The organism is Microbulbifer sp. ALW1 (assembly GCF_009903625.1).
Lineage (GTDB): Bacteria > Pseudomonadota > Gammaproteobacteria > Pseudomonadales > Cellvibrionaceae > Microbulbifer.
The window spans coordinates 1,769,409-1,884,751 of record NZ_CP047569.1 but is presented as its reverse complement, the minus strand read 5'-3'; the positions used below and the strand labels follow the sequence as shown (position 1 = coordinate 1,884,751).

Annotated in this window: 98 protein-coding genes and 2 tRNA genes (1 of these 100 only partly in view); 40 read left to right on the top strand and 60 right to left on the bottom strand. The window is 57.8% G+C overall.

The annotated features are described in order from the left end of the window. Both GRX76_RS07655 and GRX76_RS07650 read left to right on the top strand, forming a co-directional pair. Positions 1-1,238 carry the 3' portion of a TonB-dependent receptor gene (locus GRX76_RS07655; RefSeq protein ID WP_160152764.1) on the top strand. The gene continues 1,015 nt to the left of window position 1, outside the view, so 1,238 of the gene's 2,253 nt are visible here — the last part of the coding sequence; the start codon falls outside the window, past its left edge; its stop codon occupies positions 1,236-1,238. Positions 1,239-1,445: 207 nt separating this feature from the next. Beyond that, the gene (locus tag GRX76_RS07650; protein WP_160152763.1) at positions 1,446-2,942 is read left to right on the top strand and encodes a M20 family peptidase; all 1,497 of its coding nucleotides are present in this window, start codon (positions 1,446-1,448) and stop codon (positions 2,940-2,942) included. 50 nt (positions 2,943-2,992) lie between these two features. Here the strand turns inward: GRX76_RS07650 and GRX76_RS07645 are convergent, their stop codons facing one another. The 3 genes from GRX76_RS07645 to GRX76_RS07635 all read right to left on the bottom strand — a co-directional run bounded on the left by GRX76_RS07645 (position 2,993) and on the right by GRX76_RS07635 (position 6,956). Then, entirely contained in the window at positions 2,993-4,162 is a 1,170-nt protein-coding gene (locus GRX76_RS07645; RefSeq protein ID WP_160152762.1) for an iron-containing alcohol dehydrogenase, read from the bottom strand. Between the two features lie 8 nt (positions 4,163-4,170). Continuing rightward, positions 4,171-5,568, bottom strand: coding sequence for an aldehyde dehydrogenase family protein (locus GRX76_RS07640; protein WP_160152761.1), 1,398 nt, complete (start codon positions 5,566-5,568; stop codon positions 4,171-4,173). A 62-nt stretch (positions 5,569-5,630) separates the two neighbouring features. Continuing rightward, positions 5,631-6,956: a glutamine synthetase gene (locus GRX76_RS07635; protein ID WP_160154875.1), complete on the bottom strand. Its 1,326-nt coding sequence runs from the start codon at positions 6,954-6,956 to the stop codon at positions 5,631-5,633. Positions 6,957-7,318: 362 nt separating this feature from the next. On the opposite strand from GRX76_RS07635, the gene ppa reads away from it, so the two are divergent. The 5 genes from ppa (at position 7,319) to GRX76_RS07610 (ending at position 12,619) form a co-directional block, all read left to right on the top strand. Continuing rightward, entirely contained in the window at positions 7,319-7,855 is a 537-nt protein-coding gene (gene ppa / locus GRX76_RS07630) for an inorganic diphosphatase (RefSeq protein WP_160152760.1), read from the top strand. Between the two features lie 210 nt (positions 7,856-8,065). Further along, entirely contained in the window at positions 8,066-10,663 is a 2,598-nt protein-coding gene (locus GRX76_RS07625; protein ID WP_160152759.1) for a TonB-dependent receptor, read from the top strand. Between the two features lie 212 nt (positions 10,664-10,875). Continuing rightward, on the top strand, positions 10,876-11,421 hold the full coding sequence (locus GRX76_RS07620; RefSeq protein ID WP_160152758.1) for a hypothetical protein: 546 nt from the start codon (positions 10,876-10,878) through the stop codon (positions 11,419-11,421). Positions 11,422-11,533: 112 nt separating this feature from the next. Further along, the gene (locus tag GRX76_RS07615; protein WP_160152757.1) at positions 11,534-12,166 is read left to right on the top strand and encodes a DNA-3-methyladenine glycosylase I; all 633 of its coding nucleotides are present in this window, start codon (positions 11,534-11,536) and stop codon (positions 12,164-12,166) included. 30 nt (positions 12,167-12,196) lie between these two features. Continuing rightward, positions 12,197-12,619 carry a GNAT family N-acetyltransferase gene (locus GRX76_RS07610; protein ID WP_160152756.1) on the top strand — a complete coding sequence of 141 codons (423 nt, stop codon included), beginning with the start codon at positions 12,197-12,199 and terminating at the stop codon, positions 12,617-12,619. Between the two features lie 18 nt (positions 12,620-12,637). Here the strand turns inward: GRX76_RS07610 and GRX76_RS07605 are convergent, their stop codons facing one another. Both GRX76_RS07605 and GRX76_RS07600 read right to left on the bottom strand, forming a co-directional pair. Next, the gene (locus GRX76_RS07605; RefSeq protein ID WP_160152755.1) at positions 12,638-13,642 is read right to left on the bottom strand and encodes a FecR domain-containing protein; all 1,005 of its coding nucleotides are present in this window, start codon (positions 13,640-13,642) and stop codon (positions 12,638-12,640) included. After that, positions 13,639-14,217: an RNA polymerase sigma factor gene (locus GRX76_RS07600; protein WP_160152754.1), complete on the bottom strand. Its 579-nt coding sequence runs from the start codon at positions 14,215-14,217 to the stop codon at positions 13,639-13,641. The genes GRX76_RS07605 and GRX76_RS07600 overlap by 4 nt, the downstream gene beginning before the upstream one ends. Positions 14,218-14,485: 268 nt before the next feature. On the opposite strand from GRX76_RS07600, the gene GRX76_RS07595 reads away from it, so the two are divergent. Beyond that, entirely contained in the window at positions 14,486-17,506 is a 3,021-nt protein-coding gene (locus GRX76_RS07595) for a TonB-dependent receptor (RefSeq protein ID WP_160152753.1), read from the top strand. A gap of 61 nt (positions 17,507-17,567) precedes the next feature. On the opposite strand, the gene GRX76_RS07590 is transcribed toward GRX76_RS07595, so the two are convergent. The 3 genes from GRX76_RS07590 to GRX76_RS07580 form a co-directional block, all read right to left on the bottom strand. Next, positions 17,568-18,143 carry a hypothetical protein gene (locus tag GRX76_RS07590; RefSeq protein WP_160152752.1) on the bottom strand — a complete coding sequence of 192 codons (576 nt, stop codon included), beginning with the start codon at positions 18,141-18,143 and terminating at the stop codon, positions 17,568-17,570. A 74-nt stretch (positions 18,144-18,217) separates the two neighbouring features. Further along, positions 18,218-19,048 (bottom strand): serine O-acetyltransferase, encoded by an 831-nt coding sequence (gene cysE / locus GRX76_RS07585; RefSeq protein WP_160154874.1) that lies wholly within the window; start codon positions 19,046-19,048, stop codon positions 18,218-18,220. Positions 19,049-19,143: 95 nt separating this feature from the next. Then, the gene (locus GRX76_RS07580) at positions 19,144-19,872 is read right to left on the bottom strand and encodes a M15 family metallopeptidase (protein ID WP_160152751.1); all 729 of its coding nucleotides are present in this window, start codon (positions 19,870-19,872) and stop codon (positions 19,144-19,146) included. Positions 19,873-20,282: 410 nt separating this feature from the next. Here GRX76_RS07580 and GRX76_RS07575 point away from each other — a divergent pair, with 410 nt between their 5' ends. The 4 genes from GRX76_RS07575 to GRX76_RS07560 all read left to right on the top strand — a co-directional run bounded on the left by GRX76_RS07575 (position 20,283) and on the right by GRX76_RS07560 (position 23,396). Continuing rightward, positions 20,283-20,567 carry a TfoX/Sxy family protein gene (locus GRX76_RS07575; protein ID WP_160152750.1) on the top strand — a complete coding sequence of 95 codons (285 nt, stop codon included), beginning with the start codon at positions 20,283-20,285 and terminating at the stop codon, positions 20,565-20,567. A 346-nt stretch (positions 20,568-20,913) separates the two neighbouring features. Next, entirely contained in the window at positions 20,914-21,801 is an 888-nt protein-coding gene (htpX, locus tag GRX76_RS07570) for a protease HtpX (protein WP_160152749.1), read from the top strand. Between the two features lie 80 nt (positions 21,802-21,881). Next, positions 21,882-22,982, top strand: coding sequence for a S1C family serine protease (locus tag GRX76_RS07565; RefSeq protein WP_160152748.1), 1,101 nt, complete (start codon positions 21,882-21,884; stop codon positions 22,980-22,982). Between the two features lie 69 nt (positions 22,983-23,051). Beyond that, the gene (locus GRX76_RS07560) at positions 23,052-23,396 is read left to right on the top strand and encodes a Rieske (2Fe-2S) protein (protein ID WP_160152747.1); all 345 of its coding nucleotides are present in this window, start codon (positions 23,052-23,054) and stop codon (positions 23,394-23,396) included. Here the strand turns inward: GRX76_RS07560 and sfsA are convergent, their stop codons facing one another. Then, on the bottom strand, positions 23,397-24,119 hold the full coding sequence (sfsA, locus tag GRX76_RS07555) for a DNA/RNA nuclease SfsA (RefSeq protein ID WP_160152746.1): 723 nt from the start codon (positions 24,117-24,119) through the stop codon (positions 23,397-23,399). Between the two features lie 291 nt (positions 24,120-24,410). On the opposite strand from sfsA, the gene dksA reads away from it, so the two are divergent. The 10 genes from dksA (at position 24,411) to GRX76_RS07510 (ending at position 36,390) form a co-directional block, all read left to right on the top strand. Then, positions 24,411-24,848: an RNA polymerase-binding protein DksA gene (gene dksA / locus GRX76_RS07550; protein WP_160154873.1), complete on the top strand. Its 438-nt coding sequence runs from the start codon at positions 24,411-24,413 to the stop codon at positions 24,846-24,848. 87 nt (positions 24,849-24,935) lie between these two features. Beyond that, positions 24,936-25,850 carry a tRNA glutamyl-Q(34) synthetase GluQRS gene (gene gluQRS / locus GRX76_RS07545; RefSeq protein WP_160152745.1) on the top strand — a complete coding sequence of 305 codons (915 nt, stop codon included), beginning with the start codon at positions 24,936-24,938 and terminating at the stop codon, positions 25,848-25,850. A gap of 168 nt (positions 25,851-26,018) precedes the next feature. Further along, entirely contained in the window at positions 26,019-26,195 is a 177-nt protein-coding gene (locus GRX76_RS19170; protein ID WP_197023780.1) for a hypothetical protein, read from the top strand. Beyond that, positions 26,185-29,187, top strand: coding sequence for an ATP-binding protein (locus GRX76_RS07540; protein ID WP_160152744.1), 3,003 nt, complete (start codon positions 26,185-26,187; stop codon positions 29,185-29,187). Before GRX76_RS19170 ends, GRX76_RS07540 begins: the two co-directional genes overlap by 11 nt. 143 nt (positions 29,188-29,330) lie before the next feature. Next, positions 29,331-30,725, top strand: coding sequence for a sigma-54 dependent transcriptional regulator (locus tag GRX76_RS07535; RefSeq protein ID WP_160152743.1), 1,395 nt, complete (start codon positions 29,331-29,333; stop codon positions 30,723-30,725). A gap of 1,075 nt (positions 30,726-31,800) precedes the next feature. After that, complete coding sequence (gene pcnB / locus GRX76_RS07530; protein ID WP_160152742.1) at positions 31,801-33,276, top strand: polynucleotide adenylyltransferase PcnB; 1,476 nt, start codon at positions 31,801-31,803, stop codon at positions 33,274-33,276. 13 nt (positions 33,277-33,289) lie between these two features. Beyond that, positions 33,290-33,766, top strand: a complete 477-nt coding sequence (gene folK / locus GRX76_RS07525; RefSeq protein ID WP_160152741.1) for a 2-amino-4-hydroxy-6-hydroxymethyldihydropteridine diphosphokinase — start codon at positions 33,290-33,292, stop codon at positions 33,764-33,766. Positions 33,767-33,893: 127 nt separating this feature from the next. After that, positions 33,894-34,556: a deoxynucleoside kinase gene (locus tag GRX76_RS07520; RefSeq protein WP_160154872.1), complete on the top strand. Its 663-nt coding sequence runs from the start codon at positions 33,894-33,896 to the stop codon at positions 34,554-34,556. A 153-nt stretch (positions 34,557-34,709) separates the two neighbouring features. Beyond that, positions 34,710-35,525, top strand: coding sequence for a 3-methyl-2-oxobutanoate hydroxymethyltransferase (gene panB / locus GRX76_RS07515; RefSeq protein WP_160152740.1), 816 nt, complete (start codon positions 34,710-34,712; stop codon positions 35,523-35,525). Positions 35,526-35,553: 28 nt separating this feature from the next. After that, positions 35,554-36,390 carry a thioesterase family protein gene (locus tag GRX76_RS07510; protein WP_160152739.1) on the top strand — a complete coding sequence of 279 codons (837 nt, stop codon included), beginning with the start codon at positions 35,554-35,556 and terminating at the stop codon, positions 36,388-36,390. 49 nt (positions 36,391-36,439) lie between these two features. Here the strand turns inward: GRX76_RS07510 and zntB are convergent, their stop codons facing one another. The 10 genes from zntB to fabV all read right to left on the bottom strand — a co-directional run bounded on the left by zntB (position 36,440) and on the right by fabV (position 46,245). Further along, a complete protein-coding gene (gene zntB / locus GRX76_RS07505; protein ID WP_160152738.1) occupies positions 36,440-37,408 on the bottom strand; it encodes a zinc transporter ZntB in 969 nt (322 codons plus the stop codon). An 18-nt stretch (positions 37,409-37,426) separates the two neighbouring features. Then, a complete protein-coding gene (locus tag GRX76_RS07500; protein ID WP_160152737.1) occupies positions 37,427-38,290 on the bottom strand; it encodes a D-hexose-6-phosphate mutarotase in 864 nt (287 codons plus the stop codon). A gap of 76 nt (positions 38,291-38,366) precedes the next feature. Then, complete coding sequence (locus GRX76_RS07495) at positions 38,367-39,140, bottom strand: MBL fold metallo-hydrolase (RefSeq protein WP_160152736.1); 774 nt, start codon at positions 39,138-39,140, stop codon at positions 38,367-38,369. 24 nt (positions 39,141-39,164) lie between these two features. Continuing rightward, positions 39,165-40,343, bottom strand: coding sequence for an outer membrane protein assembly factor BamC (bamC, locus tag GRX76_RS07490; RefSeq protein ID WP_160152735.1), 1,179 nt, complete (start codon positions 40,341-40,343; stop codon positions 39,165-39,167). A gap of 109 nt (positions 40,344-40,452) precedes the next feature. Then, positions 40,453-41,328 (bottom strand): 4-hydroxy-tetrahydrodipicolinate synthase, encoded by an 876-nt coding sequence (dapA, locus tag GRX76_RS07485; protein WP_160152734.1) that lies wholly within the window; start codon positions 41,326-41,328, stop codon positions 40,453-40,455. Between the two features lie 137 nt (positions 41,329-41,465). Further along, positions 41,466-42,422 (bottom strand): LpxL/LpxP family Kdo(2)-lipid IV(A) lauroyl/palmitoleoyl acyltransferase, encoded by a 957-nt coding sequence (gene lpxL, locus GRX76_RS07480; RefSeq protein ID WP_160152733.1) that lies wholly within the window; start codon positions 42,420-42,422, stop codon positions 41,466-41,468. A gap of 262 nt (positions 42,423-42,684) precedes the next feature. Continuing rightward, complete coding sequence (locus GRX76_RS07475; RefSeq protein WP_236250594.1) at positions 42,685-42,933, bottom strand: DUF2789 domain-containing protein; 249 nt, start codon at positions 42,931-42,933, stop codon at positions 42,685-42,687. A gap of 172 nt (positions 42,934-43,105) precedes the next feature. Next, on the bottom strand, positions 43,106-44,149 hold the full coding sequence (locus GRX76_RS07470) for an NADP(H)-dependent aldo-keto reductase (protein WP_160152732.1): 1,044 nt from the start codon (positions 44,147-44,149) through the stop codon (positions 43,106-43,108). A gap of 142 nt (positions 44,150-44,291) precedes the next feature. Then, positions 44,292-44,897, bottom strand: coding sequence for a hypothetical protein (locus GRX76_RS07465; RefSeq protein WP_160152731.1), 606 nt, complete (start codon positions 44,895-44,897; stop codon positions 44,292-44,294). Between the two features lie 169 nt (positions 44,898-45,066). Beyond that, entirely contained in the window at positions 45,067-46,245 is a 1,179-nt protein-coding gene (gene fabV / locus GRX76_RS07460; RefSeq protein WP_160152730.1) for an enoyl-ACP reductase FabV, read from the bottom strand. Between the two features lie 505 nt (positions 46,246-46,750). Here fabV and GRX76_RS07455 point away from each other — a divergent pair. After that, positions 46,751-47,164, top strand: a complete 414-nt coding sequence (locus GRX76_RS07455; RefSeq protein ID WP_160152729.1) for an acyl-CoA thioesterase — start codon at positions 46,751-46,753, stop codon at positions 47,162-47,164. Between the two features lie 82 nt (positions 47,165-47,246). Here the strand turns inward: GRX76_RS07455 and GRX76_RS07450 are convergent, their stop codons facing one another. Together GRX76_RS07450 and GRX76_RS07445 are read right to left on the bottom strand one after the other, a co-directional pair. Next, a complete protein-coding gene (locus tag GRX76_RS07450; RefSeq protein WP_160152728.1) occupies positions 47,247-48,104 on the bottom strand; it encodes a universal stress protein in 858 nt (285 codons plus the stop codon). Positions 48,105-48,304: 200 nt separating this feature from the next. Then, positions 48,305-49,813: a SulP family inorganic anion transporter gene (locus tag GRX76_RS07445; RefSeq protein WP_160152727.1), complete on the bottom strand. Its 1,509-nt coding sequence runs from the start codon at positions 49,811-49,813 to the stop codon at positions 48,305-48,307. A 544-nt stretch (positions 49,814-50,357) separates the two neighbouring features. Here GRX76_RS07445 and GRX76_RS07440 point away from each other — a divergent pair. The 6 genes from GRX76_RS07440 (at position 50,358) to GRX76_RS07415 (ending at position 57,775) form a co-directional block, all read left to right on the top strand. Next, positions 50,358-51,638 (top strand): efflux RND transporter periplasmic adaptor subunit, encoded by a 1,281-nt coding sequence (locus GRX76_RS07440; RefSeq protein WP_160152726.1) that lies wholly within the window; start codon positions 50,358-50,360, stop codon positions 51,636-51,638. A gap of 120 nt (positions 51,639-51,758) precedes the next feature. Further along, positions 51,759-52,460, top strand: coding sequence for an ABC transporter ATP-binding protein (locus tag GRX76_RS07435; RefSeq protein WP_160152725.1), 702 nt, complete (start codon positions 51,759-51,761; stop codon positions 52,458-52,460). Between the two features lie 11 nt (positions 52,461-52,471). Next, positions 52,472-53,785 carry an ABC transporter permease gene (locus GRX76_RS07430; protein WP_160152724.1) on the top strand — a complete coding sequence of 438 codons (1,314 nt, stop codon included), beginning with the start codon at positions 52,472-52,474 and terminating at the stop codon, positions 53,783-53,785. A gap of 27 nt (positions 53,786-53,812) precedes the next feature. After that, entirely contained in the window at positions 53,813-55,024 is a 1,212-nt protein-coding gene (locus GRX76_RS07425) for an ABC transporter permease (protein ID WP_160152723.1), read from the top strand. A gap of 73 nt (positions 55,025-55,097) precedes the next feature. Further along, on the top strand, positions 55,098-56,444 hold the full coding sequence (locus tag GRX76_RS07420; RefSeq protein ID WP_160152722.1) for a sigma-54 dependent transcriptional regulator: 1,347 nt from the start codon (positions 55,098-55,100) through the stop codon (positions 56,442-56,444). Then, positions 56,444-57,775, top strand: a complete 1,332-nt coding sequence (locus GRX76_RS07415; RefSeq protein WP_160152721.1) for a PAS domain-containing sensor histidine kinase — start codon at positions 56,444-56,446, stop codon at positions 57,773-57,775. The genes GRX76_RS07420 and GRX76_RS07415 overlap by 1 nt, the downstream gene beginning before the upstream one ends. Positions 57,776-57,795: 20 nt before the next feature. Here the strand turns inward: GRX76_RS07415 and GRX76_RS07410 are convergent, their stop codons facing one another. From GRX76_RS07410 to GRX76_RS07360, 11 genes are all read right to left on the bottom strand, one after another. Next, positions 57,796-58,140: a hypothetical protein gene (locus GRX76_RS07410; RefSeq protein WP_160152720.1), complete on the bottom strand. Its 345-nt coding sequence runs from the start codon at positions 58,138-58,140 to the stop codon at positions 57,796-57,798. Between the two features lie 36 nt (positions 58,141-58,176). Then, positions 58,177-58,563, bottom strand: a complete 387-nt coding sequence (locus tag GRX76_RS07405) for a hypothetical protein (RefSeq protein ID WP_160152719.1) — start codon at positions 58,561-58,563, stop codon at positions 58,177-58,179. 111 nt (positions 58,564-58,674) lie between these two features. Continuing rightward, complete coding sequence (locus GRX76_RS07400; RefSeq protein ID WP_160152718.1) at positions 58,675-58,932, bottom strand: hypothetical protein; 258 nt, start codon at positions 58,930-58,932, stop codon at positions 58,675-58,677. A 47-nt stretch (positions 58,933-58,979) separates the two neighbouring features. Then, positions 58,980-59,249, bottom strand: a complete 270-nt coding sequence (locus GRX76_RS07395) for a hypothetical protein (RefSeq protein WP_160152717.1) — start codon at positions 59,247-59,249, stop codon at positions 58,980-58,982. A gap of 278 nt (positions 59,250-59,527) precedes the next feature. Continuing rightward, entirely contained in the window at positions 59,528-61,162 is a 1,635-nt protein-coding gene (gene aceF, locus GRX76_RS07390) for a dihydrolipoyllysine-residue acetyltransferase (protein WP_160152716.1), read from the bottom strand. Positions 61,163-61,186: 24 nt separating this feature from the next. Continuing rightward, positions 61,187-63,856 (bottom strand): pyruvate dehydrogenase (acetyl-transferring), homodimeric type, encoded by a 2,670-nt coding sequence (gene aceE, locus GRX76_RS07385; protein WP_160152715.1) that lies wholly within the window; start codon positions 63,854-63,856, stop codon positions 61,187-61,189. Positions 63,857-64,500: 644 nt separating this feature from the next. Then, the gene (locus GRX76_RS07380) at positions 64,501-65,178 is read right to left on the bottom strand and encodes a class GN sortase (RefSeq protein ID WP_160152714.1); all 678 of its coding nucleotides are present in this window, start codon (positions 65,176-65,178) and stop codon (positions 64,501-64,503) included. Next, positions 65,175-67,577 (bottom strand): marine proteobacterial sortase target protein, encoded by a 2,403-nt coding sequence (locus GRX76_RS07375; RefSeq protein ID WP_160152713.1) that lies wholly within the window; start codon positions 67,575-67,577, stop codon positions 65,175-65,177. The genes GRX76_RS07380 and GRX76_RS07375 overlap by 4 nt, the downstream gene beginning before the upstream one ends. A gap of 228 nt (positions 67,578-67,805) precedes the next feature. After that, entirely contained in the window at positions 67,806-68,909 is a 1,104-nt protein-coding gene (locus tag GRX76_RS07370) for a phosphoribosylaminoimidazolesuccinocarboxamide synthase (RefSeq protein ID WP_160152712.1), read from the bottom strand. Positions 68,910-69,039: 130 nt separating this feature from the next. After that, entirely contained in the window at positions 69,040-70,152 is a 1,113-nt protein-coding gene (locus GRX76_RS07365; protein WP_160152711.1) for an AI-2E family transporter, read from the bottom strand. A 73-nt stretch (positions 70,153-70,225) separates the two neighbouring features. Continuing rightward, the gene (locus GRX76_RS07360; protein ID WP_160152710.1) at positions 70,226-70,507 is read right to left on the bottom strand and encodes a sulfurtransferase TusA family protein; all 282 of its coding nucleotides are present in this window, start codon (positions 70,505-70,507) and stop codon (positions 70,226-70,228) included. Positions 70,508-70,674: 167 nt separating this feature from the next. On the opposite strand from GRX76_RS07360, the gene GRX76_RS07355 reads away from it, so the two are divergent. Further along, positions 70,675-72,201 carry a M48 family metalloprotease gene (locus tag GRX76_RS07355; RefSeq protein ID WP_236250593.1) on the top strand — a complete coding sequence of 509 codons (1,527 nt, stop codon included), beginning with the start codon at positions 70,675-70,677 and terminating at the stop codon, positions 72,199-72,201. A 218-nt stretch (positions 72,202-72,419) separates the two neighbouring features. On the opposite strand, the gene nadA is transcribed toward GRX76_RS07355, so the two are convergent. The 18 genes from nadA to GRX76_RS07265 all read right to left on the bottom strand — a co-directional run bounded on the left by nadA (position 72,420) and on the right by GRX76_RS07265 (position 86,362). Further along, the gene (nadA, locus tag GRX76_RS07350) at positions 72,420-73,508 is read right to left on the bottom strand and encodes a quinolinate synthase NadA (RefSeq protein WP_160152709.1); all 1,089 of its coding nucleotides are present in this window, start codon (positions 73,506-73,508) and stop codon (positions 72,420-72,422) included. Between the two features lie 212 nt (positions 73,509-73,720). Beyond that, positions 73,721-73,796, bottom strand: a tRNA-Lys gene (locus GRX76_RS07345). A gap of 127 nt (positions 73,797-73,923) precedes the next feature. Further along, positions 73,924-73,999: transfer RNA gene (locus GRX76_RS07340), tRNA-Lys, on the bottom strand. 143 nt (positions 74,000-74,142) lie between these two features. Further along, the gene (gene queC / locus GRX76_RS07335; RefSeq protein WP_160152708.1) at positions 74,143-74,817 is read right to left on the bottom strand and encodes a 7-cyano-7-deazaguanine synthase QueC; all 675 of its coding nucleotides are present in this window, start codon (positions 74,815-74,817) and stop codon (positions 74,143-74,145) included. Between the two features lie 36 nt (positions 74,818-74,853). Beyond that, entirely contained in the window at positions 74,854-75,555 is a 702-nt protein-coding gene (gene queE / locus GRX76_RS07330) for a 7-carboxy-7-deazaguanine synthase QueE (protein ID WP_160152707.1), read from the bottom strand. Positions 75,556-75,716: 161 nt separating this feature from the next. Next, positions 75,717-76,562 (bottom strand): YbgF trimerization domain-containing protein, encoded by an 846-nt coding sequence (locus GRX76_RS07325; RefSeq protein WP_236250592.1) that lies wholly within the window; start codon positions 76,560-76,562, stop codon positions 75,717-75,719. 9 nt (positions 76,563-76,571) lie between these two features. Beyond that, a complete protein-coding gene (locus tag GRX76_RS07320) occupies positions 76,572-77,051 on the bottom strand; it encodes an OmpA family protein (protein WP_160152706.1) in 480 nt (159 codons plus the stop codon). Between the two features lie 138 nt (positions 77,052-77,189). Then, positions 77,190-78,488: a Tol-Pal system beta propeller repeat protein TolB gene (tolB, locus tag GRX76_RS07315; RefSeq protein ID WP_160152705.1), complete on the bottom strand. Its 1,299-nt coding sequence runs from the start codon at positions 78,486-78,488 to the stop codon at positions 77,190-77,192. Continuing rightward, entirely contained in the window at positions 78,485-79,261 is a 777-nt protein-coding gene (tolA, locus tag GRX76_RS07310; RefSeq protein ID WP_160152704.1) for a cell envelope integrity protein TolA, read from the bottom strand. Before tolA ends, tolB begins: the two co-directional genes overlap by 4 nt. A 19-nt stretch (positions 79,262-79,280) precedes the next feature. Beyond that, positions 79,281-79,712, bottom strand: coding sequence for a protein TolR (tolR, locus tag GRX76_RS07305; protein ID WP_160152703.1), 432 nt, complete (start codon positions 79,710-79,712; stop codon positions 79,281-79,283). Between the two features lie 35 nt (positions 79,713-79,747). Then, positions 79,748-80,437 (bottom strand): protein TolQ, encoded by a 690-nt coding sequence (gene tolQ / locus GRX76_RS07300; RefSeq protein WP_160152702.1) that lies wholly within the window; start codon positions 80,435-80,437, stop codon positions 79,748-79,750. A 1-nt stretch (position 80,438) separates the two neighbouring features. Beyond that, positions 80,439-80,846 carry a tol-pal system-associated acyl-CoA thioesterase gene (ybgC, locus tag GRX76_RS07295; protein ID WP_160152701.1) on the bottom strand — a complete coding sequence of 136 codons (408 nt, stop codon included), beginning with the start codon at positions 80,844-80,846 and terminating at the stop codon, positions 80,439-80,441. A 207-nt stretch (positions 80,847-81,053) separates the two neighbouring features. Continuing rightward, complete coding sequence (ruvB, locus tag GRX76_RS07290; RefSeq protein ID WP_160152700.1) at positions 81,054-82,073, bottom strand: Holliday junction branch migration DNA helicase RuvB; 1,020 nt, start codon at positions 82,071-82,073, stop codon at positions 81,054-81,056. Positions 82,074-82,091: 18 nt separating this feature from the next. Then, positions 82,092-82,703: a Holliday junction branch migration protein RuvA gene (ruvA, locus tag GRX76_RS07285; RefSeq protein WP_160152699.1), complete on the bottom strand. Its 612-nt coding sequence runs from the start codon at positions 82,701-82,703 to the stop codon at positions 82,092-82,094. 53 nt (positions 82,704-82,756) lie between these two features. Continuing rightward, positions 82,757-83,287, bottom strand: a complete 531-nt coding sequence (gene ruvC / locus GRX76_RS07280; protein WP_160152698.1) for a crossover junction endodeoxyribonuclease RuvC — start codon at positions 83,285-83,287, stop codon at positions 82,757-82,759. A 169-nt stretch (positions 83,288-83,456) separates the two neighbouring features. Beyond that, positions 83,457-84,200 carry a YebC/PmpR family DNA-binding transcriptional regulator gene (locus tag GRX76_RS07275; RefSeq protein WP_160152697.1) on the bottom strand — a complete coding sequence of 248 codons (744 nt, stop codon included), beginning with the start codon at positions 84,198-84,200 and terminating at the stop codon, positions 83,457-83,459. A gap of 76 nt (positions 84,201-84,276) precedes the next feature. Next, complete coding sequence (aspS, locus tag GRX76_RS07270; RefSeq protein ID WP_160152696.1) at positions 84,277-86,055, bottom strand: aspartate--tRNA ligase; 1,779 nt, start codon at positions 86,053-86,055, stop codon at positions 84,277-84,279. A 49-nt stretch (positions 86,056-86,104) separates the two neighbouring features. Further along, positions 86,105-86,362, bottom strand: a complete 258-nt coding sequence (locus GRX76_RS07265; protein WP_160152695.1) for an FmdB family zinc ribbon protein — start codon at positions 86,360-86,362, stop codon at positions 86,105-86,107. A 274-nt stretch (positions 86,363-86,636) separates the two neighbouring features. Between GRX76_RS07265 and GRX76_RS07260 the strand changes: the two genes are divergently transcribed. Both GRX76_RS07260 and GRX76_RS07255 read left to right on the top strand, forming a co-directional pair. Continuing rightward, positions 86,637-87,062 carry an HU family DNA-binding protein gene (locus GRX76_RS07260; RefSeq protein WP_160152694.1) on the top strand — a complete coding sequence of 142 codons (426 nt, stop codon included), beginning with the start codon at positions 86,637-86,639 and terminating at the stop codon, positions 87,060-87,062. Between the two features lie 122 nt (positions 87,063-87,184). Beyond that, positions 87,185-88,915 carry a proline--tRNA ligase gene (locus GRX76_RS07255; RefSeq protein WP_160152693.1) on the top strand — a complete coding sequence of 577 codons (1,731 nt, stop codon included), beginning with the start codon at positions 87,185-87,187 and terminating at the stop codon, positions 88,913-88,915. A gap of 132 nt (positions 88,916-89,047) precedes the next feature. Here GRX76_RS07255 and GRX76_RS07250 read toward each other — a convergent pair whose 3' ends face one another. The 10 genes from GRX76_RS07250 to dnaX form a co-directional block, all read right to left on the bottom strand. Then, a complete protein-coding gene (locus tag GRX76_RS07250) occupies positions 89,048-90,229 on the bottom strand; it encodes a VWA domain-containing protein (protein ID WP_160152692.1) in 1,182 nt (393 codons plus the stop codon). A gap of 173 nt (positions 90,230-90,402) precedes the next feature. After that, positions 90,403-91,248 (bottom strand): MoxR family ATPase, encoded by an 846-nt coding sequence (locus GRX76_RS07245; protein WP_160152691.1) that lies wholly within the window; start codon positions 91,246-91,248, stop codon positions 90,403-90,405. A gap of 195 nt (positions 91,249-91,443) precedes the next feature. Further along, on the bottom strand, positions 91,444-92,124 hold the full coding sequence (locus tag GRX76_RS07240) for a YEATS-associated helix-containing protein (protein WP_160152690.1): 681 nt from the start codon (positions 92,122-92,124) through the stop codon (positions 91,444-91,446). A gap of 317 nt (positions 92,125-92,441) precedes the next feature. Continuing rightward, positions 92,442-92,807, bottom strand: a complete 366-nt coding sequence (locus GRX76_RS07235; protein WP_160152689.1) for a hypothetical protein — start codon at positions 92,805-92,807, stop codon at positions 92,442-92,444. A 114-nt stretch (positions 92,808-92,921) separates the two neighbouring features. Continuing rightward, entirely contained in the window at positions 92,922-93,374 is a 453-nt protein-coding gene (locus GRX76_RS07230; RefSeq protein ID WP_160152688.1) for a YcgN family cysteine cluster protein, read from the bottom strand. Between the two features lie 45 nt (positions 93,375-93,419). Next, positions 93,420-93,734, bottom strand: a complete 315-nt coding sequence (locus tag GRX76_RS07225) for a YcgL domain-containing protein (protein ID WP_236250591.1) — start codon at positions 93,732-93,734, stop codon at positions 93,420-93,422. Next, on the bottom strand, positions 93,734-94,885 hold the full coding sequence (rnd, locus tag GRX76_RS07220; RefSeq protein ID WP_160152687.1) for a ribonuclease D: 1,152 nt from the start codon (positions 94,883-94,885) through the stop codon (positions 93,734-93,736). The genes GRX76_RS07225 and rnd overlap by 1 nt, the downstream gene beginning before the upstream one ends. 44 nt (positions 94,886-94,929) lie before the next feature. Then, the gene (recR, locus tag GRX76_RS07215; RefSeq protein ID WP_160152686.1) at positions 94,930-95,532 is read right to left on the bottom strand and encodes a recombination mediator RecR; all 603 of its coding nucleotides are present in this window, start codon (positions 95,530-95,532) and stop codon (positions 94,930-94,932) included. A gap of 107 nt (positions 95,533-95,639) precedes the next feature. After that, positions 95,640-95,987 carry a YbaB/EbfC family nucleoid-associated protein gene (locus GRX76_RS07210; protein ID WP_160154867.1) on the bottom strand — a complete coding sequence of 116 codons (348 nt, stop codon included), beginning with the start codon at positions 95,985-95,987 and terminating at the stop codon, positions 95,640-95,642. Positions 95,988-96,067: 80 nt separating this feature from the next. After that, the gene (dnaX, locus tag GRX76_RS07205; RefSeq protein ID WP_160152685.1) at positions 96,068-98,365 is read right to left on the bottom strand and encodes a DNA polymerase III subunit gamma/tau; all 2,298 of its coding nucleotides are present in this window, start codon (positions 98,363-98,365) and stop codon (positions 96,068-96,070) included. Between the two features lie 394 nt (positions 98,366-98,759). On the opposite strand from dnaX, the gene GRX76_RS07200 reads away from it, so the two are divergent. From GRX76_RS07200 to GRX76_RS07165, 8 genes are all read left to right on the top strand, one after another. Further along, a complete protein-coding gene (locus tag GRX76_RS07200; protein WP_160152684.1) occupies positions 98,760-99,290 on the top strand; it encodes an RNA polymerase sigma factor in 531 nt (176 codons plus the stop codon). Between the two features lie 421 nt (positions 99,291-99,711). Next, a complete protein-coding gene (locus GRX76_RS07195) occupies positions 99,712-100,794 on the top strand; it encodes a FecR family protein (RefSeq protein WP_160152683.1) in 1,083 nt (360 codons plus the stop codon). Positions 100,795-101,011: 217 nt separating this feature from the next. Then, entirely contained in the window at positions 101,012-103,819 is a 2,808-nt protein-coding gene (locus GRX76_RS07190) for a TonB-dependent receptor (protein WP_236250590.1), read from the top strand. Positions 103,820-104,148: 329 nt separating this feature from the next. Then, a complete protein-coding gene (locus GRX76_RS07185) occupies positions 104,149-106,926 on the top strand; it encodes a TonB-dependent siderophore receptor (RefSeq protein ID WP_160152682.1) in 2,778 nt (925 codons plus the stop codon). A gap of 304 nt (positions 106,927-107,230) precedes the next feature. Then, the gene (locus tag GRX76_RS07180; RefSeq protein WP_160152681.1) at positions 107,231-110,041 is read left to right on the top strand and encodes a TonB-dependent siderophore receptor; all 2,811 of its coding nucleotides are present in this window, start codon (positions 107,231-107,233) and stop codon (positions 110,039-110,041) included. 204 nt (positions 110,042-110,245) lie between these two features. After that, positions 110,246-110,830 carry a MarC family protein gene (locus tag GRX76_RS07175; protein WP_160152680.1) on the top strand — a complete coding sequence of 195 codons (585 nt, stop codon included), beginning with the start codon at positions 110,246-110,248 and terminating at the stop codon, positions 110,828-110,830. A 437-nt stretch (positions 110,831-111,267) separates the two neighbouring features. Beyond that, a complete protein-coding gene (locus tag GRX76_RS07170; RefSeq protein ID WP_160152679.1) occupies positions 111,268-113,928 on the top strand; it encodes a TonB-dependent siderophore receptor in 2,661 nt (886 codons plus the stop codon). 578 nt (positions 113,929-114,506) lie between these two features. Further along, on the top strand, positions 114,507-115,220 hold the full coding sequence (locus GRX76_RS07165) for a hypothetical protein (RefSeq protein WP_160152678.1): 714 nt from the start codon (positions 114,507-114,509) through the stop codon (positions 115,218-115,220). The last annotated feature ends 123 nt before the right edge of the window (positions 115,221-115,343 follow it).

Below are 115,343 nucleotides of genomic sequence, written 5' to 3'. Positions count from 1 at the left end.
AAATCGAATACATGGACAGCTACGAACAGCTGACCCAGGAATTCCAACTGGTATCGCCCGGCGCGGACGATTTCAACTATGTGGCCGGCCTCTACTTCTACCAACAGGAAGGCAACAGCTTCCGTGAGGTAACGACTTCGGAACTGTTCGAAAATCTACTGGAGCAGCAATATGGGGTTCCCGGCCTGGTAAATCCGGACAGCTCCGTGTACACGGCAGGTACCGTGGATACCAGCAGCATCGCAGCCTACGTGAATGGTTCCTACCAGCTGAGTGACAGCTGGAAGCTGGGTTTCGGCCTGCGCTATTCCGAAGAGCAGAAGGAAGTGGACTGGGCTATCGACGGCAGCAGCGCACCGCTGTTCCGCATCGCCACCGGCGAGGTGCTAGACGATCGCACCGACTCCCACCTGTCGCCGACGCTCAGTATCAACTATGCGCTGGCTGAGGATATGAACACCTACGCGAAATACAGCGGCGGCTTCAAAAGCGGTGGCTACAACCTCGATTTTGTTGCCTCAGGTGACCTGGCTGCGGGCACCGACTTCGACAAGGAAACCGTGGATGCGTTTGAAGTGGGCCTGAAGGGCACCGCTCTGGCCCGTCAGTTCAGTTACAACCTGGCCCTGTTCCGCGCGATCTACCAGGACTACCAGGTAAACCAGTTTGTGGATCTGGGCGATGGCGCCACCTCGATTTCCATTCGCAACGCGGCGGAAGTGGAAACCACCGGCCTCGAGGCGGAGCTTACCTGGCTCGCCAGCGACAACCTCACCATCAACACGTCGCTGGGCCTGCTAAACGCGGAATTCACAAGCTATCCGAACGCGGACGCCAACGGCAGCGACCTTTCCGGCAACAAGCTGCCCAGCGCGCCAGAGACTTCGTTCAATCTGGGCGGCCAGTATTATTTGCCGATCAATAGCATCGGTGCCGACCTGCTGCTGCGCCTGGATTACATCTACCGCGACAGCTTCTACAACACCGCGGAAAATGAAAGCGAGCGCACTCTGGCGAGCGGTGACACGGTTCACTTTGGTGAAGTGGAGGACTATCAACTGGTCAATGCGCGCATCGGTCTGCAAAGCCAGGCGGACACCTGGAACGCGGCTCTGTTCGTGCAAAATCTGACGGATGAGGAATATATGGTGGAAACCCGCCGCGACTTCCTCGGCACCCTGCGCCATTTTTATGGGCTGGAGCGCACTGCGGGTATTGAGGTGGAATACCGGTTCTGATTCCCCCTTATTGAGAACTTGTGTAGGCTTTTCAAAGCCCCTTGTACCGCGCTCCGAATAAATCCCGAGGCGGTACCGCTACCGGGTATAGCTTTGCGAGACCCGGCAGCGGCACCTTCACAGAAAGTTCTGATAAATTTACTGAATCACTATTGAACTCATACGGCCTTAGCAACGCCGGCTTTTCACTGAAGTATGAAATTGACTATGCAAAATAAATTAATCAACCGATGCCTGATTGGTATTGGCATGGCGGTGTTACTGTTAGTAGTGGTACTCGTTATCCGCACGCTCAGTTTTACCGCCCCTCCCCTGGCAAATATTACCCCGGAGCCATTGGACCTCGATGGCCGCGCCATTGCCGGGCGCCTGTCGCAGGCCATCCAGTTTCGCACCGTCTCGGTTCAATTGAACCAGCGTGAAACCCAGCAGCAATATAGAGACTTTGTCGACTGGCTGGCAGCCACTTATCCGGAAGTACATGCGGCCATGCCTCCGAAAAAACTGGGTAAAAAAGAGGGGCAGGAATTTTCGCTGCTGTATACCTGGCCGGGTAAAAATTCGGAGCTGCCTCCAATTTTGATGTCCGCGCACTACGACGTGGTGCCAGTCATTCCCGGTACAGAATACGATTGGCAACACCCCCCCTACGCCGGTGTGGTGGACGATACCCACATCTGGGGCCGCGGCACGCTCGATGACAAAGGTGCGGCCATTGCCCTCATGGAGGCGGCCACCAGTCTGTTAAAACAAGGCTACCAACCGGAAAGGACCGTATATATCAGCCTTACCAGCGACGAGGAAACCGGGGGGAATGGCGGTACTGCGGCGATTGTGGAAACGCTGAAAAACAATGGAACACAGTTGGACTGGAGCCTGGACGAAGGTTCATTCCTGCTGCACGGGTTTATTCCCGGCGTAGAACCCCCAATCGCCAGTATCAATGTGGCAGAAAAAGGTTATCTCACCGTCAAACTCGTCGCACCAGGCAAGGGCGGACACTCGTCCATGCCTCCGGCAGAAACCGCGGTGGATATACTCGCAGGCGCTTTAGTGCGATTGAACCAGAACCCGTTGCCCGGCGGACTAGAGGGGCTCAGCAAAAAGCTGTTCGAGGCCGCCGCCCGCCATATGTCGTTTGAAAAACGCCTGATGTTCGCCAACCAGTGGCTATTCGCACCGGTCATTGAGTCCGCACTGGAACAACAGGCCTCAACCGCTGCCATGCTGCGCACTACCACTGCCGCCACCATGCTCTCGGCGAGCGTAAAGGAAAATGTTTTACCGATCGAGGCCACCGCTACCGTAAACTTCCGCCTGCACCCGCGGGACAGCGTTGACGATGTGCTTGCGCATATCGAATCTGTTATCGACGATGAACGTATTAAGGTTGTGGTACGCCGCGGTGATTCCGCGTCCAAAGTATCCAGCGATGAGGCACAAGGATTTCGCCTGGTGGCCGATACCACACAAGAAGTGTTCGGCTCGGTAATCACGGCACCAGGATTGACCATTGCCGGCACTGACAGCCATCGCTATCAGGAAATTGCCGACAATAACTATCGTTTTAACCCCATGCTGGTGAGCCGCGAGGATGTGCACGGATTCCACGGCACCAATGAGCGCATCAGTATCGACAATATGGTGAAGGCAACGGGTTTTTATCAGGCCCTGATTCGCAACGCGAATTTACACCCGCAATAACGCAGTATCGCGAAAAACGATGCGCGTTGCTGCCGGCAACGCGCTTCACCTCACAGGTCCCCACGACAAGCGTTCAAAAAGATTCCGCGGTAATCATCGACGTCAAATGCCAACGGATTACTTGGTGCAGATGGATCTACCGAGGCCATCTGTGCGACCTGGTCCGCGTCCTCCTCGCCAATGCCGATTTCTGCCAGGGTATGCGGAATGCCGAAGTCCCGCCGCAGGAATAGTACCCAGTCCAGCACGCCGGCAAATCCTGCCGTTGGCAGAGCGAGATAGCGCGACAGCCGGCTCATGGGCTCTTCAATCGCCGAGCGGTTGGTACTCAGCACGTAGGGCATCAATATCGCGTTCAGCAGTCCGTGGTGTTTGTCATAGAGGGCACCGAGTGGATGCGCCAGCGCGTGCATGGCACCGAGTCCGCGCTGAAATGCCGTGGCGCCCATGCTGGAGGCCACCAGCATCTGCATGCGCGCGTCGAGATCATTGCCGTCGGCTACCGCGCGCGGCAGGTAAATATTAATCAGGCGCATGGCCTCCAGCGCAATGCCTTCCGCCATGGGGTGAAAGTTAGTCGCACAAAAGGCCTCCAGGTTGTGCGACAGCGCATCCATACCCGTCGCCGCGGTAATTGGCGCAGGCAGCCCTATGGTCAACTCCGGATCCAGCAGCACGATTTCCGGCAGCATACGCGGATGAAAAATGATTTTTTTCAGCTTGGCATTTTCGTCGGTAATGACAGACGAACGCCCCACTTCCGAGCCGGTGCCGGCAGTGGTGGGGACGGCAATCACCGGCATCATGCCGTGGGTGTTTACCTTCAGATAATTGTCTCCCACATCCTCAAACTCCCAGATGGGATGCGTCTGCCCCACCATCAGTGCGATGGCTTTACCCGCGTCCAGAGCCGAGCCACCGCCCAGGGCAATGACCCCGTCACAGCCATGCGCCTTGAACACCGCAACACCGTCACTCACATTGTTGCCGGTGGGGTTGCCTTTAATTTCACTGAACACCGCGAGCGGCACGCCGGCCACCAGACAGTTTTCCACCACCGCCTGTACCATCGGCAGCGCCACCAGTCCCGGGTCGGTGACCAGCATGGGGGTTGCCATACCCATTTCCCGGCACAGTTGCGGCAGTTCGCGCACTCGGCCAGGGCCCACACGCATGGCCGTGGGATAATTCCAGTTGGTGAAATACGGACTTTTCGACATGGTGGCTATCAGGGTTTGAGTTTGAAGTGAAAGGATTTCGGGCGGGTCAGATGTTCGAATCCAATGCCTGACAGGGTACAACCGCGACCGGAATTTTTGACACCGGTCCACGCCAGCGCGGGGTCCAGGTAATCACAGCGATTCAAGAACACAGTGCCGGTACGCAACTGCTCTCCCAGTGCCAGCGCGGTCTCCACATCCGCCGAGTAGATGGCCGCAGTGAGGCCGTATTCGCTGTCATTCATGAGTGCCAGTGCTTCGGCATCGTCTGCCACCGGCATCACCCCCAGCACCGGACCGAAGGATTCCTCGTTCATGACCCGCATGGTGTGATCGACGCCGGTGAGCAGCTGTGGCGCCAGATAAGCGCTGCCGCGCTGATCCAGTTCGAAATCGCCGCCGTCGATATGCGCCTGTGCTCCCTGCGCAACCGCCTCGTCGATCTGGTCCCGTACAAAGTCCGCGGCACTGGCACGCACCAAGGGGCCGAGAGTAGTGCTTTCATCGTCCGGGCGACCAAGACGGTATTTACGGATCAGCGCCGCCGCCCGCTGAACAAATTCAGCAAACAAAGTCTGGTGCACATACAAGCGTTCGATTCCGCAGCAGGACTGGCCGGAATTGAAGAAGGCCCCGTCGACCACCGAGGCCACCGCATATTCCAGGTCGGTGTCGGCGCGCACATACGCCGGGTCTTTGCCACCCAGTTCAAGTCCGACTGAAAGAAAGCGCCCCGCCGCCGCCGTTTCCACGGCGGCCCCGCCGCCCACGGAGCCGGTAAAGGCCACATGTTGCACACCGCCGTTGATAATCACCTGTTCCGCATCGCGGTGATCCAGGTGCAGGTACTGGAAAATCCCCGGGGGTAATCCCACTTCCGTAAACGCCTCCACCAAGCGCTCGGCACAAAGTGGCGTCTGTGCCGAGTGTTTCAGGATTACGCTGTTTCCCGCCAACAGTGATGGCACCACCGCATTGATGGCGGTGAGATAGGGGTAGTTCCAGGGTGCGATGACAAAACTGGTACCCAGCGGCTCACGGCGGATAAAGCGCTTGAAGCCCGGCTTTTCCGGCAATGGAATGTCGCGCAGCGGGCCGCCGATGGCCTCGGCCAGATCCGCCATGGTCAGTGCGCGCTCGGCAAGGCCGTCGATTTCACCTCCGGCGAATTGAATGGGGCGGCCCATCTGCCAGCAGATTTCCTCCGCCAGCTGTGCTCTTCTTTGTTGCAGGTGTTTAACCGCCGCACGTACCAGCGTCGCGCGCTCGGCAACGGGCACCTGTTTCCAGCCAGGCTGGGCGCCCTCGGCACGACTCAGCGCATTCTGGATTTCATATTCCGTGGCCAGCGGGCGCTCGACGTAAACACTATTGTCGATCGGGGAAATGCACTGGAGTTTTTGCATAAACGTTTTGGCTTCAGAGAATGTCGCAGTCGCTATTCAGGTTCGGTAATCAACCATCGTCATCAGATAATTTCAAAGTAGCGCTGTAGCTCCCAGTCACCGATGTGTTTGCGGTACTCCCGCTCTTCCCACTCGCGACTCGCGGCAAAATGATCCACAAAAGCATCGCCAAACAGGTCCCGCGCGGCCTCAGATTGTTTGAGTCTTTGCGCGGCATCCCACAGCGTCCTCGGCAGGGCCAGTTCTTCAGGGTGCTGATCTTCGTAGGCATTACCTTCCACCGCTTTACCCGGCGCCCACCCCTGTTCCACCCCATAAAGACCAGAGCCAAGCGCCACTGCCAGCGCCAGGTAGGGATTGGCATCCGCCGCACCCAGGCGGTATTCCTGACGCTGGGATTTGTCGCCACCGGGAATCACCCGCAATGCGGCGGTGCGGTTCTCCACGCCCCAGGTGGCATCGGTGGGCGCCCAGAAGCCGGGGATCATGCGCCGGTAGCTGTTGATGGTGGGCGCAACCATGCACAGCAGTTCCGGCATCAGCCGCTGCTGCCCGGCAAGAAAATGCCGCTGGGTTGCGCTCATGGAATGGGGCTCACCCTCGGCATAAAACGCCGAGGTATTGTCTTTCCGGTTGCGCAGGGAAAGATGGATATGCCCGCTCTGCCCGGGATAATCGTTGGACCACTTAGCCATAAACGTGGCCATCAGCCCACGGCGCTCCGCCAACACCTTGATAAAGGTTTTGAACAGTGCGGCCTTGTCAGCCGCAGCTTCTGCGTTGTCGACGGTGATCGCCGCCTCCAGTACCCCGGGGCCCGTCTCCGTATGCAAACCCTCGATGGGGAAATCCATCCGTTCCGCCAGTGCGAGAATCTCGTGGTAGAGGTCCGCGTGTACCGAGTTGCGGATCATGGAGTAACCGAACCAGCCGGGGGTAAACGGCTTGAGATTCCGGTAACCCTTGGCGCGGGCGGTATCGGGAGTCTCGTCGAACACAAAGAACTCGTATTCCAGCGCCGCATAGGGTGCAAAGCCCGCCTGCTCACAGCGCTGAATCACCCTGCGCAACAGCGCCCGCGGGCACACCGCTTCGGCCGCGCCTTCGAATTCCGCAAGAAACAGCAGCATGCCGTCCTCAAACGGCACCTCGCGGCAGGTGTGGGGCAGGATGCGCACCGGGGCGTCCGGGTAGCCCGTATGCCAGCCGGTATAGCGGGTGTTGTCGTACAACTGATCCTGGATATCCCAACCCAGCACCACATCGCAAAAGGCAAAGCCCTTGTCGAGGGCGGAGAAGAACTTCTCGCGGCTCATGTATTTGCCACGCATGACCCCGTCGTTGTCGAAGAGCCCTACCTTGATATGGGTAAGACCCCGCGCCTCCACAATACGCTTGGCATCGGCCACGGACCACACCTGGCGCGGACTGAGGGCCGCGGTTTCCGTACGTGAGGAGGAAGAGGTTACTGGGGTAGTGTCCGCCGCGGGCGAGGATGGCGGCAGCTCGGTGGATTCGTCCATGGGTGGGCTCCGTTATTGTGACCAACCCGTCGTCCATGAATGCCGGGCGGTATCCTGCCCCTCAGCATAGACAATCCTGCGGCAAACGGCGGAAACCCGGCGCTGAAGGGTAAAAACGATCAGGAATTGAGCAGTCACACGACCGGCTATGTTAGCGCCCGCTCAGGGTATATAATCCCGCCTCCAAATTTTCGACCAACCCTCTTCAAATACAGTCAGGACCAGCAATGAGCTTCGACAAGGTTTCCCCAGGTAAAGACCTGCCCAACGATATCAACGTAATCATCGAGATCCCGGCCAACCACGATCCGATCAAATACGAAGTCGACAAGGACGCAGACGCGGTATTCGTAGACCGTTTCGTTGCTACCCCGATGTTCTACCCGGCCAACTACGGCTACGTGCCCCAGACCCTGTCCGAAGACGGCGACCCCCTGGACGTGCTGGTTGTTGCCCCTTACCCGGTAATGGTTGGCTCCGTAATCCGCTCCCGCGTGATCGGCGTGCTGAACATGACCGACGAATCCGGTGTAGACGCCAAACTGCTGGCAGTACCGCACACCAAGCTGACCAAACTGTACGACCACGTTAACGAAATCGGCGACCTGCCGGAGCTGCTGATCAAGCAGATCGAGCACTACTTCGAAAACTACAAAGCCCTGGAAGCAGGCAAGTGGGTGAAAGTAGACGGCTGGGCCGACGCTGACGCCGCGCGCAAAGAAGTTATGGCTTCTCGCGAGCGCTACCTGAAAGAAGAGGGCTGATCGCCACTTCTCTCCATAGATCTGAATAGATCTCGAAAAACCGGCCTAGTGCCGGTTTTTTTGTGCCTGCTCGTTAATCCCCAAAATTCTTTTACATTTCTGTCGGGAATTCTCCATCGCGCGCGTTTACCCAATTACAGCCCGCGGAATCCGGGCTGCGCTTTGGCAAAAATAAATGCGTACACCAATAAAAATAGAATGGAGAAACCCATGCAAAAAAACCGCGCTCACGGATTTCAGAAATCTTTGCTCGCAAGCGCTATCGCGCTACTACCCCTGGCGACACTGGCACAGGAAGATGGCAGCGAAAATAAAACCGTCGAAGAAGTGGTGGTCACCGGCATCCGCGGCGCCCTGCAACAATCCCTGGATGTAAAGCGCGATGCCACCTCTATCGTGGATGCGATCAGCTCCGAAGATATCGGTAAATTCCCGGACAAAAATGTCGCCGACTCATTGCAGCGGGTACCGGGTATTTCCGTGGATCGTATCTGGGGTGAAGGCCGGGACATTTTTGTGCGCGGTACCGACAGTACCCTCAACCGCACCCTGATGAACGGCCAGAATGTGGCGTCGGCCTATTGGTGGGCGAATGACAATCCGAGCCGCGGTTTCAACTATTCCATTCTTGCGTCCGAACTGGTGTCCGCACTGGAAGTGTACAAAAGCCCGGAAGCACGCCATGACGAGGGCAGTATCGGCGGCATGGTCAATGTGCGCACCCGCAAGCCGATGGACCTGGATCCGATGACCGTCAACCTCTCCGCCGAGAGTGTTTACAGCGAACTGCCGGACCAGTGGGACCCGCAGATTTCCGGCTTGCTCAGCTGGAAAAACGACGCAGAAACCTTCGGTGTACTGGCGTCCTTCAACAGCCAGCAACGCACCATGCGCCGCGATGGCCTGGAAGTATTCCCCACCAACGACCTCTATAGCGTTACCGACCAGAACGGTAATGTGACCGACAATGTGTATGTACCCTGGGGCGGAGGTTCTGCCATTTTCCAGCAGGACCGCCAGCGGGACACCGGCAACATCACCCTGCAGTTCCGCCCTTCCGATCGCTGGGACCTGGCAATGAATTACGTTGCCTCCGATATGGACATGGACAACAGCAACCAGAATTACCTGTTTGTGGCCGGCGGCTACAAAATTCCCAACGGCGATGTCGTCACCAACCCGGTATTTATTCCCACCAGCGACGGCAACCAGGCACTGGTGGGCGGCGTGATTGAAAACCCCGATAGTATTGGCGTCGCCGACGAGCCCATCGTGCGCGAGTCCTTCGTGGAATCCGATGTGCTGGACTTCTCCGCAGACTACGAAGGGGACAGCTGGCAGCTGCACCTGCAGGCCGGCAATACCACCGCCGAAGGCGGCAGCACCCTGGACCGCAACTACTGGTTCGAAGGCATGGGTGCCGAGGACCTGAACTTTGGCCCCAATACCAATGAATTCAGTTTCCCCGGTATCGACCCGCTGGATGGCACCGCACTGCACTTGAATGCCGCCAACCTGCGCGACTGGGTGCGCATCATGGAAGACGAAGAAAGCTACTTCCAGGCCGATGCCAGTTTTGATGTGGACTTCGGACTTGTCACTGCCATCAGAACCGGCCTCAAACTGCGCGATCACACCATCGAGAACAACCGCCAGAACGGCTCCGTGGATGTATCCAACCCGGACATTGCGCAACAGGTTGCCGCCCTCAATGCGATTACCCTGGCCGATGTCTCCAACGGTGCCAGCCCGAAATTACACGGTGAAGGCGCCACCAGTGGCTCCCTTACCCGCTACGCATTCCTCGATGTGGGTCTGGCTCGCCAGAAGATCGACAGCATCCTGGACGCTGGCGTGATGACTTACGCAGAAGACCAGCGTGCCTACTACAAGATCAACGAAGATATCACCGCCGCCTATGCCCAGGCCGAATTTGAAAGTGGCCAGCTTCGCGGTAACTTCGGTGTGCGCATCGTCGAAACCGACCAGACCTCCCACGCCTACATCGATGGCGAGCGCGGTGCCATCGGCCGTAGCTATCGCGAGGCGCTCCCCAGCGTCAACGTGATCTATGACCTGTCTGACGAACTGATCCTGCGCGCGGCGGCCTCCCGTGCCATGGCGCGCCCGACCTTCCAGAACCTGAGCTCCAATATTGTCATCAATGCCACCAGCGGTACCGCCACCGCCGGCAACCCGATGCTCGACCCGATGTTTGCGGATCAATTCGAGATCGGCGCCGAGTGGTACTTCAGCGATGCCAGCCTGCTGGCCGCGACCTACTTCAATAAAGACCTGAGCACTTTTGTATTCCAGGACACCCAGGTCGAGGATATCGACGGCCAGAGCATCAATGTGACCCGGCCCTATAACGCCGACAAGGGTGCGGATATTCAGGGACTGGAGCTTCAGGTCCAGCATGACTTTGGCAGCGGCTTTGGTGCACTTGCCAACTACACCTGGACCGACGCCAAGGTCCCGGGCAGCAAGCTGGAATTGCCAGGTAACTCGCGCGACCAGTTCAATGCCTCCACCTATTACGAAAACGACTACCTGAGCCTGCGGCTGTCTTACAACCTGCGCTCGGAATCCTACGGCGGCCTCACCTCGGGCTCACAACTGGTCACCGATCAGTACGACCAGTGGGATGCCACTGCCAACTGGATGGTCAACGACAATGTGGATGTGTTCTTTACCGCGGTAAATCTTACCAACGAGATCATCTACATGCGCACCGCCGATGGTATTCCCGTGGGCTTTTATGAAAATGGCCCCCGGTTTAGCCTGGGGGCGCGGCTCAGCTTCTAGACATTTTCCCTGGCATCACCTTGTCACACCTTGCAAGGCGCCCAATGGGCGCCTTTTTTATGAATTACCCGTTCCCTGATAAAACAGATTCACACTTCAACAATTTTTCCTGATGAAAACCGGCATTCCATACCCATAGAAGTTCACTCAAAGTATGGTACGCGCAAATTGTTGACCATCATCAATCGTTATCCATTCAACGGATGTTTCAAATGAATTGGCTTTTCCGCTACGCCTCATGGAGCAAGGCCGGCCTGTTTCTCGCGCTCAATTTCGCACTGCAGGCAGTGATCGTTCTGGTTATCTACCCGATGATCAGTGCCGATACAGACCCCCTGGATATTCAGATGGGGCTTACCCTCGAGCGCGTAACCGGATTTCTTGAGCAGATCGGCAGCGACGGCAGAACCCTGTATTTTTATAATGAAGCCACCCTGGACATACTGTTTCCCCTCGTTTATTCCATCGCCTATGCATTACTCACGGTTGAACTGATCAAGAGCTGCGGCCAGGTGCGCACACCGCTCCGATATCTGGCACTGCTCCCATTTGCCATTGCCATGTGCGATCTGCTGGAAAACATTCAGATTCTGGTTGCCATTCAATCTTACCCCATGATCACCAATGCCCAGGTAACCTATCTCGCTGCGGCCAATATGGGTAAGCATATGTTTACCATGCTATTGCTGAGTACACTGGGCGTATTGCTGATCTGGCTGGCATTCATCCACTTGTGCCGGATAAGAATCCGGGAGTAATCCCCTCGCAGTACCATCTCAGGCTGGGATAAGTTGATCGTCAGGGGTATATTGGGTTTCCGCCTTTTTCGCGCTCGCTGCTTGCAGCTCTCACCATAAGAGAAGCCTGAATATGCCAAACACCGTTGAAGGACCCGATGGAAAACCCCGCTGTGGCTGGTGTGCCGCCGCACCGGAATTCTTTGAATACCACGATAAAGAATGGGGTTTTCCCGTCGACGACGACCGCCGTCTGTTTGAAAAACTGTGCCTGGAAAGTTTCCAGTCGGGGCTCAGCTGGCGCACCATTCTTGCCAAGCGTGAAAACTTTCGCAAAGCCTTCAAGAACTTCGACTTCAACAAGATTGCCCGATTCGAAGAGCAGGACGTAGAGCGTCTGCTACAAGACGCCGGTATCGTTCGCCACCGTGGAAAAATCGAGGCCGTCATCAACAATGCCCGCTGTGCCAAGCTACTGGTAAAAGAGGAAGGCTCCATCGCCGCCTATATCTGGCAGTTTGAGCCCGGCGCCGATGCGCAGTGTGCGCCCCAGAGTATGTCCACCTCGGATGTATCCAAAGCGCTGTCAAAGGACCTTAAAAAGCGTGGCTGGAAATTTGTAGGCCCTACCACCGTGTATGCGTTTATGCAGGCCATGGGGCTGATCAACGATCACCTGTCCGAGTGTAAATCGCGCAAAGAGGTAGAGCGGGCGAGAAAATCGTTCAAGCGCCCGAATGCAATCGCCAGACAAAACGACCGCTAGACATAATGACCACTAATTAAGGGGCCCGATATGCACGCCCAGTTACTGACCACCAACGCCGAACTGGAAGCCGCCGCGAAGGTGCTGCTGCAATTGCGCCCACAGTACGACCTGGAAAGCATAATGGCGCAAATCCACAAGCAGCAGGCATTGGGTTACCTACTGGCGGGGGTCACCGAACATCAGCATATGCTTTGTGTCGCCGGATTTGTTGTCAGTGAAAAGCTGGCCTGGGGCAAACACATTTATGTGGATGATCTGGTGACTTGCGAAGCCCACCGTTCAAAAGGGGCGGGAAGCTTACTGATCCAGTGGCTGAAACAATACGGAAAAGAGATCGGCTGCGGCCAGCTACATTTGGATAGCGGCGTACAGCGTTTCTCCGCGCACCGGTTCTATCTGCGCGAAGGCTTTGACATCACCAGTCACCACTTTGCCACCGCGGATTTGTGAGTCGAGGCAGCCCAGCGGTTACTGCCGGGGTTCGAGCACCAGGATACGCTGGTCGGTTTTATTGATACGCGCTCCGAACCCCTGCTCCAGTGCAAAAGCCAGGCCGTCGGCATCGCCAATATTGAACACGCCGCTGATACGCTGATTGGTCAGGGCATCCCCCACCAGTACCATCTTGCGCGTGGTGTAGCGGTTGTATTCAGCGATGGCGTCCTCTAGACGTTCATTGTCAAAATAAATCCGGTGCGTTTGCCAGGCAGTGACCTGATCGAGGTTCACCGGCACAACCCCACTGCTGTCCCGTGGGTTGGTCGCGGTATAGCGAACACCCTCCCCCGGCAACATTTTTGCCAGCTGTTGGGTTTCACCGGTAGCATCTTCTGCCCTCACCTCAACGATTCCCTGGGTAACGCCCACCTGTACCCGGTCAGCCTGCAGCGCGACGTTGAAGGCGGTTCCCAGGGCGCGCACTTCTGAGCCGCGCACAGCAACCACAAAGGGCCGCTCCGGATTTTTCGCCACCATGAAAAAGGCTTCACCGCGCTCGAGAAACAGGGAGCGCTGCTTACGCTGGTAACGCACGCCTACCCGGGTATTGGTGTTCAGCATCAAGGTGGATCCGTCCTCCAGATGCACAACACGCTGACCACCGATCTCGGTCTGGTAATAGTCGATCGCATAATTGTCCCGCGCAATGACCCCGGCCACCAGCACCAGGATCGTCGCGGCAATCGCTCCCAACCAGCGCCATTGATATGGGGCACGAAGAGACTGGGCGCGACGGCGCACAGCCTTGCGGATTTCCGGGAGTCCCGCGTTCAACTCCGGATCCTCTTTCAGAAAGTCCGTCATCAGCGCCAACTGCTGGCACTGCGCAAAGGCCTGGCGATGCAACGGGTTCGCCTGCAACCACTGTTCCAGGGCATCAGATTCCGCGGCACTCATGGCGCCACTCTGCTGTCGCGCCAACCAGTCTGCTGCCTGCGCCCGGATACTCTTGTCTAATTCGCGCTTCGGGTTCATAACAACTCATTCAACTCTTGCTGCAGGTGCTTCAGGGCACTGCTCATATGCCGCTCCACGCTGCGGGTACTGATCGACAGGGCCGCGGCGACCTCTGGATACGTCATTTCTTCAAATCGGCTCAACAGGAAAACCTTGCGGGTAAGGGGTTTCAGCTTGAGCAACGACTGCTTCAATTGCTGCAGACTCTGTTGCCACTCCGCACTGTGCTGCGGGCAAGGTTCGCGGGATGCGTGCTCCCGCTCTTCAAAACTGTCGTGCTGCTCGGTCTTGCGCCGCAGGTGGCGGCGCAGGCTGTCGCGCACCAGATTGGTGGCAATGGTGAACAGGTAGGCCCGGGGGTTTTCTTGCAAAGGCTGCAGATTCTCCATGCGCAGCAGTTTGATGTAAGTTTCCTGCAGTATGACTTCCGCCTCCGGGCGCCCCCCCGGCAACATTCGGGAAACATGGTGACCAAGTGCCACACGGTGTTCACTGTAAAGTGCCTCAATAAATGCGCTGCGGCCGTCATCATGTACCGATGCTGATCCCGCAGGCACCAGACGCAGAGCGGGCCGGGATTTGAAACTAATCACAGGTCCCTCCTTCCGCGAAACAGCCGCCTGGTGTGTTTATTTTTTGCAAACGTTGACTCATACCTCTGCAAACGCTGACCAGCGGGAAAACCCGACAGCTTTATGAAACTTTTTTCTGGCCTCCCAATTTATGGGGTCTGCGACCAGCTCCCTTGCGGGCTTTGACGATTATCGGGTATTTTGGCGAATCTGCGGTTTCGGTCTCATTACGCCATAGCCCTGATGCCAGAGTCCTGACGCCATAGCCCCGCTCAGCCAAACGATAATAATGAAGGAAAAAAAGGTTCCCGCCCAACGCCGGCACGCAAGACTTGCGGCGCCACCCGCCGCGTTATTCCGGGCGTTCGTTCTAACAATATCCGCCGGTGCCACACCGGCGGCGCTGGCACTCACCAAAAATCCGTCCATCGCGCCGCAGCTAACCGGGATTCCGGCAACAACTTCCTCAACAGCAACTTTCCCAGTATCCGCGCAACAGCAGAGCTGGTTTGAACGGGAGCGCCTTCCTTTTGCCATTCCCCCGCAGCCTTTGCCCGAGGCGCTGACACTCTACGCCGAGCAGGCGCAGCTTCAATTGTTTTACCGGCGGGACCAGCTGCCGGAACAAATCTCCGTGTACGTCCGCGGTGACCTGACCCCACAGGCAGCGCTGACACAACTGCTCAGAAATACCCGGCTTGAAGCGCAACTCGGCCGCAATCGCACGGTCGTGATCGCGCCGGTGGTTACACCTGTGACCGCCACCGCCGAACCGGAAACACCTTCGCACCCGCAAGATATCCGCCGACCACGCCCACTAGAAGAAACCTATGTTACCGGCGTGCGCACCAGTTTGCGCCGAAGCCTGGCCATCAAACAGGCCAGTGACAACCTGGTGGAGATCACCACCGCGGAGGATATTGGCAAGTTCCCCGACCACAACGTGGCCGATGCACTGCAGCGGATTGCCGGTGTATCGGTGGATCGTATCTGGGGAGAGGGACGGGATGTGAATATCCGCGGTACCGATAAAGATATCAACCGCACCCTGCTGAATGGCCAGCATGTGGCCTCCGCCTACTGGTGGGCCAATGACAATCTCAGTCGCGGCTTCAATTACGCCACCCTGGCGTCACAGCTGGTGCAGTCGCTGGAGGTACACAAAACACCCCGCGCCGACCTGGACGAAGGCAGCATTGGCGGTACCGTAATCGTGCGCACGCGCAAACCCCTGGAGATGGACAACCGGGAACTGCACCTGGCGGTGGGACAACAATACAGCGCACTGGCGGAGCGCTGGGCGCCCCAGGGCTCGGCATTGGGCAGCTGGAAAAATACGGCACAAACCCTCGGCGTACTGGCCTCGCTCAACTGGCAGCAACGGGACAGTCGCCGCGACGGCCTGGAAACCTTTGCCGACAACAACCTCTACACCATCACCGATGAACAGGGCAATGTCACCGAGGATGTGTACGCAGTGTGGGGCGGAGGCTCGGCGCTGCTGCAGCAGCAACGCCATCACACCACAGGCAATATTACCCTGCAGTGGAACCCGAACGCGCAGTGGGACGCCGTATTAAATCTGGTGCGCTCACAGATGGATATTGAAAACAGCAACCACAACTTCCTGTTTTCGCCCGGCGGGTACAAGTTGAGTGAGACACCTCCGGTGATCGTAACCCGTCCGCAATTCCTGACCAGCGACGATGGCCACAAGATGCTTTCAGGCGGCACCCTCGGCAACGCCGACAGCACTGGCGCCGTGCTCGATGGCATCCAGCGCCAGGCGTACATCGATACCCAGGTTGACGATATCGACATCCACTACAGCGGCGATACCTGGGACAGCCACATGCAATTTGGCCACACCAGTGCCCGCGGCGGCACCAGCCACGACCGCCTGTACCGCTTCACCGGCAACAGCCGCGTCGCCTTTCACCTCGAGCGGGATCACATTGCAACCGAGTACCTCGACCTGGATCCGGAGGATCCCGCAGCACTGGACCAGCTGTCGCCGCTGTCACGGGACTGGATACGGGCAATGGAAAGTCGCGAGTACTACGGCCAGTGGGATCTGGGTTACGACGTCGAAAACGGCTGGCTCACGCGCGCGCAATGGGGGCTGAAATATCGCGACCATCGGGTGGAGAACAACCTCACGGTGGGCGAAATCGATCGCGACGCCGATATCTGGCAGACACTGCAGTTCACCGGCCTGGACCAGGTCAGTCGCGGCCTCAGTCCTACGCTCAGCGCACAAAGTGCCAACAGTGGCACCCTGGTGCGCTACGCGCTGGCCGATGCCGCACTGCTGCGGGCGGTAATCAATCCGGGCTTGCGGAACGGTGCCATGCAGTACCAGTACGATCGTAGTGCCTTCTTCCGCATTCGTGAACAGAGTCTGGCGACCTACGCGAGCCTGGATATTGGGACCGGGGACTGGGAAGGCAACGCGGGCCTGCGCGCGGTGGCTACCCGACAGCAGGCCAGCGCCTATGCTCCCGAGCAACTGCGCCATGAGCAAAACCAGTACCAGGACTGGCTGCCGACCCTCAACCTGCAATATCACTGGAGCGGCGACCTGCTCGGCCGCCTCGGCATCGCCCAGGTGATGGCCCGGCCCAACTTCCAGGACCTCACCCCCAATATCATTGTGGATCCGACCAGTGGTTACGGTTCCGCAGGCAATCCCAAGCTTGAACCCTACCGCGCGGATCAGTTGGACCTTGGGATCGAGTGGTATTTTGCCGATGCTTCGCTGGTTTCCGCGACGGCTTTCTACAAGGATATTTCAACCTTTGTTTACCCCCACGTCGCCCCGGAGTGGATCGACGGCGAGCAGCATTACATTACCCGGCCGCAGAATGGTCCGGGCGCGACCATTCGCGGACTGGAGCTTCAATGGCAACAGGGATTTAGCCAGGGGTGGGGAATACTCAGCAATTACACCTATACCGATGCCAGCGTGCCATCGGAGGACGGCAGCCGAAAGCTGGAATTACCGGGAAATTCCCGCAGCCAGTTCAATGCATCACTGTATTTGGAAAGAGCGCAATGGGAAGCGCGCCTGAGTTACAACTATCGCTCGCGCTCTTATGGGGAAATCATTGCCGGCTCCCAGAGCGAGACCGGCGCCTATCAGCAGTGGGATGCGACAGGCCAGTGGCGCTGGTCGCCGACACTGGCACTCTCTCTGGAAGCCATCAACCTGACGAATGAGGTCATCCGGATCCACAGTGCCAGCGGTATCCCCCAGGGAATTTACGAAAATGGGCGCCGTTTTGCGGTGGGAGTGAAACTGGCATTCTGATCACAGAATCAGGTACGGAAACGCCGGCCGCAACGTCAATCGATTACTCAATCGGGTACAGTCAATCGGGCAATGTAAAATTCGCTTTACCACCGCCCGGTGAGCCCAGCGTCCAATCCGGCACAGTGACCTGTGCCACCGCTTCTGGCGGGCGCTCCGCCGCCTCAACCAGATTTCCCTGCGCCGGCTTGAGGCTCAGGTGGCTGACCGGAACCTGCACTGGCTCTACCGCCGTCCGCTCGTGCTCTTTCAGCAAATAACCCTCCATCGGCGCCAATGTGAATCCCGCACCGGCAGAATCACCCGCCGCCTCCGGTGCTGCCTCTGGCACCGCCGCCGCACTTTGCGGTGCTGGGGGTATTTCCTCTACCGCTCTGGGGGCCGCTACAGGTTGCGGAGAATCCACTTCCGGCTTGATCAACGACTGTGCGCCTAGCTTATGCAGTGTTGCCTGCAGCTGTTCGGCCTGGGATTTACCCAGGCCTTTTTTGATCGCCAGTGGCCTGCCACTGAAAAGCTTCTCGACCATCTCCGGGCCGGCCTTGAACAAGCGGGCAAAGTTGGCTTTCACATCACCAAGGGTATAACCAGGCTGCAGATCACCGCGAAAAATGACGCTGTAAGTCGGCTCGGACATGGAAGGCACCTCGATCTCAATAGATGGTCCGCCGTAACCGGCGTGTTATTTTCCAGGGGAATATTCAAACGGATTCAGTCTTCGGAATCCAGTGTCTGATCCGGGGCCTGCTCCGAAGACTGTTCTGGAGACTGCTCCTGGGGCTGGTCCAGGGTCTGATCCATGGTGTATGCCGGCACCGCTGCAGACTTGTCGCGCGCGCAACCGGCGACAATGCGCGCCGGCACGCCAGCAACGGTCGCGTGAGCCGGCACATCCCGCAGCACCAGGCTGCCCGCGGCAATTTTAACCCCTTCGCCGATACACACAGGTCCCAGGACCTTGGCACCGGCACCGATCATCACACCGCGCCCGATTTTGGGGTGGCGATCACCGCCGCCACTGCCACTGCCCCCCAGGGTGACCGAGTGCAGAATGGAAACATCGTCTTCCACCACCGTGGTCTCCCCCACCACCAGACCGGTGGCGTGGTCGATCATAATGCCGCAGCCGAACCTGGCCGCCGGGTGTATATCCACCGCGAACTGCTCGGATACCTGGCTCTGGAAATACAGGGCCAGGGTGTGGCGCCCCTTGCGCCACAGCCAGTGGGCAATACGGTGTGACTGCAAGGCGTGAAAGCCTTTGAAATACAAAAACGGAGTCAGGTATTGATCGCAGGCCGGATCGCGGTCAAACCAGGCGCAAATATCCGCCTGCATACAGCGCGAGATCGCTGGCTCATCCGCCAGTGCCGCGGCGATCACTTCCTGCAATGCCGTTGCGGTAAGCGCCGCATGATCCAGCACCGAGGCCAACTGGTAAGCCAGTGCTTTATCCAGTGTGCGGTGGCGCAGTACCGTATTGTGGAAATAACTGGCTAGCACCGGTTCCCCGGAGGCCGCTGCTGCCGCTTCCGCGCGCATGGCGGACCAGATATCACGGTGTTTCAATTCACTGACGTTGATGGCATCAATCCCCGGGTTTTGTCCTTGCTCAGGCGAATCAATCATTGGCACGGTTAAAGGCGGCTGATGTTACTGGGGTAGGCCGCTTCCGGAACCAACACAAAGCGTGGATAAATCGTGTCCATCTGCGCACAAATGGTATCCGCCAGCGCCAGTTCGCCGTCCAGCTGGCAAAGTTCCAACTGCTCACGCAGTACCTCCGCCGACAGCAACTGCTGGAATTCCTTCGCTCTTGGCGCATAGCTCAGGTGCCAGCGCTCCGGCGCTACTCCACCGCGATCTTCAGCATAGGGACGAAATAATCCATAACTGTTGCCGCTGGCGATACACTCATCCAGCCAGCAATGGAATGGGCCGAATACTCCCGCATCGCACACCTCGTCCGGTGTCAGCTGTACGCGGTAATCTTCTGGTACGGCAGCCGCATCGATCACGTCGAAATCTGTGCCCCAGTGGTGCCGTGAACCACCGGGCAGTGCCGACCAGCGCAATATAGCGAATGCAATCTCCTCTGGCGACAATTGCGCCACGTCGAGTGCGCACCCGTCGCTGTCCAGCAAGGGCCGCAATCCCTGCGCCTTGGCGTTCCAGATAGCGCGCTGGCGCTCGAAATCCCGGAACCCGGAAACCACCGTTGGGGAAAAACCCGCTTCCTGTGCATCCCGACGTAACTGGTCAAAAGCCGTCAGCGCCTCCGGGTGCATCAGTTGCCCCGACACGGGCTCGACTATGACGTGCGCGTCATTGAGACCAAACAACATATTGCGCAGATGGGGATTCATCAAAAGTAAACCTCTGGACAAAAAACAGCGCCTTGCGACGAAACAACCTTACTGCAAACTTCGCCAATGCAGACTAGGCTTTTGCTGCAGATGTGACTTAATAGCACAAAGGTACCACCGGATAACAGGGACCCGGACCAAGCCGAAAGTTACACATGCGGTAAAAAAGAAGCATTTTTATTTGCACCTTTCTTGGACCGCTATCACGGTTTGGCCTTTTATTTTTTTGTGCTATGTTGGACGCCCGTTGCATTCAGCATCGGGCTCGAGTCAGGTAAAACGTGCTTCCGATGATCTCAGGAAGCAGGGTTGGTAGATCGCAAAAATTCCGTCGTACACGAAGCACAGTGAAAGTGCTGCTGGCGATATACCGAAGAATGAGCGTCTTAACTGTTCAGGGAATGAATGTTATGCACCCTAGTCAATCAGAGTTGTTGCAACTGAAAAACCTGGGGCTCGCCTCCGTCAACATTTTGCATTCCATCGGTATTCGCACGCTGGACGATTTGCACCGCGTGGGTCCGGTCGAGGCATTCGCCAGTATCCGCCGCCGCGGCATCAATGCCTCCCGCGTTCTTCTGTACGCCCTGCAGGGCGCCCTTCTCGATATTCACTGGAACGACCTCGATCCCGACCTCAAGGCCAACCTGGTCAGTGAAGCCGAGCAACTGCTTTCCCGCAAAGACAGCGCGTAAGCCTTCGCGCTCGCCACCGCTTCCTGAATATCCATACCCCGGCAATATCACCCAGTAACCTTAGCCAGTAACCGTACCCAGAAACCTTACCCAGAGCCTTACCCGGCGATCGGGGCCCACAGCCCGAGACGACGCGCGCAGCGCGTAAAATTTTGCCGTTTGCCGGTACCGTAAGACTTGTAATTGGGGCATTGCGACCTTATCAAATTCCCGATAACCACGGCTTGAACAGCAGGCCAGAGAGGATTGCTCATGGCCTCCTGAAACTCGCCAGAGTTCCTCTGTCCAACCGTCAGGTCATGAACCGGACCAACCGTTTTATTCCAACTGCTTTCGGAGAAAGCTGATGCTACGAATAGGGCTTTTCCTGCTAACCAACCTGGCCGTCATGCTGCTGGTTGGCGTCATATTTAACCTGCTGGGTATCCAGGGCATTCTGGATGCGAATGGCGTCAATCTGAACCTGCCCGGCCTGCTGGTCATGTGTGCGGTTTTTGGCTTTGGCGGTGCGCTGATTTCACTGCTGATGTCCAAGACCATTGCCCGTATGTCCACCCGCACCCAGGTCATCGACCAGCCACAGACAGCCGATGAACGCTGGCTGGTGGAAACCGTGCGCGAGCTGTCCCAGAAAGCCGGAATTGGTATGCCGGATGTGGGGATTTTCCCTATGCCCCAGGCCAATGCCTTCGCCACTGGCTGGAACCGCAACAGCGCCCTGGTGGCCGTCAGTGCCGGCCTGCTGGAGCGTTTCAATCGCGACGAAGCGCGGGCGGTTATCGGCCACGAGATCGGCCACGTCGCCAACGGTGACATGGTCACCCTGACCCTGATTCAGGGCGTGGTAAATACGTTTGTGATGTTCTTTGCGCGGATCGTGGGCTTCTTTGTCGACCGGGTGCTGCTGCGCAACGAGCAGGGCCTGGGGATCGGCTACTACATCACCTCCATCATCATGGATATGGTGTTCGGCGTCGTCGCCATGATGGTGGTGGCCTGGTTCAGTCGCCGCCGTGAGTATCGGGCGGATGCCGCCGGTGCCCACCTCGCCAGCCCCAATGCCATGATCGCCGCACTGGCACGTATCAAGGCCGAATCCGAGTCCGGCCGCGAGCAACCGCTGCCCGCCAACATGAAGGCCTTTGGTATTTACGGCAACAGCATGGCTGCTCTGCTCGCCAGTCACCCACCACTTGAGGATCGGATTCTGGCGTTGCAAAATTCTGCGCGTTAACTGAATCCCGTCATGGGCCTGCCGGTTTGGGTGAATGACCGGCGGCCCCATCATCGCTGACCGCAACTATGTCCAATGCCATGAATCCAATAAAAAATTCCCGCAAGCTCGCCCTTCCGCTGACGTTGTTGTTCTCGGTGTTGTTGTTCTCGGTGCTGTTTCCCCTGCTGGGTACCCCCCTGAACGCCAGCGCCAACTCCCCTATTCCCCAGTTTTCGACCGATGACGAGCAAAACACCATGCAGGTGTTCAACTTTGCCAGCCCATCGGTGGTGTACGTCACCAACGAAACCCTGGTGCGGGACCGCTGGACCCTGCGCCTGCACACGGTACCCAAAGGGGCCGGCAGTGGGTTTATCTGGGATGAGCAGGGGCACGTGGTCACCAACTTCCACGTGATTGAAGAGGCGCGCAAGATCACCATCACCCTGCAGGACCGCAGCGAGTGGTCGGCGGAGCTGGTGGGCACGGCGCCGGAAAAAGACCTGGCGGTACTCAAAATCGACGCCCCGCGGGAATTGCTCAAGCCGCTGGCCGCGGGCAATTCCGCCACCCTGGCAGTGGGGCGCAAGGTGCTGGCCATCGGCAACCCTTTCGGTCTCGACACCACTCTCACCACCGGTGTAGTCAGTGCCCTGGGCCGCGAAATTGACGCGGCCGGCAACCGCACCATCCGCAATGTCATCCAGACCGATGCGGCAATTAACCCCGGCAATTCCGGCGGCCCGCTGCTGGATTCCAGCGGTCGCCTGATCGGCGTCAACACCGCCATCTACAGCCCCAGTGGGGCCAGTGTCGGGATCGGTTTTGCGATTCCGGTGGATACCGTGAAAAAAATTGTCCCCGAGCTGATCGCCCACGGCCGCCTGGTGCGGCCGATTCTGGGTATTGAATCCGCCCCGGATCAGTGGGCGAGTCGCTACGACTTCGAAGGCGTTGCGGTACTGCGTACCGCGCCGGGCATGCCCGCCGACAAAGCCGGCCTGCGCGGCGTTTACCGGGGCAGTCGCGGTGGCTGGCAACTGGGGGATGTGATTGTCGGGCTGGATGGCAGCCCCATCAGTAATTACGACGACCTGATGAATGCACTGGAAAACCACCGCCCCGGGGATCAGGTGCGCCTGGACTACCTGCGCGATGGCAAAGCACTGCAGACGTCGATTAAACTCGCCGCGCCCTGAAACCCGGCGCCGTAAAACTTTAGGGCAGCCAATTCACTGCCCGAACACACACAAAATTTATACAACAAGATGCAAAAACATTTTCTCTGCCGCTACGAAGATCTCAACGAAGGCGACTCCAAGGGCTTTTCCCTGGGCGACAACAGCGCTGGTCTGGATAATGTCTTTGCGGTAAAAAAAGACGGCGAGGTATTCGCCTATAAAAACATCTGCCCGCACCGGGGCATCAATCTCGAGTGGCAACCCAACCAGTTTCTGGATTCAGAAAAGGCCCTGATCCAGTGTGCCTCCCACGGCGCCCTGTTCGAGATCAGCACCGGCGAATGCATTGCCGGCCCCTGTGCCGGCGATGCACTCACGCCAGTGCCAGTGGAATACGCCCAGGATGGGCTCTACGTGATACTGGCGGACTGATCAGTCCGTCGCCACGGGCCGGTAAGGTACGGCTTTCGTCAGGCGGATTTCACCGGCACCCAATACCGCGCGGTAGGCGAGTACTTCCACTCCCGCAGCCACGGCTTCGGCCAGCGCTGCGGCATAGGCGGGGTCGATATCCACGGCCGCTTCCACCGTCTCAATCTGCGAGTGCTGCACACAGTAAAACAGCACTGCACGCACATCGGCCTCCGCCAGTTTTTGCAGCTCGCGCAGGTGCTTGGCACCGCGGCTGCTGACCGCATCCGGAAACAACCCCCGCGTGCCTTGCGCCTCTTGCGCGAGGGTCACATTTTTCACCTCCACATAGCAGTCGCCGGCCGCTCCGCTCAGCAGGAAATCGATACGGCTGTTTTCTTCTCCGTATTTCACCTCCCGGCGCAGGGTCTCATAGCCCTGTAACTCCGCCACCACGCCGTCGCGAATTGCCTCTTCCACCAGGTGGTTGGCGCGACCAGTATTTACCCCGGCCAGTGCCCCTTCCGGGGTAGTGGTGATTTCCAGGGTATGGCGATATTTGCGCTTGGGGTTGCCCGAGTCAGAAAACCAGCATGGCGTATTTTCCCCCCAGCAGTTCCTCATCGAACCGGTGTTCGGGCAATGGATGGTTATAATTTCACCAGTGGAAAGTTCGACATCCGCAAGAAAGCGTTTGTAGCGGCGCAAAAGATTTCCCTGGGACAGGGGAGGATCTAGCTTCACGAAAAACCTGCAAAAAAGTCAGTAAAGGATGGACTGCACGCCAACCTGTAGAAAAAACGGCCGCTAGAATACACCATCGGCTCCCCACTTTTCCGGAGGATCATCGCTGGCACCGCCCTCAGGGCAACATTTTGTGGCGCAGACCAGAGAGATTTGATAGTTTCCTCGCCTTGGTCGCGAAGGCGACCTGAGGATACAGCCTGCGTCCGTAAGGCTTTGTGCCTGCTAGGCTTGAATTTGGTTGTAGAGCCCCTATAAAACAGGGCCCGTTTTACGAGAGAGGCAATGACTATGCCCAATACTGCTGCGAAATCCGATTCTCTGCACGGCTTCGAGCCCTATCAGGAACAGAAGGGCGAGGAGTACATGAATGAGAAGCAGCAGGAGCATTTCCGCAATCTGCTGCTGGCCTGGAAAGGCGAGCTCATGGCAGAAGTGGATCGCACCGTTTCTCACATGAAAGATGAAGCTGCGAATTTCCCCGATCCGGCCGACCGCGCCAGCCAGGAAGAAGAATTCAGCCTGGAACTGCGCACCCGCGATCGCGAACGCAAGCTGATCAAGAAGATCGACTCTACCCTGGAGCTGATCGATCAAGACGATTACGGTTTCTGTGAAGCCTGCGGCGTGGAAATCGGCATTCGTCGCCTGGAAGCCCGCCCCACTGCCACCCTTTGCGTTGACTGCAAAACCCTGGCAGAGATCAAGGAAAAGCAGATTTCCGGCTGATCCGCTGTACGGATTCAGACCCAACCGGGCGGCACTCGTGATCAGGCCGCCCGGCATCTGCCTTCAGTGACCAATTCCCCTCCTGCTTTGACTAGCCCAACCGCGCCATCGCCAGCTTCAGGCAAGCAGCCCTCTGGCAATGAACTTACCGGTGCCTACACCGGCCGATTCGCCCCCTCGCCCACTGGCCCGTTACATTTCGGCTCCCTGGTATGTGCCCTCGGCAGCTATCTGGATGCGATTGCCCACGGCGGCCACTGGCTGGTGCGCATGGAAGACCTCGATCCCCCCAGGGAAATGCCCGGCGCCGCAGAGCGCATCCTGAAATCCATCCGCGCCCACGGCATGCACAGCCACAGCCCCGTCGCCTGGCAAAGCCACCGCCACCCTTTGTACCAGCAGGCCCTGGAGCAATTGCGCGAGCAGGACCTGGTTTACCCCTGCTCGTGCACCCGCGAACAGGTGCGCAAAGCCGGCGGGCACCAGAGAGACAACTGTGTGGGTGAACAGGGTGACTACGCCCTGCGCTTTCATTGCGCCGGCGCTACCGAGCATTTTTCGGATATCTGGCAAGGCGAACAGACCCAGGCCATTCACGAGGACCCGATCCTCAAACGTAAGGACGGCCTCTACGCCTACCAGCTGGCGGTGGTGGTTGACGATATCGCCCAGGGGATAAATTGCGTGGTGCGCGGTGCCGACCTGCTGGATTGCACAGGGATCCAGCGCCAGTTATTTCGCGCGCTCGGCGCCGAGCCGCCACAGTTCGGCCATTTGCCTCTGGTCATGAATACCGGTGGTCAAAAGCTGAGCAAACAGAATCACGCCGCGGCGCTGGATGATCACATGGCGTCCGGCAATCTCGTCACAGCGCTGGGGTTTCTCGGAATGCAGACGCCACCAGGTCTCGCCGCAGAGTCCCCCGCGCAGATCCTGTCCTGGGCCTGTGCGCACTGGCAGCGGAAAGCTGTGGATTGCCGGAATCGCTTGCTCGACCAGTAGTGCAGACTGATGCAGAGCGAGCATCGCTGGCAACACCGCCCGACAAATTGTTTAAGCCTGTAAAAAGCAGCCAGTGGTTGAACTCCCCCCCAACCGCGCATTAACATTTTGCGCCAGTTTTCCACGAGTCCGATCTGCCTCACCGCAGGACGCCGCAACAGGCCTTTAATGAGCAACCGTACCCTGTTAATCCTGCTGGTACTGGTGGGCTATGTATTCAGCCCCACCGTATTCACCTGGATGATCAATCCCACCGGCGCCTGGTATCGCCCGTTTATTCTCTGGTTCGTCCTGATCCTGCTGGCGATTTTTATTCAGCGGAGGCGCAAACCCGATGACCTTTGAGATCGTCAACATTGCGCTGATCGGTGTCGCCTATATTTTTGCCCTGTTTTTTGTCGCCTTCGCCACCTCCAAGGGCTGGCTGTCGACCAACTGGGTGCGGCATCCCTTCTTTTATGTTCTATCCCTGGGGGTCTCCCTCAGCGCCTGGACTTATTACGGCATCATCGACCTCGCCTGGCAGCACGGTTACGGCGTGCTGGCCTATTACCTGGGCACCGGCGCCATGTTCCTCTTTGCACCGGTGGCCCTGGAGCCACTGGCGCGACTGGCCCAGCGCTATCAGCTCACCTCACCGGCAGACCTGCTGGTGTTCCGCTACCACAGCCGCGAAGCGGGCACCCTCGCCACCCTGTTTATGCTGCTGGGGCTGCTGCCCCTGATCGCGCTGCAGATCCAGGCCGTGGCGGAAACCCTGGCACTGCTGTCCCGCGACAATGTGGCAGCGCTGACGCTGCCGGACAGCGGCGTCACCAGCAAAGACCTGATCGCCTTCTTTTACTGTGTATTACTGGCGCTGTTCACCAGCACTTACGGCGCATCACGCAAACGTCGCGCCGGGCTCGCCAGCGCCATGGCGCTGGAATCCCTGGTGAAACTGGTGGCGCTGCTGGCCGTCGGTCTTTACGCCGTTTACGGTGTCTTCGGTGGTCTGGGCGGGCTCGACAAGTGGCTGGCGCAGAACAGCGACATGCAGCAGCTGCTCTATTCACCGATCAAGCAGGGATCCTCCCACACCCTGCTGCTGGTGTTTATTGCAACCGCCGTGGCCATGCCGCATATCTTTTACCTGAGTATTGCCGAGCGCCCCGCCACCCAGGGGCTGCGCACTGCCAGCTGGGGCTTTCCGCTGTTTCTACTGCTGATGGCGCTGCCGATCTTCCCGATTATGTGGGCGGGCTTTGCCCTGGATGTAGCGGAGCCAGTGCAGTACTTCACCCTGGCCGTACCCCGCGCCAGTGGTTCCGCGCTGCTGACCATCGTGGCGTTTATCGGCGGTCTGTCCGCCGCCACCGGCGCCCTGATCATGATCACCCTGGCGCTGTCGACCATGGTCATGAACCACTGGTTGCTGCCCGGAACCCGCTGGCAATCCGACGACAATATGTACCGCCAGTTGCTGTGGCTGCGCCGGGCGCTGGTCGCCGCCCTGTTCCTGGCAGGCTTTGCCTTTTACCTGCTGCTGAACAATCGCCTGTCCCTGTCCGATCTCGCGATCATCGCGTTTATCGCTTCCCTGCAGTTTCTGCCCGGTATCTTTGCTGTAATCCACTGGCCCCAGGGCAATCGCCGCGGCTTTATCGGCGGCCTGCTCGCCGGCATGCTGATCTGGGCGGCGGGACTGCTGTTTCCGGCGATGGTGGGCAACAGCGGCATCGCCTTGCCCGGTGGCAGTTACCAGATTCCTCTGGGCATGGAAATCTGGCCGCAGATCACCACCCTGTCTCTGTCGATGAATGTGTTGCTGTTTGTCGGGCTGTCGATTTTCACCCGCGCCTCTAGCCTCGAGCGCTACGCTGCGGATCTCTGCAGCGACGACTCCATCAGTCAGGCCCTGCGCCTGGAACTGGACGTGCAATCGGCGGCGGACTTCCGCATGCGGCTATCGGAAAGCCTCGGCGCCGCCACGGCCAGCCAGGAAGTGAGCCGCGCCCTGCGCCAACTCAACCTGCCAGAAAACGAGCGGCGCCCCTACGCCCTGCGCCAGTTGCGCGACAAACTGGAAGCCAACCTCTCGGGCCTGCTGGGACGGGTGCTGGCGGGCCAGATCGTCGACCGGCACCTGCCATTTGTCACCAGTGACCAGCCGGCGAACAAAGACATCAACCTCATCGAAACCCGTTTGAGCCGCTACAAAAACCAGCTCACCGGTCTCGCTGCAGAGCTGAACAACCTGCGCCTGTACCACCGGCAGATGCTGGAAGAACTGCCCATGGCCGCCTGCTCCCTGGGGCGGGATGGCGAGATATTGCTGTGGAATTACGCCATGACCGACCTCACCGGGGTCGGCGCCAGCGAAGTGATCGGCTCAAAACTGGAATACCTGCCAGAGCCCTGGCGCGGCCTGCTGACCGAATTTGCGCAATCCGCTGACGGCAGCCGCTTCAAACAACAGGTGGAGATGAACGGCAACAGCCACTGGCTGAACCTGCACAAAACCCGCCTCAAACAACGCACTGGCAAATACGGCCGAGAAGCCGGTAAAGACAGCGTTCGCGACCGGGGCAAGGACAACCGCGGCGACGGCCAGATGCTGCTGGTGGAAGACATTACCGAGACCCAGGTACTGGAACAGGAATTGATGCACAGTGAGCGCCTGGCTTCCGTTGGCCGGCTGGCCGCCGGTGTGGCGCACGAGGTAGGCAACCCGGTAACCGGAATCGCCTGTCTGGCACAGAACTTACAGTTTGAATCCGACAATCCGGAAGTGCTGGAGACGGCAGACCAGATCCTCAGCCAAACCCAGCGCATCAGCCGTATCGTCCATTCACTGGTAAGTTTTTCGCACAGCGGCAGCCAGGAAAGCGAAAAAGCACCGGTGGATCTCCACGCCTGCGTGGAAGAGGCCGTGCAGCTGCTGTCATTGCAGCGGGACAAAACCCAGGTCACCTTTGCCAACCGGGTGCCGGAAGACCTCTATGCGCTGGGTGACAACCAGCGCCTGATCCAGGTCTTCATCAACCTGCTCAGCAATGCCCGCGACGCCAGTCCGGATGGTGGTCACATTGATGTGGAGGGCTATGTCCGCGCCGGCCTTGCCTGTGTGTCGGTCACCGATAATGGGCCGGGTATTTCTCCCGCCCATCGCGAGCGCATCCTGGAACCCTTCTTTACCACCAAGGAGCCCGGGGAAGGAACAGGCCTCGGCCTCGCCATGGTGTACAGCATTGTGGAAGAGCACGGCGGCCAGTTGGAGCTGGTGAGCCCGGCCAACCTCGATACCGGCCGCGGAGCTCGGTTTATCGTGCAATTGCCCCTCGAAGGACAGAATTAAAGTACGATCGCCCAATGATTTGTTACCACTGCATAGCATTTTTTCGAATAAAAATTGATCAAATCGATGAGATTGGGTTGCATAGAAACGCCCAAAAGGTAAAACTTAGTCCCCTCTGAACATTTTGTAACCAGGCGTAACACATGAGCCACATCCTGATCGTAGAAGATGAAGCCATTATCCGCACCGCTCTGCGCAAACTGCTGGAGAGGCACCGCTACAAGATCAGTGAAGCCGGTTCCGTTCGCGAGGCAACCACCAAGTACCGCCTCGCGGATATGGATCTGATCATCTCCGACCTGCGCCTGCCCGGTGCGCCCGGTACCGACCTGCTGAAACTGGCAGGGGATGTGCCGGTTCTGATCATGACCAGTTACGCCAGCCTGCGTTCTGCGGTGGACTCCATGCGTATGGGCGCTGCGGACTATATCGCCAAGCCCTTCGATCACGACGAAATGCTCGCCACCGTGCGCCGGGTCATCGGCAAGGCCGAGCAGAACCGCACCGCCAGTGCCGCCGCGGCCGACAGCAAGACCAGTGGCCGCGCCATTTCTGGCATGATCGGCGACAGCCCGGTGATGCGCGACCTCTACAGCCGCATCCACAAAGTGGCTCCCACCGACGCCACCGTGCTGGTTCACGGTGAAACCGGTACCGGTAAAGAGCTGGTAGCGCGCGCTATTCACGAGGAGAGCAAGCGCAACGGCAAGCCCCTGATCTCGGTCAACTGTGCCGCCATTCCGGAAACCCTGATCGAGGCCGAACTGTTTGGTCACGAAAAGGGCGCTTTTACCGGCGCCCAGACTGCCCGCGAGGGACTGGTGGCCGCTGCGGATGGCGGCACCCTGTTCCTGGACGAAATTGGCGAACTGCCACTGGAAGCCCAGGCCCGCCTGCTGCGGGTACTGCAGGAAGGCGAAGTGCGCCCCATCGGCGCCATCGAATCCCGCAAGGTCAATGTGCGTCTGGTAGCCGCGACCCACCGCAACCTCCGCCAGCTGGCGGCGGAACGCAAATTCCGTGAAGACCTTTACTACCGGATCAACGTGGTACAGATGACCCTGCCGCCCCTGCGGGAGCGGGGCAAAGACGTACTCTCGATTGCGGAAAACCTGCTGGAAAAATTCTGCGCCAAGATCAACCGCGCCACCCTCAAGCTGTCACCGGAAGCGGTGCAGGCTGTTACCACCTACACCTGGCCGGGTAACGTGCGTGAACTGGAGAACGCCATTCAGCGTGCGGTTATCCTCACCGAAGACAGTAGCGAGATCGATCACCGCACCCTGGATATCGACCTGGACCTGGTACCCATTGAGGAAGCCGACCCGGAACGCCGCCCGCGCAGCAGCCTGCACGCGGATCCGCGGGAGGATCTGTCGCTGGAAGACTACTTCGCCCGTTTCGTGATCGAGCATCAGGAAACCATGAGCGAAACGGAACTGGCCAAGAAGCTGGGAGTAAGCCGCAAATGCCTGTGGGAGCGCCGCCAGAAGCTCGGCATTCCGCGTAAAAAGGCCCGGCGCGCCATGGAGGCCTGAGCCTCGCTCTCCGCACCGCCTCCTTCGCCTCTCGCGTTATCCACAAAAAAGCCCGGTCAGCACACTGCCCGGGCTTTTTACATCTGGCGCCCCGCCAGCCCCACCCGATCCCTGCTGGCCTCCACTCCCCCGAGTGCGCCTCTGACAGCAACTACCCGCGGCTACTGTCAGCTCTGTCACTATCCCATCGGCAGTAACAAACGCCCACCCAGGCAACCACAAGAATCAAAAAAATCATTGAAAATCAATAACTTGGAAATAAGTCATGCGAGAAGAGCCGCAGGGAGTGTGCTAGGTAACGCCGGCTCAAATTGGTAACAACTGAAAGTGTTACCCCCTCTCCCAGTTGAGTAACAGTTGCCGCGCTATGCGTAACGGAAAACTGTGTTTCTGTGACAGGAAAAAGTTCCAGAAAAAGTTAAGCTGTTGATTTTAAAGGACTTTTAAAAGTTGGCACGCTATCTGCTTTGTATAGATCAAACAACAATAACAGCCAAGAATAAAAATAAATGACTGTTTAAGCCCTAATAACAACTGACAATAAGCGGGCGAAGCACAATAAAAATAATAGCGGGAAGATCGACAATAAAAGCCAAAGTGATCGAAACCGGAGCAAAAAACGAGCAATAAAAACAATAAGGCTCAGAACAACAATAAAAATAAACAAAAAGTAATAAAAACTAAAATAACAATAAACAATAAGAATAAAGAGTAATAACAAAAACAATAACTTGTAGAAGACAACAAAAATAACGACAAGCACGTGACAAACTGACTGATTGTGCCTGGGAGAGGGTTTGCTGAAAAGCAAATTGATAGCGCAAGGAAGCCGCTGCCTTCATACCGAATAAGAATAATTCCTTTCTTTTTCTTTTCTCGTATCAGAATCATGCACACTTTTGCTGGCCCCCGCAGGGAGCGGGACCGGCAGCTGTGCATTCCGCTGTGTGTGTTAGAATCCGCCCCCACAATAGTCCGAAACTGTCGTACCTGGGCTGCTTGCCCGGAGTCAGTGCCCGGAATCACAGTACTGCTGCCCAGCGATCGCCGGGCTGCGGATAACACAGAAAGCTCTATGTTCAATTCCCTGATCAGCAGCATCAAACGCTGGCACAGCAAGCCCAAAGCCACACCGACGCAAGGTGAGCCGGAAAATAACGAGCCCGGCCATGGCAAAGGCAAAAAGCCACCGCGCCAGTCCGCACAGAATCGAAAACCCTCCGCGGCCAATGGCGCTCGCGTCATAGTCCCGCGCAGCGACCACAGCCTGTCCCGGCGCGATGTCAGCCGCGCAGCGCTCACGGTGATGAAGCGTCTGCAAGAAGCCGGCTTTGAGGCCTATATCGTTGGCGGCGGTGTGCGCGACCTGCTACTGGGCGGGCACCCGAAAGACTTCGATGTCGCCACTGACGCCACCCCGGAAGAAGCCAAACAACTGTTCCGCGGCGCCCGTATTGTCGGCCGCCGCTTCCGTATCCTGCACGCCCGTATCGGCCGCGAGGTCATTGAAGTCACCACCTTCCGCGGTCACCACAGCGACGGCGAGGCCCACGAAGCGCAGCAGTCCGAGCACGGCATGCTGCTGCGGGACAATGTGTACGGGGACCTGGAAAGTGACGCGGTGCGGCGGGACTTCACCGTCAATGCGCTCTACTACACCACCAATGGTTTCGAGATTCACGATTACACCGGTGGTATCCGCGATATCGAGCAGCGCCTGATCCGTATGATTGGCGACCCGGAAACCCGCTATAAGGAAGACCCGGTACGCATGCTGCGAGCGGTGCGCTTCGCCGCCAAGCTGGACTTCGAGATTGAACCGGCCACCGCCGCTCCCCTCAAAGAACTGGCGCCACTGTTGCGCAATATTGCGCCGGCGCGCCTGTTCGATGAAGTGCTCAAGCTTTTGATGAGCGGCGATGGCGAGCGCACCTTTGAACTGCTGCGCGAACACCAGTTGTGGCCTCACCTGTTCCCGGACAATGCCCGCCAGCTGGACGACCCGTCTGCCCTGGCGCTGACCCGCCTGGCATTGCAAAACACCGACAAGCGCATCCGCGCAGATCAGCGTGTTACCCCCGCCTTCCTGTATGCGGCACTGCTGTGGCCGGCGGTCAATTCGGAGCAGAAATTCCTGACCGAAAAAGGACTGCCGCCAGTGCCCGCACTGGCGCAGGCCGCACAGAAAATTACCAGCGGGCAACTGGTGCACACGGCCATACCCAAGCGCTTCTCCATGCCCATGCGCGAAATCTGGGATATGCAATCCCGCCTGCCCCGCCGCGGCGGTGAGCGCGCCTTGCGCCTGATGGAGCACCCCCGTTTCCGCGCGGCCTACGACTTCCTGTTACTGCGGGAAGACAGCGGTGAGATTCCCGCGGGCCTCGGCCAGTGGTGGACAGACTTCCAGCAAGTCGACGAAGACCAACGCCTGCAGATGATTCGCGACCTGCCGCGCAATGCCCCCGGTGCGAAAAAGGGCCGCGGCCGCCGCAACCGTGGCGGACGTCGCCGCAGCGGTGCCCAAGGTGGTCAAGGCCCTTCAAATTGAGCGGATATCACAAGTGACACGCTGTTATATTGGCCTCGGCAGCAACCTGGCCGATCCCGCCGGGCAACTGCGCAGCGCACTGGACCGCATGGCGGAGATTCCGGAAACTGCACTGTGTGGTTGTTCCAGTTTCTACGCCAGCGCCCCTATCGGCCCCGGCGAACAGCCGGACTACGTCAATGCGGTAGCCTGCCTGGAAACGGCGCTCGATGCGGAAAGCCTGCTTGATGCCCTGCAGGCAATAGAAAACCAGCACGGCCGCGAGCGCACCCTGCGCTGGGGCGCACGCACGCTCGATCTGGATATCCTGCTGTTCGGGGGTGATCAGATCGCAAGCCAGCGGCTCAGCGTGCCCCACCCGCGTATGGCAGAAAGAAATTTTGTACTGGAACCACTGGCAGAGCTGGCCCCGGCGCTGATCATGCCCGACGGCACACCACTGCCGCAGTTGCTGGCACAATGCCCGGCCAACCGCTTACATCGACTGTAATCAGGGAAAAGAAGGAGTACTCCCGGTGACAAGATTTACCGCTTCCGACTCAGCCCCATCCAATGCCGCTTCGTCCACTGCGGTAACCTCTGACAAATCCCCCACCGAAGATTACAGCGCAGACAACCTGGCCCATGAGCTCAACCTCGAAGGTCGGACCCTGCCGCGTTTTATTGCGGTGGAAGGCAACATTGGGGTCGGCAAGACTACCCTCGCGAAAAAGCTCGCAGCCACCTTCAATTACGACACCTTGCTCGAGCTGCCGGAAGACAACCCCTTCCTTGAACGCTTTTATCGCGACCCCAAAAGCGCGGCCCTACCCACCCAGCTACATTTTTTACTCCAGCGTTCACAGCAGATTCAGGCCCTGCGCCAGGACGATATGTTCAAGCCGGTGCGGGTTGCCGACTTCCTGATTGAAAAAGATTATCTGTTCGCGGAAGTCACCCTGGATAGTGATGAACTGAAACTGTACCAACAGGTATACCAGCACCTGACCCTGCAGGCGCCGAAACCGGACCTGGTGATCTACCTGCAGGCACCACTCAATGTGTTGCAGGAGCGGATCCACAAGCGCGGCATTGCCTCTGAGCGCAGCATCAGCAATGAGTACCTGGCCACGTTAAACGAGGCCTACACCAACTTTTTCCACTACTACGACCAGGCGCCCCTACTGATCGTCAACTGTGCAGAAATTGATATCGTCGACCAGCAGCAGGACTACCAGCAGCTGGTGGAGTACCTGTTGAATGTGACCAGCGGCCGCCACTATTACAATCCGGGAAAGTAAAGCCCGGGAAAGGAAATCCCAGGAAAGTAAGCAGTTATTAACTGCGATGCCTTAACGTAAAAACACCATTCCGCACACCTATCCCGGCCGCCTTCGAAAGAACAAAAGGCCGGGCCGATTTACCGGGATTTAGCCCGCAAGCGAGTGATCACTATGCCCTACGCCCCCAGTGAGCTGACCAGACCGATTACGGTACAGACCCTGCGCAAAATGAAGGCCGACGGAGAAAAGTTTATCTGCGTCGCCCTCTACGACGCCCCCATGGCCGCCATGGCACAAAAAACCGGGGTTGAGAGTGTATTGATCGGCGACTCACTCGGCATGACGGTACTGGGCTACGACAGCACCATTCCCGTCACCATGGAACAGATGATTTATCACGTGGAAGCGGTGGCTCGCGGCAACAAGAAATCCCTGATCATGGGCGACCTGCCCTTTATGACCTACGCCACCCCGGAGCAGGCACTCACCAACGCCACCCGCATCATGCAGGCCGGTGCGCACATGGTGAAAATCGAGGGCGGCGCCTGGCTGGCACCCACGGTGAAAATGCTCACCGAGCGCGGCATTCCGGTCTGTGCGCACCTGGGGCTGACCCCGCAATCGGTACACAAGCTCGGCGGCTTCCGGGTACAGGGCCGCGACGACGACCGCGCCGGGGAGATCCTCGACGACGCGGTACAGCTGGATGAAGCCGGTGCAGACCTGCTGGTGCTGGAGTGCGTACCCTCCGAGCTGGCCAAACGCATTACCAACACCGTTTCCATGCCCACCATCGGCATCGGAGCCGGCCCGCATACGGATGCCCAGGTGCTGGTCATCAACGACATTCTCGGGCTCACGGAAAAGCCACCGAAGTTCTCCAAGAATTTCCTCGAAGAAACCGGAAACATTCCCGGCGCCCTGCGCAAGTACGCCGAAGATGTAAAAAACGGCACCTTCCCCGACAGCGATCACAGCTTTAGTTGAGTCAACCGAGCAGTTACAGGTCAATAAAATGGACTTCAACACCATTCTCCGCAACGCCCGCCAGAACCCCGCGGCAGAAATTCCAGCCGGCTGGACCCAGGGGCGCGCCACCTTTGGCGGCCTGGTGGCGGCGATGCTGTACCAGCAGATAGATAGCCAGCTGCAGAACGCCCAGCAGAGCGCTCAGGGGGACGCAGCAGCAGGATCCTCTGAAGACGCCGCCCTGCGCTCGATGACGATCTCGTTTGTGGCCCCGGCGGCAACCGGTGAACTGGAATCACGCGCCCAGGTGCTGCGCGCCGGTCGCTCGGCGGTACAGCTGGAAGCCCGCGCGCACCAGGGGGAGCAGGTGGTCACCGCAGCCCTGGCCAGTTTTGGCAAGCCTCGGACCTCGTCCATTTCCGTAGTACCCGATAAGGCCCCCGAGTTCCGCGAACCGCAAGCCTGCGAAGCCCTGCCCTACATCGAAGGGCTGGTGCCAGAATTCACCCAGCACTTCGATTACCGCATCGCCGCCGGTGCCATGCCCTACAGTGGCAGTAGCGAGCCCTGCCTGGGCGGTTGGATCCGTTTCAAAGAATCCGCCGGACCGGCAACCACCGGGCACCTGCTGGCACTGATCGACGCCTGGCCACCGGCGGTACTGTCGATGCTGAAAGACTTTGCCCCGGCGAGCTCCCTGACCTGGACACTGGAACTGATGCCCGCCGCTTTCCAGGCGCAAGCCGACAGCGGCGACTGGTGGCAGTATCTGGCGGAGGTGGAACAAGCAGAGGATGGTTACGCGGCGATTCAGGCGCGACTGTGGAATGCGGAAGGCAAGCTGATCGCCCTGTCCCGGCAGACGGCGGCGGTATTCGGTTAACGCCCCCAGACTTTCCCGTATTTGCGGGAAACCAGGGGCAAAGTCCGGATTAGAGCCACTTCTTCCAGCGGAAAACCACCAGCTGAATTGCGACCGTCACCGTCAGCAGCACGCTGAAAATCAGGAAGGCACGGGGATTCTCGGATCCGGGAATTCCCCCCACATTGATCCCCAGCAGGCCGGTGAGAAACCCCAGGGGCAGGAAAATGGCGGCGATGATCGACAGTACGTACATACGGCTGTTGAGCTGCTCGGATATCCGGCTCATCAACTCCTCCTGGGTTACCGCCGCACGCTCTCGCACCGCATCGATATCCTCAATGTGCCGCAACAGACGGTCGCTGACCTCGCGCAACTGCAACCGGTTGCCCTCACTCACCCAGTCCATTTTCTCCGCCATCAGGCGAGCCAGCGCCTCCCGTTGTGGGGAAAGGTAGCGACGCAGGGTAATGGTCTGCTTGCGCAGCAACGCCAGGTCCAGGCGCAGCGCGCCGCTGGCCCCCGCCACCACACGGTCTTCCAGCTCGTCGATGGTTTCCTCAAAGGACTCCACCGTATCGCTCATACGCCACACCAGCAGATCTGCCAGCTCAACCACCAGGTCGGCACAATTGCGCGGCCCGCGCCCGCTGTCGAGTTGATGACAGAGATCGGTGATGGACAACAACTGGCGCTTGCGGGTACTGATCACCCGGTCTGCTTCCGCCCATACACGGATGGACACCATATCTTCTGGCTGCGACTCCGGATTGAGATTGACGCCGCGCAGTGCGATCAGCAGGCCGTCGCCAATGCTGGTGGTTCTGGGGCGGGTCTCCTCCGTCAGCAGCGCATCGGAGACCAGGGAATCGAGTTTGGCCGGGCCGGTGATCCAGGCTCGAGTTTCCGGAGCGGTATAGTCGAAATGCAGCCACAGGCGCCCCTGGGAGGGCTGCCAGTCCTTTACCTCGGCCCAGCTGAGGCGGCGGCCTTTGCCGCTGCCATCGAGCAGATACGCGTGGATCAATCCGGATTCCATGGGGCGGCTCCCGGCAGGTTAGCGGCTGAGGGTCAAGCGGGCACTGGCGCTTTCACCCGGCTGCAACTGCCAGCTGTCGGCAAAGGCGTTACCGTGCTCCACACAAACGAAACCGCGATAGTCCGCGCCGATATCCGCCAAAGTGGCAGCCAGCTCGGCACCGGGGTTCCAAGTGATCACCGTGTGGCAGTTTTCGCTGTCCGCGGTGATGGGATTGGGTGTGCGGATGGTCTGGCGGGCGGGCGCCTGCTCGAATACCCGATCCACTTCCGTGGGAAAGGTCTGCAGCCCCTCCAGGCAATCGCGGGCAAAGCCCCGGGTTTTATCCAGGTATTCCACACCCTCGAGCCCCTCAACTTCCACCTCGGCCACATTGTCCACCGCAAAGTAAGTGTGCAGGGCCCAGCTGTACTCCGCAGCCTCCGCGGCGGTGTTGGTGAGACTCAGGTCGAAACCGAGGGATTTACCCAGGGAAACTTTGAGAGCGCATTCAAAGCTGGCGGCAAACAGCGTGTCGCCAGGGTGTACAAAGCGAAAGTCCAGCACGAGGGTGCCGTCGGCCAGCTCATCAGTACCTGACAGCTCCCACAATTGGTTGCGCACCAGCCCGTGCTTGGGTTTGCTCGGGTCGCGGCGGTTTTCGCCGAACCACGGCAGGCACAGCGGGACGCCACCGCGTACGGCGGTACCCGGTTCAAACTGGGCACTCGGGCTCAGCCACAGCAAGGGCGCACGGCCTTCGGCGGTAAACTCCAGCACCTGGGCACCCTGCAGGGAGATTACCGCGCGACACAACCCGGTTTCAATCAAGAGCAAATCCAGGCCGGGCTTGCCATACAAGGTGCCGCTGTCGGTGCGCGAGAGGTAGTCGAGTGCTGCCACAGATGAAACTCCGTTTCTTATTGGAAAAAGTGGGATGGTGCCACCAACGCTACCGGCGCCGGCGGCGGGAAAGTGGTTACTCTGCCTGCTCTATCTGCAGCCAGTCAAACCCTTCCTGCTGACAGGCAAAGATACAGTTGGCGGCCTTGGCCGCGGCGTCTGCAAGCGCGGCCTGGGCAAGTTCCAGGCTGTTATTTTTTTCACTGATATGTGCCACCACCAAATGCTGCAGGCGCTCGCTGCCCACACGCTGCAGAAACCCGGCCGCCTGCTGATTGCTGAGGTGGCCATAGGCGCCGCCTACCCGACGCTTGAGCGATGGAGGGTATGGCCCCTGGGCCAGCATTTGCGGGTCGTGGTTGGCCTCCAGCACCAGCGCATCGCAGTCGCCAAAATGGGATTCCACATGGGGAGTGATGGTCCCCAGGTCCGTGAGCAAACCCAGGCTGCTGCCGCGACTGCGAAATACAAACTGGGCCGCTTCGCGGGCATCGTGGGGCACCGCAACCGGTGTTACCTGGATATCCCCCACCGAGAACGGCTGGTGGCCCTCAATCAGCACCACCTGTGGCAGGCTGCCGATATCCCGGGCCCGCAGGGTACCCGGCGTCAGATAGACCGGCAGGCGGTACTTACGCGCCAGGGGGCCGACGCCGCCCATATGGTCGCTGTGCTCGTGGGTAACAAGGATTGCAGAGAGTTCGGACGGGGTAAGACCGAGCCGCGCCATGCGCCGCTCGGTCTCCTTGATGGTGAAACCGCAGTCCACCAGCAGGCAGTGGTCACCAGAGGCGACCAGAGTGCCATTGCCCTTACTGCCACTGCCCAGGGAGGCAAATCTGATCGCCATCAACAGATCCTAAAAAGCCTTTCGTCAGATCAGGTTCTGGCGGATCGCCATCAGCAGTTCCGAGGTTTTGGCGCGGGACAGCGGCTGACCGCGAGTATTGCGGATACGCACTTCGATGGAGTTATCCACACCGCGCAGTACCACCAGATACCCCGGGATATTGCTGTCCGGTGCACCACCCAGCCCCTGTAAATTGGCAAACAGGGCCGGCTCGGCGGTAGCACTGGTGTCGATATTTGCCAGTACCTGCTGCAGGCTGAAAGCATCGGCCGACTTCGCCAGCTTGTCTTCGCCCTTGCCGGAACGCCAGCTGGAGAACCAACCGTCGTCTTCTTCCGACAACTCGCGATCGCTGTCGTAAGTCACGTAGAGAATCCCAAGGTCAGCATCCTCTTTGTGCAGCCGGTAAGCCCCGGTATTCAGGGCGTGGGCCACAGTGGCCCAGGCGCGGTTCATGGCCAGGTCCAGTGCGATAAACGGCTCTTTGCCCGCCGGCTCCATCACCTGCACCTTGACCTTGCCGCCACCGATGGCCTGAGCCACCAGGGACGCCGCAGCACCGGTAGACTCCGCGGCCAGGGCACCGGACATTTCATCGATCATCCAGCCCTCGCGCTCGGGATCGCTGGACTGCGCCGGCCAATTGACCGAACCGCCCACGGGCGCGTCCAGCGGCACTGCGAGGTGACGCACATGGATCTCGGTGGTATCCGGCTGCACCCCGGACTCGACCTGCAGGCGGTATTTGTCTTTGCTTTCCGGGTTTTCCCCGAACGTCAACCAGGTGGTTTCCATGGTGCCGGCACCGGCGTCAGACATGGCCAGCTGCAGACCGGCGGTGCGCAGGAAGTAATGCAGTTGCGGCCAGACTTCATCCGGCGGCTGGTTCACCAGCACCCAGCGACGGTTGCCAAGCTTCTGGATCTTGACCCTATCGAGGCCAGCATTGACGGACAGCGCCTGCGGGCGCGGCACCACAAATTCACCGCGCTCCACATCGCTGTTATTGATATGGGGGATTTCGTACAGCTCTTCCTGGTTTTTGCTGCTGATACCTTCCGGCATCTGCAACGGTGGCAGCGTATCGGCCAGCTGGTAGTCGTCACCGCGGTCGCGGAAGTAACCGTCCTTGCCAAAGATGCCACAGCCACCCAGGGTGGTAACCGCAGCGCACAGCAGGGCTCCGGCGGTAAATTTTGTCATTATTCGTACCTTGTCGAATCAGTCCTGATCGCAAATAGTCCAGTGCGGCAGTGGTGTTGACACCCGATGTGCTCCGTAGAGCAGTCCTACCGCCTGCGAGTGTTACCCGTCAGAGTACGCCGGCTTTGCGCAGCGCATCACGCACAACACCGTGGTGTTCTGCGGACAATGTGGTGAGAGGCAGGCGAATGCCACCCTCAATACGCCCCATTTCCTTCAGTGCCCATTTCACGGGTATCGGGTTGGACTCCACAAACAGCGTTTTGTGCAATATATCGATGCGCTGATTGATGGCGCGGGCAGTTTCGCCGTCGCCAACCAGCGCGGCTTCACACATTTGCGCCACCGCCGCGGGGGCCACATTGGCAGTCACGCTGATATTACCGTGGCCACCCAGCAGCATCAGTTCCACCGCGGTGGCGTCATCACCGGAATAAACCGCGAAGTCTTCCGGCACCATCTCGATGATCTGGCGCGCGCGCTCCAGGTCCCCGGTAGCTTCCTTGATACCGACGATATTGCTCACGGATGTCAGGCGCTGCACGGTTTCCGGCAGCATATCCACGGCGGTGCGCCCGGGCACATTGTAGAGGATCTGGGGAATGTCGACGGCCTTGGCTACTGCTTTGTAGTGCTGGTAGAGGCCTTCCTGGGTGGGCTTGTTGTAGTAGGGAGTGACCAGCAGGCAGGCATCGGCGCCACATTTGGCGGCGGTGGCGGTCAGCTCGATGGCCTCGGTGGTAGAGTTGGCGCCGGTACCGGCAATCACCGGGATACGCCCGGCCACCTGGTCCACCACCCGGCGGATGACCTCCAGATGCTCGTGCACGTCCAGGGTGGCGGATTCACCGGTAGTGCCTACCGCCACCAGGGCGCGCGTGCCCTGCTCGATATGCCACTCTACCAGCTCGTGCAGCTTGTCCCAGTCGAGGCTACCATCTGCGTACATGGGTGTGGCCAGTGCCACCATACTGCCGGAAATCATTGCAACTCCTTCTCCAACCGGCCCAAGGCCGGCCTGTACCGCCAAAAATTGAATGCGGTATGTTACTGAGCGTGCCAGTTCGATGCCAGCGCAAAAAGCGTATCCGCCCGGCGATCAGGGTCCTGGCCCACAACTGGTTATTTTTTGCGCTTTTTGCGCCGTTTTTTCTGCTTGGGATAAAAGCTTTCCGCACCCTCCGGGCGAGTTTTGAAGCGGCGGTGTACCCACATGTACTGTGACGGATTCTCACGCATGCGCGCTTCCACAAACTGATTGACCAGCACCGCGTCTTTCAGTTCGTCCCCCGACGGGATTTCCTCAATCGGCGGGAATACCTTCACCTGGTAAATCCCCTTCTCCTCCAGGCGAGTCACCGTATAGGGCACCACCTGTGCCCGACCCACCCGGGCAAAGCGGGAAGTACCGGTCACTGTTGCGGCGGGAATACCAAACAGCGGGGCAAATACACCCTGCTTGATGCCGTAATCCTGATCGGGTGCATACCACACGGCGCGCCCCTTCTGCAGCGCCCGCAACATGCCGCGCACATCTTTGCGCTGCAATACATTGGAGCTTTCCCCGTGGCGCTCGCGGCCCTTGCGCTGCATATAGTCGTACACGGGGTTTTTATGCGGGCGGTACATCCCATCCACCGGATGGCTCATGCTCATAAAGGCGGCGCCAATTTCCAGGGTGGTGAAGTGCATCGCCATCATCACCACGCCCTGCCCCCGGCTCTGGGGTTGCTGCAGGTATTCCAGCCCCTCGATGGTGAAGCGCTTGCGCAGCCAGCGACTGGAGCGAAACCAGGCCATGCCGGTTTCCATCAAAGCGATACCGTTGGAGGCAAAATTGCGACGCAGTAACTGCTCGCGCTTAATACCGGAGAGCTCCGGGAAGCAGAGCGCCAGGTTGCGCTCAGCGATAATGCGGCGGCTAGTGGCAAAACGCAGCATCAACCGGCCCAGGGCGCGCCCGAGGGACATCTGCCAGCGATAAGGCAGCTGTGCGACGAGAAACCAGAGTCCGAATAAGAACCAGGTGAGCCAGTAGCGCGGGTGCAACAGGGCGGCGCGAAAATGCGGTTTTTCCATAAAGTGGCGTACAGCAGCTGTCGGGAATTAAATGCCGGGCCACTCTCATGCCCCAGTCTTCAAGTCCAACCTACGAGTCAACCTCTTAAGTCCAGCTTGCCATTCAAGGGGGAGCGCCCGGAAGAAAACGGCGCATTATAGCCATGGGGCGCCCCAGGGGATACTCACGCTGCAGCGGTACGCAGGCGACGGACTTCGCAGTTAGCGCACCGGCCCGGGCGTGACTTTTCAGTCGCAGCCGGGATTCGGCTGGCCACACTGCTCAGTGGCGTAACAGCGCATCCAGCTCGTCGACCACTTCGCACCAGTCCGAATCTTCGGTGACCGCATCATGCAGAAACTTGCGCTGGCTCTCGCTCCAGAATTCAGCCCTTGCCAGCTGCTCCTCCCCCGCCAGGTGATGGCGGCTGAGAAAGTCCTCCACAGCATTGTCGTCAGAGCCCAGGCCCAGCTGGGCAAACAGATCGTTGAGGGTGTGGTGACCGGTTTCCATCAGAAATTCTCCTCGCATGCTAAGGATGCCGGCGCTGCATGCGCTGTCTGGACCTTGCAACAACCGGCGCGAAACACTTCCTAGGAGTATAGGTTCGCCGGCGCAATATTTCCGCGCCAGGCGACAAGTGCCAGGAGACGAGCCCCAGGAAACCAGCGACTGACAAAAAACAACCGGATAGGAACCGACCTCAGGGAGCCGGGTTGGGATTCTGTCGGTGAATCGCCTCGATGGCCGCCAGCTGCTCGGCACTCAACACCAGCGCACTGCTGGCAATATTCGACACCAGCTGCTCCATGGTTGTACCGCCGATGATATTGGCGGTAACGAAGGGTTGCTGAGTGACAAATGCCAACGCCACCTGTGCCGGGTCCAGCCCCCACTCCCGCGCCAGGTCCACATACTGCTCTGTGGCGGAAACGGCGCGTTCACCGGTGTAACGCTGAAAGCGCTCAAACAGGGTAAGGCGCGCGCCCGCCGGTTTTGCGCCATTGAGGTATTTGCCACTCAGAGTGCCAAACGCCAGCGGTGAATAGGCCAGGAGACCGCACTGCTCGCGAATCGCCATTTCCGCGCAGCCCACTTCAAAGGTTCGGTTCAGCAGGCTGTAGGGGTTCTGGATGCTGGCGATACGCGGTTTATTACCGTGGGCGGCGAGCCGCAGATAGCGATGCATGCCCCAGGGGGTTTCGTTGGAAAGGCCGATGTGACGCACCTTGCCCTGCGCAACCAGCTCTTCCAGCGCCCCCAGGGTTTCGCTGATGTCGATACCATCGTCATCGCCGTGCACATAACCCAGCTGGCCAAAGAAATTGGCCTGGCGCTCTGGCCAGTGCACCTGGTACAGGTCGATATAGTCGGTTTTAAGGCGGGCCAGCGAGCTGTCACAGGCAGCGATAATCTGCGCCCGACTGAGGCGGGGACCACCGCGAATATGGCCGACTCCGGAGTTGGCACTGCTGCGACCGGTCACCTTGGTGGCGAGAATCAACTGATTGCGATTGCCGCGCGCGGCCATCCAGTTACCGATGTACTCCTCGGTACGCCCGGCGGTTTCCGGTTTGGGAGGTACCGGATACATTTCCGCGCAGTCGATAAAATTCACGCCGTTAGCGGTGGCGTAATCCAACTGTTCAAAGGCTTCCGCTTCCGAGTTCTGTTCCCCGTAGGTCATGGTACCCAGGCAAATTTTACTGACCTGAATATCCGTTTTACCCAGCTGGCGATATTCCATTGCGACTCCCGTTTACTGCACGTACAACCTACTCACCGCGAAGGAAAGCAAGGCCGAAAAAATTTGAGAAAAGATGCCGCATTATGCCGACAGAAGTGCGGAGGGTACAAACGGACAGCGCTGGACTATCAATTAAACGACATCAGTTGGCGTAATGGGCGGGGCTCAAAACCACGATACCGACCACCGAGGCAAGGGCAAAAAGTGCCGTCCCCAGGGTCCAGTACGAAGGTTTCTTCGAACAGGTCAGCAATACCAGTAACACGGCCAGTGCGAGATCTTCCACATTGTTCGGGTTATAGATTCCCAAATCGAACAGGAAAATATTGATCAGGTAGGCGCAGAAAAAATAGATCGCCAGGCAGGCTATAGCCCATTTTCCGTTGAAGCGGAAACGCTCAAATGCGCTTTTGGCGGAATCGTGCGGCTGCTCCCCCAGGCTCTCCTGTGCGGTGCGCCCCGGCACAATCAATCGACTGGCAACGCACAAAATCAAGGTCAGTCCGATCAGCAGACCAAACTCCAGCGCCGTCCAGTCTTTCTGCAGTTTGTGCAGTTCAAACGCTCCCCACAGCAATTGAAACTGCCAGGCGATTATCAGCAGCACCCATACGGGAACCAACCAATGCAAAGAAATTAACTGCCGCTCGCGAAAGGCGCGCACCAGATCGCCTAGCATCAGGGTGATGGCCAGGGCAACAAGCAGCAGGACGAAGTTGATTACATACGCAAAAATATTCATCGGCACGGAGGTTAACGGAAGGCGATTTCGTCAGTATAGCTGCTGCGCTTACACCGCCCGGAGTTCGCCAGATCACTGACAAGTAACAGTCGTCCGTACAGGTTCGCATTTGTTGCAGGCATAAAAAAACGCCATCGGAAAGGATGGCGTCTTTTGTTTCGAGCGGAGAATGAACTTACTTGAAGTCCGCTTCCACCAGCGGGCTGGTGTCGGCCTCGTAATCGACGCCTTTTACACCAAAGCCAAACAGTTTGAGGAAGTCGTCGGCATAACCTTTGTAGTCGGTCAGCTCGAACAGGTTTGCTTCGGTCACTTCCGGCCACAGTTTTTCGATTTTGGCCTGGGTTTCCGCACGCAGTTCCTTGTCATCCATACGGAAACGATTGGTGTCGTCCAGGCGCGGGCTGTCGGTGTACAGGCCTTCGGTATAGAGGCGGTACAGCTGCTCGATACAACCTTCGTGGGTGCCCTCTTCCTTCATCACTTTGTAGACGAGGGAGATGTACAGCGGCATCACCGGGATGGCGGAGCTGGACTGGGTAACCAGGGCTTTCAGTACCGCGACGTTGGCGCTGGCGCTACCGCTATCGCTGATGGCCTTGGCGGCGCGGTCCAGGTCTTCTTTGGCCTTGCCGATAGTGGCGTGGCCGTAGATCGGCCAGGTGAGCTTTTCACCGATGTAGGTGTAGGCGACGGTTTTGCAGTCGTCCGCCAGTACCCCGGCATCGCCCAGCGCTTTCATCCACAGTTCCCAGTCTTCGCCGCCCATGACCTTGACGGTAGCTGCGATTTCTTCTTCGTTCGCCGGGTCAACACTGATGTCGGAGATTTCCAGTTTGTCGGTGTTGAGGTTTTTGGCGGTGTAGGACTTGCCGATGGGCTTCAGCACGGAGCTGTACAGTTCGCCGGTTTCCGGGTCGGTACGACGGGGGGAGGCGAGGCTGTAGATAACCAGGTCGATCTTGTCGAGATCCTGTTTGATCAGGTCGATGGCCTGGGCTTTGATTTCGTTGGAGAAGGCGTCGCCGTTGATGCTTTTGGCGTAGAGGCCTGCTTTGTGGGCTTCTTCTTCAAACGCAGCGGAGTTGTAGTAACCGGCGGAGGCGGTGCGCTTGTCGGTCGGCGGTTTCTCGAAGAATACGCCGAGGGTATTGGCGCCACAGCCGAAGGCGGCGGTGATGCGGGAGGCGAGGCCGTAGCCGGTGGAGGCGCCGACGACGAGCACGTTTTTGGGGCCGTCTTCAATGGCGGGCTGGGATTTGATGTATTCGATCTGTTCGCGCACGTTGGCGGCGCAGCCCTGCGGGTGGGCGTTGGTGCAGATGAATCCGCGAACTTTCGGCTGGATGATCATGCCGGGCTCTCTCCGTTGGGTGATTCTTCAATCCAGATGGCCGACTGACCGGCCACCAAAGCGGCACATTCTAATGGCGTTTGGGGGCAACTCCCATAGAGACATATCACGATACGGGATTTTAGCGGCCAGAATATCCTACCTTGCGGCCAGATTAGCCAAGCCCTGTCAGAGTTCCCGCCCTGATCAAGTGCGCTCCGCACAAATTTCGAGCAAGTGCGACCAATCAACACGATTCAGTCCCACGTATCGCACCCTGTGGCGGTGAGGTACTGGACACTATTTTCAGAACCGCTGTGAATACATCCCTGTACGCTGCGTCGGCGACGTCCCTGTCGCCGACGCTTCTGAAAATAGTGTCCAGCACCTCACCTTCAGCATGCCATTTGCACTTCTATATATGACTTGAGTCTTGGCACGCTTAATGCAATTCCTCTTATGGGGCCGCTACGGAAAGCGGTGAAACTTGAACCCGATTAAGGGGAAACCAGCGAGGTAATCACTCATGAAGTACTACTCACGTCATTTCGTAAAACCCGGCGACCTGAACCCAGCCCAACGTCTGTTCGGCGGCCAGGCACTGGCGTGGATAGATGAGGAGGCAGCCATTTTCGCGGGGTGCCAGATGGGCACCGCAAATATTGTGACCAAGCTGATGTCGGAAATTGATTTTGTCAGTTCGGCGGTGTGCGGGGATATCGTGGAATTCGGTTTCGAGGTCACCGATATCGGGCGTACTTCGCTGACGGTGCACTGCGAAATGCGCAACAAACAGACCCGGGAGCTGATCGTGCGGGTGGAGCGGATTGTGTTTGTGGCGCTGGACGCCGAGGGCAAGCCGACGCCGCACAAGAAGGCCGGAATGACGGTAGCAGAAGCGGCCAATTCCACTTCCGAGGCCAGCAGGCTCGCCAGCTGATACCAGCGGTTCACGTAAACAATAAAAAAAGCCTGTGGCGGTCTCCCGTCACAGGCTTTTGCATTTTTTGGCGGAAAGTATCTCAGCGCAGCAGCAGTAGCGGTTGCTTGGTTCCCTGCAGCATTTTCGCAGTAATACTCCCCAGCAGCAGGTCCCGCAGCTTGCTGTGGCTGAAGGCACCCATTACCGTCAGGTCAATGTCGTGCTTCTGCTGGTAGGCGATCAGCGCCTCTACCGTCTTGCCCTGCAAGTTGGCACTGATCACGGAAATCCCTCCATGGCTCAGTGCCTCTGCACCCTCCGCCAGAACAGAATCCGCGCCGTCACCAACGTACACCAGGTGACATTCCACCTCTTTGAACACCGCGCTGGTCGCCACCATGTCCAGTGCCTTGCGCGCCGCTTCACTGCCGTCGTACGCCAGCATGATCGAGCGCGGCGCCTTGAACTCGCGGTTCACCACCAGAATCGGCTTGTGCAGCGAACGCACCACCGTCTCCAGATGCGCCCCCAACCCCCGATCCGAATCCTCGTGTTCCTCGCCGCGAATACCCAGTACCAGAACCCGGATATGGTCCTCCAGCTCCACCAGCGACTCAGTCACTGCTCCATGCCGCTGACAGGTCACCACCCGCTCCACACCACCAGCCAACGCCCGCGCCCGCGCGTCTTCCAACATCAAGCGCCCCTGCTCCAGTTGCAGCTTGGAACGCTTCTGCTCCAGCGCCGTCAATTCCTCCAGCAATTCTTCCTGGCTACCCAGGCCAATGCTACCGGTCAGATCGGCAACGGCCGGGGTGGAAACGCGTTCGATATTGTGGAGAAGTTTGAGAGGGGCACCGGTGCGGTTTGCAATCCAGGCGGCGTAATCACAGACAGCACCGCTGTAGCGGGAACCATCGATGCAGGAGAGTACAAAGGGATCTTTCTGTTCGGTCATTTATTATTTTCTCTCGTTATCGCTAGTCACAATCGAAGAATAGAAATCTGACGCGAAGCTCAAGTACCGGGTGAGGGATTTCAAAAGCGTCGGCGACAGGGATGTCGCCGACGCAGCGTACATGGATGTATTCACAGCGGTTTTGAAATCCCTCACCCGGTGCTTGAGCGCCACAGGAATTCAAAACGAAGTCTGCAGGCTCAGTGCCCTCCGAGCACCTTCTCAATTTCCTCAGGCTTATCATGTACCCCAAAGCGATCAACGATGGTCGAGCTGGCCTCGTTCAGACCAATCACTTCAACCTCAGCCCCCTCGCGACGGAACTTCACCACCGCCTTGTCCAGAGAGTAAACCGCCGACACATCCCAGAAGTGCGCGCGACTCAGGTCGATGACCACCTTGTCCAGCGCCTCTTTAAAATCAAAGGACGCAACAAACTTGTCCGCCGAATTGAAGAACACCTGCCCCGCCACCTTATAAGTGCGGCTATTGCTCTCCTCATCCAGCTCCGAGCTCACGTACATAAAGTGGCTCACCTTGTTGGCAAAGAACAGCGACGCCAACAACACCCCCACAAATACCCCGAAAGCCAGATTATGGGTAAACACTACCACAATCACCGTGGCCAGCATCACCAGATTCGTCGACAGCGGCAGCTTCTTCAGATTGCGGATAGACCCCCAATCAAAAGTACCGATAGACACCATGATCATCACCGCCACCAGCGCCGCCATCGGGATTACCGCCACGTAATCACTCAGGAACACCACCAGGGTCAGTAGGCCAACACCGGCCACCAGGGTGGACAGGCGGCCGCGACCACCGGATTTCACGTTGATTACCGACTGGCCAATCATCGCGCAGCCCGCCATACCACCGAGGGTACCGGCCGCAATATTCGCAATGCCCTGGCCCTTACACTCGCGGTTCTTGTCGCTGTTGGTGTCCGTGAGATCGTCCACGATGGTGGCGGTCATCAGCGATTCCAGCAGGCCAACGACGGCCAGGCCGGCGGAGTAAGGGAAGATGATTTTCAGGGTCTCGAAATTGAGCGGTACTTCCGGCCACAGGAATACCGGTAGGGTATCCGGGAGGTCGCCCATATCGCCCACGGTGCGGATATCCAGCCCCAGCGCGACGGCAACGGCGGTCAACGTCAGGATACACACCAGCGGCGACGGCAGGATCTTGCCCACCACCGGCACGTACGGAAACAGATAAATGATGCCGAGGCCCGCTGCGGTCATGGCGTAGACATGCCAGGTAACGTCAATCAGTTCCGGCAACTGGGCCATAAAAATGAGGATCGCCAGCGCATTGACGAACCCCGTGACCACGGCCCTGGAGACGAAGCTCATCAGGCTGCCGAGCTTGAGATAGCCGGCGATGATCTGCAGTACCCCGGTTAGTAGTGTGGCCGCGAGCAGGTATTGCAGGCCGTGCTCTTTGACCAGCGTGACCATCAACAGGGCCATGGCGCCGGTGGCGGCGGAGATCATGCCGGGACGGCCACCGACGAAGGCGATGACGACGGCGATACAGAAGGAGGCGTAAAGGCCTACCCGGGGGTCGACGCCGGCAATGATGGAGAAGGCGATGGCCTCGGGGATGAGGGCCAGGGCGACGACGAGGCCGGCGAGGACGTCGCGGCGAATGTTGCCGAACCAGTCGTTTCTGGTGGACGACAACAGGGTGTTGGAGAACTGCATAATCAGGGGAGCCTGTCTGGGGAGTCTTTTTCGATCCCGGCCTTTTTAGCCGTAAATGCGGGCGCGGATTCTAGCATCTTGGAAGGGCTGGCTAAAGAACGCCCAAGTGGCTCGGAGTATTTATTCAGCTCCTTGGCGGTGCCGCTACCGGGTATTCCTTTGCGAGACACGCCGTAAACCCATCCATGGGGGCTCTTCCGCGAGGTCCCTCTCGCGGAAGGTCTCGCAAAGGAATACCCGATATCGGCACCTTCGCATCGAACGCCAGCACAAATCTCCACCAAACTTAATGTCGCTTCTTACAACTCCTGTCCGGCCCCACGGACACAGCATGTCCGGACACTTTTTGCGGACACCCTCCTCTACATGTAAAAACTTCTGGAAAATTTATTTTCCTTATTTATCAATCACTTAACACAAAAATCCACCTTGGCACGGCAATTGCGATAAGCCCGCTGCATCCAGAAATTTCACTTTGCATCCGGGCAGCGAATCGCTCGCGTCACAGTGACAGAAGAACAGATTTCAAGAACTTGGGAACAACATGATCAGAGATACCTCCGGGCAGGACGTCCAACTCAAACCGCAGACCCCGTGGAAGAATCCGCACCTGCTGAAACGCGCAGGGCTGGCCATTGGCGGGGCGGCATTTGTGGTTTGGGGGCTGATGAGCTGGCAGAGCACCAATGCGGTGGATGCGAGTGTGTCGCTGGCACGGATCAATATTGCGGCGGTGGAGCGCGGAGATCTGGTGCGGGACCTGGTGGTGCAGGGCAAGGTGGTTGCGGCCAACAGCCCTACCCTGTTCAGCCCGGCCCAGGGGATTGTGAAGTTTGCGGTGAAGGCCGGCGATGCCGTTGAACAGGGACAATTGCTGGCTGAGGTAGAGAGCCCACAGCTACAGAACCAGCTGGCTCAGGAGAGCGCTCTGTATAGCAAGCTAAGCGTCGAGCTGGCGCGCCAGAAAATCCAGGCCAAGCGCCAGCGCCTTGAGAACACCCAGAAGGCGGAGCTTGCCAAGGTCGATCTGACCGCCGCTCGTCGCGAACTGAAACGTGCCGAAATTTCCATGGAGAAGCAGATCATCTCCCAGCTGGACTTCGAAAAGGCCAGCGATGACCTGGCGCGCGCAGAGCTGGAACACGCGCAAGCGGTGCAAAACGCTGCGCTGGAGAACGAATCACTGGCATTTGAAACCCAGACCCTGGAGCTACAGGTATCCCAGCAAAAACTGCAGATGGAAGAGCTGCAGCGCAAGGTCAACGAGTTGCAAATCGTTTCCCCGGTCGACGGCACCATCGGCAGCCTGTCTGCTACCCAGCGCGCTGCGGTGGCTGCTAACGCGCCACTGCTCACGGTGGTGGATCTCACCAGTTTTGAGCTTGAAGCCGCGGTACCGGAAAACTACGCCGACGACCTGGGACTCGCCATGGCGGTGGAAATCAATATGGGCGGCAAGAAACTGCCGGGTGAAATTACCGCGATCGCTCCGGAGGTGATCGAAGGACAGGTGGTTGCCCGTGTCCGCTTCACCCAAAAACAACCCGGGAAACTTCGCCAGAACCTGCGTCTGACCGCGCGGATATTGCTCGAGAATCGCAACAACGTGGTGCTGGTGAAACGCGGTGCTTTCCTCGATCAGACCGGCGGTCGCTTTGCGTGGAAGCTGAACGACCAGCAACAGGCAGTGAAAGTACCGATCACCATCGGCGCACTGGGCCTGAATCAGGTAGAGATTGTTTCCGGCCTGCAGGAAGGCGACCAGATTATTACGTCCTCTGCGGAAGCGCTGGAAAACGCGCAAATCGTTGCACTGCGGGAATAGAACTTACAGCGGTCGGCAGCAGCGCCACCCAAAGATTTTTATTTAACGACTTTTATTTAACAACTTCCATTTAACAATTTTTAAATACCGACATTCATACTCACAGACAAGGAAATCAACATGCTGAAAATGCACAATATCCGTAAGAGTTATCGCACCGACACCATTGAGACCCACGCACTCAGGGATTTCAGCCTGGAGGTCAAGGAAGGCGAGTTTGTTTCTGTTACCGGCCCCAGCGGCTCCGGCAAAACGACCTTTCTGAATATCGCCGGACTGCTGGAAACCCCCACCGGCGGCGAGTATCTGCTGGACGGCCAGGAAGTGGGCAACCTGTCCGATCGCGACCGTTCACACCTGCGCAACGAAAAAATCGGTTTCATCTTCCAGGGTTTCAACCTGATTCCCGACCTCAACCTGTTCGACAATATTGATGTGCCCCTGCGCTACCGCGGCTTCAACGCAAAGGAACGCCGTCGCCGCATTGAAAAATCCCTGGAACAGGTTGGCCTCGCGGCTCGCGCCAAGCACCTGCCGGCACAACTTTCCGGCGGTCAGCAGCAGCGTGTCGCTATCGCCCGCGCACTGGCCGGTGAGCCCCGTTTCCTGCTCGCGGACGAACCCACCGGTAACCTGGACTCACTGATGGCCAGGCAGGTCATGGAGCTGCTGGAATTCGTCAACGAATGGGGCACGACCATCGTCATGGTAACCCACGACCCGGATCTTGCCCGCCGTGCGCACCGCAATATCCAGATCGTGGACGGCCAGGTATCGGACCTGCGCCAGGCCACACCGCAAGAACAAGCCGCGATCGCCTGAGGAGACCCAGCATGTTTGGATACTACGTTTCCCTGGCGCTGCGCAGCCTGCGCCGCACACCGGTGCTGAGTGCGCTGATGGTCGCGGCCATCGCCGTGGGCGTCGGCGCAGCCATGACCACCCTGACCCTCAACTATATGATGTCGCGCAATGCACTCGCGGCTAAAGATGACGTGCTCTATGCCGTGCAGCTGGATGCCTGGGATCCCCACGAAGCAGCGGACAACCCCAGTGAAATGCCCTGGCAGCTGACCTACCAGGATGCGGTCAACCTGCTGCGCTCGGACATTCCGGTAAACCAGGTTGCCATGCACCGCTGGGGCGGCCCCATTTCCCTGGAGAATTCCGATATACGCCCGTTTACCGCCAACTCCCGAGTCACCAGCCGTGATTTCTTCTCGCTGTTTGATGTGCCCTTCCTTTACGGCGGCACCTGGTCAAAAGAAGCAGACCAAAGCCCGATTCACCAGCTGGTACTCTCGAAGGAAAGCAACGAAAAACTGTTCGGCGGTGAAAACAGTGTCGGTCGCACCGTCAACTTCAACGGCGTGCCCTTCACGGTAGTCGGCGTAACCGATCACTGGCAGCCCAGCCCGAAAGTGCAAGACCTGAACAACGGCCACTTCAACAAGTCCGCGGAAGCATTCCTGCCCTTCGGCCTGCACCGCACCTTTGAAATTTACCCCTGGGGAAACACCAATGGCTGGAAATCGGAGCAAATCAATAGTTACGAAGACCGCCTGAACAGCGACATGGTGTGGCTGCAGTACTGGGTACAGCTGGACACGCCGCAGCAAATCGAAGCCTATCGGGATTTTCTCACCGGCTATATCCGCGAACAGAAAGAACAGGGGCGCTTCCCCCGCCCGCTGAAATTCGGTCTCAGCAAGCCTTCCGAGTGGCTGCTGCTGAACGAGGTCGTGGACGGCGATGACCGCATGCTCAACTGGCTGTCGCTGGCCTTCCTGCTGGTGTGCCTGGTAAACGCGGTTGCATTGCTGCTGGCCAAGTTCCTGCGCAAGGCGCCGGAGGCTGGTGTGCGTCGCGCGCTCGGCGCCAGTCGCAACGCGGTATTCAGCCAGCACCTGGTGGAAAGCGCCTGTGTCGGGCTGCTCGGTGGACTGGCGGGTATTCTGCTCACTCTTGCCGGCCTGGCGCTGATTCGACAACTGCAGATGGGTTACATGGATCGCGTTGCCTCCATGGACTGGACCATGATGCTGGCAGCCATTGGCCTCGCGGTCGTGTCCAGCCTGCTGGCCGGCTTCTACCCGGCATGGCGCATCAGCCGTACCAATCCGTCCATTTACCTGAAAACCCAGTAAGCCAGTGCAAGCAGAAAGGAAATAACCATGTTGGAACTGCGACCCATTTTATCGGCGCTGTGGCGCCACAAAGTCTCTGCACTGCTGATTGCACTGCAGCTGGGGCTCACACTCGCCATCGTCAGCAATGCGCTGGTGGTCATGAACGAGCGTACCGAGCGCATGTCCCGTCCCACCGGTATCGCTGAAAATGAAATTACCACTTTTCATTTCATGGCGATTCCCAAGGACTACGACATGTACGATGCCTTCCGCCAGGACCTGGATATGATCCGCTCCCTGCCGGGTGTGGCCAGTGCCACCATCAGCAACCATGTCCCCCTGTCCGGCAGCGGATCTGCCAGTGGCTTCTATACCGAACCCAACCAGGAAACCGGTGGGATGAGCGCCAACTACTACACCACCGATGAACACTTCATCGATGCGCTGGGAATGAAGTTGATCGCCGGCCGCGGGTTTTACCCTGAAGAGGTGATGAAAATCAGCCCCAGCAGCAACGATCGCCCGACCATCGCAGTGGTGACCCAGAAATTTGCCGATGACCTGTTTCCCGAGAGCGATGGCAATGTGCTGGGCAAAGCGTTTTTCAACGGCGGTGACGACCATCCGATCAAGATTGTCGGTATCGTCGAGCGCAATCTGGGCCCCTGGCCCAATTCCGCACTTGCCGGTCGCGGTGCCTTTTACCCGGCCATTACCGACCGCTGGTTCTACTACATCGTGCGCGCCGAACCCGGGCAGCGCGACGCAGTACAGAAACTGGTCGAGGAGAAGCTGGCGGAGCGCGATGGCAACCGTGTGATCAACTCCTATACCATCGAAGAGGAAAAGGCCCAGTACTACGCCGGGGACAATACGATGGTTAAGGTACTGAGCGGCGTCGTCATCCTGCTGACCTTTATCGTTGCCCTCGGCATCATCGGTCTCACGGTATTCTGGATTACCCAGCGCCAGAAGCAGATCGGTGTACGACGTGCACTGGGCGCCACCCGTACCGCCATCTGCCGCTACTTCCTGCTGGAAAACCTGATGATTGCGGCAACGGGCATCGCCCTGGGTACCGCGGCGGCGCAGATTTTCAACGGCTTTCTGGTCCGGGAATTTGAACAGCCCGCGCTGCCTCTGAGCATTACCGTGTTTTGCGCCGTGACACTGCTGGTCGTGAGTCTGGCGGCAGCCCTGGTACCGGCACTGCGCGCGGCGAATATCTCTCCGGCAACCGCCACACGCAGCGTTTAAAGCAAGGTACACTTGCTCCTCCACCGAAACGGGCGCCCTCGCCCGTTTCTCTCGTGCAGCCAAGATCAAAATTATGGATAAAGTTCTTGTCATAGATGACAACACCAGCATCATCTCTGCCCTGTCCCTGTTGTTATCCCTCCACGATATTCAGACGCTCTCCGCCATCACGCCCCAGGCGGGCCTGCAACTACTGCGGGAAAACCCGGACATCAGCCTCGTCATTCAGGATATGAACTTCACTGCGGATACCACCTCCGGTGAAGAAGGCCACGCGCTGTTTTTCGCCCTGCGTGAGCTGCAACCGGATATCCCGGTGATATTGCTCACCGCCTGGACACAGCTGGAGATGGCGGTGGAGCTGGTCAAAGCCGGCGCCGCCGACTATGTGGGCAAGCCCTGGGACGACAACAAACTAGTCGCCACCATCAAGAACCTGATGGAGCTGCACGAGCTGCAGCAGCAACAGCGGCAGACCCAGAGCCGCGAGCAGCAGGCGCGCGAACAATTGCAGCAGCAATTTGATTTGCAGGATATTGTCTACCGCAGTAACAGCGTGCAAAAGCTGCTGGAAATGGCCACCCAGGTGGCCCACTCCGACGTACCGGTGCTGATCACTGGTCCCAACGGCGCGGGCAAAGAAAAAATTGCGGATATTGTGCAGGCCAACTCAAGCGTAAAACACGGCCCTTACATCAAGGTCAATGTCGGCGCCCTGCCGGAAGAGTTGATGGAAGCAGAACTGTTTGGCGCTGAGGCCGGTGCCTACACCGGCTCAGGCAACAAGGTTCGCCAGGGGCGGTTCGAGGCCGCCGATGGCGGCACCCTGTTTCTCGACGAAATCGGAGAGCTCTCTGCCAGCGGTCAGGTAAAACTACTGCGGGTACTGCAGACCGGAGAATTCCAGCGCCTCGGCAGCAGCCAGACCCGCAAGGTACGGGTGCGCGTGATCAGTGCCACCAACAGCAACCTGCAGCAAATGATCAGCGACGGCAGTTTCCGCCAGGACCTGTTCTACCGACTGAATGTGATCGAACTGAAACTGCCGCCGTTGAGTGAGCGCCCGGAAGATATTCTGCCTCTGGCCCGTGGTTTCCTCGCCCGCACCGGAAAACAACTGGGCCCGCAGGCACAGCAATGCCTGATGCGCTACAGTTGGCCCGGTAACGTGCGCGAACTGCAAAATGTGATGCAACGCGCTGCGGTGCTGACCAAGGGCGACACCATTGATGAGGCGACCCTGGCGCTGCCGGAAGACACCCAGCTCAAGGTACCGGAGCACAGCTTCGAACCCAGCCGTGAACTGCTGGAACAGACTCTCGCCAACTGCAACGGCATCATCGCCCAGGCCGCACGCGAACTGGGATTAAGTCGGCAAGCTCTGTATCGCCGGCTGGATAAATACGGAATTCCCTACTGATGTCCCGAGGTACACGTTCGAAAATCTCCATCGAGGGAAAACTGTTCGCCACCGTATTGCTTTCGGTGGCGCTCGGTAGCGGTATTCCTATTGCGCTATTGCAACTGGGGGCCCAGCCGATACTGGCATGGAGCGCAGGCCTGCTACTGGCGCTGACGCTGACCTTTATTCTGTTGCGCCCCATTACCCGCAACCTCAACCGCGCACTGTACAGTCTGGAAGGCGGGCTGCTGAATTTTCGCGATGGCGATTTTTCCATTTCCCTGGCACTGGATCGCAAAGACCAGTTAGGACAGCTGGCAGAGCTGTACAACGAAGTGGGAGAAATATTGCGGCGCGAGCGCGCGCACATTCACCAGCGGGAGCTGTTGCTGGATACGGTCATCCAGAGTTCACCACTGGCGCTGTTACTGATCGACCAGAGCCAGCACATCATCTATGCCAACACCAGCGCCCGCCACCTGCTGCATCAGGGAAAGCCACTGCAAGGACATTTACTGGAGCAGATTCTTCCCGTATGCCCGCCGGAGCTGGCGCAGGCAATCAAAAACAAACAGGATGGCCTCACCAGTTACCTCGATGGCGACAGCAGTCATACACTGCATATCAGCAACAGCACCTTCGTACTCAACTCACAACAACATCGCCTGATTTTGCTGCGGGAAATGACACGGGAGCTCACCCGGGCCGAAGTACAGGTGTGGAAGAAAGTGATTCGCCTGATCAGCCACGAGCTGAACAACTCCCTCGCCCCCATTTCCTCCATGGCCCACAGCGGCAAACTGCTGTCCGAAAAAATTAACTCTCAGCAACTCGCCGGCGTATTCGACGTTATTGCCGAGCGCTGCCGGCATCTCACTGCATTTACCCAGGGGTATGCGCGCTTTGCCAAACTGCCTGCGCCCAGCTGTGAAGAAGTGCCCTGGGCAAAACTGGTGGCCCGCTTGCAGCCACTCCACCCCTTCACACTGACCGGAAGCCTGCCCGCAAGACCCGGCTATTTCGATTCGGCGCAGATCGAACAGGCACTTCTGAATCTGTTAAAAAATGCCGCGGAATCTGGCAGTCCGGCGGAATCCATTACCCTGCGCATTGAGAGCGATGCCCACGGGCAGCTGCTTACCGTGGAAGACCGCGGCGCCGGTATGAGCGACAAGGTGCTGCAACAGGCTCTACTGCCGTTTTACTCGACCAAGCCGCAGGGCGTAGGGTTAGGCTTGGCACTCTGCCGGGAAATCGCCGATGCCCACGGTGGACAAATTCGCTTGCACAATCGCAGTGGAGGCGGGCTTCAGGTCAGCCTGTGGCTGCCGTGGCCGGAAAGCGCTTGATCACCCAGGCGATAACAGAGCTAAGGTCGAGGAAAGAAAACGGCATACAGACGTGTCAGCAGGGACAGCGGGATACAAACCAGCATAATCAATATCCCGAGGATACCGCGCGCCAGGTCACTGCCCTCGCGATGCTCCTCGTCCTTATCCGCGAGATAGGCATTGAAGCAGTGATCGGGGCCGTCGATGGGACGAAAGGTGAAATCGATGATCCGCTCCATCAGCTGCCACCAGGGGCGGAACGGCGTTTCCTTGACCCGCGCGAAAAAACCAGTGCGGGCGGAGATAGTGGCGTCGGGATTGCCGCCAGCGATGGCATTGCCCAATTGATCAATGGCCACCAGGACGCCTTTAATCCAGATCATACCCGCTGGATGGTCACTGCCTAGCCACAGCCAGTCCTAGACGCCAACCGTGTGGCAGCGAAGCCCTTCGCTGTACATCCAGCACCTGCCACCTTCCGGGCAGGGTGCCTCCATTGCCATGGGTGAGGAGCCGGCCGGGCACTGCGGTGTGCGGCCAGCGGTACACCAGGCACCCGTATCCAGCTGATAACACACCGCATCATCTACCAGGCAGGTGTTGGCCGTCGGCACCTGCATATCCCCGGCAAAACAATCGCGTGGATAGGCGGGTGTGAGGTTGGCGGGCAGAGGTGGCTGGTAATAGGTTGCCGGTGTACCGGTAAGGTCACACCAGAAACCATCCAGGCTCGCGGCATTTTCAACACGACCGGCACAAGCGGTCATCAGAATGGTAGCCAGCAAGACAAGCTGACGCAGTTTCATAACACTTCCCCTGTGACATTCGGTCCTGTGACCGTCTATAAGGGCGCTCCCTGCCCCAAAACGGATATTCAACTACTGCCAGCCAAAACGCGGCTCGAATAAGCGGCCAGTTTACTTTTCATAAACAATGCAGCGACGACCGCCGGAAATTTCATAGCACTGGGCGGTAGCCGGGCAGATAGACCCGGGGGCCAGCTCTTCGGCATCACCGGGACAGCCATCGTAATTGGTTTTCTGCTCCGCCACCGGCTGGCGGGGAATGGGCGCACTGTTAGGGTAGACCACCTGATCGCGCACACTGCTGGTACCGCAGGCAGAAAGTAGTGTTGCTGCCGCCAACAGGGAGAGAAGTGTCACTCGTTTGCGCATAGGGCCTCCTTAACAAAGCAACCGGTTGCATCTAGAAAGTTACGGAATCAATAGACCCGCATTACCGGAAAAAACCAACAGGCCGAACCGACTCTGGCGTTGTCCACATCGGTTGAGCACTGGCGGCTGGCCGCAGGCGGTGCCGCGGCATTGGGCAGGTAATTACCCACCTCCACAAAGTCCGCGCTCTGGCTCTTGTCATCCGGATTAAAGAAAAATGGATCGTAACTGTTTTCGTTTCCATACGGCACGAAGATACAACCCTGTAAGCAGAGTGTGGCGCCCAATGCCACCACTGCAATCCCTGTGCGGCTCATCGCTGACTACCTCGCAACTTGACCTTTCCTTCGCCACTTCACTTCGCAACCGCCACACCCCGGAGAAGTCCGTCTTCCGGAACAGGTGTCGGTACTTTCAGTTTAGCGGGTAAGAAGTGTACGACGTCGCTGTATAACTTTTAACCAGAATTAAAAGCGTGAGATTCAACGGCAGCAATTATCTGCCGCCAGCAAGTGCCAGAGAAAAAACCACAAGCGCAAAAAAAAACGCCGGGGGAAACCCACCGGCGTTTTTTCTAACACTTACGCAACTGAAATTACAGCAGCAGCTTGCGCACGTCGCCGAGCACACCGGCCAGATAAGTCAGGAAGCGTCCCGCATCGCCACCGTTTACTGCGCGGTGATCGTAAGACAGTGCCAGCGGCAGCATCTGACGGGGTACGAACTCCTTACCGTTCCACTCCGGGCGAATTGCCAGTTTGGAAACACCGAGGATACCCACTTCCGGCGCATTGACGATCGGGGTAAAGCCGGTACCACCAATGGCGCCGAGGCTGGAGATGGTGAAGCAGGCACCCTGCATATCGCGGGGCTTCAGCTTGCCGTCACGGGCGGCGATCGCCATGGCGGTCGCTTCTTCTGCCAGCTCGTACAGGCCTTTCTTGTCCACATCGCGGATAACCGGGACCATCAGGCCTTTCGGGGTATCTACCGCCATGCCGATATGCACGTAGTCCTTCTTGACGATGTGCTCGCCATCGTTGTGCAGGGATACGTTGAAGCTCGGTACTTCGCGCAGGGCAGCCGCGGCCGCTTTCAGCAGGAAAGGCACAGGAGTAAGTTTTACGCCACGCTTTTCTGCTTCGGCTTTCATGGACTTGCGGAAGTCTTCCAGCTCGGTGATATCCGCGTCGTCGAACTGGGTAACGTGCGGCACGTTCAGCCAGTTACGGGACATATTCGCCGCGGTGAGCTTGTGAATCTTGCTCATGGGCTCGGTAGTCACCGGGCCGAACTGGCTGAAGTCGATCTCCGGCATCGGCGCAATGCCAATGCTGCCACCAACACCACCGGCGGCACCACTCTCGGCCTTCTTCACCTGCTCTTTGATGTAGGCGTTGAGGTCGTCTTTAGTAACGCGGTTGCGCGGGCCGGTAGGCTTGACCTTGTTGAGGGTCACGCCCAGCTCGCGGGCCAGTTTGCGCACGGCGGGGCCGGCGTAAACCTCGGCGGATGGGGTGTGGTCGCGCTCTACGTGCGGGTCTTTTTGCGGTGCGGCCGGAGGCTCTTGTGACGCCGCAGGCGCAGGAGCTGGCGCAGCGGCCGGAGCAGGTGCGGCTGCCGCGGGTGCTGACGCAGCGCCACCACCAGAGACGGTCTTGATCACACCGATGACATCACCGGTGGAAACCTTGTCGCCTTCCTTCACCGAAATGGAAACGATGGTACCGGAAGTGGAAGACGGCACGTCCATGGACGCCTTGTCACCTTCCACCACGATCAGGGCATCGCCCTCTTCCACGGAGTCACCGGCAGAGACAGAAATCTCAATCACGTCCACGGAATCGGCGCCGCCGAGATCCGGAACCTTGAGTTCCTCTTCTTTCTCTTCACCGGCAGCTGCCGCTGGCGCCGGAGCTTCTGCAGCAACCGGGGCCGGAGCAGACTCTTCGGCCGGTGCCGGGGCGGGTTCTTCCGCCGCTTCACCTGCCGCTTCGGTTTCCATTTCACCGATGACATCGCCTTCGGAGACCTTGTCACCTTCCTTCACGGAAATGCTCAGGATCTTGCCGGCGAAAGGTGCGGGCACGTCCATGGAGGCCTTGTCGCCCTCCACCACGATCAGCGCATCCTCTTCCGCTACCGTGTCACCCACGGCAACGGAGATTTCAATTACATCGACCTGATCGGCACCGCCGAGATCAGGCACTTTAATGACTTGTTTTGCCATATCTCTAGTTTCCTTATCGCGGGGTTAGACCAGACGCGGATTTACTTTTTCCGGGTCAATGTTCAGCGCCTTGATGGCATCCGCCACCTCGCTGGCTTCGATCACACCCTGCTTCGCCAGGCCAGTCAGCGCGGCAATCACCACGTAGTTGCGGTTCACTTCGAAGAAGCGACGCAGCTGCTCGCGGCTGTCGGAGCGGCCGAAGCCGTCGGTGCCGAGGGTAATCATGTCGCCGTCGATAAACTCGCGCAGCGGCTCCACGTAGGCACGGATGTAGTCGGTGGAAATCACCACCGGAGTCTCGTTGCCTTCGAACTGTTCGCTCACCCAGGCCTTACGCGGTGCCTCGGTGGGGTGCAGCATGTTCCAGCGCGCCACGTCCTGCGCTTCGCGGGAAGCTTCGGTGGCGGAGGTCAGGTTCCACACGTCGGAGGTCACACCGAACTGATCCGCAAGGATATCGGCTGCGGCCATCACTTCGCGCAGGATGGAGCCAGCGCCCACCAGCTGTACGTGCTTCTTCGCCGCTTTGCCTTTGGCGGGCTTGCGGGAATTGGTGTCCAGCTTGTAGATACCGCGGATAATGCCTTCTTCCACACCCTGCGGCATTTCCGGCTGCAGGAAGTTTTCGTTCTCTACGGTGACGTAGTAGAAGAGGTTCTGCTGCTCTTCGTACATCTCCTTGAGGCCCTGGCGAATGATTACCGCCAGGTCGTAGCCGAAGGCCGGATCGTAGCTCTTACAGTTCGGGATGGTGCCGGACAGTACCAGGCTGTGACCATCCTGGTGCTGCAGACCTTCACCGTTCAGGGTGGTACGGCCAGCGGTGGCACCGATCAGGAAGCCGCGCGCCTGCATGTCGCCCGCAGCCCAGGCGAGGTCGCCAATGCGCTGGAAGCCGAACATGGAGTAGTAGATGTAGAAAGGCACCATCGGCACGCCGTGGTTGCTGTAGGCAGTCGCCAGAGCCATCCACGCGGACATAGCACCGGCTTCGTTGATGCCTTCTTCCAGCACCTGGCCTTTCTTGTCTTCCTTGTAATACATGATCTGGCCGTGGTCGACCGGCGTGTATTTCTGGCCCTGGGAAGAGTAGATACCCAGCTGACGGAACAGACCTTCCATACCGAAGGTACGGGCTTCGTCCGGCACGATCGGCGCGACGTTCTGGCCCATTTTCTTGTCTTTCACCAGCACGGACAGCGCGCGTACGAACGCCATGGTGGTGGAAATTTCGCGGTCGCCGGAGCCTTTGGTCAGGGCGCTGAAGGCGTCCAGTTCCGGGATTTCCAGCTTGGCCACTTCAGTGCTGCGAGAAGGTACCGGGCCACCCAGTGCCTTGCGGCGCTCGGCCATGTACTTCATTTCCGGGCTGTCTGGCGCCGGACGGTAGTAAGGGACTTCTTCGATTTCCTTGTCGGTAATCGGAATCGCGAAGCGGTCGCGGAAACGCTTCAGCGCTTCGGTATCCATCTTCTTGACGTTGTGGGTGTCCATCGCCGCTTCACCGGCAGCACCCAGGCCGTAACCTTTTACGGTCTGTGCCAGGATCACGGTGGGCTTGCCCTTGCTCGCCATGGCTTCGGCGTAGGCCGCGTACACTTTGTACGGGTCGTGGCCGCCGCGGTTGAGCTTCATAATCTCGTCGTCGGAGAAGTCCTTGACCATCTCCGCCAGCTCCGGGTATTTGCCGAAGAAATGCTCGCGGGTGTAGGCGCCGCCATTGGCTTTGAAGTTCTGCATCTCGCCATCGACGGTTTCGTCCATGACTTTCTGCAGCAGACCTTTTTCGTCTTTTTCGAACAGCGGGTCCCATAAACGGCCCCACAGGACCTTGATCACGTTCCAGCCGGCACCGCGGAATACGCCTTCCAGCTCCTGCACGATCTTGCCGTTACCACGTACCGGGCCGTCCAAGCGCTGCAGGTTACAGTTGACCACGAACACCAGATTTTCCAGCTTCTCGCGGCCCGCCAGGGCGATAGCGCCGAGGGATTCTGGCTCGTCACATTCGCCATCGCCCAGGAATGCCCACACCTTGCGATCGCCGCGCGGCGACAGGCCACGGGCAGACAGGTAACGCATGATGTGCGCCTGGTAGATCGCCTGGATCGGGCCCAGGCCCATGGATACGGTGGGGAACTGCCAGTATTCCGGCATTAGCCAGGGGTGCGGGTAGGAAGACAGGCCATTGCCGTTCACTTCGCGACGGAAGTTGTCCAGCTGCTCTTCGTCGAAGCGGCCTTCCAGATAGGAGCGGGCGTAGATCCCCGGTGCACTGTGGCCCTGGAAGAAAATCAGGTCGCCACGCTCTTCACCTTCGTTGCCGCGGAAGAAATAGTTAAAGGCAACATCGTACAGGGTCGCTGCAGAAGAGAAACTCGCAATGTGGCCGCCGAGGCTGTCACTGTTGGAGTTGGCGCGCACCACCATGGCCAGCGCGTTCCAGCGGATCAGGGAGCGGATTCGACGCTCCATGAACAGATCGCCGGGCATACGCTTTTCCGCGTCCTGCGGAATGGTATTGCGGTAAGGGGTGGTGATGGCCGCCGGCAACTGAACGCCAGTGTTGGTGGCGCGGTCAGACAGCTGCTTGATCAGGAACGCGGCGCGTTCCTTGCCGCTGTGGCGGATTACCGCCTGCAGCGCGTCCAGCCATTCCTGCGTTTCCTGAATGTCGGTTTCTTCGTGCATCAAATGCTCCTCGGCGAATATACGACGTCGAGTCGGTTTTTTATGGTCAGAATTTTTGCTGCGCAACAGTACCTCAAACCCCGGAGGCTACTCACAAATAGATACCGTAATCGCCAATTCACCGCCTGAAGTGGCGGAAAAGCAGCGTTCACCAAACAGCGTTTCAGCACTGGTGAGTGAAATCAGAGGGACTGTGCGACCTGAATACCGCCGGTTGTTGAGACCGGCTCGACATGAATTCGGCATTGAATTCGAAAGTGCTTACGGGGTCAGCCAACCAATATTTGGACCGGATTCAGCACCTCAATTGGTGCCACTGTCCTCAATTAACGGACCGGTGTAAGCAAGCGGAGGCGATTGTAGTATTACTACAAACGATTTACCAGATAGGACGATTAGTAACAAATAAAACCAAATTCCAAAACAAATAGTTTTCCCAAACCCTGTTCAGCGGATAGTTTTGCCGTGAATTCGGGAAATTCGGTTACAAAATAGAGTCCAGAAATCACTTTTTGGTCACGCTCGTACCAAGTCGCCAGGTTTTCGACGGATAGTCGCTTCCAGCGCCAACCACCCGGTCCGTCAGCAGCACCTGGACCAGAATGCAAAAGCCCCCTGCAACCTGCGGGCAGCCTGCCAATAAGCTATAGCTCAACTACCGATTCAGCTGTCGATCCAATCATCGATTCAGCCCCCGATTCAATCATCGATTCAACCACTGCTGGCCTATCCACTTGTTCTGCGTATACCAGGTATCTCAGGGGGCCACCGGCATCCACCGCGTCAAAAGGGTAGCAGGTCACCAGCATCACGCCGGCGGCATTCCCCGATTGCGAAAAGCTCGGCAGGACTCCGCTGCGGCTATCAACCACCCGAGCCTCGCGCACCGCATATCTGTGCCAGCGACCATCGGCCCCCTGCAGCTGAACCGGGGACCCCGGATGCAATCGCTCCAGCCCTCGAAAATGCGTGTCCCGGTGTGCAGCAATGACGGTGATCGGCACTGCAGCACCGCCATCTGGTGACGGGATGTCTGTTTGAACCATCCCGGGCCCAAAAGCCAGCGCTTGTCCGCTGGCTCCTTCAAGTACCACCAATGGCTTTTCATCACCCAGTTGCAACCGGGCCACTGGCCAGGTGTCTGCCCAGGGCCAGGGCTTGTGTATTTCGCCACTGGCAATTTGGCGCTGCCAGGAATCGCTGATGAGGTACTGCGCCAGCTCCGCCTTGAGCCACAGCCAGCTGCCACTGCCCAACTGCCAGAGCCCTGCGCAGATCAACAGCCTGGACAGCCAGCGCGCGCCCTTACCAGAGAGTGTCATAGCCCGCCCCCTGCCAATCGCTGCGCGCGAGCGTCGGTTCGACGCACATCCGGCAACACACTGCGCAACCAGCGGCGAACACTGCGCTCGAGCGCGCTGCGCCACCGGCGCAGGAGACCGCAAACACCCGGGGTTCTCACCGCCTGAACATTTTGCCGCGGCTTTTGCAGCCGACGCAGCAAGCCGCCGAGTGAGAAAAGCAGTGCCGCCAGTAACCACTGTCCATAAATGCCATTGGCAGTAGCGGGATAGGTAAACGGCTGCTGCACTTGTCCACGGGCGACCGCATTCGGCACCGGGCTCGACTTGAGAGATTCACTCGCGGGGCGTACCGGCAGCTGTTCCACCGCAACAAAGCTGGTGTAGGGACTGGTGAGTTGATAATCCAGTGCCAGCTGTACTATCTGCTGACGCAGCGGATCCTCACTTTCCGGCCCAGCCAGTCTGCCCCGCTCGCGCTGTTGATCTCGCAGCGATGCGATCTTGGCCCTTGCCCACAGACTGCCGATACCCTTGCCGGCGCTGTCCACCGCCAGTTGTGATAGCGCCAGGCTGCGAGTGAAACGCTTGCCAGCGAGGCGGCCACTGATTTTGACTTCACCCGCGCTGTTGCTGCCAGGTATTCCTCCCTCAAACTGCGCCACCAGTTGCACCGGCTCACCGCGGTACAGATCCGGCAGGCGCTGTGGATAAGCTTCCACTTTTACGCCCTGAGGCCACTGGACCTGCAGATCGGTTACCAGTGGGCTTTCCAGCTTTTCAAACAAGGCACCCATTTTGGTTTGCACCTCGTTCAAATCGCCAATCTGTACAAAACTGCCCCGTCCATATTGCGCCGCTTTGGTCATAAAGAAACGGTTGGGCGCCGAGCCGATACCCACGGTAAACAAACGCACCTCACCCAGGCGCTGGCGAATCAATTCGAACAGGGCACTCTCATTGCCAACGGCCCCGTCGGTAATAAAAATCACCTGACGCACCAGCTCGCCGATCTCATCGCTGAGCTGCTGGGAGAGAGCTTGTTTCAACGCTGGCGCCATTTCAGTGCCGCCGCGGGCGTGAAGTGATTCCACCCAATCTCGTGCGCGCTGGATATTTTCCGGGGTCGCGGCAAGCGGCCTTGGGTACAGCGCTTGGGTATGACTGTTAAATTCGATCACGTTGAAACGATCCGCAGCACCCAAACGCGACAACGCCAACAGCAGGCTTTCTTTCGCCTGGCGAATTGAATTGCCGCCCATAGAGCCGGAGGTATCCACCACGTACACCACTTCCCGCGGTAACTTGCGTGTGTTGGTATTTTCCTGGGGAGGCAACAGTAGCAATTGCAGATACTGACGGGAATCTTTCGCCGACTGCTCCGCAAACATGGCCGCCGCCGGCATCGAGGAGCCCTGCGGCCGCCAGAAGAGAGCAAAATCCCGATCCATGGACGCACTGCCCTGCTTCAGCTGAATGCTATAGCGATGATCACTTGTGCTGCGAAAATCGATTTCGTGATAGGGACTGTAAATATCCGCAAGTGGCAACCCTATCCCGAGGTCGATACAGATTTTCATCTGGTGACTGCCCTGCTCCGCGAGCTCAGACATCGGCTGCATCACCGGAGAAATCAAGTCCGCATCCGGCACCTGATCCGTAGGCAGTGACCAACCGTGCGCATTAAAATGCACATTCTTCTCGGCAGTCACCGGCTCACCCGGCATGTAGCGTGGCGTCAGGGTACTGGGAAAATGCAGGCTGAACTGGCCGCGGTCAAACCGCAAGGTCTGCAGGTAGCGCACTTCCACGGCTACCTCTTCTTCCGGTGCGATATTGGCAACACGACTGGTAAACAGATTTGGTCGTTGCTGCTCCAGCAGTGCTGCACGTTTCCCCTCCTCCCGCGCCTTTTTGTAGATCTGCTGCGCCTGGTGGCGCTCGCGTACCTCACCGACAATGCGCCGTTCACCAATGACAATATCCATTCCATTGACAGCTGCATTCTCCGGCAGCGGCAGCACGTACACCGCCTCTTGCCAGTGTTTCGAGGTATTGGCGAATCGTTGCTGAAGTGTCACTTCCGCAACCAGGCCACGTACCTTGACCTCAACTTCTGTGCCGAGATGAATCGCAGGAACGTAGCGGCCCGGTTCTGCGGCCTGAAATAGCAAATCACCACTGCCGGATTCGCTCATGCTGACACTGTTAAATGCGTGACCGGTTTCAACGTCATCGACCACACTCAGCTCCTGCGCTTTGGCGCCCATGGCTGCAACTAGCACAGCAGCTGCGGTCACCAATAACAGAAGCCAGCTACCTGTCCGATTTTTGCGGTAGCGGCGGCGGTAATATTCGCTGGTTGGAAGAATCAACAAGTCGCGGTGAATACGCGGTGTATGAAAAAAGGAACGATTCACTGGTGCCTCCAGGGTTTTCATCAATGAAGGCATTAAACAGAGGCAAGTGGGCAACAGAGGGGTATAAAGCGGGCAAGGCCGGGATCAATTGTGGCGAATTGTGGCTTGGCGTTCTTTTCTTTTTTGCTGGGTCTTCGCAGCCACTTTAGTGGCTGCAAATCACCGCCCCCCAAAAAGCAAGAAACCGGCACAGAGGCCGGTCTCAAAATAAACAATCCAAAATTCGACTCAGTCAATCAGACCGTAACCATCCCGCAAAACCTGAATGATTTCTGCCTTGGGATTGTCGGAAATCGCCAACTCTCCGCCAATGATTTTCTCGGCAATACCAACGTAAGTGGCGGAAACATCCATCAGCATGGATTCCGGCAGCTCGTTGTCGCGGGCCAGGGCCTCGCGCTCGTCCATGCGGTCCTTGTTCAGCAGAATGTCCGGGTCGGGGAAATAGTTCAGCAATGCCTGGCGGAAGCCTTCTTTGGAGTTTTCCACCACTTTGCCATTGCGGTACTGCTCGCCCTCCCAGATGCGGGAAGAATCCGGGGTGCCCACCTCATCCATGTAAATCAGCTTTTCTTTGCCATCGGCATCGGTCACGTAGCCGAACTCGAACTTGGTATCCACAAACACCTGGTCCAGTTCAGCCAACGCCGAAGAAATCACATCGAAGCCCTCTTTCAGTAGCTTCTCGTATTGGGCGATATCACTCTCACGGCTGAATCCGAACGCAGCGAAATTGTCTTCGATGTTCTTGCGGGTGATATTCACATCGTCCGCCTCCGGCACACCGGGAATACCGGTGAGAATGCCCTTGGTGGAAGGGGTAATCAGTAACTCGGGAAGCTCCTGGTCTTTCTGCAGGCCATCTGGCAACTGGATGCCACAAAATTCGCGCTCGCCCTTGCTGTAAGAGCGCCACATGGAGCCGGTGATGTACTGGCGAGCGATGGCTTCAATCTTCACCGGGCGTGCCTTCTGCACGATCCACACCGCGGGATGCGGGATATCCAGGATGTGGCTGTCTGCCAACCCCTGCTCCTTGAACAGGCCAAACCAGTGATTGGCAATGGCGTTCAGTGCTGCGCCCTTACCCGGAACACCGCGCATACCACCTTCACCGGTCCAGATACAGTCGAAGGCGGAGATGCGGTCGGAGATGACCATTACCGCCAGCGGCGCGTCGGCAGCCACCGGGTAACCCTTTTCTTCGATCAGGCGCCGGCTGTCTGCCTCGGTGAGCCAGTATACCGAGCGGACTTTGCCGCTGTGCACAGGCTTGTCGGTGCGGATCGGCAAATCGTTATTCACTGCCAGTACTTTGTCAGCAAGGCTCATGGGTCTTTCCTGTGGCTGTTTCAATAGCTAGTTTTGCGGCCCCGCGCCAGGGCGGCGGCGCGACCAGAATAAAGCGCGGGATATTAGTGCCCCAGACGGGAGAATGCCACTCCCGCCGAAGCCAGGAGAATCAATTGGTTTCTTCGGCTTTTTCGGCAGCGGCCAGCAGCTCACGCTCCTGCCACGCGGCCTGGTGATCTGCCGTGGGCCAGGCATTCATGATCGCCTTGGCAAGCGTAGCCAGCGGGATAGCGAAAAACACCCCCCAGAAGCCCCAGATACCGCCGAATACCAGCACCGCCAGAATGATCGCTACCGGGTGCAGGTTGACGGCCTCGGAGAACAGGATAGGCACCAGTACATTGCCGTCGAGCAGCTGGATAATGCCGTAGGCGAACATCAACCAGAAAAATTCGCTGCTCCAGCCCCACTGGAACAGGCCAATGGCCGCCACCGGGATGGTTACCACCGCCGCACCGATATAAGGAATCAGCACCGACAGCCCCACGGCTACTGCCAGCAACAGTGCGTAATTGACGCCCAATAACAGGAAGGCGACATAGCTCACCACCGCCACAATGGCGATTTCGATCACCTTGCCGCGCACATAATTGGCCACCTGGTCATTCATCTCGTGCCAGATCTGGCGCAGCATCGGTCGCTGCTGCGGCAGGAAGGAGGCGCACCAGTTCAACAACTTGCCGGAGTCCTTGAGGAAAAAGAACACCAGGATAGGAACAATCACCACATAGATCAGCACCGCCGCAAAGATCGGCAGGTTGGCCAGGGAGAAGGCAAACACGGTTTGCCCCAAGGTACCCAGTTCACTGCCCAGTGTGGTGAAGATTTCATCTATCTGCTGGGCGGTCACCAGCCGCGGGTACTGCTCAGGCAGCAACAACAGCAGCTCGTGGCCCTGATTGATCATATTCGGCAATTCATCAAACAGCCGCCCCGTCTGGCGCCAGATTATCGGCAGCACCACAAAAAGAAGGCCAACGATGGTGCCAACCAGCACCACGCAGGCGATGGTCACCGACAGCCAATGCGGTACCTTCCAGGATTGGAGCCGCTGCACCATACCCTGCATCAAAAAGGCGATGACCAGCGCGGCCAGCACCGGGGCCAGTACCCCTCCCAGGGTCGCCAGCACCACCATCGCTGCCAACAGCAGCAACACCAGTAGTACCACCTCTTCCTGGCTGAAATAGCGATTTATCCAACCCCTTACAATCGCAAGCATAAATACAGATCTCTCACAGACTCTCGTCTTTTTATGGTCTCAAAACCCGCCAAACGGGCTCAATAAGCGTCGATTATTCGCCGGACACACACTGGAGCCAGTAGTGGAATTCACTGCCACGCTGCTCGGCCCGCAGCAAAGGTACACCACTCAACCTACAAAAACTGCGGATATCCCGCTGGGAGGCCGGGTCGGTGGCCAACAGGTGCAGTAGCTGCCCCACGGCCAGCTGCTTTATCCCCCGGCGCATGGCCAGTAAAGGCTGCGGGCAGGGAAGGCCACGGGCATCTACCCTGTATGCGGAGTCCCACGGGTATTCCCGGGTGGCGGTGGCCGGACTATCTGATTTGGTCATAAAAGTGCGGTAAAGAACCGTTAATGCCGCGAATTATAACGGCGCCCCCCGGTCTATGGGTCATTGAAGTAGAACCTTTTGCCCTGGAGCTGATCAAAACCTCGACAGTTTCACAGGGTTACGTATAGTGTTAGCCGTAGGCAAACCCGGCAGGCGCAGTAAACAATATGACCGAGATCCCTTCCAAGTTCAGGCAACCCACGCAGGCGAGTGGCGGCCCCCTGAAGCGCTACTGGCAGCGGCTGCGCAATGCCGCGATAGGTATTGGCGCCGGCCTGCTGCTGGGCGCCAGCCCCCTGATAGCAACCGCACAAGACGACCACCATATTCAGCTTCCGCAGCTGGGTGACACCAGCAGTGGCCTGGTGTCCCGGGCAAGGGAGAATGAACTGGGCGAAATGTGGCTGCGCATGTTCCGCAGCCAGGTGCGCACCTCCAGCGATGCGCTGCTGCAGCAATATGTAGAGAACTCCCTTAAGTCCCTCGCCGAATACAGCCCCCTGGAAGACAAGCAACTGGATGTGGTGGTGGTCAAAAACGACACCATGAACGCCTTTGCGGTACCTGGTGGCGTGGTGGGCGTGCACACGGGTTTGTTCCTGTTTGCCGAAAATGAAGACCAGTTTTCCTCGGTACTGGCGCACGAACTCGCGCACCTTAGCCAGCGCCACTACGCCCGCTCACTGGAAGCCCAGCGCAATAGTACCCTGCCCACCCTGGCCGGCATGCTCGGCGCCCTGGTGCTTGCCGCCACCGCCGGCGGCGACGCCGGCATCGCCGCCATGACGGCCACTCAGGCGGCCGCCCTCGACAACCAGCTGCGCTTCTCCCGCCAGAACGAGCAGGAAGCCGACCGCGTTGGCATTGAGACCCTGGCCAAGGCCGGTATGGATCCCCAAGCTGCCGGCGAAATGTTCGAACAGATGCTGAAAGCCACCCGCTACTACCGTCGCCCGCCGGAGTTTCTACTCACTCACCCGGTTACCGAAAAACGAATCGCCGACGCCAAGCTCCGCGCGAATCGCATGGAGAAGATCCCGCTGCGCGACAGCCGCGAATACCACCTGATGCGCGCCCGCATCCGGGTCAACGCCGAAGCCACCCCGCAGCAGGCAGTAAAGCGCTTCCAGGCGGAGCTGCGCGGCGTTAACGACAATGAAGACGCGGCTCGCTACGGCCTGGCACTGGCCCAGACCGCGGCAGGCAAACCAGATACTGCGCTGGAGACGCTACAACCGCTACTGGACAGGGAGCCGGACAAAGACGCCTTCGTGCTGGCGCGCGCCGATGTCGATCTCTCGCGCCACGATTACACCAGCGCCACCAAACGCCTGCAGCAGGCGGTGGATAAAAACCCGAAAAACCACGCCCTGATCATGGGACTGGCCAACGCGCACTTTAAAGCCGGCAATTATCTGGCGGCAGAGAGGATCCTGAAGAAGCACAGCCGCGTGCGCCGCAAAGATCCGGCGGTCTGGTACCTGCTGGCGGAGACCCACGGCCTCGCCGGTGACATCGTCGGCGTGCACGAAGCCCGCGCGGAGTACTACATTTTGAACGGTGTTTTCGACAAGGCCCTGCAACACCTGCGTCACGGCGTGCGCCTGGCACAGAACGACTACCAGACCCACGCGATTCTGGAACAACGGATGAAAGATGTGATCAAGATGCAGGAGAAGGCGAAGGAGCTTTAATCCTTCTTAGCTTGATATGGTTTTAAAGCTGGAGCGGTGGCGGTAAAGCACCGGGCATCCGTTTTCGAAACCGCTGTGAATACATCCCTGTACGCTGCGTCGGCGACGTCCATGTCGCCGACGCTTTCGAAAACGGATTCCCGCCACTTTACCTTCAATTCAAAAGCATGCGCTTCGGACTTCAGTAGCCAAGTATGGTTCTACTGAATTGAACTTAGTCAGTCCAATGGCTTGCGGAAATCCAGCATCCGCTGCAATGGCATCATGGCCCGCTTGCCCAACTCCGGGTCCACAAGGATTTCATTGTCGCCGCGCTCCAGAACCCCGCACAGATTCTCCAGGGAGTTCATCGCCATCCAGGGGCAATTGGCACAGCTGCGACAGGTTGCGCCGGAGCCCGCCGTGGGCGCAATGATCAGTTCTTTGTCCGGGCACTGCTGCTGCATTTTGTAGAAAATGCCCTGGTCCGTCGCCACAATAAACTGCTTGTTGGGGCGGGTTTTCGCAGCATTGATGATCTGGGAAGTTGAGCCCACCACATCGGCCAATTCCACCACCGCCGCCGGGGATTCGGGGTGCACCAGCACCAGCGCCTCCGGGTAGAGCGCCTTCAGATCCGCTACCCCTTTCGCCTTGAACTCCTCGTGCACAATGCAGGCGCCATCCCACAACAGCACGTCTGCGCCTGTCTGTTTCTGTACATAACTGCCCAGATGCTTGTCCGGCGCCCACAGGATTTTTTCGCCCTGCTCGTCCAGATAATCCACCACATCCAACGCAATACTGGAGGTCACCACCCAATCCGCGCGGGCTTTGACGGCAGCGGAGGTATTGGCGTAAACCACGACAGTGCGGTCCGGGTGCTGATCGCAGAATGCGGAAAACTCGTCAATGGGACAGCCGAGATCCAGGGAGCAGGTCGCCTCCAGGGTCGGCATCAACACCCGCTTGTGCGGCGTGAGAATTTTGGCGGTTTCGCCCATGAATTTCACACCGGCCACGATCAAGGTATCGGCCTGGTGCTGGGCGCCGAAGCGGGCCATTTCCAGCGAGTCGGAGACACAACCACCGGTCTCTTCCGCCAACTGCTGGATCAGCGGGTCGGTATAGTAGTGCGCAACCAGAACCGCATTCTGCTCTTTCAGCAGGCGCTTGATGCGCTCGCGCCAGAGATTCAGCTCGTCTTCGCTGTACTGGTGCGCACCCGGATGCGCCAGGTGATCCTGTACAAAATCCCTGGCGTCAATTGGATTGGACGCATTATCGGTGGTCGCACTGCTGGCAATTTTTTCGCTGCTGTCTGTCATGGGTCTCTGATACTGCCGGGAAAAGCCGGCATTATACCGGTCTGTGAGAATTTCGCTGACCTTCAGCCCGAACAAGTTTAAGGTCGCGACAGGACCGAAACGATCCGGAAAATCGCCACGACATCGGCAAGACAGGCTAAAAGCATTTTCAGAGGGAAAGGTTTTGGAGGGATATTTTTCAGGAAGTGCTTTTGAGGTGAGTTTTAAGGAAATGGTGGGTCGTGCTGGATTCGAACCAGCGACCAATTGGTTAAAAGCCAACTGCTCTACCAACTGAGCTAACGACCCTTAAAAACATCTGCAAGCCAGCAGGCTGCAAATGAAAACTCATTGTATAACCCGACTTGCGGCGAGTTTTCTAGTATATCGGCTCGGCGGAGTGGAAGCGCCGGAAGGCCGATATCGGGAGGAAAGGTGGTGGGTCGTGCTGGATTCGAACCAGCGACCAATTGGTTAAAAGCCAACTGCTCTACCAACTGAGCTAACGACCCTTAATTCCCCTCGATGTGAGGAGCTGCGTATCTTACGGATCTAATCCGAAAACACAAGACCTGGTTACAAAAAAATTTCTAACAAATTTAAGGGCTTAGAAGCGGCTTTCCTCCACCGGGATAACCGCAAAATCCGCTGGAATTCAGGCGTAAACCGTGGGGTCTTCGAGCCCCGCCTCGGCGAACCCAGCTGCACGCAGACGGCAGCTGTCACAGCGACCACAAGCCGCACCGCTGGTTTCCGCCTGGTAACAGCTGACGGTCAGGCTGTAGTCCACCCCAAGCGCGGTGCCCCGCTTGACGATATCTGCCTTGCTCATCTTCATCAGCGGCGCGTGAATCGTCAGCTTGTTGCCTTCTACCCCGGCGCGAGTGGCCAGGTTGGCCATTTTCTCGAAGGCATCAATGTACTCTGGCCGACAATCCGGGTAACCAGAGTAGTCAACGGCGTTCACACCCACAAAAATATCCTGTGCGCCGAGCACTTCCGCCCAGCCCAGGGCAATAGACAGGAAAACTGTGTTGCGCGCGGGCACGTAGGTGACCGGGATTCCGCTGGTTTCCTCTTCCGGCACATCAATGGTGTCATCGGTCAGTGCCGAGCCGCCAATGACCCGAAGGTCAAGCTTCACCACCTTGTGCTCAAGTGCCTCCAGGTCTGCTGCGACCCGCTGCGCCGCCATCAGCTCGGCGCTGTGGCGCTGCCCGTAATCGAACCCCAGGGCATAGCACTGGTAGCCTTCCGCACGGGCCATCGCCAATACCGTGGCGGAATCCAAACCGCCGGAGAGCAATACGACTGCTTTCTTGTCACTCATAATCCAATCCGAATTCACTTGTTCGCTATTGCAGCGTCAGACGCCGGGAATATCTCCCCACAGTAATTTGTGCAGTTGCATCTGCATGCGCACGGGCAGGCCGTCTTCCAGTATCCACTCGGCGAGCTGGCGCGGTGCCAGCTGTTCGTAGCTTGGGGAAAAAAGCACTTCCCCCACCCGCTCAGCCAGGCGGTACTGGTCCAGGGTAAACCTGGCCCAGTCGTAGTCGCCTCGATCGCAGATCACAAACTTTACCTGGTCGTGGGCGGTCAGCAGCGGGATATTCTCCATGCGGTTGCGCCCCTGCTCACCGGAGGCAGGTGTTTTCAAATCGACAACTCGCGACACCCGCTCGTCTACCGCATCCACTGGCATGGCGCCACTGGTTTCCAGGGAGACCTGATACCCCGCATCACACAGGGCCTTTAACAGAGGAATACAATTCGGCTGCGCCAGAGGCTCACCACCTGTGACACACACATGGCGGGCCGGGTAACTCTGTACTTTCTGCAAAATTTCAGCCAGCGTCATACGCTCGCCGCCATAGAAGGCGTATTCGGAATCGCAGTAAGTACAGCGCAACGGACAGCCGGTCAGGCGCACAAAAACAGTCGGCAAGCCCGAGTCGCGGGCTTCCCCCTGCAGCGAATAAAACAGTTCACTGATGCGAAGCGACTCTTTGGTCAGGTCGCTCGAGGTCAGATCGACTGCCTTGATGTTGAGTTCGGTCTCGGACATGGTTCGCCGTAAATCTCGCTACCCGCGCCACCCGCAGGAGTGGCACATATAAAAACGCCCGGGTGGCAACAACCACCCGGGCGCGGGATCATAGAGTTTTTTTGATCACAAAACCAGCACCGCCCCCTCCCCTGTACCGGAAGAGCAGGCGGAGCAGCGTGTTACGGAAGGTTTTCCTTCAGGTATTCCTTCGCCAGGCGGGAAGCACGTGCATCACTCGCTGCCACCTGCTCCAACAACTCTTTTGCCTTGGCGTTGTCACCCAACTGGTGATAAACGGTGCCGAGCTTGTAGCGACCATCCCAGACTTTACTGGAGTTGGGGTAGCCATCCAGCAGCGCAACAAACCAGGTGCGAGCCTCTTCTACCTGTCCCTGCACCAGCGCAATCTCGCCCAACCAGTAATTGGCATTGGGGGCGTACTGTCCATTGGGGAAGTCATCCAGCAGGCTTTTCAGGCCTTTGCTGGCGGCACTGTAATCACCTTTGCGGGCCAGGCCGATACTGTCGTTGTAGCGGTTTTGCTCATCCTGGGTGCTTTTCTGGCCTCCCGGAGCTGTGCCGCCGGTGTTTGCCACCGGATCGGAAGTACTGCCGTTAGCACCATTTGACGCCTCGCCATCGGGAGCACCGGAAGACGGCGCCTCACCGGAAATGCGCGCGATACGCCGGTCCAGGTCCATGTAGTCCTCGGTGCGCTGCTGGCGCAACCGCTTGACCTCATGTTTTAACTCTTCCACTGCACCCCGCAATTCCTGCACTTCCTGCTGCAATACCTGCATTTGGTAATAGGCTTCCGCTTGCGGGTTTGCCTGCAAGCGACTGGCAGAGGTGTCGGTGCGACTGGCGAGCTGAGGATAGCTCGGGGGTGGTGGGGTTGCAGAGCCTCGATTGACCGAGCTGCCATCAGACAGGTCCACAATCGGAGCTTGCGCGAATACGGGCGAAACCGCAGCCATAAAGGCTGCGGTTACCGCGATACTTCTAATCAGAAATGTCGATTGCATGCTTCTAGATTAGTTGATAACCACGCGACGGTTCATAGCACGGGCGCTCTCGCTGGAGCCGTTCTGAGCCGGACGCTCTTCACCGTAGCTGATCACTTCCAGGTTGGCAGCGTTTACACCTTGCAGCACCAGGAAGTCGCGAACCGCGTTGGCACGACGCTCACCCAGAGCCAGGTTGTATTCACGAGTACCCAGTTCGTCAGCGTGACCTTCCAGACGTACAGTGCCGGTAGAAGCGCGCATACGGTCAGCGTGCTTGATCAACAGCTCACGGTTAGAAGGCTTCAGCAGGCTCTGGTCGAAGTCGAAGTACACGACGTTATCCAAAGGAACGGCTACTTCCTGCGCCGGAGTCTCTTCAACTACCGGAGGAGGGGTTTGGTCGAACTGATTAGCGTTAGCGCTATCGTCGGTATCGGTGCTGGAACAACCAGCCATTACTGCCAGTACGCAAGCCAGGCCCAAGCCGGTTTTTACTGATTTGAACATAAACAACTCCGCTTTAGTGTTATCGAAAAATCCTGTAAGACATCATTCAAACCCAAGATTTTACCTTGGTTCGACTTCTTCTTATTTGCTTGATCTCACACCTGCCGCAAACTCATAAGGAATACGGCCAGTACTGCATCAATCAAAGTAAGGCGACCACGCCGGCTCGCGGACATCTCCCTGCTGCGAAGGCAGGCTGTATTTCACCCCGGCATCCAGCGACACCGCAGCTAGAATACCCTTGCTCCCCCGCTTGGTGGCGTACATCAGCATCGCGCCATTGGGCGCAATGCTTGGGGATTCGTCCAGGCGCGTCTCCGTAAGAACACGCATTCTGCCGGAAACGATATCCATCGTAGCGATGGTAAATACCCCCCTGCTACGATGCACCATTACCAGCGTTTTGCCATCGGGGGAAACCCGCGGACGCGCGTTGTAGTCGCCGTCGAAGGTTAAGCGGTCTACTTGACCCGTGGCAAGAGTCAATTGGTAAATTTGTGGCTTACCTCCCCTATCCGAAGTGAAAACCAACGATTTACCGTCAGGCATCCAGTTGGGCTCAGTATCGATCGAGAAGTGGCGGGTCATACGGGTGAATTTGCCGGTAGGCAGGTCAAGGACATAGATCTCAGGATTGCCATCTTTCGACAGCACCATGGCCAGCTTGGTACCGTCCGGGGACCAGGTCGGGGAGCTGTTCAGGCCCTTGAAATTAGTCAGCTGCTGACGTGCACCGGACCGAATATTCTCCCGGAAGATCGCCGGGCGTCCGGTCTCAAAGGATACGTATGCCACTTCCTGTCCATTGGGGGACCAGCTTGGGGACATCACCGGCGCACTGAAGCGGCGCACCTGGCGCGCTCGGGCGCCGTCGATATCCGACAACATCAGCGCGTAGCTCGGCTTTCCGCCCCGTGAGGTTTCCTGCACATAGACCATCTGGGTACCGAAGGCACCGCGAATACCGGTGATGGCTTCATAGATTTCATCCGCCGCGCGGTGGGCGATATCCCGCAGCTGCTGCGGGCCACCGGTTACCTGCTTGGTGAACATCTTGCTCTGGCCGAAGATGTTGACCAGGTCAAAGCTCAGCAGGTAGCCACCCGCTTGCGGCTGCATGCGACCGGTCACTACGTACTCGGTACCCAGCACGCGCCAGTCGCGGAAGCTCACCTCTTCCGGTGTTTTCGGGAAAGACAGCATGTCATCCCGGGGCACCGGCGCGAAGAGACCACTGCGGCGCAGATCCGCCGAAACGATAGCGGACACATCTTCCGACAGCACGCCGCTGCCAGACCAATCAAAAGGAACGACGGCGATGGGTGTGGGATCCTGATTCCCATCGACAATTTCCACTACCAATTGTGCCTGGGCCGACACTGCCAGCAGGCAGCTCACCAGGGAAGCAAATAGTAGAGAGACGGTTTTTTTCATCATTGGCGCAGGCCTTCGACTCTGAATATCAGTTTGGTGGTTCGTATCTGCCGCTCAAAGAGCGACGGTTCTTCACGGGCCACATCGGCCACTTCAGGAAATACTTCTACCTTCTTGACCGCAGTTAACACGGATCTATCCACAGCGGGGTTACCGCTGCCCTTGGTAATGGTGGACGCCACTACCCGCCCGGTCGGAACAAAGTTGATCTGCACTTCCACCACCATGCCGTTACGGGCACTGGGAGGACGACTCCAAACCGCTTCAATACGCTGCTGGATTGCCTGCGCTACCGACATCACCGCCGCGGAATCGTCACTGGCCTCCCGCAGCTCCTCCTCGTCTTCCAGCGCCTCCTCAAAGGCACTTTTGCGTTCCTGAGCCAGTTTTTCCTTACGCTCCTGCTCTTTGCGCTCTTTTTCCTTGCGCGCCTTCTCTTCGGCCTCGCGCTTTTTCTTGGCGGCTTCAGCCTTGCGCTTCTTGTCCGCCTCTTCTTGCTTCTTGCGCTCTGCAGCGGCCTTGCGCTTTTTATCCTCAGCGGCCTGGCGCTGGCGCTCCAGCTCCTGTTGGCGGCGCTTCTCGCGCAGATCCACCTTCGGCGGCGCCTTGGGTTTGTCCGACTTGGATTCCAGCTGCACCAGCTTGGCCTGCACAAATTTTGGCATCGGCTTGAGCTCGCGCTTGTGCTCAGCCTCCCAGCCAAACGTCAGCACCGCGATCAAAAGCGCGTGCAGGGCAACACTTATAACGATAGCCGGACCGTAAGAGCCGTTCATACTTGCCTCTTACCCCGGGTCACTCTGACGGCGGCTCGGTAACCAGACCGACACTGGGTGCCCCTGCCTGCTGCAGGTGGGTCATGGCGCCAACGATCAGGCCGTATTTTGCATCCGTATCACCCCAGACCAGCACCGGGGTTTTCGGCTTCTGCCGCAGCACCTTGGATACCGTGTCTTTGATGTCTTTCAGCGGTTTGGCGACCTTTTCATCATCGCCGAGATTCAGGTAGTAGGTACCATCCGCCTTGACCGACACAATCAGCGGCTCGTCATCGGTGTCCTCGATGGGCGCGGAAGGGGCGTCTGGCAGGTCTACTTTTACCCCCTGCATCAGCAGCGGTGCGGTCACCATAAAAACGATCAGCAGCACCAGCATCACATCGATGTAGGGCACGACGTTGATCTCGGAGACCAGCTTGCGCTTGGGGGCTTTGCGGAAATTGCTCATGGTTCGACTCTTTGCACAGCTTCGGTGATGGCGCCTTAGCTGGCGTGCACCTTGCGGTGCAGGATGGAGGAGAACTCTTCCGCAAAAGTCTCATAGCTGGACAGCAGCCACTCAGCCTTGGCGGAATAACGGTTGTACGCCATCACCGCGGGGATCGCAGCAAACAGGCCCATGGCTGTCGCGACCAGAGCCTCGGAAATACCCGGCGCCACGGTGGCAATGGTGGCCTGATGCATGGTGGCGAGACCACGGAAGGAATTCATGATGCCCCACACGGTGCCGAAGAGGCCGATATAGGGGCTGACAGAGCCGACGGTCGCCAGGAACGGCAGGTTCATTTCCACCTTTTCCTGCTCCCGGGACATGGCCACGCGCATGGCGCGCTCGGTGCCTTCCATAACGGCCGCGGGGCTGCTTTTGCCCTGCTGGCGCAGGCGGGTGAACTCAGTAAAACCGGCGCGGAACAGGGACTCGACACCGTCGATCTTGCCCCTCTCTGCCGCCGCATTGCCGTCGCGGAACAGCTGGTTGACGTCGGCGCCGGACCAGAATTTGCGCTCAAAATTGACCATCGAGCGCTTGGCGCGCGCCAGGTAGGTACCGCGCTGAATAATCATTACCCAGGAGATCACCGAGGCCAGCAGAAGCAGCAGCATGACCAGCTGCACCAACAGGCTGGCACTGGAAATCAGTCCCCACAGAGAAAGTTGTTCACCGGCATTCATGTTATCGACTCACTGCCTTCAAAGCTTGATAGATGGTTTCAGGTAAAGCGCAGGGTTTGCGGCTGGCGTCATCCACGCAGGCCACTTTGACCACACCCTCACAAATAATTTCATTACCGCGCCAGATTTTTTGCTCAAACGTGACTGCGGCGCGCCCCAGCTTGCCTATGGCGGCACTGGCCCGCAATTGATCGTCCAGTATTGCAGACCGCCGATACTGAACCTCCGCTGAATGCACTACCAGCAACAAACCCTGCTGCGGCATCGCTGGCTTATCATAGCCGAGGGAGCGGACCAATTCTGTGCGCGCCCGCTCCATATACTTTAAATAATTGACGTAATAGACGATTCCGCCAGCGTCGGTATCTTCGATATAGACGCGAATGGGAATATTGAAAGGCTCTGACACGCACCGTCCTTAACTTGGCCGACTGCCACTGAAACGCGATTTATTTTCTTGTTTTCGGTTCTTGCTCTCGGCTTTTACTTGCCAAACCGAGGCCGCCGCTGCGACACCATTGGCTCTTTATTAGCTCTTTGGGGCTACCGGCCAACACTAGCGCGGAAGCCATGCAGCGACGTGAAAGGGACATGCTACAGGATGTAGACTGGTTCGTCAGGTGCGGTCAGGCTTCGGGATACCAAAATGCTCGTAGGCCAGCGCCGTCACCACCCGGCCTCGCGGGGTGCGGGCCAGGTATCCCTGCTGAATCAGGTAGGGTTCGAGAACATCTTCAATGGTGTCCCGCTCTTCACTCACCGCTGCGGCCAAACTATCCACCCCCACGGGGCCACCATCGAATTTCTCGATCATGGTCAGCAGCACACGGCGGTCGAGCTGGTCAAACCCGCTGGCATCGACATTCAGCATGTTCAGCGCCAGATCCGCAGTCTCGGCACAGACGTGGCCATCGCGTTTTACTTCGGCGTAGTCACGCACCCGGCGCAGTAAACGGTTGGCAATACGCGGCGTGCCGCGAGCACGGCGCGCAACCTCATACGCACCACCCTCGTCCATTTCCACCCCCATCAGGCGGGCCGAACGGGCAACGATACTGGTGAGATCTTCGACATTGTAAAACTCGAGACGCTGGACGATTCCGAAGCGATCCCGCAGCGGCGATGTCAGCAAACCCGCGCGAGTGGTCGCACCGACAAGGGTAAAAGGTGGCAGGTCCAGCTTGATCGAGCGCGCCGCGGGCCCCTCACCAATCATGATGTCGAGCTGGTAATCCTCCATCGCCGGGTACAGCACCTCCTCGACGTGGGGGCTGAGGCGATGAATCTCATCAATAAACAGCACATCACCGGGTTCGAGGTTGGTCATGATCGCGGCAAGGTCGCCGGCCTTTTCCAGCACAGGTCCCGAGGTGGTCTTGATCGCCACACCCATTTCCGCAGCGATGATATTGGCCAGGGTGGTTTTGCCGAGACCAGGCGGGCCGAACACCAATGTGTGGTCCAGCGCCTCTTTGCGCAGTTTGGCCGCCTGAATAAAGATTTCCATCTGCTCGCGCACCACCGGCTGCCCGACATAGTCAGACAGTGTCTTGGGGCGCACAGCGCGGTCGTACTGCTCCTCTTGCCCACTTGGGCCAATCGGTTCAGCAGCAATCAGGCGGTCAGCTTCGATCACAGGGTCATCTCAATTCGGTTAGGCGGGCGCCATGCTCTTGAGAGCAAGGCGAATCAGGGTGGCGCTGTCGGCGTCCGGTGCATCTTTCGCGGCACGGGCGACCATCTTGCTGGCGTCGGTGGGCTTATACCCCAGCGCGGCCAGGGCGCTCTCTGCCTCGCCAGCGTGATCCACCTTCGGCTCAGCATTGGCGGCCATCAACGGAATATCGCCGAGGTCGCCGGTTTGCGGCGCAAGCTTGCCGCGCAATTCAATGATCAGGCGCTCAGCGGTTTTCTTACCGACCCCAGGCACCTTTACCAACGCGCCCACATTGTCATCCGCCACGCAGCGGGCCAGCGCCGCACCATCGAGCCCGGACAGGATCGCCAGAGCCATCTTGGGGCCAACGCCATTGACCTTGATCAAAGTGCGAAACAACTGACGGTCGGATTCACGAATAAAACCAAACAGTTGTTGCGATGTTTCCGATACCGCCAGGTGCGTGTGCAGCTGCACGCTGCCGCCCAACTGGGGCAACTCGAAAATGGTGGTCATGGGAGCCAGCACTTCGTAGCCCACCCCCTGGACATCGACCAGTAACTGAGGGGGCTGCACGGCGGCCAGAATGCCGCTGAGTCTTCCTATCATTTTGCTTCCAGTTTCAATTATTTCTCAGGGCCAAAGCTCTACAACCCAGGCCACTAAATCACGCTCAGGCGCCCGCGACGGAAACGCGCCCGGCTCCCCGTTGAGGACTGAATCAGAGTCTGCATGGTATGCATGTGGCAAAGTGCCACGGCGAGGGCATCCGCCGCATCCTCCTGGGGAGAAGCCGGCAGCTTCAACAAGGTCTTGACCATGTGCTGCACCTGCAGCTTGTCGGCCCCGCCGTTACCCACCACCGCCTGCTTGACCTTGCGCGCCTCGTACTCCGCTACCGACAGGTCTGCGTGGGTGGCAGCGACTATGGCAGCCCCCCGCGCCTGCCCCAGCTTGAGGGCGGAGCCTGCGCTCTTGGACATGAAGACATTCTCGATGGCCATCTGCTGTGGCTGGTACTGCTGGGCAATCTGGCTGACCGCGTCAAAAATGAGCTTGAGACGCTCCGGCAAGGGGCCGTCGGGCAGCCGGATGACACCACTGGCCACATAACGGGCCTGGGATCGATCCACATCGATCAGACCATAACCGGTCTTGCGCGAGCCGGGATCGATCCCCAAAATTCGAGTCACGGCCTTCAACCCCTGTACATTTATACAATTAATGCGGGAAGTGTCCCAAGCTGCTGCCGGGGCGTCAAGGCCGGTATCACTGCCGCGCGCCCATTGAATACCGGCAGATACAAAAATGCCCCGACGGGCGGGGCATTCGAAGCGAGAGAGCAATGACAGCGCGGCGAGATCAAGCGAGCTCGGCCATAACCTCTTCCGGGATGTCCGCGTTGGTGTATACATTCTGCACATCGTCCAGGTCTTCCAGCATATCCACCAGCGCCAGCACTTTTTCGGCACCCTCTTTGTCCAGTGGAATCGTGGTGGAGGGAATCATCGCGATGTCGGCATTGTCGGGCTTGAAACCGGCCGTGGTCAGCGCATCTTTTACCGACATGTAATCGGTAAACTCGGTGGTGACCTCGATGCTGCCGTCGTCGTTGGTCTCAATGTCCTCGGCGCCCGCCTCCAGCGCGGCTTCCATCAGCGCATCTTCACTGGCACCCGGCTCGTAATACATCTGACCTTTGCGGGAGAACAGGTAAGCCACGGAACCGTCGGTACCCAGGTTGCCACCGCGCTTGGTAAACGCGTGACGCACATCGGCTACCGTGCGGTTGCGATTGTCGGTCAGACACTCAACCAGAACCGCAACACCGCCGACACCGTAACCTTCATAGATTACCGCTTCATAGTTATCACCATCCGCATTACCCGCCCCGCGGGCAATGGCTTTATCGATGGTGTCGCGCTTCATATTCGCGCCCAACGCCTTGTCGATGGTAGTACGCAGTGTGGGATTGTCATCGGGGTTGGCGCCACCCTTGGCGGCGACGGTCAACTCGCGGATGATCTTGGTAAAAACCTTACCCCGTTTGGCATCCTGCGCCGCCTTGCGGTGCTTGATATTGGCCCATTTACTGTGTCCAGCCATCGATAAATCTCCGGTCTTGCTTCAATCTGTCTCCCCACAGGCGCCCGCTTGCAGGCGCCTGTGGGGTTTTCCTAACTTAGCCTACCTGCTCTTCCTTCTGACGCAGGCGAATACTCAGTTCGCGCAGCTGCTTGGCGTCCACCGCTCCCGGCGCATCGGTCATGACACAGGCCGCGCTCTGGGTTTTCGGGAAGGCGATGACGTCGCGAATGGAGTCGCTGCCGGTCATCAACATCACCAGGCGGTCGAGGCCGAAGGCCAGGCCACCATGGGGCGGCGCACCGTACTTCAACGCATCCAGCAGGAAGCCGAACTTTTCGCGCTGCTCATCAGCGTCAATGCCGAGGGCGCGGAATACCGTCTGCTGCATTTCCTGATTGTGGATACGGATGGAACCGCCGCCCAGTTCGGTACCGTTCAGTACCATATCGTAGGCGCGCGACAGCGCTTCCAGCGGGCCCTTCTCCAGCTCTTCTGCGGAACAGGAAGGTGCCGTGAACGGGTGGTGCAGCGCGGTAACACTGCCGTCATCGTTCTCTTCGAACATCGGGAAGTCCACCACCCACAGCGGCGCCCACTCGGACACGTACAGGTTGAGGTCTTCACCCAGCTTGCAGCGCAGCGCGCCCAGGGCTTCAGTTACTACTTTAGCGGAGTCCGCGCCGAAGAAAATCAGGTCGCCGTTTTCGGCGTGCAGACGATCCAAAATCGCCCCGCGCACCTCGTTCGGCAGGAATTTGACGATCGGAGACTGCAGGCCATTTTCCAGATCCGCCCGGTCGTTCACCTTGATATACGCGAGCCCTTTGGCGCCGTAGATGGAAACGTACTTGGTGTAATCGTCGATCTGTTTGCGGGTCAGCTTGTCGTTGCCGCCAGGCACTTTCAGCGCGGTCACGCGGCCTTTGGGGTCATTGGCCGGGCCGGAGAACACCTTGAACTCCACCTCGGTCATCAGGTCCTTGATGTCCACCAGCTCCAGCGGAATACGCAGGTCCGGTTTGTCGGAGCCGAACTTGGCGATCGCTTCACTGAATGGCATGCGCGGGAACTCGCCCAGGTCCACACCTTTCAGCTCTTTAAACAGCTTGCGAATCATGTTCTCGGTGATGGACATGATGGCGTTTTCATCGAGGAAGGCGGTCTCGATATCGATCTGGGTGAATTCCGGCTGGCGGTCTGCGCGCAGGTCCTCGTCGCGGAAGCACTTGGCAATCTGGTAGTAACGATCGAAGCCGGACACCATCAGCAGCTGTTTGAACAGCTGCGGGGATTGCGGCAGCGCGAAGAACTTGCCCGCGTGGGTACGGCTCGGCACCAGATAGTCACGGGCACCTTCCGGGGTGGCGCGGGTCAGGATCGGGGTTTCAATATCGAGAAAGCCTTCGCCGTCCAGGTAGTTGCGGATGGCATTGGTAATCTGGGAGCGGAAACGCAGGTTGCGCTGCATCTCGTTACGGCGCAGGTCCAGGTAGCGGTACTTCAGGCGTACGTCTTCGCCCACAGCGGTGTGCTCGTCCAGCTGGAAGGGAGGCGTCTCGGCGCCGTTCAGGATCTCCAGTTGCAGGCCGTAAACCTCGATTTCACCGGTGGCCATATTCGGGTTTACCGCTTCCGGGGCACGTGCACGCACGCGACCGGTGACCTTCAGCACATACTCGCTGCGAACTCTGTCCGCCAGAGCAAAGTGCTCTGCTGCGTCCGGGTCAAAGACCACCTGGGCGATACCATCACGGTCGCGCAGATCGATGAAGATGACTCCACCGTGATCGCGGCGGCGGTCTACCCAGCCACACAGGGTTACTTCGCGGTCAATATCGGCGGATCGCAGGGCGCCACAGTAGTCGGTGCGCATGGAGTCTTATTCCCTTAGTTGTAAACGCAGTAGTCGTATATCCAGCTACTCAGCTGGCTTTGGATTCGGAGCCGCCAGACTTGCTGGCAGGCTTGGCAGCATCACCGGCGAGGTTTTTCTTGCTGCCGGTCTTGAAATCGGTTTCGTACCAGCCGCCGCCCTTGAGGCGGAATCCGGCTGCACTGATCTTTTTGCTCAGTTCCGCTTTGTTACAGGCGGGGCAGTCTGTCAGCGGAGCATCGCTCATACGCTGCAGGGCTTCCATCTGGTGGCCACAGGCCTTGCACTGGTATTCGTAGATAGGCATCTCGGTACCCGGATCTCACTGAATATAAAGGGGCGCAGATTATACATGAGCACCCGCGAGGGAAGAAGAACGCTGTTTTTGTGGGCACCCGGTGCTCAAATAGGCCGCAGACGGGGGTATTTGGGTGTCGCATTTCGACCAAAACCCTAAAAAAAAGCACTTTTTTTCCGTTTTTACCCCGTGCGCCCCGAGAAAAACTGGATATACTTCAGCTCAGTACCGAGTACTACACACTTTCACTGGAAAAACACTTATATATAGAAGGAAGCTAACGATGGCCGCAAAGAAAGCCGCAGCTAAGAAAGCACCCGCCAAGAAAACTGCAGCCAAGAAGGCTCCAGCCAAGAAAGCAGCAGCCAAGGCCGCTCCGGCCAAGAAAGTGACTGCGATCAAAGACAAGTACACCAAAACCCAGATCCTGAATCAGATCGCCGAGAAAACCGAGCTGTCCCGCAAGCAGGTACAGTCTGTTCTGGACGAGCTGACCGACGTGATCGAAGGCCACGTGAAGAAGCGCGCTGTGGGCGAATTCGCTCTGCCGGGCCTGCTGAAGATCACCACCGTGAAGAAGCCGGCCAAAAAAGCACGCAAGGGTATCAACCCCTTCACTGGTGAAGAGACCATGTTCAAGGCCAAGCCCGCGAGCATCCAGGTAAAAATTCGCCCGCTGAAGAAGCTGAAGGAAATGGCCGAGTCCTGAGTCTCGCCGCTTTCAGCCACGAAAACCCCGCTTTTGCGGGGTTTTCTGTTTGTGGGCGTCCGGCGTAGAATGGCCGCCCTCTTGTTTATTACCTCAATTCACAGACAGAAAAAGAAAGCCCTATGCGCGCATCCCGCTATCTGATCGCCACCCAGAAAGAAACTCCCAATGACGCAGTGGTCATTAGCCACCAGCTGATGCTGCGTGCTGGCATGATTCGCCGCCTGGCATCCGGCCTCTACACCTGGCTGCCCACCGGCCTGCGGGTACTGCGCAAGGTCGAGTCGATTGTGCGCGAGGAAATGAACCGCGCTGGTGCATTAGAGGTGCTGATGCCGGTGGTGCAGCCGGCGGAGCTGTGGGAAGAGTCCGGTCGCTGGCAGCAATACGGCCCGGAACTGCTACGTATCCAGGATCGCCACGACAACCCTTTCTGCCTGGGCCCCACCCACGAGGAAGTGATCACAGATCTGATCCGCACCGAAGTAAACAGCTACAAACAGCTGCCGGCCAACTTCTACCAGATTCAGACCAAATTCCGCGATGAGATTCGCCCGCGCTTCGGCGTGATGCGCGCGCGCGAGTTCACCATGAAGGATGCTTACTCCTTCCACCTGGGCGCAGACTCCCTGCAGGAAACCTACGATGTGATGCACGGTGCCTACTGCCGCATCTTCGATCGCATCGGCCTGGATTACCGCCCGGTACTGGCGGACACCGGCTCTATCGGCGGCTCCCACTCTCACGAATTCCACGTGCTCGCCCAAAGCGGTGAGGACGATATCGCGTTTTCCAGCGAGAGCCGCTATGCCGCAAACGTGGAACTGGCGGAAGCGGTAGCCCCCGCCGGCGAGCGCCCTGCAGCAAGCAAAGCGATGGAAGAACTGCACACTCCAGGACAGAAAACCATCGCGGCACTGGAAGAAGCCTTTGGCATTGCTGCCAATACTTCCGTGAAAACCCTGATCGTACTGGGTGAAGTGGAAGAGGAAGGCGAAAGCGCCCCCCTGGTTGCACTGGTACTGCGCGGCGACCACGACCTGAACGAGCTGAAAGCGGAAAAGCTGCCGGGCATTGACAGCCCGCTACAATTTGCCCCGGAAGCGCGTATCGCCGCGGAACTGGGCTGTGGTATCGGCTCTCTTGGCCCCGTCGGCCTGGACATCGAGGTGCTGGTGGATCGCGCCGCGGCGCACCTGGCGGACTTTGTCTGCGGCGCCAACAAAGACGATTACCACCTGACCGGCGTAAACTGGGAGCGCGATGTAGCGCTGAAGCGTGTGGAAGACCTGCGAAACGTAGTCCCCGGCGATGCCAGCCCGGATGGCCAGGGCACCCTGGAGATCAAACGCGGCATCGAAGTCGGCCATATCTTCCAGCTGGGCACCAAGTACAGTGAAGCGATGAATGCATCGGTACTGGATGAGAACGGCAAGGAACAGGTAATGACCATGGGCTGCTACGGCATCGGGGTTTCCCGCGTGGTAGCGGCGGCCATCGAGCAGAACCACGACGACGCCGGTATCATTTGGCCGGAAGCTATTGCTCCCTTCCAACTGGCCATAGTGCCCATCAACATGCAGAAGAGCGAAGCCGTGCAGCAGAAATGCGAGCACATCTACGACGCCCTGACCGCCAAAGGTATTGATGTACTGCTGATGGACGAGCCCAAGGCGCGCTTGGGCGGCATGCTCGCAGATACGGAGCTGATGGGCATTCCCCACCGTATCGTGGTGGGCGACCGCGGTCTTGAGAAAGGCAATATCGAATACAAGGGACGCCGCGACAGTGAGAACCAGGAATTCTCCGCCGATCAGATCGTGGATATCCTGCTGGAAAAAATCGCCCACTAACAAAGTGTAACCGGCACGTATAAGTGAGCAGCAGGGTGGACCCGCATGATGCGTCTACCCTGCAATCACCCATCTTAGCGATCGGATCACTTCAGCCCGCTCACATCGACAACCTGAATTAACAGCCCCGACCTAGCGCCCCTTCACCAGATACGCAATCGCCCTGTCCAGCCCCTCGATCGTCATCGGGTACATATGCCCATCCACCAGCTTCCGGGCCACACCAATGCTTGCGGTGTACTGCCAGTATTCCTCTGCAGTAGGATTGAGCCAGATCAGCTTATCGTAGACATTTGTCACCCGCTCCATCCAGGCAGCACCGGGCTCTTCGTTCATATGCTCGACACTGCCGAAACGGCTGGTAATTTCGTAGGGCGCCATGGAAGCATCGCCGACGAAAATGACCTTGTAATCCTTGCCGTAAGTACGCAGCACTTCCACCAGCGGCGTCGACTCACTATAGCGGCGGTGATTGTCCTTCCACACATGCTCGTATATGAAATTGTGGAAATAGAAATATTCCAGGTGCTTGAACTCACTACGGCAGGCTGAAAACAGTTCTTCGCATTGTTTGACATAGGGGTCCATGGAACCGCCCACATCGAAAAAAATCAGCACCTTCACCGCATTGTGCCGCTCCGGCACCATCTTGATATCCAGCAGACCGGCATTGCGGGCGGTAGAACGGATAGTGTCGTTGAGGTCCAACTCTTCCGCCGCACCGGTACGGGCGAACTTTCGGAGCTTGCGCAGCGCCACCTGAATATTGCGAGTGCCCAGGCTGATACTATCATCGAGATTGCGAAACTGGCGTTTCTCCCACACTTTGGAAGCAGACTTGTTACGGCTCTTGCTACCTACACGAATACCCCCCGGGTGATAGCCACTGTTGCCAAATGGACTGGTACCACCGGTACCTATCCACTTGTTACCCCCACTGTGCCGCTCCTTCTGTTCCTCCAAACGCTTCTTGAATTCCTCCAGCAGCTTTTCCAGACCGCCCATGGATTCAATCTTCGCCTTCTCCTCCTCACTGAGCTGCTTCATAAACTCCGCCCGCAACCAATCCTCTGGAATCATCTGTTCCAGAATATCGTCGAGGGTTTCCAGTTCTTTAAAGTAGGCAGCGAAAGCGCGATCGAATTTATCGAAGTGCTTTTCGTCCTTAATCAGGCAAGTACGAGCCAGGAAATAAAACTCGTCCAGGTTGGCATAGACAAGACGCTGCTGCAGGGCTTCCAGCAACGAGAGCAGCTCGGTAATGGAAACCGGAAGACTGTGGCGGCGGAGGTTTAGGAAAAATCCGATGAGCATAAGCTGTGCTCGATAAAGATGAGAATTTCAGGGCGAAGGTAGTGATGGCGGGTGAAGGTTTGCGAAACCTTCTGCGAGAGGGACCTCGCAGAAGAGCCCCCATGGATGGGTTCACGGCGTGTTTCGCAAACCTTCACCCGCCAGCACTACCGCCACCACACTAGCTGATACTGTTACCGGTTCTCTCGGCGCGCCATAAACGCAAGACGCTCTAACATATGCACGTCCTGCTCATTTTTAAGTAACGCGCCGTACAAAGGCGGGATCGCCGAAGTCGCATCGCGATTTTTCAGCACTTCCTCGGGAATATCATCCGCCAGCAACAGCTTCAACCAATCAATCAACTCGGAAGTCGAAGGCTTTTTCTTTAGCCCCGGCACCTCGCGGATCTGGAAGAACACATCCATCGCCTCCGCCACCAACTGCTGCTTGATCCCCGGATAATGCACATCCACGATCTTCTGCATCGTCGCCCGATCCGGGAAACTGATGTAATGGAAAAAGCAGCGGCGCAAAAACGCATCCGGCAGTTCTTTTTCATTGTTCGACGTGATGATCACGATTGGACGATGCTTGGCCGTAATCGTCTCGCCCGTCTCGTACACAAAAAACTGCATACGATCGATTTCCACCAGCAAATCATTGGGAAACTCGATATCCGCCTTATCGATCTCATCAATCAGCAGCACCACCCGCTCATCCGCGTCAAACGCCTCCCAGAGCTTACCCTTCTTGATGTAATTACCGATATCGTGCACACGGTCCACCCCCAGCTGCGAATCGCGCAGGCGGGACACCGCATCGTACTCATACAGGCCCTGTTGCGCCTTGGTCGTGGACTTGATGTGCCACTGAATCAGCTTCAGGCCGAGACTGCTGGCCACCTCTTCTGCCAACAGGGTTTTCCCGGTACCGGGTTCCCCCTTGATCAGCAGCGGACGCTGCAGGGTAACCGCCGCATCCACCGCCATCTGCAGATCGTCGGTGGCGACATAACTGTCGGTTCCGGTGAATTTCATGGCTGCTCCGAATGTTATCGATCGAAAAACACCCATGGTAAAGGATGCCGCGAAAACGGCCAAAGGCGGAATCTGTCAAATTGAATGACGGCAGGGGCCGCACCCCAACTGAATGCGACCAAATAAATAATTGCAGTCATAAACTGCAGGGGAAAACGAAGAGGCCCCGAGAAGAAGAGCGGTGCTGAGACCCGATCAAGCCACCTGGGTGCGGCGGCGACGCACTACCTGACGCCCCTTATCGGTAATGTACCAGCGGATGCCCAAGTGGCTGTGGATCTTGCCCACCATCTCCAGCACCAACAGGCTGTTGAGCGCGCGGGCAATAGAGTTGGATTCCATATTGCCCTCGTGGGCCATTCCGGCCAGGGAGCGAAAAACACAGTCCCCGGTATTGAGCAGGCTCAACACATGCAACGCGTTGTCGTCCAGCTTGCGGATCTGGTTAAAGTCCAGCGTCGGTCCCTGATCCGGGTCGCCCTCAATCTCGTGCTCCAGCAGCGGCATCATTTCCAGCTGCATGGCACGAATCTCCTGCTCCAGGTTCTCGACCCGCGCCCGCGCAATGCTGGCATCCCGCAACTGACGGCGGGCCGCATTGAAGACGAACATACGGGAAGCAATCGCTGCAAGGAGGCAGTAACCGGTAAAGATCAGCAGGCGGGACGGGTCCCCCTGAATTTCGATCAGCAGGTCACTCTGGGTGAACTTGAGGAAAATTGGCACCATCAAGGCGCCACACAACCCCATGATCAGGCAGCGGGCAAGGCCAGCAGGATCTTCCTCGGTGAACAGCATCTGGTAGTAGTTGACCAGGCCACCGAGAATACCGGAGACCAGCATGACAGCGGTCAGAATTAGCAGGTGGTCGAGCATCCCTGTCCCTTCATTCAGCGCACGGCTAATAGCGCGCAGTTAACGCCACTGCTGGCACTTCTTGTGTTTTGTCGGTTATGTAAATCGCGAGTTGTGCGTCCTGGCACTTTTGCGTGCCATTCGGCGCCATGCAGCCATTGCCTCAAGATAGCGAGGGTTTGTTGCGGGCTCTATTAGATATAGCAGTAACCGGGAAAATCGGCCGCAGCGGGATAGGATTGAACAGAGGGATTGGCGCCTCCCTCTACCTCAGTTACCTCGGTAACAGGCAGGCGCATATTTCTCAGGCGTAACGCCCGGTGATTGGAGACAGAAACTCAGTACTGGTCACTCTCCGTCATGGGGCGATCTTTACGACGCCGCACCATCAGGGTAATGATCCCGATAATCAACATCACTGCGAAGGCACCACCCCCGGCAAAGACCAGGCTGGCAGCCACTTCCGGCGACGCGCCCTCTTCTTCAAAAATGGTCTGATAAACAAACAGCGGCAACAGTGGTGTCAGGGGACCATCCTCCATGCTCCCGCGGGCGGGAACCAGTAACAGAGTTGCCGCTTCCAGTAATAACAGGTTGCGCACCCAGGACCACCCCCAGTTCCGCATAAACCACCAGCCCGCCACCAGCAGAACCAGTACCCCACCGGCGTAAACCGCCCAGGCAATTTTAAATTCTTCAGCCATCGTATTTTCGCTTTAGTGTTTCATATGAATAGTTAAAACGTTTTTCAATCCCACGCACTGCCGACGCCAGGCTGCCGGTCAGTCACCCTTTCAGTTATTCCCTCAGTCAGTCCCTCAGTCATCTCCTACCCAGATGACAATATGCTCCTGAAAGTCATCGGGATGCACCTGGGATTCACTGATCACCTGGTCCTGTACGGATATCCCCGCTTTGTGCACAGAATCGGGATCACCGGATACCAGCGGGTGCCAGCTGGCCAGCGGCCGCCCCTCCGCCAGGGTGCGATAAGCACAGGTAGCGGGCAACCAGGTAAAATTGGCGGCGTCTGCCGGTGTCAGCTGAATACAGTCTGGCACCAACTGCTTGCGCCGTGGGTAGTCACTGCACTGGCAAGTGTGTGTATCCAGTAACTTGCAGGAAACACGCGTGGTGTGAACCTCCCCCGTGTCTTCATCTTCCAGCCGATGCAGGCAACAACGCCCACAGCCGTCGCACAGGGACTCCCACTCCTCCGGTGTCATTTCCGAAAGTGATTTGCGCTGCCAGAATGGCCTCTGACTTACCACAATTGACTTACCACGAATGCATTACCACTTTCGATTTAACGAATATCACCCACGGGGCAATTTACTATTCTGCGCGGCAATTGCCCGCATTTCGTCGTCAACGACCGGGGGCATCTGCAGATAGTAGCCTTGATCTCGCAGGGCGTTCATGACCTTTTCCACATCTGCGCGCGCAAGCTTGCGCTTCGGCGTCAGCAGAAGCGTGGTGACATGTACCGGCTTACCGAACAGCGACTGTAATTTTTCTGGAACCCGCGCCATACCCTGGGCCTTATCGACGTACAGGTACATTTCCGCTTCGCGCGGACTGCGGTAAATATCACACAGGGTTTTCACTGAAGAGTTCGCTGAATCGGTCATCAAGAATTTCTCAGGTTGTTCAGTTCTGCCAGCAATGGTTCACCTACCACTGTTTTACGCCAGCCCAGGAGGCGCCCTTCGAGCTCAGGCGCTTGCGCCTGAACCAGGGTTTCCAGTTCTTTTTTACGCACCAGAATTTCCGAGGGCACTCCGGCCTCTTCCGCCAGCTGAGTCACTTTCGCGCGCAGCAACTTGAGCACTTCACCCTGCTCCCGATTGAGAGGCTCAGGCAGGGGCGCAGGCATGTCCTGCCGCTCCGCGGCTGCTGCAATAATCTGCAGCAGGGTCTCGCCATACTTGCGCAGGGTTTTGCCCTCCAGTCCCGGCTGTGCCAGGGTGGCGAGATATTTGGGCATCGCCTGCGCGAGACCAAAGCAGACATTTTCTTTCAACAGGTGATTACGGGGAACGTCTTGTGCGCGCGCTTCCTGCTCTCGCCAAGTACAGAGATCCTGCAATACAGCGAGCTGCTTCGGCCGCAAACGCCAGGCGCCTTTGACCTTGCGATAATAGAGCTCGGGCGGTTCGGGCTCGCGTGCCGCCTGGACGGCAACGGTGCAGTCTTCCTGCACCCAGTCCAGTCGCCCCTGCTCACGCAACGTCTTCAATAAAATGCCATACACCAGTGGCAGCCAGGCGACATCCAGGGCGGCATAATTTTTCTGTGCTTCGCTCAGGGGGCGCTGCAGCCAGTCCGAGCGGGTTTCACTTTTCGGCAGCTCGACCTGTAGTAGCTGGCTGACGGTTGCGGCATAACCAAGCCCTGCCCCCATCCCGGTAACGGCTGCGGCTACCTGGGTATCAAATATGGGATCGGGAATGGCGCCCAGTAGGCGATCCAGGGTTTCCAGGTCCTCGCTACAGGAGTGCATGATTTTGACCACGCGGGTATCCAGCAGTAGTTCGCGCAGTGGAGCGAGATCCTCAATGGCGAGGTTATCGATCAGGTAACAGTGTTTACCATCTCCCACCTGCACCAGTGCCGGCAGCGGGTAAAAAGTACGGCTGCGCATGAACTCTGTATCCAGCGCAACGGCACTCTGGGTGCGCCAGCGCTCGCAAAGCACTGCCAGCTCTTCGCCACTATCGACCCAAATTGGTGTGGTATCCACCAGGCTTTTACTCCCGGTGCTATTGAATTGCTCAGACATCAATCGTCCAGATTTTGATTTTTCATACTCAGGCTACGCCAAAGTCACAGCGTGGTACGACTGTTAAAGGCGTGGGCCAGTGTGCCGCCGTCGATATATTCCAGTTCCCCACCGATGGGCACGCCGTGGGCGATGCGACTGACAGCAACACCTTTGGCCCGGGCGCGCTCAGCAATAAACTGCGCCGTCGCCTCTCCCTCCACGGTGGGGTTGGTGGCAACGATCAACTCGCGAATGCCACCGTCCTCTTTTTCACTCAAGCGCTCACCCAATACATCCAGCCCCAGATCCGCAGGGCCCACTCCATCAATAGGTGACAGGTGGCCGTGAAGGACAAAGTAAAGGCCGTGATAATTACCCGCCTGCTCAATCGCCAGGACGTCGGCCGGAGTCTCCACCACACACAGCATGGTGTGATCCCGGCGACTGTTCGCGCACAGGGTGCACACGGTCAATTCCGTGAGCGTACGGCAGCGGGTGCAGCGGCCGACTTTTTCCACCGCCTGGGCCAGAGAACTGGCCAGCAAGCCGGCGGCATCGCGGTCTTTTTCCAGCAGGTACATGGCCATGCGCTGGGCGGATTTGGGGCCGACGCCAGGCAGGCAGCGCAGTGCTCGGATCAGGTCTTCTATCAGGGGGCTGAACATGGTCGTTGTTCGGTACCTGTTTGGATAAAACAAAGGGCTCCATACAGAGCCCCGGAATCGTTGCGACAGCGCCTGTTTTTCACGGGCCTCCGTCAATACAGGCTGATTTACCCGAAGGGAAATTTGAAGCCTTCAGGTAAATTCATACCCGCAGCCATACCGCCCATTTGCTCTTTCTGCAATTTTTGCGAGGCCTCTTCTACCCGTCGCACCGCGTCATTCACCGCCGCCGCCAACAGATCCTCAAGCATTTCTTTGTCTTCACCCAGAAGGCTCTGGTCAATATTCACGTCCGTCACATCGTGGCGGCCGTTCATGGTGACCTTGACCATACCGGCTCCAGATTCGCCGGTCAGGCGCAGATCGGTTAATTCCTTCTGCATCTTTTCCATGCGCTCTTGCATGTCGGCCTGCATCTTCTGGGCCTGCTGCATCAAATCGCCCAAACCTTTCATCATCGGTATCACCGTTCAATCAATTCATTCAGATATTTCAAATACATAGAGAGCTGGCGGCAATCGCAGAGCGCCCGCATTCAACCGAGATACTCAACAGAGTCCGGAACTAACTGCGCGCCCAATTCGGACTGCAAGTCTTGCACCAGCGGGTCTGCGTTGAGGGCATCCCGGGCAGACAACAACTGTGCTTCACGAGTAGCGGCGATCAGGCGTGCAGGAGTGCCGCCGTGCACTTCACCTATCTGGATCTGCACCGACAGTGGCTGACCGAAAAAGTCACCCAGCACATCGGCGAGCCGGCGCTGGTGCCCCTCGTCGTAGAGGCTGCTGAAAGACTGATCCAGCGTAAATGACAGTATATTGTCCTGTCGCCCCAGTAACTCCAGGTGCGAAGCAATGGAGTGAAGGATACCGGTCACACCGACTTGCGGATACATGGCAGGCCAGCTGCCAGGCGACAAGGCATCCAGCCGGGCTGCAGGCACAGCCTGCTCGGGCTGGGGCGCAGCGGCGACCTTCGGACTGGCCACGGGTGCGCTAACCGGTGGTATCGGCGCCGACTCTACTTGTGCCACCTGCTGGCGCAACTGTTCACGCAATGCAGCGCGTGCGTCAGGCTCCACGGCCTGCTGGTGTTGTGGTGCTGGCTGTTGTGGTGCGGGTTCAGGCACAACGGCCGACGGAGCCATGGAAGTGTCAGGCTCTGGGAAGTGCGGCTCCATCGCGGCTGCAGGAGGGGCACTATTTACGAACGCCGGATTAATTGATCCCGAATTGACTAACCCCGAGGTTAACTCCGCGGGCTCAACACTTGCCGGCTCATTTGCCTGCATAGGTGCCTGCATAGGCGCCGCTACAACTGGCGACTCACAGGCAGGCACTTCCGCCGCAACACTGTGCGGGGCCGATTCAGGTTCCGGCTTTTTTCCGCCGTGCTCCTCGACTTGCGCTCCGCTTTGTTCTCCGTTTTGCGCGCCAGGCTGTTCCCACCGGGTGCCCTCTGGGCTCGGCTCTGATGGTGATACCTGAGGGGCAACGGGAACCGCTGGCTGCGGATCATCAGACCAGGGCGGCGCATCGTCGACCGGAGGAGCGGACTCTACAGCCGCGGAGTCCGCGACCTGAGGATCAGAATGCTGTGGAACAGCCACTGGTGAACTAGCCTCGGGCTGCTGTGGCACCTGAGCCGCCACCGGATTCGCTGTAGCCGCAGCCGGCACCTGTGGAGAGGCCTGAGATACCTGAGCTGCCCCCTGCCCCGCCAGGCTGGCGGTTGGGATATTCGCAACCCCCTGGGGTTTGAAGGCGAGCATGCGCAACAGGGCCATCTCGAAGCCTCCCCGGGGCTCCGGAGCCAGCGGCAGGTCGCGGCGAGCCAGCAGTGCCATCTGATAAAACAGCTGGATATTCTCACCGGGAATGGCGGCGGCATGCTGCGCCAGCAATTCGGCATCCCCCAGTGCGTTATCAACCGCTTGCGGCAACACCTGGGCAATGGCGATACGGTGCAATATGGCGGCAAGTTCAGCCAGCGCCGCACTGTAATCCGGCGCCTGCTGGGACAGTTCATCCACCGCCGCAAACAGCGCAGATGGATTTTCATCCGCCAGCGCCTGTACCAACTTCCACACCAGAGTACTGTCGAGCGTGCCGAGCATAGCCCGCACTTCCGCTTCACTGATCTTGCCGCCACCGAAGGCAATGGCCTGATCGGTAAGGCTCATCGCATCGCGCATACTGCCGTCAGCAGCACGCCCCAGATGCCAGAGGGCAGCCTCCTCAAAGGGCACCAGCTCTTTTTCCAGTACAAAACGCAGGTGCTCAACCACCCGCTCCGGACTCATATTCTTGAGATTGAACTGCAAACAACGTGACAACACCGTCACCGGCAACTTTTGCGGATCGGTGGTGGCCAGCAGGAATTTGACGTGGGGCGGCGGCTCTTCCAGGGTCTTCAACAGGGCGTTGAAGGAACTGTTGGAGAGCATGTGCACCTCGTCGATGAGGTACACCTTGTAGCGGCCCCTTGTCGGCGCATACTGGACATTCTCCAGCAGCTCGCGGGTATCTTCCACTTTGGTACGGGAAGCCGCATCCACTTCAATCAGGTCAACAAAGCGTCCGTCGGCGATCTCACTACAAACCGAACACTGGCCACAGGGCTCAGAGCTGACGCCCGTCTCACAGTTCAGGCACTTGGCGAGAATCCGCGCAATGGTGGTCTTGCCCACCCCGCGGGTACCGGCAAACAGATAGGCATGGTGCAGGCGATTGTTGTCCAGGGCATTGATCAGCGCCTGAAGCACATGCTCCTGCCCAACCATCTCCCGGAACAACCGCGGCCGCCACTTGCGCGCCAGTACTTGATAACTCATTCGCTCTCCGCACCCTGGGAGGTGCCCTGATTAATACGTAAGGGGCCTGCACTGCCAGCAGAACTGGAACGTAACATTTGGTCACACCAGTTTTTTCCGACAGTGGGCTCGATATTGTCGACATTGAACACCGAGAAGCCGGCCATTATACCGGCATCACCGCACAGGAATAGACACCCGCCAATCACACGGCCGACGTTGACTTAGCCGCCAAAAAATTGAGGATATGGGCTAATGAGTCACTTTATCGTGCCAAAACGACCACTCGTCGATTGCTATCCGCCTGTGTTATAACTTGCCGAGCTCGAATAAAAGCAATGCAAAACACCGCAAAACAACTACAACAAACGCTAAGAACAACCACAAAGAGCGCTGTACGGGACCCCACTAACTAATGAATAGAGCCCGGAAGACACTTCTGGAGAAGCTGTTTGCCGATCACGGCCAGGCACTGGTGCGCTTTGTCACCCGCATCGTGCGCAGCACCGAAGACGCCGAAGATATCGCCCAGCACGCCTACTTACGCCTGCAAAAGCTCAGCGACGAGAAGGACCTGGAGAACCCCCGCGCCTACCTGTTTCAAATTGCCAACAATCTGGCGGTGGACCAGCTGCGCCGGGGCAAGCTGCACATTGAGTACATCAATCAACAGCTGCCCGCTGAGGGCGCAACCACGATGGACGACGACTATGCCGACCACCAGTCCCCCGAGCGGGTGCTGGCTGCCCGACAGCAGCTCGAGGCCATCCACCAGGCCATGGACAGCCTCCCCCTGAAATGCCGCCAGGCTTTTCTCCTGCATAGAAGCCGGGGCCTCTCCTATTCCGAGATTGCCCAGGAAATGAACATTTCCGTCAGCAGCGTCGAGAAATACATACTGCAAGCCCTCAAAGCCTGCCGCCAAAAAGCCGGGAACCTTTCCTGAGTTTCTGATTCATAGCAACTCATACGGGAGGTAAATCCCGCGCGCACCGCCCCCTGCGCCACCTTGGTGCGCCAGCCCTACAGAGCGCACCGCCCTGCAACAAAAAAAATGATTATTTATTGAGGTAGCGAGGCAATCGCTCGTCTTGTATATGAGTAGCGGTATCCAATTAAGAAATGACGGACTCCGCGAGAAATATGTGCTAAATTTTGCGTCGATTTATCGCAATTATTGCACAGGACGACCGGACGCGTTGTTTTGAGCGCCTCAACCCAGCACCAGATTAGTGCATTCAGCATCAAAAAGCATAGAATGCGCCGATACTGCAGAAAGCACCAATGGTGCCGACTGGGAGAAATCGCTCGAAAGACAACTCTGGTAGGCAGATCGACAGGTTATTGGAAAACAAGGTATTAGTGCGGTGAACCCTCAGGAAGTACAAGAAGTACCAACGGAAGACAGGCTGGACCAGGCGTGTGCCTGGATCGCTCGCCTGCGTTCCGATGCGCTCAGCAATGCTGACCGCCGCGCTTTTGCCCAATGGATGTCCGATTCCCCAGCCAACCGCCAGGCATTTGATGAGATGGCGGAGCTCTGGGGCGACCTTGGCGTTCTCGCCCACCTGCCTCTCGACGACCTTTACCCCGAAAGTGTTCCCAGCGCCCAGCATCGCGCGCAAGCTCGGTATAGCCAGCCAAGCGCCAAACGCCCGACCAAAAACAAAAACACTGATACCCAAATTGATGCCGGCTGGAACCTGCCCCAGTGGCTGATGGGCGGAAGCGCCGTTGCGGCCTGCCTCGGTGTTGCCCTGTGGATTGGCAACCAGTGGCTGCAGCAAGCCCCGGTTCAGCAGCACATGTATACCACAGCCATTGGTGAAACCCGCACCATTGACCTCGCCGATGGCTCCAAAGTACAACTGAATACCAATTCCGAGCTGATCGTTAACTTCAGCCGGGAAGAGCGCCGCACCCAGTTACTTCGCGGTGAGGCCTACTTTGATGTCGCCCGCCAGACCTCCCGCCCCTTCACTGTGGCGGCGGGTAGCGCCAATATCCGAGTGCTCGGCACCCAGTTCAATGTAGAGCGCAATCCTGAGAATACCCGCGTTTCTGTGACCGGTGGTGTTGTCGCTGTCAGCGAGTCGCAAACCGCCAGCGGTCTGCAGCCAGAATCCGTGAAGCTGACCCGCAACCAGAAAGTCAGCGTTTCCAACAGCGGCCTGTCCGATGTGGCCCGCACCTCTCCGGAAGAAGCGCTGGACTGGACTCAGGGCCAGCTGGTGTTTGAGGAAACCCCACTGAGCGAAGCACTGGAAGAACTCAACCGCTACCTCAAAGTGCCGGTGGCCGCGGCGCCCGGCGTCAGTGACCGCACACTGTCCGGCACCTTTGAGCTGACCGACCCGGAAAACACCCTCTCGGCCATCGCCACAGCGCTGGGTTTGGACCAGGATCACAGCGACCCCAACCTGACTCTCTTGTCACCCAAGCCCAACTGAGATATAAATCCCGCCTTGGGTGATCGTTCTTTTTTTAGCCAAAAGCTGACTGGCACCCACCAACACTAACAAGTAAAAACCGCCGCTTGAGTCGCTGATCGCGCTGCAGGCGCGGGTGGGATGAGCTGATTTGAATTTCCGGCGCTGGGCTCCACTGTCACTGTCTGGATTGCTTGCCCTCTCTGAGGGTGCTGCGGCCGCCTGCCCGGAATCTGGCGTGCAACTTTCCGCCGGCAGCCTCTCCCAGGCTCTGATCAGTCTCGGGCGCCAATGCCGTGTGTCCCTGGTGGTCCAGGCCGACAACGCCGCATCCATCATTATTTCCGAACGACAGCTGGATACTCCGGACGGCAGCATTGCCCCGGCCCTGCAACAGCTGCTCGACAAAACCCCGCTGACATTTACCCACACTGGCACCAATGCGGTCGCCATCGTGGAGAGAAAAGCTGAACCCGCGGAAAGCACCACCTCGTCACCCCCGCTGCCCGCAGAGGAAATCATTGTCACCGGGCAAAGCCTGACCGGTAGCCACCTGCGCCACCTGAAAATGGACAGCTACGCACCTATTGATGTACTGGCCCAACCAGAACTCGAAATTACCGGCGCCCAGACAATTTCGGAATTGCTGAAGTATTTACCAGCGGTATCCGGCAACTCCACCAGTACATCGGTAACCAACGGCGGTAACGGCACGGCGACGGTGACCCTGCGGGGGCTTCCCGCGAGCAACACGCTGGTACTGATCAACGGCCGGCGCATCGTCAACAATGGCTTTGGCGGTGAAGCCGCCGACCTCAACACCATCCCGCTGTCTGCGGTGGACCGGATCGAGATACTGAAAGATGGCGCCTCTGCGGTATACGGCTCCGATGCCATCGCCGGAGTGGTCAATATCATTCTGCGCCGGGACTTTGATGGTCTCTCGGTCAATACCTATCACGGACAATCGAGCCGCAACGATCAGCAAACCAACTCTTATAGCATCACCTGGGGCGGCGGCGACGAAGACAGCCACCTGATGTTCAGCCTGGCGCATTACCGCCAGGGGGAAATTCTCAGCCGTGACCGCGATCTGTCAGCTTCCGCCGACAACCGCAGCCGCGGTGGCACCGACCTGCGCTCGTCCGCATCCCCGCAGGGTTATATCGCCCTCGCCGATGGGGTGGTCACCAACACCGAAGATGGGGTGCGCCCCTGGACTCTGGACGACCTGTACAACTTCCGTGAGTACACCTCGGCCCTGGTGCCCTCGGAGCGACAGTCCTTCTATCTGGCTGGCAACCACCTGCTCAGCGAAGAAGTGGAAGCCTTCGCGGAAATCATGGCGGTTCGCACCCGCTCCGAATCCACCATGGCGCCGACACCGGTCTTTACCCGCTTTGACAATGGCGACCTGACGATCGCTGCCGATCAAATCCACAATCCATTTGGGGAGGAGATTACCGATGTGCGCAAGCGGGTGCTGGAACTGGGGCCGAGGGTACAAAATAACGGCACCGATACCTGGCGTGTGAATACAGGGTTCAAAGGCGTCGTCGATGCCTGGCAATGGGAACTGACTGCCGCCGCGCATTACACCCACGCCAAGGAATCCCTCAATAACCTGATGGACCCCAACCGACTGTCCTCGGCACTCAAGGGCCCTGATATCTGCTCGCCCGATTCAGGCTGCGTGCCGGTCAACCTGCTCGGCAGTACCGGCAGCATTGATCAGGCACAACTGGATTACATCCGCGGAACAAACCACGTGGATGGCACCAGCCGCATGAACTCCCTCACCTATATTGCCAATGGTCCCCTGAGCAAGAATGCTGCCGGCGACATTCTGGCAGCGGCCGGGGTCGAGGTGCGACGGGAGGCGATCGATTTCACCTCAACAGATGCCAACGGCTCCTCTCTGATCGGGGGTATCGCCTCTGGCGCCGCTGAGGGTAAACGACTGATCGGTGAAGCTTTTGCAGAAATTTCTCTACCGCTGCGCGCCGACAGCTTGTGGCTGGATGGCGCCGTGCGCTATTCCGATTACAGCGACTTCGGTAATACCGCCAACCCCAAAATGGCACTCCGCTGGCGCCCGTGGCCGACCATGCTCGTTCGCGCCAGTTATGCCACCGGCTTCAAGGCGCCTACTCTGGTCGACATGAACCAGACCGGCTATCAGAGCCAGGAATTCCTGTTTGACCCCTGCACCAACAGTAATGCCAACCAGCTCCCCGGCTGCAGTGGCCGCGCGGACCAGGCGCGCATCCAGTATTTGACCGAATTCGGCGGCAACCCGGAGCTGCAACCGGAAACTTCTGACAACCGTTCACTGGGGTTCGTGTGGACACCGGGGGACTTTACCGGCTTTCAGGCCAGCCTGGATTTCTTCGAAATTCGCCAGAACGACGTCATCGACACCAGCCCGCAGTATCTGATCAACCAGAATGCGAACAACGGCCTGTTCAGTGATCGTGTGCTGCGGGATAGTCGTGGCGACATCACCCGCATCGTCGCCACCCGTCTCAATATCGGCGCCCGGGAAGTACGTGGCCTGGACAGTACCTTGCGATACCAGCACCAGTCGCGAGAGCTCGGCCTGATTCGCTGGTCCATGAATAGCAGCTACATGGCGAGCTACCTGAACCAGCTTGCGCCCGGCAGCCCCATCGAAGACCTGGCCGGTACCTTTGCCGACTCGGCCAGTGGCGGTGCGGGCTCACTGCCGCAATGGAAAGCCAATACGGGAATTTACTGGCAGCGGGGTCGCTGGGAGGGCGGTTATACCCTTCACTATGTCAGCAACCTCAATGAAAACTTTACCCTGAATGATCAATCGGTAACGCGCACTATCCACAGCTGGTCGACCCACGACATGCAGCTCGCCTACGCGATCCCCAGCGGTTATCGCTTTGCCATTGGCATCGATAACGTATTCGACAATGCCCCACCTTTTGCCGCATCAGCATTCAATGACAATTTTGATGCGCGCACCTACGACCTTACCGGCCGCTACTGGTACACCACCTTCAGTTTCAATATGTGAAGCAGCCGGTGCCAATCGGTTTTCCCCTTTCCGGTTTCCCCTCTATTCTGATTCCATCGCCCCCATGACCCGGGTCACCACTCCGCAACTGTCGCACAACACCCACCTCCGAGCGGCAACCAGCGCACACACTGTTCGCTATTTTCCCCTCCCCTGACGTCGCAATTGGCACATTTGAACCAAAGGCGCAATTTCATTCACGAATAACCTTGAACTGAGAAAAATTGTTCTAGGGTTGTTAGCAAGCCTCTTGTTGATAGAAGTAAGCAGTTGTCAGGGAGGGCATGGCCAAATTCGGCGAACATTACCGGTATCAGGAGAGGTATACCATGGACAAAACCCGTCTTTCTCGGGCAATTAAGGGCGCAATCGCGGCAGCTGCGGTTTCATCGAGTTTTTCCTCCATATCTTTTGCCCAGGATACTCAGGCACAGGTAGAGGAAATTGTCGTCACCGGTTCTCGCATCCAACGTGCGACAGATGCCAATAGCGCCACCCCCATCAGCGTGTTTGACGCCGCTCAGTTAGAGCAGTCCGGTCAAACCACCCTGGAAGACTTCCTGCAAAATATTCCGTCAATGACAGGTGGTCAGCTGGGCTCGTCAGTGAACAACGGCAGCGCCGGTCTGGCCACCGCTTCTCTACGCGGTCTTGGCTCTTCCCGCACCCTGATCCTGATGAACGGCCGCCGCCTCAGTTCTTCGGGCGGCGCTACCGGTGTCGTCGACCTGAACACCATTCCCACGTCCATCATCGAGCGTGTAGAAATTCTGCGTGACGGTGCATCAACCATTTACGGTTCCGACGCCATCGCCGGGGTTATCAACATCATCACCAAGAAAGGATTTGAGGGTGCCGAGCTCACCTTCGACTACGGCTCCTCTACGCATGGGGACGGCGACGAATACCTTGCGGCGATGACCATTGGTACCGGTAACGACAAAGGCCACGTAATGATGAACGCGCAATACACCAAGCGCGAAGAGATTGGCCAAGGGGATCGTCGCTTCTCGGAGTGCCCGCTTCGGGAAATTGGCGGCAGGATAGTTTGTGGTGGTAGTTCCACAACCACCCCCGCACGCTTCTCACCTGAATCCAATTCAGACCAGCTGATTGTTGACCCCGTTACCGGCGTGGTTCGGAATTTCAATGCCGCGACGGATGCCTACAACTTTGCCGATGCCAGCTACCTGTCGACGCCACAAGAAGTCGCGTCTATTTATGGGTACGGCAGCTATGAGCTGTACGACTGGAAAGATGTGACCACTTTCCGTGGCTTCAGCGAGCTTTCATTCGTTAACCGCCGCTCCGATCAGTTGATGGCCGCAGAAGGCACATTCTGGGCACCGGAAGTGCCTGTCACCAACCCCTACAATCCTCTGGATGAAACCGTGACAATCGGCCGCCGTCTGGAAGAAACCGGTGGTCGCGCATTTACTCAGGATCTGAACACCTGGCGCGGCGTCATCGGCCTGGAAGGTGAATTCTGTAACGAGTGGACCTGGGATGTGTCCTACAACTACTCGCGCTGGATCGATTCACAAATTGACCGTGGCCGCGGCAATACCGTGCGCTTTGAAAACCTGCTGGACCCTGTAGCCTGTGCCGCCGACCCTGAGTGTGCCGCCGCAGTGGGTGCAACCGGGGTAACTGCCTGGAACCCCTTTGCCTCCGGCACCCTGACACAAGAAATGCAGGACTACGCCCTGGTTACTAACTCGCCAATCGAGCGATCCTCCCTGCGCAGCGTACAAGCCAACCTGGTTGGCGACTTCGGCGACTGGAGCCTGGCCAGCGAAGCACCGGCCTGGGCTGTCGGCTACGAGAACCGCGCCGAACGTACCGAAATTGTTCCGGATGGTGCGGCGGAAATTGGCCAGATTTACTTTGTAAACGGTGATGCCTGGGGCGGTAACTATAGCGTCGACGAATTCTACGGCGAGGTGCGAGTCCCGGTTCTGGATGGTCGCCCCTGGGCACAAGTGCTGGCCTTTGAAGCCTCCTTCCGTTACTCGGATTACAGCACTATCGGCGATGACACTACCTTCGGGGTTGTACTGGAGTACGCACCGCTCGATGAACTGCGCTTCCGGGGCACTTACTCCGAAGGCTTCCGCGCTCCGGGTCTGGACGACCTGTTCCTGACCGCGACTGTCTCTGCGGAAACCTATGCCGACCCCTGTAACGAATACGGCGCAACCGACAGTGCCAACGTACGGGCCAACTGTCAGGCAGATGGCATTGCCCCAGGCACAACCATTGCCTCAACCCAGGCCACCGGCCTGTTTGGCGGCAACCCGGACCTGGAGGCTGAGAAGTCCGAGAGCTACACCCTGGGTATCGTGTGGACCCCCACCTTTACCGATGACATGGGCTTTACCGTCGACTACTTCAATATCAGCATCGACGATGCTATTGGTACCCTGACCACCAACACCATCGTTCAGGGCTGTTACGAAAGCGCCAACTTCAGCTCCCCCCTGTGTGACCTGATCACTGGTGCACCAGCCGTGGGTACCAGCCCATCCGCCGGCGCGCCCACCCGCCGGGCCTCTGACCTGACGATTGCCGGTCAGCTGCTGAACAGCCAGAACGTTGCCACCTTCGAAACCTCCGGTGTCGACTTAGGCTTCGACTACAGCATTGATGCCGGCCCCGGCGTAGTGAGCGTCAACCTCTCGGCAACCTACCTGCACGAGTGGAAGTACCGCGGCAGTGCCGATGACCCGACCATCGACCTGGCCGGCTTCTATGGCGCTGACCCAGTAACTACCGCCATCGTGGCATTCCCAGAGTGGAAGTTCTACGGCACCGTGGGCTATGAGTACGACTGCTGGAGCGCCTTCACCACCGTGCGCATGCTCGGGGAAGTGGATGACTTCGATCCGTCACCCACCGATCTGGCCACCCAAATCGATGCCACCTGGTATCAGGACGTGAACTTCAACTACTTCCGTTGGGAGAACGTCACCCTGACCGGCGGTATCCGCAATATGTGGAACCAGCAGCCCCCTTATGTCACCAACAACGATGACATGAACACCCTGATGAGAAGCTACGACACCGTTGGTCGCTTCTTCTACGGTAGTGTGACGCTGCAGTTCTAGATCGTACGACCTCTCCTCAGAGCCCCGCCAACTTGGCGGGGCTTTTTTCTTTTAGCAACTCCTCCCTGCCCGCTCAGTGTTCGTCGTTAAAAATTATTTATTAACGATCGTCCACAAATCCCAACTCACTTCTCGCGCCAAAGCTGTGATTCGCACAACGAATAAAATCTTTTTTTTTGAGGGAACTGATTCTCCATCCGTTAGATAAACGTTGGGAAGGAAATGACCACTTGGGGGTAGTCATTTCCGTACACGCCAAACCTGGCAAACCACTATAAATCCAACGATCAAGAGAGGATTTACAATGAAAAAGAACCTTCTTTCTGTAGCTATTGCAGCTTCGTTCATGGTTCCCGCTCTGCCGGCATTCGCGCAAGAAGACGCGACAATGGTAGAAGAAGTTATCGTTACCGGTTCTCGCATCCAGCGCGCGGACCTCGAAAGTGCTCTGCCGCTGCAGGTAATGAGCGCTGAAGACATCGCCGCGACCGGTGTTACCTCTGCTCCTGAACTAATGTCCAAGCTGACTTCCATGCAGGGCATGACTGTTTCTGCTGACTCTGTAGGTGGCAGCGGCGGTGGCTGGCAGACTGCCAACTTGCGCGACCTTGGGGCGAGCTACACTCTGGTACTGTTGAACGGCCGCCGTCTGGCTGCCTCTTCTTCTGGCAGTATCGTAGACCTGAGCCACATCCCTCTGGCGGCAATTGAGCGCGTTGAAATCCTGACTGATGGCGCAAGTGCGGTTTACGGCTCTGACGCCATCGCCGGTGTAGTTAACTTCATCCTCAAGAAAGAAGTAGACGCCACCTCCATCAACGTTCGCTACGACAAGCCCGAAGCCAGCGGCGGCGGCGACATCGCCTCCATCGACCTGACCACCGGTTTTGGTGACCTGGACGAAGACGGCTTCACCGTTATCGCGTCCCTGAGCCACCGCGAGCAAAGCGAGCTGGCCGCCAAGGATCGTGAATTCGGCCGCAGCGGTATCATTGAAATCACCAACCCAGCCACCGGCAACACCGGCCTGTTCTTCAATGGTTCCACCAACTCCATCCCGGGCAACGCTTACGTTTACTACACGCAAGCCTACCGCGATGCCAACCCCGATGCTGGGCGCTCTGAGTCGTTCAACCCGTATAAAGAAGCAAATGGTGTTTGTGCCGCGGACAACGCTCCATCCGGCAACCTGTGTGCTTTTGACTACACCAGCACTCTGTTCATCCTGCCGGAACTGGAAACCGACTCTCTGTTCCTGTCCGGTAAATACCGCATTACCGACAATCTGGAAGGCTTCTCTGAGCTGGTTTACTCCCAGCGCAGTATGACCACCAAAATCGCTCCGTATCCGACGGGCCAGGTCCCCCTGCCGATGGATTCCGACCTGGTTATGGATTATGTACTGCCCTACGCTTCAGTCGATGCAGCTGACATCGAGCGTGTAACTGGCACCTGGCGCGGCCTGGCTGCGGGCAACCGTACCGAAGAACTGACCTCCGAAGCCGTACATTTCGTCACTGGTGCCAAAGGCTCCTTCGGTGACATCAACTATGAAGTTGCGGCCTTCCACTCCAGCACCAACCAAGAGCAGAACTACCCCACCGGGCACCTGCTGACCAAAGAATTCGGTGAGCTGGTTAGCTCCGGTGAGCTCAACATTTTTGAGCCGATCGATAACCTGCCGGAAAACACCGCCGAACTGCTGGCTCCTACCATCTACAACGGCAACTACAGCACCACCGAAACCGCCACCACCGGCTTCGACCTGTCTTTCGACATGCCACTGTTCAGCATGACGGGCGGTGAGGCCCAGCTCGCTGCGGGTATGGATTACCGGAACAACAGCTATGTGGACGAGATTTCCGCGGCCAACCGCGACGCACTGATCCTGTTCCGCCAGGCGGGTAACACCTATGATCTGGAGCGCAGCTCCTACGGCGCATTCGCGGAAGCTCTGTTCCCGGTACTGGATAACCTGGACTTCACCGCTTCTGTACGTTACGACGCCATCGGTGGTGTTGATTCCGTTGTCGACGGTTCAGACCTGGGCACGGTCAACGACACAGAATCCGACGTTACTTACAAGCTGAGCAGCCGCTGGACCGTAAACGACGCCCTGTCTGTGCGCGCATCCTACGGTACTGGCTTCAAAGCACCGTCCATGGTTAACCTGGCTCGCCCGCTGGTGAACTTCGGTGTGACCTCCGGTAGCTACGACTGTCCGTTCCCGGCTGGCGACGCCCGCCGTGACCTTTGTGTCGCTGCAGAAGGCTTCCAGGCTCAGGTTCTGGCAGGTGGTAACTCCGAGCTGACTCCGGAAACCTCCACCCAGTACTCCATCGGTTTCGTTCTGGATACCGACGGCGGCTACACCACCACCGTGGACTACTGGAACATCTCCATGGAAGATCAGGTGGATAGCCTGACCGAAGCGCAAATTTTTGCCAACTGGCAGCAGTATCCGGATCTGTTCGTACCGGTTACCAACACCAGTACTGGTCTTAACGAGCTGGGCATTGTCCAGGCAGTAGTCAACATCGGTGAATCCGAAGTGAGCGGTATCGACTACCGTTTCGAAAAGACCACTGAGCTGTCCTTCGGCGAAATGGCCTTCAGCTTCGGTGGTACCTACATGATTGAGAACGACAACTCTCTCTACGGTTCCAGCATGGGCCGCTTCGGTGCCGACGACTCCGTAACCTTCCGCAACATGATTCGCGCAGGCGTAACCCTGTCTCACGGTAACTTCATCCACAACCTGGGCATGAACTACCGCAGCGGCTACCTCGACCAGGCCAATGAAATCGGCCTGATCAACGCAGACGGTACCTACGTAATGGAAACCGTGTATGACGCCGATGGTGTTGGTTCTGAGCAAATCGTCTACGAAGACGTGCAGCTGAGCATCCCGTCCTACATGACTGTTGACTTCAACAGCCAGGTATTCCTGATGGAAGACCAGCTGTCCCTGAAGCTGGGCATCAACAACCTGATGGACGTACAGCCGCCGCGTACTCTGCGCACCAGCGGTGCCGGCCACCAGGTTGGTTTCGACCCTCGCTACTCTGACGGCTACGGCCGCACTGTATTCCTGAACGCAGGTTACACCTTCTAAGAACGCGAGTTCTTATAAAGCCCGTGGCGTTATCGTCACGGGCTTTTTTTATGCCTGAATTACACAGAATCGGGTCTTCACGTCGAGTTAAGCCATCCCACAAGTACATTTCTCACCAAGTGCTTTAATCTGTTCTAGTAAAATGAGAAATTCAATCAGGTGCCCAGGCACTTTCTTCCGCTTAATTTAAGGCCACCACCCGCAATGGATACACTCACAGCCTTCCTAACCCTGCTATTCGTCATGGACCCACTGGGCAATATCCCGGTGTTTCTGGCAGCACTCAAAAATGTCCCGCCAAAGCGCCAGCTCTACGTGATCATGCGGGAGCTGATCTTTGCGCTGATTGTATTGCTGGTATTTCTTTATGCCGGTCGTTTTGTACTGGCCTGGCTGGGGCTTTCCCAGGAAGCAATACGGATTGCCGGAGCCATCATTCTGTTCCTGATCGCAATCCGCATGGTATTCCCGATCGAAGGCGGGATTATGGGGGAGAGGCTTGAAGGCGAACCCTTCTTTGTTCCACTGGCGGTGCCGCTGGTTGCCGGGCCTTCCACCATGGCGATCCTGATGCTGATGACCAACAGCGAAGGGGAACAATTGTGGAACTGGACACTCGCGCTACTGGGAGCCTGGGGCGTATCTGCGGTGATCCTGCTGTCGTCTTCACCGCTGGCACGGCTTCTGGGCAACCGCGGCCTGATCGCTGTTGAGCGACTGATGGGTATGGTTTTGGTTATGTTGGCAGTACAGCTCTTTCTGGATGGAATGAAGCAAAGCCTGAATTAAGGCTTGTTGAAGTATTCAGCATTATTTTCATCTGGAGGCCCTTTGGCCTCCAGAGTATCCAACAAGCCAATCACCCCCTCCCCGATACGAAACTCTAATCCCTTCGCCTTTCCGGCAAAAACGATCAAAAAACAATCAAAATTAACCGTTTCTCATTTTTTGCACAGTTTCAAAAGTTTTCACTTTAGTTACGTGCATCCTAATTTTTAATTAAACTAAACAACAATTTAATAAAATTTTAAATTTACCGCTAAAACAACACTTCTTAACGCTCACCAAACAACCACACCGATTAAAAACAGAACAAAAAGTATTTTTTATCTGAGATATATGAATGTCAGGTTAGTTCCACATTTTCAATTGATCCTTTAAAGTCACGCCGCACTAAAAATACAACACCCAATAAAAGTGCCTCTAAATACATAAAGGATGCATTTATGATCAAGACCAAGTTGAGTATCGCTATCGCAGCATTCAGCACCCTGGCTACCGCCGGTGTTTCCGCTCAGGAAACCGTGCCTGGCCCGACCGTTGAAGAAGTGATCGTTACCGGTTCCCGTATTGCACGTGATCCTCTTTCTACTACTGGCCCCATCACTATTGTTGATTCCCAGGCTATCCAGCGCTCCGGCGTTGGCACCATCGACGAGCTGCTGAACCAGCTGCCGTCCATGGGTACCACCGGCATCAACGCCAACGACAACAACGGCGGCGCCGGCCTTTCTTTTGTCGACCTTCGCAACCTGGGTTCTGCTCGTACTCTGGTACTGGTAAACGGCCGTCGCTTTGTATCTTCCGCGTCCGGCGTTAGCTCCGCGGTTGATATGAACAACATTCCGGTAGACATGATCGACCGTATTGAAGTCCTCACCGATGGCGCTTCTGCGGTTTACGGCTCTGACGCTGTAGCCGGTGTAATCAACGTGGTCATGAAAGATTCTTTCGATGGCGTACGTATTAACGCCCGTGCCGGTTCCACCACTGAAGGTGGCGGAGAAAACGGCGAAATCTCTTTCACCTTCGGCAACGAAGGCGAGCGCGGCAGCTTCGTAGCTAACATCAGCCACAGCCAGCGCGACGAAATCGCCTACAACGATCGCGATTGGGCTGGCCTGGCCAGCTCCATGTCCCCCAATGGCAACATCCTGACTAACTACGGGAATTTCGCCATCGGAGAAGACGGTGTAACCCTGGGTGCATACAGCACCTACGATATCGGCCAGCACATGTGGCTGTCCGGTGCCATGGAGCGTACTGCTGTTACTGCTTCCGGCACATACTCCATCACCGATAGCGTAGAAGCCTTCGGGGAAGCGAGCTACACCTCCAAAACTACCAACCAGCAGCTGGCCGCTCAGCCGATGTACGCGGGTAACGGCTTCAATCTGGATCCGGAACAGCACCTGCCTGCTGAGATTCAATCTCAACTGCAAGACGCTTGGCAAGAAGCCTATGACGCATGGGTAGCCAACGGCTCCAACATGGAAGACGAAGAGTTCCCGTTCCCGGGTAACAGCTGGCAAGACGGGTACTCCGACTTGCGTATCCGCCCAGTTGCCGGTGGCACCCGCGATTCAGAGCAACAAACCGACACCTACCGTATTCTCGGTGGCTTGCGCGGTGACCTGATCAATGGCTGGAGCTGGGACACCTTCGTAAGCTACGGCAAAAACGAAGGCAAGAACGTTACTGCCAACTCGTATAACAAAACCAAGCTGGAAGAAATTTTCAGTGGTGCAGCTGGCCTGGACTATGAATTCGCCGGTGGCATGAGCCCGGAAATCATCCAGTACTTCAGCTACGACGATCGCGAAAGCAATGAATACGAGCTGCTCAATATCGGCGCCACCCTGTCCGGTGACCTCGAAGCCGTTCAATTCCAAGGCGGTGCGCTGGGCTTCGCTACCGGTGTTGAATACCGTGAAGAGTCCGGTGAGTTCAACCCTTCAGCGGAAACCCAAAGCGGTGAAACCTTCGGTAACCAGCAAGATGCTACCGGCGGTGAATACGACGTCGCAGAAGTATTTGCGGAATTCAACCTGCCGATTCTGGCAGGCGTGAAAGGCGCGGAAGAACTGACCGCGGACTTGGCCGTGCGCTACTCTGACTTCAGCACCTTTGGTGGCGAAAGCACTGGTAAATTCGGCATGGTCTACGCACCGATCGAAGACCTGCGTTTCCGCACCAGCCTGTCCACTTCGTTCCGTGCCCCGGGCATCTACGAGCTGTTCAGCGGTTCCGCCCAGAGCTACGAAACCCTGACCGATCCTTGCAGCACCGGTACCAGCAACCCTTCAGGTAAAGGTACCTACTGTGACATGGTAAGCCCCGGCTTCGAGCAAGCAGGCAACCAGATTCCGACCAACATCGGTGGTAATCAGGAACTGAAACCGGAAGAAGCAGAAACCTTCACCTTTGGTGTAGTCTGGACTCCGAGCTTCGTCGACGACCTGTCCATCACTCTGGACTACTACGACATCCAGATTGACAACGCGATTACCTCTCCGGACCTGCAGCGCATCCTGGATGACTGCTTCCGCGACGGTATTGCAACCGCCTGTTCTTTCGTAACACGCGGTGCGGGCGATCAGATCGTACGCCTCGAAGGTGCGAAGATGAACATCGGTCAGATCGACACTCGCGGTGTAGATATCGACATCACCCAGAACTTCCACTTCGACACTGGCCGTCTGGCTCTGCGCGCTCAAGCGACTCGCATGCTCGAGTACACCGAGTACAACGAACAGACCGATACCGAATCCGACTACCTGGGAGAAGTCGGTATCACCAGTGAGATGTATGTTGATTGGCGCGGCCTGGCCAGCGCTATGTGGTACGGCAACGAGTGGGAAGCGGGTGTTGAAGCCCAGTACTTTGACGGCGGCATCAGCTCCTCTCCGTACCTGGTCGACGTCGACAGCAAAACCTACCTGAACCTGCGTGCAGGCTGGGACGTAAATGACACCCTCCGCCTGTCTGCTGGCCTGGACAACGTAACCAATGAGGAGCCGCAAGACACCTCTGGCTACGGTGACTGGAACAGCTTCTACGACTTCCAGGGCCGTTACTTCTGGGCTGGTGCTTCTTACCAGTTCTAAGTTGCTGACTTGACGTTGAGTCAACTAAAAGGGGATGCCAATGGCATCCCCTTTTTTTGTCCACCTATCACGCCCCAAAAAGTTTGGCACTCAGGACACCTTGGAAATGAAACTCCATTGTTCGAACACTGAAGCTCAAAACACTGCCTAACATAGGCTTGAACTTACAATTACACCTCTCAAATTATTTATCACATCCAGCATACCGGCAGTTGAAATTTTACTGCTGAGCTCCCCTATGCTGTGAAAACCGTATATTAAAAATTAGATGTAACCCCGCCTTCCCATTATTAAATGCCCACACACTTCCACAACCAACTATTAAATTCGTGACACACCATACACTTCCAACAAAAAAACAACAAATGTCACTATAGTCATTTAGGGAAACAAAATAATACATATACTAGAAATCACACGATTTAACGTGGAGATATAAGCCTATCGAGCACTAGAAAGGACTACGTAGAGTCTGAATAACTCTCAAAAAAAACATATAAAAATCAATTGGCATATAGAAGAAACAGATCACAAAAATTTGATCGTGCTTTATCTAATGCCGACTTCAGGAAATAAAAATGAATAAAATTTTTTCCACATCTTTAGCAATTGCTGGATTATCATTTTCGGCGACCGCATTTTCTGCTAGCTGCGCAGATATAAATTATGTCTCAGGAAGCTACCCAGAGGGGACTGATTACCCACTGAAAGGTGTAGCCACCGCCTACAATCATGATGCTGATTGGAATTACAGTGGAGAAACAGCAGATTTTGCAACTTCCGCAGGTTACCTAGGCAGTGATGAATATAACTATCAAGATTTTAAGTGGCGAGCCAAAACAGCAGTTACTTTCCCTTTTCGAGGCCCTAATTGGGTAACCGTATTTGACCCAGTTACTGAGCTGACCCACTGTAACAACGTGTTTGTACAAGAAAAACCAAAAGCAACTAATCCTACATTAAATGTTACGTCAAATGGCGAATCAGCATACGTATCCTTGAATTACGAAATTGACTCTTATTCTAAAGCGGCTCGGAACAACGACGGAGTAATCACCACCTTCTACTGGGAACACAATGGAAGTGGCATTCAAAATGCGGCGGGCACAGTCTATAGAACTGCGTTAACAGGCAGCGCTTCACGCTACATCGATTTTCCATCAACTACTGGAACTTACAGCTTTTCCGCATCAGTATCTGACGGTACTTATAAGACCACGTTATTCCTAGGGAATTATGTGGTGCAAGGCGGGGGGACGAAACCGCCATGCCCCACATGTGAGGTCCCTTAAGATCACTCAAAATTTCTTACCAAATTTAATCGTAACGTATTTCCGTCAAGTAGAAATAGGCATAAGAGAAATAACTCTCTCTTTGTCTTTCTAACTACTCAAAGATACGTTGATTAAGATTGT

Bases quoted from the DNA above. Each gene is read 5' to 3' on its own strand.
- GRX76_RS07650 (WP_160152763.1), top strand. From the start codon at position 1,446: ATGCAAAATAAATTAATCAACCGATGCCTGATTGGTATTGGCATGGCG.
- GRX76_RS07645 (WP_160152762.1), bottom strand. From the start codon at position 4,162: ATGTCGAAAAGTCCGTATTTCACCAACTGGAATTATCCCACGGCCATG.
- GRX76_RS07640 (WP_160152761.1), bottom strand. From the start codon at position 5,568: ATGCAAAAACTCCAGTGCATTTCCCCGATCGACAATAGTGTTTACGTC.
- ppa (WP_160152760.1), top strand. From the start codon at position 7,319: ATGAGCTTCGACAAGGTTTCCCCAGGTAAAGACCTGCCCAACGATATC.
- GRX76_RS07625 (WP_160152759.1), top strand. From the start codon at position 8,066: ATGCAAAAAAACCGCGCTCACGGATTTCAGAAATCTTTGCTCGCAAGC.
- GRX76_RS07620 (WP_160152758.1), top strand. From the start codon at position 10,876: ATGAATTGGCTTTTCCGCTACGCCTCATGGAGCAAGGCCGGCCTGTTT.
- GRX76_RS07615 (WP_160152757.1), top strand. From the start codon at position 11,534: ATGCCAAACACCGTTGAAGGACCCGATGGAAAACCCCGCTGTGGCTGG.
- GRX76_RS07610 (WP_160152756.1), top strand. From the start codon at position 12,197: ATGCACGCCCAGTTACTGACCACCAACGCCGAACTGGAAGCCGCCGCG.
- GRX76_RS07605 (WP_160152755.1), bottom strand. From the start codon at position 13,642: ATGAACCCGAAGCGCGAATTAGACAAGAGTATCCGGGCGCAGGCAGCA.
- GRX76_RS07595 (WP_160152753.1), top strand. From the start codon at position 14,486: ATGAAGGAAAAAAAGGTTCCCGCCCAACGCCGGCACGCAAGACTTGCG.
- GRX76_RS07590 (WP_160152752.1), bottom strand. From the start codon at position 18,143: ATGTCCGAGCCGACTTACAGCGTCATTTTTCGCGGTGATCTGCAGCCT.
- cysE (WP_160154874.1), bottom strand. From the start codon at position 19,048: ATGCGCGCGGAAGCGGCAGCAGCGGCCTCCGGGGAACCGGTGCTAGCC.
- GRX76_RS07580 (WP_160152751.1), bottom strand. From the start codon at position 19,872: ATGAATCCCCATCTGCGCAATATGTTGTTTGGTCTCAATGACGCGCAC.
- GRX76_RS07575 (WP_160152750.1), top strand. From the start codon at position 20,283: ATGCACCCTAGTCAATCAGAGTTGTTGCAACTGAAAAACCTGGGGCTC.
- htpX (WP_160152749.1), top strand. From the start codon at position 20,914: ATGCTACGAATAGGGCTTTTCCTGCTAACCAACCTGGCCGTCATGCTG.
- GRX76_RS07565 (WP_160152748.1), top strand. From the start codon at position 21,882: ATGAATCCAATAAAAAATTCCCGCAAGCTCGCCCTTCCGCTGACGTTG.
- GRX76_RS07560 (WP_160152747.1), top strand. From the start codon at position 23,052: ATGCAAAAACATTTTCTCTGCCGCTACGAAGATCTCAACGAAGGCGAC.
- dksA (WP_160154873.1), top strand. From the start codon at position 24,411: ATGCCCAATACTGCTGCGAAATCCGATTCTCTGCACGGCTTCGAGCCC.
- GRX76_RS19170 (WP_197023780.1), top strand. From the start codon at position 26,019: ATGAGCAACCGTACCCTGTTAATCCTGCTGGTACTGGTGGGCTATGTA.
- GRX76_RS07540 (WP_160152744.1), top strand. From the start codon at position 26,185: ATGACCTTTGAGATCGTCAACATTGCGCTGATCGGTGTCGCCTATATT.
- GRX76_RS07535 (WP_160152743.1), top strand. From the start codon at position 29,331: ATGAGCCACATCCTGATCGTAGAAGATGAAGCCATTATCCGCACCGCT.
- pcnB (WP_160152742.1), top strand. From the start codon at position 31,801: ATGTTCAATTCCCTGATCAGCAGCATCAAACGCTGGCACAGCAAGCCC.
- panB (WP_160152740.1), top strand. From the start codon at position 34,710: ATGCCCTACGCCCCCAGTGAGCTGACCAGACCGATTACGGTACAGACC.
- GRX76_RS07510 (WP_160152739.1), top strand. From the start codon at position 35,554: ATGGACTTCAACACCATTCTCCGCAACGCCCGCCAGAACCCCGCGGCA.
- zntB (WP_160152738.1), bottom strand. From the start codon at position 37,408: ATGGAATCCGGATTGATCCACGCGTATCTGCTCGATGGCAGCGGCAAA.
- GRX76_RS07495 (WP_160152736.1), bottom strand. From the start codon at position 39,140: ATGGCGATCAGATTTGCCTCCCTGGGCAGTGGCAGTAAGGGCAATGGC.
- bamC (WP_160152735.1), bottom strand. From the start codon at position 40,343: ATGACAAAATTTACCGCCGGAGCCCTGCTGTGCGCTGCGGTTACCACC.
- dapA (WP_160152734.1), bottom strand. From the start codon at position 41,328: ATGATTTCCGGCAGTATGGTGGCACTGGCCACACCCATGTACGCAGAT.
- lpxL (WP_160152733.1), bottom strand. From the start codon at position 42,422: ATGGAAAAACCGCATTTTCGCGCCGCCCTGTTGCACCCGCGCTACTGG.
- GRX76_RS07475 (WP_236250594.1), bottom strand. From the start codon at position 42,933: ATGCGAGGAGAATTTCTGATGGAAACCGGTCACCACACCCTCAACGAT.
- GRX76_RS07470 (WP_160152732.1), bottom strand. From the start codon at position 44,149: ATGGAATATCGCCAGCTGGGTAAAACGGATATTCAGGTCAGTAAAATT.
- fabV (WP_160152730.1), bottom strand. From the start codon at position 46,245: ATGATCATCCAGCCGAAAGTTCGCGGATTCATCTGCACCAACGCCCAC.
- GRX76_RS07455 (WP_160152729.1), top strand. From the start codon at position 46,751: ATGAAGTACTACTCACGTCATTTCGTAAAACCCGGCGACCTGAACCCA.
- GRX76_RS07450 (WP_160152728.1), bottom strand. From the start codon at position 48,104: ATGACCGAACAGAAAGATCCCTTTGTACTCTCCTGCATCGATGGTTCC.
- GRX76_RS07445 (WP_160152727.1), bottom strand. From the start codon at position 49,813: ATGCAGTTCTCCAACACCCTGTTGTCGTCCACCAGAAACGACTGGTTC.
- GRX76_RS07440 (WP_160152726.1), top strand. From the start codon at position 50,358: ATGATCAGAGATACCTCCGGGCAGGACGTCCAACTCAAACCGCAGACC.
- GRX76_RS07435 (WP_160152725.1), top strand. From the start codon at position 51,759: ATGCTGAAAATGCACAATATCCGTAAGAGTTATCGCACCGACACCATT.
- GRX76_RS07430 (WP_160152724.1), top strand. From the start codon at position 52,472: ATGTTTGGATACTACGTTTCCCTGGCGCTGCGCAGCCTGCGCCGCACA.
- GRX76_RS07425 (WP_160152723.1), top strand. From the start codon at position 53,813: ATGTTGGAACTGCGACCCATTTTATCGGCGCTGTGGCGCCACAAAGTC.
- GRX76_RS07420 (WP_160152722.1), top strand. From the start codon at position 55,098: ATGGATAAAGTTCTTGTCATAGATGACAACACCAGCATCATCTCTGCC.
- GRX76_RS07415 (WP_160152721.1), top strand. From the start codon at position 56,444: ATGTCCCGAGGTACACGTTCGAAAATCTCCATCGAGGGAAAACTGTTC.
- GRX76_RS07410 (WP_160152720.1), bottom strand. From the start codon at position 58,140: ATGATCTGGATTAAAGGCGTCCTGGTGGCCATTGATCAATTGGGCAAT.
- GRX76_RS07405 (WP_160152719.1), bottom strand. From the start codon at position 58,563: ATGAAACTGCGTCAGCTTGTCTTGCTGGCTACCATTCTGATGACCGCT.
- GRX76_RS07400 (WP_160152718.1), bottom strand. From the start codon at position 58,932: ATGCGCAAACGAGTGACACTTCTCTCCCTGTTGGCGGCAGCAACACTA.
- GRX76_RS07395 (WP_160152717.1), bottom strand. From the start codon at position 59,249: ATGAGCCGCACAGGGATTGCAGTGGTGGCATTGGGCGCCACACTCTGC.
- aceF (WP_160152716.1), bottom strand. From the start codon at position 61,162: ATGGCAAAACAAGTCATTAAAGTGCCTGATCTCGGCGGTGCCGATCAG.
- aceE (WP_160152715.1), bottom strand. From the start codon at position 63,856: ATGCACGAAGAAACCGACATTCAGGAAACGCAGGAATGGCTGGACGCG.
- GRX76_RS07380 (WP_160152714.1), bottom strand. From the start codon at position 65,178: ATGACACTCTCTGGTAAGGGCGCGCGCTGGCTGTCCAGGCTGTTGATC.
- GRX76_RS07370 (WP_160152712.1), bottom strand. From the start codon at position 68,909: ATGAGCCTTGCTGACAAAGTACTGGCAGTGAATAACGATTTGCCGATC.
- GRX76_RS07365 (WP_160152711.1), bottom strand. From the start codon at position 70,152: ATGCTTGCGATTGTAAGGGGTTGGATAAATCGCTATTTCAGCCAGGAA.
- GRX76_RS07360 (WP_160152710.1), bottom strand. From the start codon at position 70,507: ATGACCAAATCAGATAGTCCGGCCACCGCCACCCGGGAATACCCGTGG.
- GRX76_RS07355 (WP_236250593.1), top strand. From the start codon at position 70,675: ATGACCGAGATCCCTTCCAAGTTCAGGCAACCCACGCAGGCGAGTGGC.
- nadA (WP_160152709.1), bottom strand. From the start codon at position 73,508: ATGACAGACAGCAGCGAAAAAATTGCCAGCAGTGCGACCACCGATAAT.
- queC (WP_160152708.1), bottom strand. From the start codon at position 74,817: ATGAGTGACAAGAAAGCAGTCGTATTGCTCTCCGGCGGTTTGGATTCC.
- queE (WP_160152707.1), bottom strand. From the start codon at position 75,555: ATGTCCGAGACCGAACTCAACATCAAGGCAGTCGATCTGACCTCGAGC.
- GRX76_RS07325 (WP_236250592.1), bottom strand. From the start codon at position 76,562: ATGCAATCGACATTTCTGATTAGAAGTATCGCGGTAACCGCAGCCTTT.
- GRX76_RS07320 (WP_160152706.1), bottom strand. From the start codon at position 77,051: ATGTTCAAATCAGTAAAAACCGGCTTGGGCCTGGCTTGCGTACTGGCA.
- tolB (WP_160152705.1), bottom strand. From the start codon at position 78,488: ATGATGAAAAAAACCGTCTCTCTACTATTTGCTTCCCTGGTGAGCTGC.
- tolA (WP_160152704.1), bottom strand. From the start codon at position 79,261: ATGAACGGCTCTTACGGTCCGGCTATCGTTATAAGTGTTGCCCTGCAC.
- tolR (WP_160152703.1), bottom strand. From the start codon at position 79,712: ATGAGCAATTTCCGCAAAGCCCCCAAGCGCAAGCTGGTCTCCGAGATC.
- tolQ (WP_160152702.1), bottom strand. From the start codon at position 80,437: ATGAATGCCGGTGAACAACTTTCTCTGTGGGGACTGATTTCCAGTGCC.
- ruvA (WP_160152699.1), bottom strand. From the start codon at position 82,703: ATGATAGGAAGACTCAGCGGCATTCTGGCCGCCGTGCAGCCCCCTCAG.
- GRX76_RS07275 (WP_160152697.1), bottom strand. From the start codon at position 84,200: ATGGCTGGACACAGTAAATGGGCCAATATCAAGCACCGCAAGGCGGCG.
- aspS (WP_160152696.1), bottom strand. From the start codon at position 86,055: ATGCGCACCGACTACTGTGGCGCCCTGCGATCCGCCGATATTGACCGC.
- GRX76_RS07265 (WP_160152695.1), bottom strand. From the start codon at position 86,362: ATGCCTATCTACGAATACCAGTGCAAGGCCTGTGGCCACCAGATGGAA.
- GRX76_RS07260 (WP_160152694.1), top strand. From the start codon at position 86,637: ATGGCCGCAAAGAAAGCCGCAGCTAAGAAAGCACCCGCCAAGAAAACT.
- GRX76_RS07255 (WP_160152693.1), top strand. From the start codon at position 87,185: ATGCGCGCATCCCGCTATCTGATCGCCACCCAGAAAGAAACTCCCAAT.
- GRX76_RS07250 (WP_160152692.1), bottom strand. From the start codon at position 90,229: ATGCTCATCGGATTTTTCCTAAACCTCCGCCGCCACAGTCTTCCGGTT.
- GRX76_RS07245 (WP_160152691.1), bottom strand. From the start codon at position 91,248: ATGAAATTCACCGGAACCGACAGTTATGTCGCCACCGACGATCTGCAG.
- GRX76_RS07240 (WP_160152690.1), bottom strand. From the start codon at position 92,124: ATGCTCGACCACCTGCTAATTCTGACCGCTGTCATGCTGGTCTCCGGT.
- GRX76_RS07235 (WP_160152689.1), bottom strand. From the start codon at position 92,807: ATGGCTGAAGAATTTAAAATTGCCTGGGCGGTTTACGCCGGTGGGGTA.
- GRX76_RS07225 (WP_236250591.1), bottom strand. From the start codon at position 93,734: ATGACCGATTCAGCGAACTCTTCAGTGAAAACCCTGTGTGATATTTAC.
- rnd (WP_160152687.1), bottom strand. From the start codon at position 94,885: ATGTCTGAGCAATTCAATAGCACCGGGAGTAAAAGCCTGGTGGATACC.
- recR (WP_160152686.1), bottom strand. From the start codon at position 95,532: ATGTTCAGCCCCCTGATAGAAGACCTGATCCGAGCACTGCGCTGCCTG.
- GRX76_RS07210 (WP_160154867.1), bottom strand. From the start codon at position 95,987: ATGAAAGGTTTGGGCGATTTGATGCAGCAGGCCCAGAAGATGCAGGCC.
- dnaX (WP_160152685.1), bottom strand. From the start codon at position 98,365: ATGAGTTATCAAGTACTGGCGCGCAAGTGGCGGCCGCGGTTGTTCCGG.
- GRX76_RS07200 (WP_160152684.1), top strand. From the start codon at position 98,760: ATGAATAGAGCCCGGAAGACACTTCTGGAGAAGCTGTTTGCCGATCAC.
- GRX76_RS07185 (WP_160152682.1), top strand. From the start codon at position 104,149: ATGGACAAAACCCGTCTTTCTCGGGCAATTAAGGGCGCAATCGCGGCA.
- GRX76_RS07180 (WP_160152681.1), top strand. From the start codon at position 107,231: ATGAAAAAGAACCTTCTTTCTGTAGCTATTGCAGCTTCGTTCATGGTT.
- GRX76_RS07175 (WP_160152680.1), top strand. From the start codon at position 110,246: ATGGATACACTCACAGCCTTCCTAACCCTGCTATTCGTCATGGACCCA.
- GRX76_RS07170 (WP_160152679.1), top strand. From the start codon at position 111,268: ATGATCAAGACCAAGTTGAGTATCGCTATCGCAGCATTCAGCACCCTG.
- GRX76_RS07165 (WP_160152678.1), top strand. From the start codon at position 114,507: ATGAATAAAATTTTTTCCACATCTTTAGCAATTGCTGGATTATCATTT.